106 protein-coding genes, 1 pseudogene and 2 riboswitches are annotated in these 111,417 nt (G+C 67.5%); of the genes and pseudogenes, 53 read left to right on the plus strand and 54 right to left on the minus strand.

Going from position 1 to position 111,417, the window contains the following annotated elements; all coding sequences use genetic code 11:
• Nucleotides 1-80 precede the first annotated feature (80 nt).
• From ATCM_RS06560 to ATCM_RS06570, 3 genes are all read right to left on the minus strand, one after another.
• Nucleotides 81-452, minus strand: coding sequence for a hypothetical protein (locus ATCM_RS06560; protein WP_207911782.1), 372 nt, complete (start codon nucleotides 450-452; stop codon nucleotides 81-83).
• Complete coding sequence (locus tag ATCM_RS06565) at nucleotides 452-922, minus strand: phage regulatory CII family protein (RefSeq protein ID WP_132863557.1); 471 nt, start codon at nucleotides 920-922, stop codon at nucleotides 452-454. Before ATCM_RS06565 ends, ATCM_RS06560 begins: the two co-directional genes overlap by 1 nt.
• A gap of 75 nt (nucleotides 923-997) precedes the next feature.
• Nucleotides 998-1,423: a hypothetical protein gene (locus tag ATCM_RS06570; protein WP_132863558.1), complete on the minus strand. Its 426-nt coding sequence runs from the start codon at nucleotides 1,421-1,423 to the stop codon at nucleotides 998-1,000.
• 71 nt (nucleotides 1,424-1,494) lie between these two features.
• Here ATCM_RS06570 and ATCM_RS06575 point away from each other — a divergent pair, with 71 nt between their 5' ends.
• From ATCM_RS06575 to ATCM_RS06660, 18 genes are all read left to right on the plus strand, one after another.
• Nucleotides 1,495-2,007 carry a helix-turn-helix transcriptional regulator gene (locus tag ATCM_RS06575; RefSeq protein ID WP_132863560.1) on the plus strand — a complete coding sequence of 171 codons (513 nt, stop codon included), beginning with the start codon at nucleotides 1,495-1,497 and terminating at the stop codon, nucleotides 2,005-2,007.
• 34 nt (nucleotides 2,008-2,041) lie between these two features.
• Nucleotides 2,042-2,278: a hypothetical protein gene (locus ATCM_RS06580; RefSeq protein ID WP_243693968.1), complete on the plus strand. Its 237-nt coding sequence runs from the start codon at nucleotides 2,042-2,044 to the stop codon at nucleotides 2,276-2,278.
• Between the two features lie 143 nt (nucleotides 2,279-2,421).
• On the plus strand, nucleotides 2,422-2,700 hold the full coding sequence (locus ATCM_RS06585) for a hypothetical protein (protein ID WP_132863562.1): 279 nt from the start codon (nucleotides 2,422-2,424) through the stop codon (nucleotides 2,698-2,700).
• Nucleotides 2,697-3,104 carry a hypothetical protein gene (locus ATCM_RS06590; RefSeq protein WP_132863564.1) on the plus strand — a complete coding sequence of 136 codons (408 nt, stop codon included), beginning with the start codon at nucleotides 2,697-2,699 and terminating at the stop codon, nucleotides 3,102-3,104. The genes ATCM_RS06585 and ATCM_RS06590 overlap by 4 nt, the downstream gene beginning before the upstream one ends.
• Nucleotides 3,101-3,424, plus strand: coding sequence for an Arc family DNA-binding protein (locus ATCM_RS06595; protein ID WP_207911783.1), 324 nt, complete (start codon nucleotides 3,101-3,103; stop codon nucleotides 3,422-3,424). Before ATCM_RS06590 ends, ATCM_RS06595 begins: the two co-directional genes overlap by 4 nt.
• Nucleotides 3,421-3,882 (plus strand): hypothetical protein, encoded by a 462-nt coding sequence (locus ATCM_RS06600; RefSeq protein ID WP_243693969.1) that lies wholly within the window; start codon nucleotides 3,421-3,423, stop codon nucleotides 3,880-3,882. The genes ATCM_RS06595 and ATCM_RS06600 overlap by 4 nt, the downstream gene beginning before the upstream one ends.
• A 28-nt stretch (nucleotides 3,883-3,910) precedes the next feature.
• The gene (locus ATCM_RS19230; RefSeq protein ID WP_207911784.1) at nucleotides 3,911-4,615 is read left to right on the plus strand and encodes a hypothetical protein; all 705 of its coding nucleotides are present in this window, start codon (nucleotides 3,911-3,913) and stop codon (nucleotides 4,613-4,615) included.
• Nucleotides 4,615-5,709 (plus strand): hypothetical protein, encoded by a 1,095-nt coding sequence (locus tag ATCM_RS06610; protein ID WP_132863571.1) that lies wholly within the window; start codon nucleotides 4,615-4,617, stop codon nucleotides 5,707-5,709. Before ATCM_RS19230 ends, ATCM_RS06610 begins: the two co-directional genes overlap by 1 nt.
• A gap of 7 nt (nucleotides 5,710-5,716) precedes the next feature.
• Nucleotides 5,717-6,010: a helix-turn-helix domain-containing protein gene (locus ATCM_RS06615; RefSeq protein WP_132863573.1), complete on the plus strand. Its 294-nt coding sequence runs from the start codon at nucleotides 5,717-5,719 to the stop codon at nucleotides 6,008-6,010.
• The gene (locus ATCM_RS06620; RefSeq protein ID WP_132863575.1) at nucleotides 6,007-7,239 is read left to right on the plus strand and encodes a hypothetical protein; all 1,233 of its coding nucleotides are present in this window, start codon (nucleotides 6,007-6,009) and stop codon (nucleotides 7,237-7,239) included. The genes ATCM_RS06615 and ATCM_RS06620 overlap by 4 nt, the downstream gene beginning before the upstream one ends.
• Before the next feature lie 243 nt (nucleotides 7,240-7,482).
• Nucleotides 7,483-7,671 (plus strand): hypothetical protein, encoded by a 189-nt coding sequence (locus ATCM_RS06625; protein WP_207911785.1) that lies wholly within the window; start codon nucleotides 7,483-7,485, stop codon nucleotides 7,669-7,671.
• Nucleotides 7,664-8,086, plus strand: coding sequence for a Lar family restriction alleviation protein (locus ATCM_RS06630; RefSeq protein WP_132863579.1), 423 nt, complete (start codon nucleotides 7,664-7,666; stop codon nucleotides 8,084-8,086). The genes ATCM_RS06625 and ATCM_RS06630 overlap by 8 nt, the downstream gene beginning before the upstream one ends.
• Entirely contained in the window at nucleotides 8,086-8,274 is a 189-nt protein-coding gene (locus ATCM_RS06635) for a hypothetical protein (RefSeq protein ID WP_132863580.1), read from the plus strand. The genes ATCM_RS06630 and ATCM_RS06635 overlap by 1 nt, the downstream gene beginning before the upstream one ends.
• Nucleotides 8,267-8,527, plus strand: coding sequence for a hypothetical protein (locus ATCM_RS06640; protein ID WP_132863582.1), 261 nt, complete (start codon nucleotides 8,267-8,269; stop codon nucleotides 8,525-8,527). The genes ATCM_RS06635 and ATCM_RS06640 overlap by 8 nt, the downstream gene beginning before the upstream one ends.
• Nucleotides 8,527-8,733, plus strand: coding sequence for a hypothetical protein (locus ATCM_RS06645; RefSeq protein WP_132863583.1), 207 nt, complete (start codon nucleotides 8,527-8,529; stop codon nucleotides 8,731-8,733). Before ATCM_RS06640 ends, ATCM_RS06645 begins: the two co-directional genes overlap by 1 nt.
• The gene (locus ATCM_RS06650; protein WP_132863584.1) at nucleotides 8,730-8,942 is read left to right on the plus strand and encodes a hypothetical protein; all 213 of its coding nucleotides are present in this window, start codon (nucleotides 8,730-8,732) and stop codon (nucleotides 8,940-8,942) included. Before ATCM_RS06645 ends, ATCM_RS06650 begins: the two co-directional genes overlap by 4 nt.
• Nucleotides 8,929-9,147 carry a hypothetical protein gene (locus tag ATCM_RS06655; protein WP_132863586.1) on the plus strand — a complete coding sequence of 73 codons (219 nt, stop codon included), beginning with the start codon at nucleotides 8,929-8,931 and terminating at the stop codon, nucleotides 9,145-9,147. The genes ATCM_RS06650 and ATCM_RS06655 overlap by 14 nt, the downstream gene beginning before the upstream one ends.
• A 419-nt stretch (nucleotides 9,148-9,566) precedes the next feature.
• Nucleotides 9,567-11,399 carry a cyclic nucleotide-binding and patatin-like phospholipase domain-containing protein gene (locus tag ATCM_RS06660; protein WP_165931135.1) on the plus strand — a complete coding sequence of 611 codons (1,833 nt, stop codon included), beginning with the start codon at nucleotides 9,567-9,569 and terminating at the stop codon, nucleotides 11,397-11,399.
• Between the two features lie 8 nt (nucleotides 11,400-11,407).
• Here the strand turns inward: ATCM_RS06660 and ATCM_RS06665 are convergent, their stop codons facing one another.
• From ATCM_RS06665 to ATCM_RS06680, 4 genes are all read right to left on the minus strand, one after another.
• Nucleotides 11,408-11,755, minus strand: a complete 348-nt coding sequence (locus ATCM_RS06665) for a DUF3307 domain-containing protein (protein ID WP_132863588.1) — start codon at nucleotides 11,753-11,755, stop codon at nucleotides 11,408-11,410.
• A 36-nt stretch (nucleotides 11,756-11,791) separates the two neighbouring features.
• Nucleotides 11,792-13,936: an adenylate/guanylate cyclase domain-containing protein gene (locus ATCM_RS06670; RefSeq protein ID WP_132863590.1), complete on the minus strand. Its 2,145-nt coding sequence runs from the start codon at nucleotides 13,934-13,936 to the stop codon at nucleotides 11,792-11,794.
• A 77-nt stretch (nucleotides 13,937-14,013) separates the two neighbouring features.
• Nucleotides 14,014-15,804, minus strand: a complete 1,791-nt coding sequence (locus tag ATCM_RS19235; RefSeq protein ID WP_132863591.1) for a FecR domain-containing protein — start codon at nucleotides 15,802-15,804, stop codon at nucleotides 14,014-14,016.
• Between the two features lie 10 nt (nucleotides 15,805-15,814).
• Nucleotides 15,815-17,197, minus strand: a complete 1,383-nt coding sequence (locus tag ATCM_RS06680) for a tetratricopeptide repeat protein (protein ID WP_132863593.1) — start codon at nucleotides 17,195-17,197, stop codon at nucleotides 15,815-15,817.
• A gap of 557 nt (nucleotides 17,198-17,754) precedes the next feature.
• On the opposite strand from ATCM_RS06680, the gene ATCM_RS19325 reads away from it, so the two are divergent.
• The 5 genes from ATCM_RS19325 (at nucleotide 17,755) to ATCM_RS06705 (ending at nucleotide 24,812) form a co-directional block, all read left to right on the plus strand.
• Entirely contained in the window at nucleotides 17,755-19,881 is a 2,127-nt protein-coding gene (locus ATCM_RS19325; RefSeq protein ID WP_132863594.1) for an ESPR-type extended signal peptide-containing protein, read from the plus strand.
• Nucleotides 19,775-20,581, plus strand: a complete 807-nt coding sequence (locus ATCM_RS06690) for a YadA-like family protein (protein WP_165931136.1) — start codon at nucleotides 19,775-19,777, stop codon at nucleotides 20,579-20,581. Before ATCM_RS19325 ends, ATCM_RS06690 begins: the two co-directional genes overlap by 107 nt.
• A gap of 206 nt (nucleotides 20,582-20,787) precedes the next feature.
• Nucleotides 20,788-21,120, plus strand: a complete 333-nt coding sequence (locus ATCM_RS06695) for an SMR family transporter (RefSeq protein WP_132863597.1) — start codon at nucleotides 20,788-20,790, stop codon at nucleotides 21,118-21,120.
• Nucleotides 21,121-21,240: 120 nt separating this feature from the next.
• Nucleotides 21,241-21,475, plus strand: a riboswitch (cobalamin riboswitch).
• Between the two features lie 205 nt (nucleotides 21,476-21,680).
• Complete coding sequence (gene metE / locus ATCM_RS06700; RefSeq protein WP_132863599.1) at nucleotides 21,681-23,966, plus strand: 5-methyltetrahydropteroyltriglutamate--homocysteine S-methyltransferase; 2,286 nt, start codon at nucleotides 21,681-21,683, stop codon at nucleotides 23,964-23,966.
• Nucleotides 23,967-24,188: 222 nt separating this feature from the next.
• Nucleotides 24,189-24,812, plus strand: coding sequence for a nicotinamidase (locus ATCM_RS06705; RefSeq protein WP_132863601.1), 624 nt, complete (start codon nucleotides 24,189-24,191; stop codon nucleotides 24,810-24,812).
• 158 nt (nucleotides 24,813-24,970) lie between these two features.
• Here ATCM_RS06705 and purU read toward each other — a convergent pair whose 3' ends face one another.
• Complete coding sequence (gene purU, locus ATCM_RS06710; RefSeq protein ID WP_132863602.1) at nucleotides 24,971-25,822, minus strand: formyltetrahydrofolate deformylase; 852 nt, start codon at nucleotides 25,820-25,822, stop codon at nucleotides 24,971-24,973.
• 216 nt (nucleotides 25,823-26,038) lie between these two features.
• Here purU and ATCM_RS06715 point away from each other — a divergent pair, with 216 nt between their 5' ends.
• Nucleotides 26,039-26,977 carry a LysR family transcriptional regulator gene (locus tag ATCM_RS06715; protein ID WP_132863604.1) on the plus strand — a complete coding sequence of 313 codons (939 nt, stop codon included), beginning with the start codon at nucleotides 26,039-26,041 and terminating at the stop codon, nucleotides 26,975-26,977.
• 23 nt (nucleotides 26,978-27,000) lie between these two features.
• Here ATCM_RS06715 and ATCM_RS06720 read toward each other — a convergent pair whose 3' ends face one another.
• The 5 genes from ATCM_RS06720 to ATCM_RS06740 all read right to left on the minus strand — a co-directional run bounded on the left by ATCM_RS06720 (nucleotide 27,001) and on the right by ATCM_RS06740 (nucleotide 33,297).
• Nucleotides 27,001-28,110, minus strand: coding sequence for an NADH:flavin oxidoreductase/NADH oxidase (locus ATCM_RS06720; protein ID WP_132863606.1), 1,110 nt, complete (start codon nucleotides 28,108-28,110; stop codon nucleotides 27,001-27,003).
• Between the two features lie 72 nt (nucleotides 28,111-28,182).
• On the minus strand, nucleotides 28,183-29,001 hold the full coding sequence (locus tag ATCM_RS06725; RefSeq protein ID WP_243694078.1) for an NAD-dependent protein deacetylase: 819 nt from the start codon (nucleotides 28,999-29,001) through the stop codon (nucleotides 28,183-28,185).
• Nucleotides 29,002-29,056: 55 nt separating this feature from the next.
• Nucleotides 29,057-29,458 carry an acyl-CoA thioesterase gene (locus tag ATCM_RS06730; RefSeq protein WP_132863610.1) on the minus strand — a complete coding sequence of 134 codons (402 nt, stop codon included), beginning with the start codon at nucleotides 29,456-29,458 and terminating at the stop codon, nucleotides 29,057-29,059.
• A 283-nt stretch (nucleotides 29,459-29,741) separates the two neighbouring features.
• Nucleotides 29,742-30,761, minus strand: coding sequence for a ribonucleotide-diphosphate reductase subunit beta (locus ATCM_RS06735; RefSeq protein ID WP_132863611.1), 1,020 nt, complete (start codon nucleotides 30,759-30,761; stop codon nucleotides 29,742-29,744).
• Between the two features lie 226 nt (nucleotides 30,762-30,987).
• Nucleotides 30,988-33,297 (minus strand): ribonucleoside-diphosphate reductase subunit alpha, encoded by a 2,310-nt coding sequence (locus ATCM_RS06740; RefSeq protein WP_243694079.1) that lies wholly within the window; start codon nucleotides 33,295-33,297, stop codon nucleotides 30,988-30,990.
• A 264-nt stretch (nucleotides 33,298-33,561) separates the two neighbouring features.
• Nucleotides 33,562-33,783: riboswitch (cobalamin riboswitch) on the minus strand.
• Nucleotides 33,784-34,048: 265 nt separating this feature from the next.
• Between ATCM_RS06740 and ATCM_RS06745 the strand changes: the two genes are divergently transcribed.
• Nucleotides 34,049-34,846, plus strand: a complete 798-nt coding sequence (locus ATCM_RS06745; protein WP_132863614.1) for a DUF2884 family protein — start codon at nucleotides 34,049-34,051, stop codon at nucleotides 34,844-34,846.
• 76 nt (nucleotides 34,847-34,922) lie between these two features.
• On the opposite strand, the gene ATCM_RS06750 is transcribed toward ATCM_RS06745, so the two are convergent.
• From ATCM_RS06750 to ATCM_RS06760, 3 genes are all read right to left on the minus strand, one after another.
• A complete protein-coding gene (locus ATCM_RS06750; protein WP_132863616.1) occupies nucleotides 34,923-36,419 on the minus strand; it encodes a VWA domain-containing protein in 1,497 nt (498 codons plus the stop codon).
• A 118-nt stretch (nucleotides 36,420-36,537) separates the two neighbouring features.
• Nucleotides 36,538-37,632 carry a cell division protein ZapE gene (gene zapE / locus ATCM_RS06755; protein ID WP_132863618.1) on the minus strand — a complete coding sequence of 365 codons (1,095 nt, stop codon included), beginning with the start codon at nucleotides 37,630-37,632 and terminating at the stop codon, nucleotides 36,538-36,540.
• Between the two features lie 4 nt (nucleotides 37,633-37,636).
• Nucleotides 37,637-38,308: an alpha/beta family hydrolase gene (locus ATCM_RS06760; protein WP_132863620.1), complete on the minus strand. Its 672-nt coding sequence runs from the start codon at nucleotides 38,306-38,308 to the stop codon at nucleotides 37,637-37,639.
• 63 nt (nucleotides 38,309-38,371) lie between these two features.
• Between ATCM_RS06760 and ATCM_RS06765 the strand changes: the two genes are divergently transcribed.
• Nucleotides 38,372-39,232, plus strand: a complete 861-nt coding sequence (locus ATCM_RS06765; RefSeq protein ID WP_132863621.1) for an EamA family transporter — start codon at nucleotides 38,372-38,374, stop codon at nucleotides 39,230-39,232.
• Nucleotides 39,233-39,415: 183 nt separating this feature from the next.
• On the opposite strand, the gene ATCM_RS06770 is transcribed toward ATCM_RS06765, so the two are convergent.
• The 3 genes from ATCM_RS06770 to ATCM_RS06780 form a co-directional block, all read right to left on the minus strand.
• On the minus strand, nucleotides 39,416-41,146 hold the full coding sequence (locus tag ATCM_RS06770) for an ExeM/NucH family extracellular endonuclease (RefSeq protein ID WP_132863623.1): 1,731 nt from the start codon (nucleotides 41,144-41,146) through the stop codon (nucleotides 39,416-39,418).
• A 109-nt stretch (nucleotides 41,147-41,255) separates the two neighbouring features.
• A complete protein-coding gene (locus tag ATCM_RS06775; protein ID WP_132863625.1) occupies nucleotides 41,256-41,774 on the minus strand; it encodes a c-type cytochrome in 519 nt (172 codons plus the stop codon).
• 124 nt (nucleotides 41,775-41,898) lie between these two features.
• A complete protein-coding gene (locus tag ATCM_RS06780; protein ID WP_132863627.1) occupies nucleotides 41,899-42,516 on the minus strand; it encodes a TetR/AcrR family transcriptional regulator in 618 nt (205 codons plus the stop codon).
• A gap of 145 nt (nucleotides 42,517-42,661) precedes the next feature.
• Between ATCM_RS06780 and ATCM_RS06785 the strand changes: the two genes are divergently transcribed.
• From ATCM_RS06785 to ATCM_RS06795, 3 genes are all read left to right on the plus strand, one after another.
• Nucleotides 42,662-43,825: an isovaleryl-CoA dehydrogenase gene (locus ATCM_RS06785; protein ID WP_132863628.1), complete on the plus strand. Its 1,164-nt coding sequence runs from the start codon at nucleotides 42,662-42,664 to the stop codon at nucleotides 43,823-43,825.
• Nucleotides 43,826-44,020: 195 nt separating this feature from the next.
• Nucleotides 44,021-45,631: a carboxyl transferase domain-containing protein gene (locus tag ATCM_RS06790; RefSeq protein ID WP_132863630.1), complete on the plus strand. Its 1,611-nt coding sequence runs from the start codon at nucleotides 44,021-44,023 to the stop codon at nucleotides 45,629-45,631.
• Nucleotides 45,632-45,650: 19 nt separating this feature from the next.
• Complete coding sequence (locus ATCM_RS06795) at nucleotides 45,651-47,630, plus strand: acetyl/propionyl/methylcrotonyl-CoA carboxylase subunit alpha (RefSeq protein ID WP_132863632.1); 1,980 nt, start codon at nucleotides 45,651-45,653, stop codon at nucleotides 47,628-47,630.
• 46 nt (nucleotides 47,631-47,676) lie between these two features.
• Here ATCM_RS06795 and ATCM_RS06800 read toward each other — a convergent pair whose 3' ends face one another.
• Entirely contained in the window at nucleotides 47,677-48,858 is a 1,182-nt protein-coding gene (locus tag ATCM_RS06800) for a putative peptide maturation dehydrogenase (RefSeq protein ID WP_132863633.1), read from the minus strand.
• A 122-nt stretch (nucleotides 48,859-48,980) separates the two neighbouring features.
• On the opposite strand from ATCM_RS06800, the gene ATCM_RS06805 reads away from it, so the two are divergent.
• On the plus strand, nucleotides 48,981-49,322 hold the full coding sequence (locus tag ATCM_RS06805; RefSeq protein WP_132863635.1) for an NHLP-related RiPP peptide: 342 nt from the start codon (nucleotides 48,981-48,983) through the stop codon (nucleotides 49,320-49,322).
• Here ATCM_RS06805 and ATCM_RS06810 read toward each other — a convergent pair.
• The 4 genes from ATCM_RS06810 to aceB all read right to left on the minus strand — a co-directional run bounded on the left by ATCM_RS06810 (nucleotide 49,277) and on the right by aceB (nucleotide 56,124).
• The gene (locus ATCM_RS06810; protein WP_132863636.1) at nucleotides 49,277-51,895 is read right to left on the minus strand and encodes a putative peptide modification system cyclase; all 2,619 of its coding nucleotides are present in this window, start codon (nucleotides 51,893-51,895) and stop codon (nucleotides 49,277-49,279) included. The two genes, ATCM_RS06805 and ATCM_RS06810, sit on opposite strands and share 46 nt — an antisense overlap.
• A 21-nt stretch (nucleotides 51,896-51,916) precedes the next feature.
• Entirely contained in the window at nucleotides 51,917-52,849 is a 933-nt protein-coding gene (locus tag ATCM_RS06815) for a GGDEF domain-containing protein (RefSeq protein ID WP_243693970.1), read from the minus strand.
• Nucleotides 52,850-53,111: 262 nt separating this feature from the next.
• The gene (aceA, locus tag ATCM_RS06820) at nucleotides 53,112-54,443 is read right to left on the minus strand and encodes an isocitrate lyase (RefSeq protein WP_132863639.1); all 1,332 of its coding nucleotides are present in this window, start codon (nucleotides 54,441-54,443) and stop codon (nucleotides 53,112-53,114) included.
• A gap of 40 nt (nucleotides 54,444-54,483) precedes the next feature.
• Nucleotides 54,484-56,124, minus strand: coding sequence for a malate synthase A (gene aceB / locus ATCM_RS06825; RefSeq protein ID WP_132863640.1), 1,641 nt, complete (start codon nucleotides 56,122-56,124; stop codon nucleotides 54,484-54,486).
• A 108-nt stretch (nucleotides 56,125-56,232) separates the two neighbouring features.
• On the opposite strand from aceB, the gene ATCM_RS06830 reads away from it, so the two are divergent.
• The gene (locus ATCM_RS06830) at nucleotides 56,233-57,201 is read left to right on the plus strand and encodes a LysR family transcriptional regulator (protein WP_132863642.1); all 969 of its coding nucleotides are present in this window, start codon (nucleotides 56,233-56,235) and stop codon (nucleotides 57,199-57,201) included.
• 86 nt (nucleotides 57,202-57,287) lie between these two features.
• Nucleotides 57,288-58,199 (plus strand): LysR substrate-binding domain-containing protein, encoded by a 912-nt coding sequence (locus tag ATCM_RS06835; protein WP_132863643.1) that lies wholly within the window; start codon nucleotides 57,288-57,290, stop codon nucleotides 58,197-58,199.
• Between the two features lie 157 nt (nucleotides 58,200-58,356).
• Here the strand turns inward: ATCM_RS06835 and ATCM_RS06840 are convergent, their stop codons facing one another.
• From ATCM_RS06840 to lepB, 6 genes are all read right to left on the minus strand, one after another.
• On the minus strand, nucleotides 58,357-59,667 hold the full coding sequence (locus ATCM_RS06840) for an MFS transporter (protein WP_243693971.1): 1,311 nt from the start codon (nucleotides 59,665-59,667) through the stop codon (nucleotides 58,357-58,359).
• Between the two features lie 322 nt (nucleotides 59,668-59,989).
• Complete coding sequence (gene dld, locus ATCM_RS06845) at nucleotides 59,990-61,687, minus strand: D-lactate dehydrogenase (protein WP_132863645.1); 1,698 nt, start codon at nucleotides 61,685-61,687, stop codon at nucleotides 59,990-59,992.
• Nucleotides 61,684-62,823, minus strand: a complete 1,140-nt coding sequence (gene lldD, locus ATCM_RS06850) for an FMN-dependent L-lactate dehydrogenase LldD (RefSeq protein WP_132863646.1) — start codon at nucleotides 62,821-62,823, stop codon at nucleotides 61,684-61,686. Before lldD ends, dld begins: the two co-directional genes overlap by 4 nt.
• A gap of 4 nt (nucleotides 62,824-62,827) precedes the next feature.
• Nucleotides 62,828-63,592, minus strand: coding sequence for a transcriptional regulator LldR (gene lldR / locus ATCM_RS06855; protein WP_132863647.1), 765 nt, complete (start codon nucleotides 63,590-63,592; stop codon nucleotides 62,828-62,830).
• A 53-nt stretch (nucleotides 63,593-63,645) separates the two neighbouring features.
• Nucleotides 63,646-65,304, minus strand: a complete 1,659-nt coding sequence (lldP, locus tag ATCM_RS06860; protein ID WP_132863648.1) for an L-lactate permease — start codon at nucleotides 65,302-65,304, stop codon at nucleotides 63,646-63,648.
• A gap of 256 nt (nucleotides 65,305-65,560) precedes the next feature.
• Nucleotides 65,561-66,181 carry a signal peptidase I gene (gene lepB / locus ATCM_RS06865; RefSeq protein WP_132863650.1) on the minus strand — a complete coding sequence of 207 codons (621 nt, stop codon included), beginning with the start codon at nucleotides 66,179-66,181 and terminating at the stop codon, nucleotides 65,561-65,563.
• Nucleotides 66,182-66,462: 281 nt separating this feature from the next.
• On the opposite strand from lepB, the gene ATCM_RS06870 reads away from it, so the two are divergent.
• From ATCM_RS06870 to ATCM_RS06880, 3 genes are all read left to right on the plus strand, one after another.
• Nucleotides 66,463-66,864, plus strand: coding sequence for a hypothetical protein (locus tag ATCM_RS06870; protein WP_132863651.1), 402 nt, complete (start codon nucleotides 66,463-66,465; stop codon nucleotides 66,862-66,864).
• 3 nt (nucleotides 66,865-66,867) lie between these two features.
• A complete protein-coding gene (locus tag ATCM_RS06875) occupies nucleotides 66,868-67,311 on the plus strand; it encodes a 3-dehydroquinate dehydratase (protein ID WP_132863653.1) in 444 nt (147 codons plus the stop codon).
• A gap of 141 nt (nucleotides 67,312-67,452) precedes the next feature.
• Nucleotides 67,453-67,677, plus strand: coding sequence for a hypothetical protein (locus ATCM_RS06880; protein WP_132863654.1), 225 nt, complete (start codon nucleotides 67,453-67,455; stop codon nucleotides 67,675-67,677).
• 86 nt (nucleotides 67,678-67,763) lie between these two features.
• Here the strand turns inward: ATCM_RS06880 and dcp are convergent, their stop codons facing one another.
• The 8 genes from dcp to ATCM_RS06920 all read right to left on the minus strand — a co-directional run bounded on the left by dcp (nucleotide 67,764) and on the right by ATCM_RS06920 (nucleotide 78,390).
• On the minus strand, nucleotides 67,764-69,923 hold the full coding sequence (gene dcp / locus ATCM_RS06885; RefSeq protein WP_132863655.1) for a peptidyl-dipeptidase Dcp: 2,160 nt from the start codon (nucleotides 69,921-69,923) through the stop codon (nucleotides 67,764-67,766).
• Nucleotides 69,924-70,038: 115 nt separating this feature from the next.
• A complete protein-coding gene (locus tag ATCM_RS06890; protein ID WP_132863657.1) occupies nucleotides 70,039-70,641 on the minus strand; it encodes a lysophospholipid acyltransferase family protein in 603 nt (200 codons plus the stop codon).
• 3 nt (nucleotides 70,642-70,644) lie between these two features.
• Nucleotides 70,645-71,076 (minus strand): alternative ribosome rescue aminoacyl-tRNA hydrolase ArfB, encoded by a 432-nt coding sequence (arfB, locus tag ATCM_RS06895; protein WP_132863658.1) that lies wholly within the window; start codon nucleotides 71,074-71,076, stop codon nucleotides 70,645-70,647.
• A gap of 122 nt (nucleotides 71,077-71,198) precedes the next feature.
• Nucleotides 71,199-72,149, minus strand: a complete 951-nt coding sequence (locus ATCM_RS06900) for a hypothetical protein (protein WP_132863660.1) — start codon at nucleotides 72,147-72,149, stop codon at nucleotides 71,199-71,201.
• A complete protein-coding gene (locus ATCM_RS06905) occupies nucleotides 72,146-74,518 on the minus strand; it encodes an LTA synthase family protein (protein WP_132863661.1) in 2,373 nt (790 codons plus the stop codon). Before ATCM_RS06905 ends, ATCM_RS06900 begins: the two co-directional genes overlap by 4 nt.
• A 19-nt stretch (nucleotides 74,519-74,537) precedes the next feature.
• Nucleotides 74,538-75,830, minus strand: coding sequence for a YaiO family outer membrane beta-barrel protein (locus ATCM_RS06910; RefSeq protein ID WP_132863662.1), 1,293 nt, complete (start codon nucleotides 75,828-75,830; stop codon nucleotides 74,538-74,540).
• Complete coding sequence (locus ATCM_RS06915; protein ID WP_132863664.1) at nucleotides 75,827-77,335, minus strand: glycosyltransferase; 1,509 nt, start codon at nucleotides 77,333-77,335, stop codon at nucleotides 75,827-75,829. The genes ATCM_RS06910 and ATCM_RS06915 overlap by 4 nt, the downstream gene beginning before the upstream one ends.
• Nucleotides 77,332-78,390: a HEAT repeat domain-containing protein gene (locus ATCM_RS06920; RefSeq protein ID WP_132863665.1), complete on the minus strand. Its 1,059-nt coding sequence runs from the start codon at nucleotides 78,388-78,390 to the stop codon at nucleotides 77,332-77,334. The genes ATCM_RS06915 and ATCM_RS06920 overlap by 4 nt, the downstream gene beginning before the upstream one ends.
• A gap of 297 nt (nucleotides 78,391-78,687) precedes the next feature.
• Between ATCM_RS06920 and ATCM_RS06925 the strand changes: the two genes are divergently transcribed.
• Nucleotides 78,688-79,224, plus strand: coding sequence for a DUF2059 domain-containing protein (locus ATCM_RS06925; protein ID WP_132863666.1), 537 nt, complete (start codon nucleotides 78,688-78,690; stop codon nucleotides 79,222-79,224).
• 159 nt (nucleotides 79,225-79,383) lie between these two features.
• On the opposite strand, the gene ATCM_RS06930 is transcribed toward ATCM_RS06925, so the two are convergent.
• The 3 genes from ATCM_RS06930 to ATCM_RS06940 are packed head-to-tail and all read right to left on the minus strand — an operon-like array spanning nucleotide 79,384 to nucleotide 82,450.
• On the minus strand, nucleotides 79,384-80,118 hold the full coding sequence (locus tag ATCM_RS06930; protein ID WP_132863667.1) for a pseudouridine synthase: 735 nt from the start codon (nucleotides 80,116-80,118) through the stop codon (nucleotides 79,384-79,386).
• Nucleotides 80,119-80,126: 8 nt separating this feature from the next.
• Complete coding sequence (ubiB, locus tag ATCM_RS06935) at nucleotides 80,127-81,794, minus strand: ubiquinone biosynthesis regulatory protein kinase UbiB (protein WP_132863668.1); 1,668 nt, start codon at nucleotides 81,792-81,794, stop codon at nucleotides 80,127-80,129.
• Complete coding sequence (locus ATCM_RS06940) at nucleotides 81,791-82,450, minus strand: SCP2 sterol-binding domain-containing protein (protein WP_132863669.1); 660 nt, start codon at nucleotides 82,448-82,450, stop codon at nucleotides 81,791-81,793. The genes ubiB and ATCM_RS06940 overlap by 4 nt, the downstream gene beginning before the upstream one ends.
• Nucleotides 82,451-82,728: 278 nt before the next feature.
• On the opposite strand from ATCM_RS06940, the gene ddlA reads away from it, so the two are divergent.
• Nucleotides 82,729-83,835 carry a D-alanine--D-alanine ligase gene (ddlA, locus tag ATCM_RS06945; protein ID WP_132863671.1) on the plus strand — a complete coding sequence of 369 codons (1,107 nt, stop codon included), beginning with the start codon at nucleotides 82,729-82,731 and terminating at the stop codon, nucleotides 83,833-83,835.
• Nucleotides 83,832-84,335 carry a GNAT family N-acetyltransferase gene (locus tag ATCM_RS06950; protein WP_132863672.1) on the plus strand — a complete coding sequence of 168 codons (504 nt, stop codon included), beginning with the start codon at nucleotides 83,832-83,834 and terminating at the stop codon, nucleotides 84,333-84,335. Before ddlA ends, ATCM_RS06950 begins: the two co-directional genes overlap by 4 nt.
• 69 nt (nucleotides 84,336-84,404) lie before the next feature.
• On the opposite strand, the gene ATCM_RS06955 is transcribed toward ATCM_RS06950, so the two are convergent.
• From ATCM_RS06955 to oleC, 3 genes are all read right to left on the minus strand, one after another.
• Complete coding sequence (locus tag ATCM_RS06955; protein WP_104940304.1) at nucleotides 84,405-84,560, minus strand: DUF1328 domain-containing protein; 156 nt, start codon at nucleotides 84,558-84,560, stop codon at nucleotides 84,405-84,407.
• A gap of 96 nt (nucleotides 84,561-84,656) precedes the next feature.
• Nucleotides 84,657-85,643: a 2-alkyl-3-oxoalkanoate reductase gene (oleD, locus tag ATCM_RS06960; protein ID WP_132863673.1), complete on the minus strand. Its 987-nt coding sequence runs from the start codon at nucleotides 85,641-85,643 to the stop codon at nucleotides 84,657-84,659.
• Nucleotides 85,644-85,893: 250 nt separating this feature from the next.
• A complete protein-coding gene (oleC, locus tag ATCM_RS06965; RefSeq protein ID WP_132863675.1) occupies nucleotides 85,894-87,540 on the minus strand; it encodes an olefin beta-lactone synthetase in 1,647 nt (548 codons plus the stop codon).
• A 104-nt stretch (nucleotides 87,541-87,644) separates the two neighbouring features.
• Here oleC and ATCM_RS06970 point away from each other — a divergent pair, with 104 nt between their 5' ends.
• Entirely contained in the window at nucleotides 87,645-88,076 is a 432-nt protein-coding gene (locus ATCM_RS06970; RefSeq protein WP_132863676.1) for a YkgJ family cysteine cluster protein, read from the plus strand.
• A gap of 57 nt (nucleotides 88,077-88,133) precedes the next feature.
• Here ATCM_RS06970 and ATCM_RS06975 read toward each other — a convergent pair whose 3' ends face one another.
• The 5 genes from ATCM_RS06975 to ATCM_RS06995 form a co-directional block, all read right to left on the minus strand.
• Nucleotides 88,134-88,823, minus strand: coding sequence for a phospholipase D-like domain-containing protein (locus ATCM_RS06975; RefSeq protein ID WP_132863678.1), 690 nt, complete (start codon nucleotides 88,821-88,823; stop codon nucleotides 88,134-88,136).
• Nucleotides 88,824-88,980: 157 nt separating this feature from the next.
• The gene (locus ATCM_RS06980) at nucleotides 88,981-89,874 is read right to left on the minus strand and encodes an alpha/beta fold hydrolase (protein WP_132863679.1); all 894 of its coding nucleotides are present in this window, start codon (nucleotides 89,872-89,874) and stop codon (nucleotides 88,981-88,983) included.
• An 82-nt stretch (nucleotides 89,875-89,956) separates the two neighbouring features.
• Nucleotides 89,957-90,973: a 3-oxoacyl-ACP synthase III gene (locus ATCM_RS06985; RefSeq protein WP_132863681.1), complete on the minus strand. Its 1,017-nt coding sequence runs from the start codon at nucleotides 90,971-90,973 to the stop codon at nucleotides 89,957-89,959.
• Nucleotides 90,974-91,092: 119 nt separating this feature from the next.
• Complete coding sequence (locus tag ATCM_RS06990; RefSeq protein ID WP_132863682.1) at nucleotides 91,093-91,410, minus strand: DUF4156 domain-containing protein; 318 nt, start codon at nucleotides 91,408-91,410, stop codon at nucleotides 91,093-91,095.
• 167 nt (nucleotides 91,411-91,577) lie between these two features.
• Nucleotides 91,578-94,439 (minus strand): pitrilysin family protein, encoded by a 2,862-nt coding sequence (locus ATCM_RS06995; protein ID WP_132863684.1) that lies wholly within the window; start codon nucleotides 94,437-94,439, stop codon nucleotides 91,578-91,580.
• A 352-nt stretch (nucleotides 94,440-94,791) separates the two neighbouring features.
• On the opposite strand from ATCM_RS06995, the gene ATCM_RS07000 reads away from it, so the two are divergent.
• Nucleotides 94,792-95,196 carry a hypothetical protein gene (locus tag ATCM_RS07000; protein ID WP_132863685.1) on the plus strand — a complete coding sequence of 135 codons (405 nt, stop codon included), beginning with the start codon at nucleotides 94,792-94,794 and terminating at the stop codon, nucleotides 95,194-95,196.
• 41 nt (nucleotides 95,197-95,237) lie between these two features.
• Complete coding sequence (locus tag ATCM_RS07005) at nucleotides 95,238-95,717, plus strand: tRNA (cytidine(34)-2'-O)-methyltransferase (RefSeq protein WP_132863687.1); 480 nt, start codon at nucleotides 95,238-95,240, stop codon at nucleotides 95,715-95,717.
• Between the two features lie 145 nt (nucleotides 95,718-95,862).
• Here ATCM_RS07005 and ATCM_RS07010 read toward each other — a convergent pair whose 3' ends face one another.
• Nucleotides 95,863-97,089 (minus strand): CaiB/BaiF CoA-transferase family protein, encoded by a 1,227-nt coding sequence (locus tag ATCM_RS07010; RefSeq protein WP_132863688.1) that lies wholly within the window; start codon nucleotides 97,087-97,089, stop codon nucleotides 95,863-95,865.
• A 657-nt stretch (nucleotides 97,090-97,746) separates the two neighbouring features.
• Between ATCM_RS07010 and ATCM_RS07015 the strand changes: the two genes are divergently transcribed.
• The 5 genes and pseudogenes from ATCM_RS07015 (at nucleotide 97,747) to ATCM_RS07035 (ending at nucleotide 100,336) form a co-directional block, all read left to right on the plus strand.
• Nucleotides 97,747-98,487, plus strand: a complete 741-nt coding sequence (locus ATCM_RS07015; protein ID WP_165931137.1) for a GntR family transcriptional regulator — start codon at nucleotides 97,747-97,749, stop codon at nucleotides 98,485-98,487.
• Nucleotides 98,488-98,683: 196 nt separating this feature from the next.
• On the plus strand, nucleotides 98,684-99,037 hold the full coding sequence (locus tag ATCM_RS07020; RefSeq protein WP_132863691.1) for a hypothetical protein: 354 nt from the start codon (nucleotides 98,684-98,686) through the stop codon (nucleotides 99,035-99,037).
• A 266-nt stretch (nucleotides 99,038-99,303) separates the two neighbouring features.
• Nucleotides 99,304-99,645: a lysozyme inhibitor LprI family protein gene (locus ATCM_RS07025; protein ID WP_132863692.1), complete on the plus strand. Its 342-nt coding sequence runs from the start codon at nucleotides 99,304-99,306 to the stop codon at nucleotides 99,643-99,645.
• 51 nt (nucleotides 99,646-99,696) lie between these two features.
• A pseudogene (locus tag ATCM_RS07030) lies at nucleotides 99,697-100,071 on the plus strand (VOC family protein); the annotation flags it as partial.
• A gap of 58 nt (nucleotides 100,072-100,129) precedes the next feature.
• On the plus strand, nucleotides 100,130-100,336 hold the full coding sequence (locus ATCM_RS07035) for a hypothetical protein (protein ID WP_132863695.1): 207 nt from the start codon (nucleotides 100,130-100,132) through the stop codon (nucleotides 100,334-100,336).
• Between the two features lie 26 nt (nucleotides 100,337-100,362).
• Here the strand turns inward: ATCM_RS07035 and ATCM_RS07040 are convergent, their stop codons facing one another.
• Nucleotides 100,363-101,025 (minus strand): DUF2306 domain-containing protein, encoded by a 663-nt coding sequence (locus ATCM_RS07040; RefSeq protein WP_165931138.1) that lies wholly within the window; start codon nucleotides 101,023-101,025, stop codon nucleotides 100,363-100,365.
• Between the two features lie 323 nt (nucleotides 101,026-101,348).
• On the opposite strand from ATCM_RS07040, the gene ATCM_RS07045 reads away from it, so the two are divergent.
• The 4 genes from ATCM_RS07045 to ATCM_RS07060 all read left to right on the plus strand — a co-directional run bounded on the left by ATCM_RS07045 (nucleotide 101,349) and on the right by ATCM_RS07060 (nucleotide 105,891).
• Nucleotides 101,349-103,478, plus strand: coding sequence for a TonB-dependent siderophore receptor (locus tag ATCM_RS07045; protein WP_243693972.1), 2,130 nt, complete (start codon nucleotides 101,349-101,351; stop codon nucleotides 103,476-103,478).
• 80 nt (nucleotides 103,479-103,558) lie between these two features.
• Complete coding sequence (locus ATCM_RS07050; RefSeq protein WP_132863698.1) at nucleotides 103,559-103,879, plus strand: iron uptake protein; 321 nt, start codon at nucleotides 103,559-103,561, stop codon at nucleotides 103,877-103,879.
• A gap of 13 nt (nucleotides 103,880-103,892) precedes the next feature.
• Nucleotides 103,893-105,560 carry a PepSY-associated TM helix domain-containing protein gene (locus ATCM_RS07055; protein WP_132863699.1) on the plus strand — a complete coding sequence of 556 codons (1,668 nt, stop codon included), beginning with the start codon at nucleotides 103,893-103,895 and terminating at the stop codon, nucleotides 105,558-105,560.
• The gene (locus ATCM_RS07060; RefSeq protein ID WP_132863701.1) at nucleotides 105,553-105,891 is read left to right on the plus strand and encodes a DUF3325 domain-containing protein; all 339 of its coding nucleotides are present in this window, start codon (nucleotides 105,553-105,555) and stop codon (nucleotides 105,889-105,891) included. Before ATCM_RS07055 ends, ATCM_RS07060 begins: the two co-directional genes overlap by 8 nt.
• 175 nt (nucleotides 105,892-106,066) lie before the next feature.
• On the opposite strand, the gene ATCM_RS07065 is transcribed toward ATCM_RS07060, so the two are convergent.
• On the minus strand, nucleotides 106,067-106,957 hold the full coding sequence (locus ATCM_RS07065) for a LysR substrate-binding domain-containing protein (protein WP_132863703.1): 891 nt from the start codon (nucleotides 106,955-106,957) through the stop codon (nucleotides 106,067-106,069).
• 99 nt (nucleotides 106,958-107,056) lie between these two features.
• Here ATCM_RS07065 and ATCM_RS07070 point away from each other — a divergent pair, with 99 nt between their 5' ends.
• The 3 genes from ATCM_RS07070 (at nucleotide 107,057) to ATCM_RS07075 (ending at nucleotide 109,072) form a co-directional block, all read left to right on the plus strand.
• Complete coding sequence (locus ATCM_RS07070) at nucleotides 107,057-107,254, plus strand: hypothetical protein (RefSeq protein WP_132863704.1); 198 nt, start codon at nucleotides 107,057-107,059, stop codon at nucleotides 107,252-107,254.
• Nucleotides 107,255-107,466: 212 nt separating this feature from the next.
• Nucleotides 107,467-107,883, plus strand: a complete 417-nt coding sequence (locus ATCM_RS19075; protein ID WP_165931139.1) for a hypothetical protein — start codon at nucleotides 107,467-107,469, stop codon at nucleotides 107,881-107,883.
• Between the two features lie 85 nt (nucleotides 107,884-107,968).
• Nucleotides 107,969-109,072 carry a DUF4241 domain-containing protein gene (locus ATCM_RS07075; RefSeq protein ID WP_165931140.1) on the plus strand — a complete coding sequence of 368 codons (1,104 nt, stop codon included), beginning with the start codon at nucleotides 107,969-107,971 and terminating at the stop codon, nucleotides 109,070-109,072.
• 116 nt (nucleotides 109,073-109,188) lie between these two features.
• On the opposite strand, the gene ATCM_RS07080 is transcribed toward ATCM_RS07075, so the two are convergent.
• Together ATCM_RS07080 and ATCM_RS07085 are read right to left on the minus strand one after the other, a co-directional pair.
• The gene (locus tag ATCM_RS07080) at nucleotides 109,189-110,052 is read right to left on the minus strand and encodes a PA4780 family RIO1-like protein kinase (RefSeq protein WP_132863708.1); all 864 of its coding nucleotides are present in this window, start codon (nucleotides 110,050-110,052) and stop codon (nucleotides 109,189-109,191) included.
• Nucleotides 110,053-110,222: 170 nt separating this feature from the next.
• Entirely contained in the window at nucleotides 110,223-111,395 is a 1,173-nt protein-coding gene (locus ATCM_RS07085; RefSeq protein WP_132863710.1) for an acyl-CoA dehydrogenase family protein, read from the minus strand.
• Nucleotides 111,396-111,417 lie beyond the last annotated feature (22 nt).

Raw genomic sequence — 111,417 nt, forward strand, 5'->3', positions numbered from 1 at the left:
CAAGACCCGCATCCCTCAACCGCGCAGGAGTTCGGCTGTCCCACCAGGAGCTACCCGGCGGTTAGAGGGGCGGGATTCGATCAGGGGCGCTCGCGCGCCTCCTCGGCTTTCTTCTCGTCGGCTTCGGCCAATGCGAGGAAGTTGCGGTTCTTGCGCAGCAGGTCACCCAACGACCGGATTCGGTGCCGCTTGATTACCAAGGCCGGACCGCCGAGCACGCGGTCACTGCGCACCGTGTCCAACGTCTCTTGCAGCTCCCTCACGCGCTCCCGCAGGAACTCCACGCGGGTCTGTGGCTTGCGCTCCGGCATCACGAACGGCGCGTGCGGCTGCGCCATGTACCGGCGCTTCAGCTCGCTTTGCAGGTCTTCGTCGCTGAAGCGCTTCAGTGCACCTTCCAGCCACTCGGCGGATCGGCCCTTCTTGGGCTTCCTGGCTGGCTTCTCGGCCATCACTGCGGACCCACTGATGCGTTCTCAGCGCGCGCCGCCAGTTCCGCCGCATGCGCCTGGATTGATGCACAGATGCGCGCAATCTCCTGCGATTCGTTGGGCGTGATCTGTCCGTCGTCCAGGGAGTCGGACACCGCCTGCGCCAACTCACCCTGCTTGGCGGCTACGGTGAGCAGCGCCGAAACCACGTTGCCGCCGGAAGCCGCGTCGGCGCGGCGCAGGACATAACCGTGCTCAGCCGCCAGGGCGTGCAAGATGCGATCGTCCCCGGTCAAGCCCATGATCTCGCTCGCCTCGGCCAAGGACAGGTGATGCGTCGAGTTGTTCGGGTTGACCTTGTTGCGAAGCACCGCGCCCGACATCGGCTTTTCCTCGCCCTTGTCGTTCAACGTCACCAGCCTTGTTGCCAGTGCCTCGGCGCCACCGGGATATTCCTTGACGGTCTTGTGGGCGGCATCGGCGATGTTCATTGGCGGGCTCCGTGAACGTGGTTTGCTGAAGGGGCGGCGCGCACGATGGGCGCCATGAACGGAATCGAACTCATCTCAGGCGCTCTCCACCGGAACGATGCGGCTTGCATCCGGGTCGTCGGAGCCCTGCTCAGCAGCCACCGGAGCCGGTTGGCTCAACAGCGCGCGCAGGTGCGGCGAATCTGGAAGCTGGTCCCCATCGCCCAGGGCTTCGACGTGTTCGCGCGGAAGCTGCAGCAGGACTGCCAGACTCGTGTCGTTGGTGAGGAAGAAGCGCCGCATCACCGCCCCCTTGGTCGTTCCGAGGTCATCAGCGGGGGCAGTGCTCGGCGTGAACAACTCAGGCCGACGGCGTGCAGCGCGCCAGCACCAGCCATCCGGCATCGGCTCGTCGTCGCTCCGGCCCGTGAAGGACTGCCGGGCAACACCCAGGAACCGCGCCAGCTGCGCGTTCCGGCTGAAGCCAAGGGCTTTCTTTGCATCGGCGATGGTCGGGTTCATGCCGCGAGTAAACCATTGGTTACCCGTGCTGGTCAACCCAAAGTTACTCCCAACCGTCAATCATTAGTTACATGAGCATCGGCGACCGACTGCGGCAGCTCCGAGAGGGCGCCGAACTTACCCAACCCGAGATGGCGGCCATCGTTGGCACGTCAAAGCAGTACGTCGGGCGGCTCGAGAAGGGCCACAACCAGACGCCGAGCGGCCTGTTCCTAGAGGGGTGGGCCCGACACTTTCGTGTGAACCTTCGCTGGCTGACGACTGGTGAGGGGCCTCGTGAGTTGGCCCCGCCGCTGGCGTCGCATGTTTCGAGACCTGACCCTCTCATCATCGTTGAGACGCTCGATTTTCTGGAACGAGCCTTCGGGGCGCTTGGCAAGCGGTTCTCCCTGAGGGATGACGCCGACCTGTTCGCTGATGCCTATGAATGGATCGCAGAGGACGACAGACCGGTGGATTCCAGGAATCTGGTGGACTTCTCCCAGTGGCGGGAGAAGCGCACTTCCAACAGAGGGGATGATGAGCAAAAAGGACGACCTGCTGGAAAAGCTGCTGCAGCGAATCGCCGCCGCGCAGCCGGCTGAGGGGGCTGCCGCAGAGTGTGGAGTCGTTGGCCGCATGGACGACATCGTGCGGCAGAGTCATATCAGGATGATCCGTAGCCTGACCAAGGCATACCGGCAGTTTGGTTTTCAGCTCTTGGTGGACCAGGCGACCATCGGGCATGGCGGCGTCGAGGATCTGGATGACGACGCGCTGATCGCATTGCACCGAGACCTGGAGCGCGCGCGTGACTGCATCACGGACGGCGTGACATTCGAAGAAGCGGGCCTGCTCCGCAATCGCTACAGCTAGGTGATTCCTGAACGGATTCTCATCCGTTCAGGCTTTTGCACGCCAAGAAAGTAACTTTTGATTGACCGTTACATGTAACCGATGGTTTACTCGGTCAACGCCCCGCGACACACCCATCCGGGAAGGGGCTGGAGATTCGGTCAATGGCTACCGCCCGCCAGTCCTGGCAAACCAGATACCGCGCCGCACGCTCGGCCTTCAAGATGTGGGGCGACTTCGAGCGCAACCACCCCAGCGGCGACACCCCGGCGTTCCTGCTCGAATCCATCGGGGCATGCCCCCTCTTTAAGCCAACCCGCCTCCACGGTGACGTGCTCGGCTGGTTCACCGCCAACGGTGCCCGGCCCCTCCACAGGTTCCGCATGGCCCACCTCGCCGGCCGCGTGCGCCTGCCCGGCGCTCGCATTGGAGGTGCTGCATGAGCCGCTCCGGGTACAGCGACGACTGCGAGAGCTGGAGCCTGATCTGCTGGCGCGGAGCCGTAAGCGCGGCACTGCGGGGTAAGCGGGGCCAGGAGTTCTTGATCGAGTTGCGTGACGCTCTCGACGCAATGCCGATCAAGAAACTGATCGCCGACGAGCTGCAAACGGTTGATGGATGCCATTGCACTCTCGGCGTTATTGGCGCCAAGCGCGGCATTGAGCTGGGCGCTCTTGACCCCACCGACCGCGATGCGGTCGCACAAGCCTTCGGGATTGCTCCAGCGATGGTTGCCGAAATCGTCTTCATGAACGACGAGGCCTCTTGGAACGCCGAGACGCCCGAGGCTCGCTGGGGACGCATGCGCGAATGGGTTGGCAACCAGATCCACGGCGGTGCCGCATGAGCGGCAAGGCAGAAAGTATGGGCGGTCGGAGCCGCGACGCCTTCATGGTTCGGCTGCCCGATGGCATGCGCGCGCATCTGAAGCAGCAAGCAGTGATGAACGGCCGCTCGATGAACTCCGAAATTGTCCACCGGCTAATCGAATCGATTGCAGGTCTTGAGCGGATGGACATCCCGAACCGAGACGAGCTCGTGCAGATCAAGCTCCGAGCGACGCGGGATCTCCACGATCAACTCACCTACCGTGCTGCAGAAGGACGGCGTTCGATGAACTCCTTGATCGTGCTTCTCCTGGAGAAATCACTGGAGAACGCGCAGTGATCCGCGCCCTCCTCGCCTCCCTGCTGCTCGCCCTGGGCGGCTGCGCCGCTCCCACAATTCCGGCACCGGCGCCCGAAACCCGGACCGCCGGCGACGTGACCGTCCCCGCTGACCTGGTGATCTCCAGCCCGCGCATCTGCGCCGCGCTCGCGGTCTACGAGCTGGCGGACCATGACGATTGGGGCCTGCGCGCCACTATCGCGGGAACCGCGCTCAACGGCTTCCGCGGCGCTGGCCGCGTGCCCGATTGCTCGGCGGGCGTCGCCGTAGCGCTGACCGATCGCTTCTCTGCGCGCAGGTGGCAAGAAGCGCTCGACGCCGTGGATGCAGTCACCAGCGGCTCCTACTCCGTTCCCCTCGCATGCGCCCGGGCTGATGCCGTGGTCCCCCTCTCCAAGGCGGACGCCCGGGCGCACTGCGTCATCTATGACCTCGCTTTCGTCAGCCGCGCGCCCTGACGCGCCCCGGCTATCCAAGGAGATCGACATGCAATGCATGATTTCGCACGAATCCCCTCTGCCGCGCTGCGCCCTGGGGCATCAGGCCAACCACATCCACGACAAGCGCCGCGCGATCTCGGGCGGCGGGCACAACATCGAATGCAAGTGCAGCCATACCGGTCGGCATGAGCAGTTCGAGGACGCGCTCAGCGAGTGGTGCCGCATGCAGGGCGTGGCCCTGCCGGCCGCTGAGACGGCCAGGGCTCCCGTCGTCCCGCTGCCGGAGGCTCGCCAGGCCCGGGAAGTCCCCGTAGACCGCGGGACCATTACCAGCCTCAACGCCATGCAGCGCGAAGCGATGCGCAGGGCGCTGGCTGGTGACTTCGAACTGGCTGATGCCATGGAGTTGCTGAGCAAGGGAAGGATGCGCGGCGGCGCCATGGTCAATGGCCGCTGGCATGAGTACGACCTGCAGTTCGGGATCTGGATCGGCGGCCGGCTCCAGGCCTTCGCTTACGGCAGCGAGTTTGATCAGGACGACGACGACTCGTACATCGATACCCGCCTCGTTCTGGACTTGAACGGAGACACCCTGTTTTCCGCCGCGCCGGACGACGACTACCCCGACGTGCCGAGCCAGTACTTGAACGGCCGAACCCCCGTATGGGCACAGACCGTCGTTGACTCCTACAACGAACGGCTGGCCGCGCCCCAACAGCAGACGTTCTTCAGCTCTGAGGAAGCCGCGTAATGCACGCAACCATTGATTCCACCGCTCTGGCCGCCGCGCTGAAGACCAGCGTAGCGCCCACCAACACCCCACACCCCACCCTCACGCACGCCCTCGTGCGCGCCGAGGGTGAATCGCTGATTCTGGAAACCACCGACTCGGCGACCTACATGCGGCACACGCTGCCCTGCAAGGTCCACACGCCCGGCGAGGCCCTGCTGCGCGTTGCCCTACTGCGCCCCATTGCCGCAGCTCCTGGCGATGTGGTGCTTCGCGACGACGGCCGCGTGTCGCGCGGGCGCAGCAACTTCAGGGTTCCCGCCTCCGACGTGAGCGCATGGCCTGCGGAGCGCGAGGAAGCATGGCAGCGCGTGGACATCGATCCGGTCATTCTCGCCGCCGCGATCAAGTCCGCCGGCTATGCCGCCGACGACGACACGATGTACACGAACGTCCGCGGCCTCCACATCCATGGTGGCCTCGTTTGGGGCAGCGACGGCATCTCCCTGTCCTACGCCGACATCGGCTACACCGGCCCGTCGATCACGATCCCGGACGGCCAGGTGCCGCGCGTCGTGCCCATGCTGCAGGAGGGCGCGGTGATCGAGATCGGTAACGTGAATCATGATGTTGCCGGGGTACTGCGGGTCACTGCGGGCGAACAGCAGCTCAGCGTCCGGCTTCTGGGAGCCAAGGCCACGGACATCCGAGCCATCGCCAAGGGAGCGTCCTATTGCGCCGTGCACAGCGCCATCAAGCGCGATGTGCTGCTGGCCGCGGTCAAACGCTTCCTGCCCTTCGCCTCGATCCTGGGCGAGTCCAAGGCTAAGGGCCTGCCCGTGATGATCCTGGCGATGGTCGGCGGAGAGCTGTACTTGGCCGACCGCGCCGAGGAGAACCGCGAGGTCATCAGCGAAGCAGTCCTCACCGCAGGCCCCGACTTCCGGGCAGCACTGGACCCCCGCCGGCTGATCTCGGCCCTGATGGCGGTGGACAGCAACGTGATCGCGCTGCATGCGCCCCAGAAGGGCAAGGGTATGGCGAGTTGGATGCTCTACGAAGACCAGGGCGACGCCGAGTCCACGGCGCACCTGATCGGCCAGATGAACATCTGAGGCGACCATGACCGACGCAGCCCAGAACGATGCGCTCCTGCAGGCGCTCTACCGGAAGCCGATGACCGCGATGGAGATCCAGTCCGAGCTTGGCATCGCCAGGGCCAGCGCTCGCGTGCATGACCTCCGCAGCGCCGGCCACGTCATCCACTCAACGGAGATCGTAGTGCGCAACCGGCAGGGGAAGCCCTGCCGCGTGGCCCGCTACAGCGCCCCGAGCGCCCAGAAGCTGCTCATCCCCCAGATGCCGGGCCGCGCCCGGTACAGCCACCGCCCAAGCCGCAAGGAGCCCAGCGCGTGAACGACAAGACCTCAGATGACCGCGCGCAGCGCGCGATCCCGGCGATGACCGGCGCCGTCAATCTGCTCGACAAGCTGCTGAGCAGCGACGACATCAAGACCAGCCACAAGGCGAGCCTGCGCACCGTCCTGGCGTACATCACGGACGTGCAGCAGCGCGCGATGCAGCCCGCCGCAGCGCAGGAGGCGGTCATCGAATATCAGGTGCACAACGTCAACGGCGGCTGGTGCAAGTGTGAAAAGCGCGACTACGAAAACGGTAAGGCATTTGAGGCCGTGCATGGGGTCAACGGGCGATCCCTCTACCGCACGCTGGTGGTGGGTGACGCCGCCCCCGTCGCCGCAGCGCCGGTTGATCTGCACAGCGCCGCACGCTTCGCAGCCGACGTGCTAGCCGAGTTGTATGCAAAGTACCAGCGCAATATCGGGCCGTTCGCATCGCAGGCCCAGCTTGCAAACGTGCAGCTCGGTGCCGCGCTCCGTGCGAGCACCCCCGCAGCGCCGGGGATCGACCCAGCCGACCCGTGGCGCGGCCTGTACGCCCCGGAGTTGATGCCCAAGCTGGATGGCGTGGACGCCTACCACGTCGCTCACCCTGACCTGCCGTCGTGGCCGAAGGGCGAAGATGAGGAGCGCGGCGTCTCGCCGCTGGTGAAGGCTCAGGGTTTCGAGCTGGAAGCCGTGTTCGGCGAGTACCCGGAAGATGACGACGAAGACCCGGACTACTGCGCCTGGCTGGCACAGTGGCAGCCCGCGCCGCCGGTTGGTGAGCACTGGCGGCTGGTCTGCATCCAAGACACCGAGGACGGCCCTGCCGCGTTCTACGTTCGCCCGTTCGCCCTGATCGACGCCAGCCCAAAGGGCGACGACGTGCAGGACGGCCGGTTCCCCGGCGGCCTGGCCGATGCCATCACCTACGCTGATGCGATGGAGGACGCAGCGGCCGACCTGTACCAGCACGTGCTCGGCTACGAGACGGACGGTAGCGAAACCGGCACCGACATGCTGCGCACTGTGCTGCGCGAGTTGCAGGCCAGCCCCAAGGGCGGCAGCGATGCGGACCTGCGTGAAGCGCTCAGCGACTATCTGGATGTGCAGGACGAGCTGGATAGCTGGGAGACGGCCGGGCCGAATCGTGACATCTACGAGTCCGTGATGGCACGCAGGAATTCAGCGCGACGCGATCTCGAAGCCGCAATGCAGGCCGCCAGCGCCGAGGTGGGGGCGTGAGCGGCTGGACGCACGCGGGCTTCCGCGACATTGCACGACGCGCTGACAGGTTGGCGTCCGATCTAGCGCGCCAAGGTGCAGACGTTACGACGATCCAGAAGGCGGAGGGCATTGTGGCAATTGCGATGGAACACGGATGGACTGATCCGCGTCCACATGCACAACGCAACAAACAGCCCACCAGCCACGGCGCGGGGGTGTCGGATGAGTAAGCCGACTATCCGCACGAGTACGACCGCCCTAGTGCAGGTCACCGTCGAAGTGCCCGCCGGGTCGTGGGGCACTGGCTGCGAGCTATCGCAGGTCTACAAGCAGGCGTCCGAGGAAGCCCTCGGGAAGCTGCGTCGAGTGTTCAAGGAGGAGCGCATCCGCATCGTAGGCGTCGCGTCGATCAAGGCCATCACCACTGACACGGAGGCTCGCAATGGATGACCAGCAGCGCGCCAGGGAGTTGCTGCCGTGCCCGTTCTGCGGCTACGCGATGGCCGAAGAAGATGGTGCCTACCAGAATGACGGGTTTGTCGCGCCGCAAACGCCAGTTTGGTTGGTGACGTGCCCCGATAGCGATTGCAATGCCAGTGTGTCCGGGACCAGCAAGGAATCGGCAATGGCCGCTTGGAACCGTCGCGCCGCCCTGCGCGCCGCGCCGGAGGCAAGGCCGCTGGACGAGTGTCACGAGGATCACGGCCCGGGCGTGTGGTGGGCGTGGGATTCCGAGCGGAGCGCATGGATGGGTGAGCCGGCATGGATCGGCGCCCCCGGCGATAGCGACTGGCCCGGCTATCACACGCACTGGACGCCGCATCCGGCGATGCCAGCCGCCGCCCGCCCGCAGGGGGTGAAGTGATGGCCGTCGTTGATATTGCCTTTGAGCAATGGAAGAAGGACTTCTGGGCAGTCAATCCAGACTTGGCTGCTCGCTTGCACCCAACCGTGAAGGACGCACTGATGCAGGCGTGCCGCTTCGCATATCAAGCCGGCAAGGAACACGAACGCAGGAAGGCGGACAGCGCGCAGGAGGCGAGCGATGCGTGACGAACCAGGCCGGACCGACAGGTGCTTGGCTGTCCTGCTCGACGGTCCGGCAACCACGTCGGAGGTGTGCGTTGCAACCGGCATTGGCTCCAAGAGCGCCGGCTCTCTCCTCGCCTCCGCCCACAAGCAGGGGCGCGTGCTGAAGCGATGGTTCAAGAAGTTCCACTGCGACGACGGAGACGATTACTCCGATGTGGTGCTTTGGGTGCTTCCCGAGCACGCCGCGGCATGGCCCGAGCAGGAGCGCGCGTGATGGACGAGTTCCGCATCAGTAAGGCCCTCGTGAGGGCTCTGCGCCAGTTGGCTCACGGACAGAAGGGGCTGGATGAAGAGGCCTACCGCGCGCACGTGCGAGCGGTTGGGTGCGAAAGCACGCTCGACCTCACCCGGTCTCAGCATCAAGCACTGCTGCAGCGCCTGTTCGCGCTTCCGGATAGACAGGCCAGCACGAGGCAATGAATGCCACGACCGACCAGGGGGACGCATTCGGGTTCAAAGCCCGCTGGATGGCAGAGAAAAACCGCGAGGCCGCCGATGCAGCGCGCGTCGCTTACAACTTCCCGCCCTCAGTACGAGAGGAACGGGTGAACTATTACCTGGCCGAGGCCGCCCGACTGGACGCCCTGGCAGATCAATGCGAGCAAGGAGACGCCCATGGGGGCCGCTGAACACTCAACCTTTTGGCTGCTCTACGGACAGTACGGAGCGACGATGACCGTGGAGAAATTCCGCGATGAGTTCCTGCCAAAGATCACCATGAAGACCTTGCACAACTGGATCGCGCGAGGCGATGCACCGCGCCCCCTAAACGGAATTCTGGACACGCGCGACGTGGCGGACTGGTGGGATACATTGCGGCGCTCGAACGCCTAGCCGTACCACCACTGCACCAGCACCACCCTATGTTATTGATTATTCGAAGAATCAATCCCATCCATCATCGGCGCGACGGACAGGCGCAGCGAGGCGACATAGCGCTGCGTGTCACGGACGGACGGCGCGGGGGACGGGTTTTCGGCTTGCTCGGTTACGGCCATCGGGGAATCACGTCGTGGTCTGGCGCGGCGGCGGTGCCGCCGGCGTGCGGGCTGGCCGGCTGGGAACGCGCACCGGCCGCCGTCGCAAAGAGGGGTGCATAGGTTACACGGCCCCCAGCCGGCGGCGGCGTGGGCACCGGCCGATCCGTTCAGGTGGCGGGACGGCCGGGGCCATCCGCTCTTACGTTGGCGGGGCACAGTGGCATGCGGACAACCTCCGCTGTCTGATCCCGCCCTTGTCGCATGAGCCCCGCCGTGTCCGCCGATGCTTCCCCTGTTCCCCGCTCCGAGCTGCTGGCTGGCCTGTCCGAGGCCCAGCGCGACAGCATCCTGGCGCAGATGCGTCGGCTGGCGCTGCGCAAGGGCGACCACCTGGTGCGGCAGGGCGATACGGCTGACCACGTGTACTACGTGGTGCGGGGCCGCTTCGAGGTGCTGCTGGACGGCCGCCACCTGGTGGCCGAGATCGGCGCGGGCGAACCGGTCGGCGAGATCGCCTTCTTCGGCGGGCTGACCCGCACCGCCGACGTGGTGGCCAGCCGCGACTCGGAGGTGCTGGAACTCAGCCGCGAGAGCTTCGACCGGCTGTCCGCGGCGCAGCCGGACTTCACCCAGTCCATCCTGCGCACGCTGGGACGGCGGCTGGCGGCGACCACCTCGGCCGCCGCAACCCTGGCCCCACGCACCGCCGATGCGATCGGCCTGTGCCCGGCCGGTGGCGCACCGGTACCCGAAGCCCTGGTCGCGCAGTTGCTGCAGGCGCTGCGCGACAACGTGCCACGGGTGACCGTGCTGCGCGCGCATGACGTGCCCGCCGGGCTGGAGACCGCCGACGAGCAGCAGCTGTCGCGCTGGCTGGGCCTGCAGGAGTCGGACGGCGGCAAGCTGCTGCTGGTCGCCGGTGACGGCCATGCCGGCTGGGACCGCGTGGCATTGCGCCACTGCGACCAGCTGCTGCTGTGCGGCCGGCTGGACGAGGCCCACCAGGGCATCGTGTCGTTGGGTACGCTGGAAGCCTATGCGTTGCCGCTATTCCGCCCGCGCCAGGTCGGCCTGCTGCTGTGGCGCGAACAGGCCAGCGAGCCCATCGCCGGCACCGCACATTGGCTGCAGCAGCGCCCGCTGCACCTGCACCACCATGTCGCCCTGGACAGCCCCGCGCACCTCGGCCGCGTCGCGCGCCTGCTCAGCGGCCATGCGCTGGGCGCGGTCCTTGGCGGTGGCGGCGCGCTGGGGGCCGGCCACATCGGTACGTTGCGGGCGCTGAGCGAAGCCGGCGTGGAACTGGACATCATCGGCGGCACTTCGATCGGCTCGGTGGTCGCGCGCGCCTATGCCGCCGGTGACGATGCCGCGCGGATGATGGCCGACTACGACCAGTTCTTCCTGCAGCGCAAGGCGCTGGGCCGCTTCACCCTGCCCTGGTACAGCCTGCTCGACCACCGTCACCTGGATGCCTGCATGCACGACCAGCTGGGCGACTCACGGCTGGAAGACCTGCCGATCAACTGCTTCGCGGTGGGTGCCAACCTGTCCACCAACGAGTTGGAGGTGGTGCGCCACGGCCTGACCCGCGATGCACTGCGCATCTCCACCGCCATCCCCGTCGCGCTGCCGCCGTGGATCAGCGCGCAGGGCCACGTCCTGGTCGACGGCGGGGTGATGAACAACGTGCCGGTGTCGGTGATGCGCGCGATCAAGAGCGGCCCCAACCTGATCTCGATGCTGTCCTCCGACGACGAGTGGCGCGTCAGCAGCGCCTACGCGCAGGTGCCCTCGCGGCTGTCGTTGGCCTGGCAGCTGCTGACCGGCCGACGCAAGGGCGATGACTTCCCGCGCATCGGCGTGGTGGCCGCGCGCTCGATGCAGATCACCTCCGGGCGCATGCTGCGCGGTGCCGGGCGTGGCAACGACCTGCTGCTCAAGCCGCCGACGGTGCCGGGCATGGGCCTGCTGAACTTCAAGCTGGGCCGTGCGCAGGAGCAGGCCGGCTACGAATACACGCGCCGATTGCTGGACCGCATCGATGGGCTGGCTGGCCTGCGCGCCTGGCAGCGCGGCGAAACGGTACCGGCGCTGGAGGAGTAAGGGCGCGCTCAGGGCAGCGCGGGCCCCCAGGCCAGCAGCCCCAACCAGGCGAACTTGCACACCACGTGCAGCAACTGGTCGACGTTGTAGCTGATGCGATGGCCGCATTTCAGGTCATCGATCAGCATGTGGCTCAGCGCTTCCAGCACGCCCAGCACGATGCTGCCGGTGATCACGCCGACCGCGCCGCCGTGGATCACCGCATGCGCACCCAGTGCCTGGTACCACGGCACACCGGGGACCGGCGCGAAACGGTTCTTGGCCTTGGCCAGGAACTCGCCTTGCAGCGGGTAGTCGGCCAATGCGTGGCCGACGATCAACAGGGTCAAGGTCTGCAGCAGTGCGTGGGAATCCATTGGCAACCTGCCTCGGGCTGAAGGTGGAGTCTGGCACTACTTGGAGGTGGCCGTGAAGATGCCATCCCACCCCTCGGGTGGTTGGTCCAGCAGGTGCTCGATGCGTTGCGCGTACAGCGCGTGCAGGGCCTGCAACGGCCGCGCCGCCGGCGTGTCGCCCAGGGCCTGCAGCAGCACCCGCGCCTGCTGGAAATCCCCCTGCCGGTAGCTGGCCAACATGGCCGCGTGGTGCCGGGCCAGCGCCAGGAAGGCAGCGTCGACCGCGTGGCGGGCATCGCCCAGCAGCGCATGCAGCACCACCGGCTCGCCGCGCCCCACCACGCGCACGCGGTCGACCTCGACGAAGGCCAGGTCCGCGGCCTGCGCGCGCACCGCCTCGGTCACCAGCACGGTGACGCCGTAGAACTTGGTCAGGCCTTCCACGCGCGAGGCCAGGTTGACCGTGTCGCCGATGGCCGAATACGAGAAGCGCTGCTGCGAGCCCAGGTTGCCGACGCAGGCATCGCCACAATGCAGGCCGACACCGATGCGGAGCGCGCTGGCGCGGGTCCGGTTGAGTGCGGCCACCGCATCGGCCATGCCCAGGGCGGCCAGACAGGCCTTGCGCGGATGGTCGGCGATATCCATCGGGGCGTTCCAGAACGCCATGATGGCGTCGCCGATGTACTTGTCGATGGTGGCCTCGTGCGCCAGCAGTACATCGGTCATCGGCGTGAGGTAGTGGTTGAGCAGCGCGGTGAGCGCGTCGGGGCTGAGCTGCTCCGACAACGTGGTGAAGCCGCGGATGTCGGAGAACAGCACCGTGATCTGCCGGGTCTGGCCGCCGAGCTGCAACGCCTGCGCATCCTGTGACAGGCGCTCGACCAGGGCCGGCGACAGGTAGCGTGCGAACGCGGTGCGCACGAAGCGTTTCTCGCGGTTACCCAGGAACAACAACGCCGGCATCATGGTCAGGAACACCACCAGCAGGCATAGCAGGCCAGGCAGCGGATCGAGCAGCATCGCGTGGCTGCGGTAGGCCCACCACGCGCAGCCGAACACGCCGCCCACCAGCACCAGCAGTGCCAGCGACGACAGCACCGGCCGTCCCAGGCGCAGCACCGCGAGCAACAGCAGCGTAGCGACCACCGCCGCCAGCACCTCGGCACCGCGTGCCCAGTCCGGGCGTTGCAGGAACTGCTGGTTCAACGCCTGGTCGATCAGCTCGGCATGCACGTTGACACCCGGTTCGGCCGCGACGCGCGGCGTGGCGACGATGTCGCGCAGGCCGATCGCCGAGGTGCCGATCAACACGATGCGGCCCTCGACCTTGTCGGCCAGTGCGGCGCCATCGTCCTGCAACAGCTGCCAGGCCGGGATCACGGTCATGTGCGGCATGCCGGAGAAATGCACGCGGAAGCGGCCATCGGCCATGACCGGAAGCTCCAGCACCCCGACCCGCACCGACGTCATCGCCACCGGGCCAGCCCCCACCTCCCCGCTCGCGTCGCTGGAGCGCAGCGTCAGCCCCGATGCGCCCTGGGCGACGCGCAGGGCCTCCACGCCGAGGCCCGGGTACACCTGGCCGGCCGCGACCGCGGCCAGCGGCAAGGTGCGGATGATGTTGTCGCGCGCCGGCGGGAACGAGAAGCTGCCGATACCGCTGGCCGCGTCGGTCAGCGCCGGCAGGTTCGACAAGCCACCGCGTGTGGCGTCCAGGTAATCACGCGGGTCACTGCCGGCAAACGACAGGCCTGCCACCGGCGGCAGCAGCGTGCGCCCGCCTTCGTCGGACAGCGCCACGCCCATCACCACCGGATTGCGTGCGATGGACGCGGCGAACAACGCGTCGTTGTCCAGTACCGCACCGACCGGAACCTGCACTTCGATGCCCTGCGCCCGCAGCCGTTGCAGCTGCGGGCCGAGCGAGGTGCGGTCCGGCTCGGTGAATACCATGTCGAAGGCGATGGCGGCCGCGCCCATGCCACCGAGCACATCCACCGCCTGGCCGATGCGGTCACGCGGCCATGGCCATTGGCCGATGCGTTGCAGCGAGGCTTCGTCGATGTCGACCACCACCACGCCCGGGTCGGCAGTGGCCGCCCGGGGAGCGGCGCGCTGGAACGCGTCGAAGACCAGGTCGGCCAGGCGCGAGAAGCCGTCGCGGAAGGTGATGTCCAGCGTCAACGCGAGCAGCAGCATGGCCACGCCGGCCAGCAGCAGCCGGAATCGGCGTGGGTGTTCACCAGAGTGCGGGCGCGTGGCCAGGACGGGCGACCTCAAAGGCCGTTGGGCGGCGCATCGCCGGTCTTGTCACCGGCGAAGACGCCGCTGGCCGACCAGCTGCCATCGCTGCCCCAGAACGTGCCCAGCATCGCCGCCGCCGGATCGGTGCCGTCACTGGCGAAACCGGCCGAATACTCGCCATAGAAGCCGCTGTTGGCATCCATGCCGAGCGAGCCGCTGAACGCCCCGTCCGGCATGCCGGACATGAGCTGGTCCAGGTTGAGTGCGTTGTCGCCGAAGCTGCGCCCATCGAAGTTGGCGATCTGCAGGCTGCCGGTGCCGCTGCCGAAATCCACCGTGGCGGTGAAGTCGCCTTTCACGCCGGTGGTGACGACGCCGTTGTCCGACACGCTGCCGATCGCGGTGCCCGCATAGCTGGCGATGACATCGGTCGGCAGTTCGGCCAGCGGCGTGAGCTGGCCGATGATCCAGTAGCCGTCCTGGGCCGAGTAGGTGGTGCCATTGGCCGCCACGTCCGCCGACCACTGCCCCCAGCTCAGGTAGTCGCAATCACACAGGGCGTTGCTGTCACCGACCACCTGCGCGTCACCCTCGCCGGTGGTCACCCCATAGCTCAGGTCGTGCAGGTAATCACCGCTGCCGGTGAACGCCGCCCCTTCCCAGGTCCGCGGGGCGATGCGCGCTGTCACCGTGCCGCCATCCGGGTCGAACTGGAATTCGGCGCTGCCCGGCTGCAACGGCGAGCCGCCACCGAGGCCGCCGGCAAAGCCCTGCAGGCTGCCGGAGAAGGTTCGGGTTGGGGCGGGATCTACCGGATCTACCGGATCCACGGGATCTACGGGATCCACGGGATCCACGGGATCTACGGGATCTACGGGATCTACGGGATCCACGGGATCTACCGGATCTACCGGATCTACTGGATCCACGGGATCCACAGGATCCACCGGATCTACAGGATCCACCGGATCTACGGGATCTACGGGATCCACCGGCGGCCGCTGTTCGATGCCTGTCTCGATCAGGGACTGGCCCACGCTGGTGGCCGGTGCAGCGGTGGGCAGTACAAGCAGTGCCAGCAGCGGATCGACCCCCGGCACACCCAGCTCCGGTGCCATCGGGCCGCCGCTGAAGCCGGCCATGTGATTGGGTTGTGCGTCCAGCCCGCCCGTGGGCTGGCTGCCCGCCGGTGCCGCCGGCAGCGCAGCCGCCGGGTCCACAGGCACGCCCATCACCGGAAGCAGCGTGGCGCCCATGCCGTTGGATGCGAACGAGGCCCCCGGCTGGTGCAACGCGACCGGCGTGCCCTGGTTGGGTGCGAACGTGGCACCGATACCGAACTCGAAATCGCCGCGGGCGCTGCCGGCACAGCCGGCCGGCGCGTCATCCACGCACAGCCCGAGGATGCCGCCACGGATGCCCGCCACGCCAACCGGCGTCTTCACCGTCACGCCATCGGCGCTCTTGGAAGCGGCACCGCCGATGAAGCGCATGAGCCCGCGCGACATGCTGCCGGCCAGGCGGGCCGTGCCCTTGTCGGGGTCGTACACGAAGTGGTCGATCACCAGCGACGAGCGCGGCCCGATGGTGAAGCTGGAACCGTCCACCAGCAGCACCTGCACCACGCCCTTCGCATCGGTCTGGAAACGCTGGTCGCGCACCACGTTGTCCCCCAGCCGCACCACCTGCAGCGGCGCGTTGCCGGAGCGGCTGCGCGCATCGGGCGCGACTGCCGCGGCCACGCCCACTTTCTCGGCCTGCGCCACCGCCGACGCACCAAGCGCCAGGCCAATCGCCACTACCAGGGGAAAGGAAGTACGCATGCCCATGTCCTCAGAACGCCTGAACCAGCGAAACGCCCGCGAAGCGATTGCGGTAATCGCGCAGGTCGTAGTTCGAGCTCACCCGGCGATAGCCGGCATACACCTGCAGGTCGGTGCCACGGCGCAGCGGGATCGTCTGCATGGCCTGCAGCACCAGGTCGTTGCCGCGCTGGCTGGCCTGCCGGTCAACCGCACGCAGTGGCGCATCGTTCCGGCGTCGCGCCAGCTGCGCGCTCACCGCCAACAACCATGGCTGGCTACGGCTGCCCAGCAGCGCCGGGAAGCGGTAGTTCACCGCGGTGTTGAAGCGCGGCTCCCAATGGCTGTTGGCGTCCACGGCCGCTTCGCGCCGCTCCACGCCGGGACTCAGCAGCAGTTGCCAGTCGTCATCCAGCTGCCGGCTGTAAGTGAAGCTGGCGCGGTAGCGATCGCCGGAGTAACCGCGCGCACTGGCCATCGCCGGGGCCGGGGTATAACGCTCGTCGCGCCAGTCCAGATTCGCGGCGATGGCAGCCTCACGCCCGACCGGCCTGCGGAACCCCAGCGCCAGGCCGGCGGCATGCATGTAGCGCGCATCATCCAGCCAGGTCTGGCCGAGCAATGCGGCAATGGCCACGCGGCCGTTGCGCATGCCCCAGCGGTTGAGCGAGATCTCCGGCCCGACCTGCAGCTCGGCCACGTCGCTGTCCAACCCATGCAGGTCGCGATAGCGGTTGGAGGCCGTGGCAAGGCGTGTGTCGAACACGTCGCCCTGCGCCGACAGTGGCAGCCGGTAGCGCAGTTGCAGGCCGAATTGGCCGCTGGCATCACCGGCCGCGCGCGAGTCCGGGCTGAGCTCGAAGTCCAGGCCGTTGAGGCTGATCGCATGCCGGTCCGGCGCACCGTTGGCATTGCTTTCCACCCGTGCGCCGAGGCTGACCCGACCGGAGAAGCCACCTTCGCGCTTCTGCTCGCCGTCGATCACCGCCATGTAGCCGCGGATCCGGCGCTGCACCGCATCCGGCGTTTCCGGCAACGCCTGCACCTTCTCGAACAGCTGGCGCGCGCGCGGATAGGCCCCCAGGCGGAAGTACAGCGCGGCCAGTTCCAGCTGCAGCCGCGGCGTACCCGGCCGCTCGATCAGCATGCGCTCATAGGTGGCGATGGCGGCTTCGTAGTCGCCCAGGCGCGTGGACAGCACCGCATAGGCAAACCCGGCCTCCAGGTCGGCCGGGTTGTCCAGCACCTGCTGGAACAGTTGCCGGCGTTCGGCTTCCCGCTGCGGCACCTCGGTCGCGGGCAGGCTGGCCGGCACGTTGTAAGCACGGTGCTGTGCCAGCACGTTCGTTGCCATCCACGGGCACAACAGGGCCACCAGCAGCATGAAGCGCGCGTCTCCCCGGCGCGGCTGCATCCCCCCCTTCGTCTGGCGACGCCACTTTCGCTTGCACGTTGCCCTGTCCACGTCGCTCTCCTGCCCCTGCGCAGACCGCCATGGCTGCAGCCGGCGGCCACTCTACGCAGCTACCGTAAGAACGCCGTCTTGCCTGGACGCGTTCGTTGCAATCAAACCAATGTGGTCATCGCGGCCGAAGCCTGACCCTGCGGACGAGCCTTCCCTGCACCAACATGCAACGGCGCGCAGGGCCGCCGCACCCGGCAGGCAACACACACCGCGGATATCCGTTGGGACGCAGTCTCTGCAACCGATGCCCTGTGCACGAAGCAATGAAGGCGGTTTAGTGCTGGGAAAAGCACATCTCTCCCGAGTCCGACGTCAGCGTGACCGCTTTAGGACTTGGCCTATTCAGGGCATCTGTTCTGCTCTCTATCTTGCGCATCAAGCCGCAAGACATCGGAAACATCCTGCGCGCGACACCTACGACCCGTACTGGCAAGTGCCGACGACGGCACTCATTCGCAGACGCAGGCAAGGGCACCCATCCTGCGGAAAATCAGGAATAAAACCTCATGAACCTCATCTACAAGCTTGTGTGGAACTCGACGCTTGGCGCTTTCATGGTAGCCAGTGAACTGGCCTCCGGAAAGGGAAAAATTGCTTCAAAACCAGGAAGAGCTCAGCGTTCCTCCCTCAATGCACTTACCGCTGTCCTCATATCACTGCTGGCGACATCTACGGCATATGCAGACGCCACCAAGCTTGGCACGGGATCCAGCGCAACCGCCGCCAGCGCCAGCAATACCGCCATCGGCTACTACGCGAAGGCTGAAGCCACTGCGTGGGTCATAGGCACATTCGGAAATCGCCGTGTGGATGGCTTGGGGCTTAACATCTCGAGCAGTTCACCGAATGCCAGCAGCGTCGCACTTGGTGATATGGCAGAAGCAAGAAACTTTGGCACTATGGCACTTGGCAGCCGCTCCGTCGCTTCCAGCGTTGGCGCTCTCGCCACGGGCACGTACGCCAATGCGCTGGGCCGCAACAGCATCGCGCACGGCACAGCGGCCTATGCAAGCGGAACCCAGGCGATCTCATTCGGAACATTCTCCGTGGCCAATGCTGCCCGCGCCGCCGCCTTCGGCACCAACGCCACCGCCACCGGCGCCGATGCCACGGCTATCGGCACGTCATCCACTGCCAGTGGTGCCCGCGCCATCGCGCTCGGCTCGGCGTTGACCGGGGGCGAGGACGCCACCGATACCAAACAGAACATCACCAATCAGACGCGTGCAACGGGCACCGATTCGATCGCCTTGGGCACGTCGGCCAACGCCACCGGCAACGACGCCATTGCCATGGGCCGCGCAGCCAGCGTGACCGTCAAGAACGCCATCGCCATCGGCGCCAACGCCAGTGCCACGCACGAGGGCAGCGTCGCGCTGGGAAGCGGCAGCACCACCACCGCCAATCTTGGCGCGACTGCGTATACGTCCCAGTCGGGCGCCAGCTTGGCTGGCGCGATTGCAGCGGGGGAAGTCTCGGTCGGCTCGGCTGCCCAGAAGCGCCGCCTCACCAATGTCGCCGCCGGTGCGGAAGGCAGTGATGCCGTCAACGTCAGCCAGCTGCAGGCAGAGGCCAACAAGTCCAACGCAACCGCTGCCGGCATTGCCACCGCAATCGGCGGCGGGGCGGCCTATAACGCCGATACCGGCACATTCAGTGCACCCAGCCTGACGGTGGGCGGCCAACCGGTGGGCAGCCTCAGCGACGCGATCACCCATATCGATGGCCGCACGGTATCCAACGCGACCGCCATCGATGCGCTCACCACCAATCTCAACAACGGTACCGTCGGCTTGGTCAAGCAGGATGCCGACTCGCTGGCCATCGGTGTGGCCATCGACAAGGCCGGCACGCTGGTGAACTTCGCCAGCACCGACGGCGCACGCACCCTCACCGGTATCAAGGCCGGCGGCCAGTCGCTGGATGCCGTCAACGTCGCCCAGCTGCAGGCCATCGCGGCCGGCTTGGGTGGCGGTGCCACGGTGAATGCCGATGGCTCCATCACCGGCCCCAGCTACAGCGTGACCAACGCCGACGGTACGACCCACACGGCCACCAACCTGGGCGAGGCGATTGCCCACATCGATGACCGTGTTGCCGACAGCAGCACGAAGATCAACGACCTCGACCAGCAGATCAAGGACGGCGCCGTTGGCCTGGTGAAGCAGGATGCCGCCACTGGTGACATCACCGTTGCGGCCGACAAGGGCGGCGCAACCGTCAACTTCGCCGGCACCCAGGGCGCGCGGACGCTGGACGGCATCGCCGCCGGCGCCGTCCACGCCACCAGCCGGCAGGCGGTCAACGGCGCGCAGCTGCATGCCACCATGCCAGTCCATGGCAGCCCACCTGGGCGGTGGTGCCACGGTGGGCGTCGATGGCAGCATCTCTGCACCGAGCTATACCGTCGGCGGCAGGACCGTCAACAACGTCGGCGATGCGTTGACCGATATCGACCAGCGCACCTCGCAGAACGCCAGCGACATCAGCGACCTGAAGAACGGCCTGGGCGATGTGAGCGGCAACATGGCCGGCATCAACGATCGCCTCGATGGCATCGGCAACACCGTCGACCAGCTGGAAGGGCGCTTCACTCAGCTGGAGTCCACCCTCTCCGACGCCAACTTCGGTGACAGCGGCCTGATCTCGAGCAACGTCGGCGAAGGCAACTCGCAGATTGCCCTGGCCTCGGGCGAAGGCGCGCTGGCCATCGGCGACGCTGCGGTCGCCTCCGGGACCAACAGCGTGGCGCTGGGCAATGGCTCGATCGCTGACCGCGACAATGCGGTCTCCGTCGGCGCTGCGGGTCAGGAACGCCAGGTGACCAACGTCGCTGCCGGTACCCAGGACACCGACGCGGTGAACGTCGCCCAGCTCAAGCAGACGGTGCGCTATGACCAGAACGCGGACGGCAGCACCGACTACTCGCGCGTCTCGCTCGGCCAGCAGGGCTCGCCGGTGACCATGTCCAATGTCGCCCGGGGCCGCGTCAGTGCCGACAGCACCGATGCCGTCAATGGTGCCCAGCTGTACGACTGGACGATGAACCGCAACAACCAGATCAGCAACGTCAGCCTGGCGTATCGCATCAATGACCTGGAACGCAGCATGCATGCGGGCATCGCCAGCGCCATGGCGGCACGTCAGGCCCCCTACGTGCCCGGCAAGATGACCTACGCGGTGGGTGCGGCGGGCTACAAGTCGCAGGGCGCGGTTGGCATCAGCAGCCGCTACACCGCTGACAGCGGCCGTTGGAGCCTGGAAGGCGGCTTCTCCAAGAACGGCCATGGGTCCGGCATGTACGTGGGTGTCAGCGGCGTCCTCGGCGACTGATATCCCGCACTTGCGCCAGCAGATGCCCAGGGCAATCCCCTGGGCATTCTGCTTTCTGCAGGTCCCGTTCACGCCACTGCGGTGGGCCTTTCCCGTGGACCTTTCCACGTTGTGCTCCAACGTGGGCATCACTCTGCGCCGCCGGCACGGAAGCGCGCTTTCCGCGACCGGATAGAATCCGCTTCCTCCCCCAGCCGGCCATCGCCATGAACGCCTATGCCCTGCTCGCCTGCGCCATCGCGCTGGAAGTGGCTGCCACCTCCCTGCTCAAGGCCTCCGATGGCATGACCCGGCTCTGGCCCACGCTGGGTGCACTGTTTGGCTATGGGGTGTGCTTCTGGTTGCTGTCGATGGTGATGAAGACCGTGCCCACCGGCATCGCCTATGCCATCTGGTCCGGGGTGGGGATCGTGCTGATCTCGCTGATTGGCCTGTTCGTGTTCAAGCAGAAACTGGACCTGCCGGCGCTGATCGGCATCGGGTTGATCTGCGCCGGCGTGGTGGTGATCAACGTGTTCTCGCACTCCACCGCACACTGAATGCTGCCCGGCACGGCAACGCTTGCGGCCGGGGGCGGGGCGGACACCCGTGCGTGGCGCGCTTCCGGCAGCCGCCGCCTTCCATGGAAGCCATCGCTTGACCGCGCGCGCGGTCCGGCCTATTTTGTGCGCGCCTCAGGTATTTATCCCTTTATCCGTATGAAGGGATGAATTTAAACGGGAATCCGGTGAAGCGGCTTCGTGCCGCCATTCCGGAGCTGCCCCGCAGCGGTGAATGGAAACAACCGCCGTCATCCAGCACTGGGTTCATCCCCGGGAAGCGACGGCCAGTAGGTGGGCACCCCGGTGCCCGTGTCCATCAGCCCGAATACCGGCCTTGGCCGGGGGACCTGCCGTCCCTCGATTCGACCTGGAGCCTCCGCGGGGAGGCGGCCGGTACCGATGCCCTGCCTCGCCGCGGGCCGGTCCGCCGTGTCCCCGCCATGAATCCGGTTCGCCCGCGGGGGCGAAGGTCGCTGGCGTGGCGGACGTGGCTGCAAGGCCGCGCACGATGCGCGGTTCCTTCGTTCCTCAATGCCCAATGCAATGAGGACACTGACATGACTATCGTTACCAACCTGGGGTTCCCCCGGATCGGCGCGCGCCGCGAACTCAAGCACGCGCTGGAAAGCTATTGGCGCGGCGAGACCGATGCCGCCCAACTGCAGGCGACCGCCGCCGAACTACGTACCCGCCACTGGCGGCTGCAACGCGATGCCGGCGTCGACGTACCGCCGAGCAACGACTTCAGCCTGTACGACCAGGTGCTCGACACCGCGGTGCTGTTCGATGCCATCCCGCAGCGTTACCGGGCACTGGCGCAGCGCGCGCCGCTGGACGGCTACTTCGCCATGGCACGCGGCCTGCAGCGCGACGGCGTGGACCTGCACGCGCTGGAGATGACCAAGTGGTTCGACACCAACTACCACTACCTGGTGCCCGAACTCACCCGGGACCAGGCCTTCACGCTGCATGCCGACAAGCCGTTGAGCGAGTACCGCGAAGCCCGGGCACTGGGCATCGAGACCCGCCCGGTGCTGCTGGGCCCGGTGAGCTTCCTGCGGCTGTCCAAGGCCACCGATGGCAGCGATACGCTGGCCCTGCTTGATCGCCTGCTGCCGGTGTACGCGCAACTGCTGGCCCAACTGAAGGACGCCGGTGCGGCATGGGTGCAGCTGGATGAACCGGTACTGGTGCAGGACCTGGACGACACTGCCCGCGCGGCCTTCGAGCGCGCCTACCGTTATCTGGCCGATGTGCCGCGCCCACAGCTGCTGCTGGCCACCTACTTCGGTGCGCTGGATGACAACCTCGCGCTGGCCACGTCGCTGCCCGTCGATGGCCTGCACGTGGACCTGGTGCGTGCGCCGGAGCAGCTCGACGCCGTGCTGCGTGCCCTGCCGGCCACGCGCATCCTGTCGCTAGGGCTGGTCAACGGCCGCAACATCTGGCGCGCCGCGCTGGACAATGCGCTGATCCTGGCGCGTTACGCCCTGGGCCATCGTGGACCGGACACGCTGTGGCTGGCACCCTCGTGCTCGCTGCTGCATTGCCCGGTGGACCTTGGCCAGGAGAAGAAGCTCGATGCCGAGCTGCGCAGTTGGCTGGCGTTCTCGCGGCAGAAGCTGCAGGAACTGCGCGTGCTGGCCGATGCCCTGGACGGCAAGGCCTCGGCGGAGGTGGCGCTGGACCAGGCACGTGCGGCCATCGAATCGCGCCGCCGCTCGCCACGTGTGCACAACGCGGCGGTGAAGGCACGCGTAGCCGCGCTGACCGCCACCGATGCCGCCCGCGCCACACCGCACGTACAGCGCCAGCTGCAGCAGGCACAGGCACTGCGCCTGCCCGCGTTCCCGACCACCACCATCGGCTCGTTCCCGCAGACCCAGGACGTGCGCCTGGCCCGCGCGCGGAACAAGTCCGGCAAGCTCTCCGATGCCGACTACGATGCCTTCCTGGCCGAGCAGACCGCGCATTGCGTGCGCGTGCAGGAACAGATCGGCCTGGACGTGCTGGTGCACGGCGAGTTCGAGCGCAACGACATGGTCGAGTACTTCGGCGAACAGCTCGATGGCTTCGCCTTCACCGGCAATGGCTGGGTGCAGAGCTACGGCTCGCGCTGCGTGAAACCGCCGGTGATCTTCGGCGACGTCAGCCGGCCGGCGCCGATGACGGTGCGCTGGTCGCGGTACGCGCAATCGCTCACCGACAAGCCGATGAAGGGCATGTTGACCGGGCCGGTGACGGTGCTGCAGTGGTCGTTCGTGCGTGATGACCAGTCGCGCGCCGATACCTGCACGCAGATCGCGCTGGCGCTGCGCGATGAGGTGAATGACCTGGAGGCGGCCGGCATCCGTGCCATCCAGATCGACGAGCCGGCCCTGCGCGAAGGCCTGCCGCTGCGGCGCGCGCAATGGCAGGACTACCTGGACTGGGCGGTGCGTGCCTTCCGCATCAGCGCCAGCGGCGTGGCCGATGCCACCCAGATCCACACCCACATGTGCTACGCGCAGTTCAACGACATCATCGAAGCGGTGGCCGCCCTGGACGCGGACGTGATCTCGATCGAGACCTCGCGCTCGCGCATGGAACTGCTGGATGCGTTCGCGCGTTTCGACTACCCCAACCAGATCGGCCCGGGCGTGTACGACATCCATTCCCCGCGCGTGCCCGATAGCGCCGAGATGGTGGAACTGCTGCGCAAGGCCAGCGACGTGCTGCCCCCGGGCAAGTTGTGGGTGAACCCGGACTGCGGCCTGAAGACCCGCGGCTGGCCGGAGACCCGGGCCGCGCTGGAAGCGATGGTGGGTGCCGCACGCACGCTGCGTGGGGAAGTGGCCGCGTAGGGCTGCAGTGCGCCGTGCTCCGGTAGATCACCGCAGTTGCTGCATCCTCCCCCTCCCTTCCGCGTAGCGAAGGGGAGGGTTGGGGAGGGGGGCTTTCGCCCCGGAAAGTCCACCTCGTTGCGCCACCGCATCCCACCACCGCGCCGGGCAGGAATTCCCCGGCCATGCCCTGCCATGCCCCACCGCTTAGACTGTCGCCACTCCCGCGTCAGGAAACAGTCGATGTACGCAGCCGATGTAGCGTTGCTGGTGGTGGACCTGCAGCCCGATTTCATGCCCGGCGGTGCCCTGCCCTGCCAGCAGGGCGATGCCATCGTTCCCGGGATCGCCGCGCTGCTGGCGTCGCGCCACTACCGCACGGTGGTCGCCACCCAGGACTGGCACCCGGCCGACCACGTTTCCTTCGCCAGCCAGCATGCCGGGCGTGCGCCGTTCGAGGTGATCGACCTGCATGGCCACGCGCAGACGCTGTGGCCGGACCATTGCGTGCAGGGCAGCCCAGGGGCGGCGCTGGACCCGCGCGTGGGCTGGGACGTGGCCGACCTGATCCTGCGCAAGGGCACCGACCAGCAGGTGGATTCGTACAGCGCCTTCCGCGAGAACCATGGCCCACGCGGCGGCCGCCCGGCGACCGGGCTGGCCGGCTGGCTGCACGAGCGCGGCATCACCGAGGTCCATGTCTGTGGCCTGGCGCGTGACTACTGCGTGCTGTGGAGCGCGCAGGACGCGGCGATCAGCGGCTTCCGCGTACGTTTCCTGTGGGAACTGACCCGGCCGGTGTCCTCGGCCAACGACGCGGCCACGCGGATCGCGTTGGTCGAAGGCGGGATTGAAGTAGTGGGATAAGCCTCTGCAGGAGCAGCCTTGGCCGCGAAGCCGGGCCGCCTTCCCGCCAACGTGCAACCCCCCTCCCCCAGCCCTCCCCTTCGCTGCGCGAAAGGGAGGGTGCACGACAAAGCTCCCTCTCCCCGTCATCCGCTTCGCTACGCGAAGGGGAGAGCAGATCAGCGGAACACCACCGTGCGGTGCCCGTTGAGCAGGATGCGGTGCTCCACGTGACGCCGCACCGCGCGCGCCAGTACCAGCGATTCGGTATCGCTGCCCAGCTGCACCAGGTCACGCGGCGTCATCGCATGGTCCACGCGCGCCACGTCCTGCTCGATGATCGGGCCTTCGTCCAGGTCGGAGGTCACGTAGTGCGCGGTGGCGCCGATGATCTTGACCCCGCGCGCATGCGCCTGGTGGTACGGCTGGGCGCCCTTGAAGCTGGGCAGGAAGCTGTGGTGGATGTTGATCGCCCGCCCGGCCAGCGCCTGGCACAGGCGCGGCGACAGGATCTGCATGTAGCGCGCCAGCACCACCAGATCGATGCGCTCGCGGTCGACCAGATCGATGATCTGCTGCTCCTGCTGCGCGCGGTTGTCCGCGCTGACCGGCAGATGATGGAACGGCACCCCGTAGGAACCGGCCAGGCCGGCGAAGTCGGCGTGGTTGGAAGCCACCGCGGCGATGTCCACCTTCAACTGGCGGCTGTGGGTGCGGAACAGCAGGTCGTTGAGGCAATGGCCCTGCTTGCTGACCAGCACCAGCAAGCGCGCACGACGACGGGCATCATGCAGTTCCCACTGCATCGCGAACGCCTCCCCCAGCGCCTGCAGGCGTACACGCACGGACGGCGCATCGCCGGCATTGCTCATGTCGAAGTGCACGCGCAGGAAGAACCGGCCACTTTCCTCGTCACCGAACTGCTGCGCATCCAGGATGTTGCAACCCGCCTCGAACAGCAGGCCGGACACGCGGTAGACGATGCCGGTGCGATCCGGGCAGGACAGGGTCAGGATGAAATCAGGGCGCATGGCCAGCAACACGGCGGGGGACCGCGCAAGGTAACCGCTCCGGCAGCAGCCCGGCAAAACCGGTTGCAGCTGACACGGTCGCCGCCACCGGCAGCGGAACCGTCGACGAACGCTAACCCGCCAGTCTGGCCGGCCCCGCCACGGCCAGCTAGATGGCTCGGGCTTGGCGCTTTATAAAGAAATACTTGGCAATCCCCCCGGAAAATGCGCGCCGGCATGAACATCCTCCAGTCCCTCCGCAGTTTCATCCGCACCGCCGATGCCGGCAGCCTGGCCGCCGCCGCACGCACCCTGGGCATCAGCCCGGCCGCGGTGGGCCAGAACATCGCCCGCCTGGAAGCCCACCTGGGCGTGCGCCTGCTCAACCGCACCACCCGCCAGCTGGCCCTCACCGAACGTGGCGCGCTGTACCTGGCGCAGGTGCGCCATATCGAGCGCGACCTGCAGCGTGCACAGGCAGCCGTCACCGACCCGGATGCCACGCCGGCCGGCCGGCTGCGCATCGCCAGCAGCGCCGCCTTCGGCCGGCATGTCCTCGCTCCCCTGTTGCCAGCGCTGCAGCAGCGCTATCCCCGCCTGGCGATCGAGCTGTTGCTGACCGACCGCAGCGTCGACCATGCACACGAGGACGTGGACGTGAGCTTCCGCATCGAAACCCAGTTGGAGGAAGGCCTGGTGGCGCGGCCCGTCGCGCAGGTGCCGTTCGTGTTCTGCGCGTCACCGGCCTATCTTGCCGATGCGGGAACACCGCGCTCGCCGGAAGACCTGCGCGAGCACCGTTGCCTGTTGTTCCGCCATCCGCTGGACGGGCGCTACCTGCGCTGGGGCTTCACCCGCGACGGCCTGCATTTCGACGCCGACGTGCAGCCGGCGCTGGTCAGCGACGACATCGACGCGCTCGCGGCGATGGCTGCCAACGGGGGCGGCATCACCCGTCTGGCCGCCTTCGTCGCCACGCCCTACCTGGCGCGCGGAGAGCTGCAGCCGCTGTTCACCGCCCCCGGCGGCGACGAGGCCCGTGCTGCTCCGGCACCGATGCGGTTGTTCCTGTGCGTCAGCGACCGGCGCGACCTCACGCCGAAGATCAGGGCGCTGCTGCAGTATGTGGTCGATGCCCTGCCCCCCGCGTGGCGGGTGGACATCGACCACCCGTAGTGCCGGGCCACGCCCGGCCGGGGTCAATCGCAGCGGCCGACGTCGAACAGGCCGCGGGCTTCATGCGGCTCGCAGCGCAGGTACTGCGGCGAGGCGCTGATATGCGTGCCCAGGGCGGCGGCGGCGTGCCACGGCCAGCGCGGGTCGTAGAGGATGCCGCGGGCGAGGCCGATGGCATCGGCACGCCCTTCGACCAGGATCGCCTCGGCCTGGGCCGGCTCGGTGATCAGGCCCACCGCGATCACCGGCGTGCCGATCTGCGCCTTGATCGCCTCGGCGGCCGGCACCTGGTAGCCCGGGCCCACCGGGATCTGCTGGCGCGGGTCCAGTCCGCCGCTGGAAACATGCAGGAAATGGTTGCCGCGTGCTTCCAGTGCCTTGGCCAGCGCGATGCTCTGCTCGACGTCCCAGCCGCCATCGACCCAGTCGGTCGCCGAGATGCGCACGCCCACGGCGACCGTGGCCGGCACCGCCGCACGCACTGCATCGAACACCCGCAGCAGCAGGCGCATGCGGTTCTCCAGCGAACCGCCGTATTCATCGGTGCGGTGGTTGCTCAACGGCGACAGGAACTGGTGCAGCAGGTAACCGTGCGCGGCATGCAGTTCGATCAGGTCCAGGCCCAGGCGCACCGAACGGCGGGCCGCCGCGGCGAACGCCTCGACCACGCCATCGATGCCGGCTGCATCCAGTGCCTGCGGGGTCGGCTCACCCTCCAGGAACGGCAACGCCGAGGGGGCCAGCACCTGCCAGCCATGTTCCTGGTCCGGTGCGATCGCCCGGCCCCCGTCCCACGGCCGGGCGGTGGACGCCTTGCGCCCGGCGTGGGCCAGCTGCACGCCGATCGGCATCTTCGACCAGCGCCGTACCGAGGCCAGCACCTTGCCCAGCGCGGCTTCGGTGGCCTCGTCCCACAGGCCCAGGTCGGCCCAGCTGATGCGCCCTTCCGGCAGCACGGCGGTGGCTTCGAGGATCAGCAGGCCGGCACCGGACTGTGCCAGCTGGCCCAGGTGGATGGTGTGCCAATCACTGGCCTGGCCATCCTCGGCCGAGTACTGGCACATCGGCGCGATGACGATGCGGTTGGAAAGCGACAGCGGGCCCAGCGACAGGGGCGAGAACAGGTGGCTCACGGGAAGATCCGCAAAAAGTGGGGAGCGCACATTGCACGCCCCCGCCGGACCCGATTCAACCGGCGTGGTGGATCACTGCGTCTTGGTCCCGTCGAGCAGGAACCCCAGCGCCTGCGCGCAGGGCATCTGAACCTTCAGCGACAGCAGGTGATCGGCGCGGGTGCGGCCCAGGTTCACCGCCGCGATCGGCAGGCCGGCCTTGGCGGCGGCATCGACGAAACGGAACCCGGAATAGACCATCAACGATGACCCCACCACCAGCACTGCATCGGACTGCTGCAGGTGCGCCTGCACCGCCGCCACGCGCTCGCGCGGCACGTTCTCGCCGAAGAACACCGCGTCCGGCTTGAGCAGGCCGCCGCAGTGCTCGCAGTCCGGCACCTGGAAGGCACTGAAGTCGGTTTCCAGGTCGGCATCGCCGTCCGGCGCCATGCCGGCGTCGAGCCGGTCCCAGCCGGGGTTGGCGGCGAGCAGGCGCACCTGCAGCCGTTCACGCGACGAACGCGCTTCGCAGGCCATGCAGCGCACCTGGTCCAGCCGCCCGTGCAGGTCGATCACGGTCTGGCTGCCGGCACGCTGGTGCAGGCAGTCCACGTTCTGGGTGAGCAGCAGTTCCACCCGGCCATCGGCTTCCAGTGCCGCCAGCGCGTGGTGGGTGGTGTTGGGCCGGGCCAGGCCGAAGCGTGGCCAGCCGAGCAGGCTGCGGGCCCAGTAACGCTGCCGCGTCGCCGCCTCGCCCATGAAGGCCTGGAACGTCACCGGCGGGGTGCGTTTCCACTGGCCGTCGGCATCGCGGTAATCGGGGATGCCCGAGTCGGTGCTGCAGCCGGCGCCGGTCACCACCAGCAGGCGCCGGTGCCGGGCGATGAACTCCGGCAGTTCGGCCACCAGTGCAGGGGACAGGCCACCCAGCGGCGGTGGGGACGAGGTGGTCATCGCAACCGGGTCACAGCGGCGGCAGGGACGGCACGCTGGTCGGATGACCCTCGGCGTCGAGCGCGATCATCACGAAGGTACCCTTGGTGCACAGCTCGCGGGCACCGGTGAGCAGGTCCTCGGTCACCAGCTCCACTTCCACGTGCATCGAGCTGCGGCCCACGCGCACCACGCGGCCGATCGTTTCCACCATCTGGCCGATGCGGATCGGCAGCTTGAAGTCGACCTGGTCCGAGCGCGCGGTGACCACGGTGCGGCGCGAATAGCGGGCGGCAGCGAGGAAGGCCGCCTTGTCCATCCATGCCAGCGCCTGGCCACCGAACAGCGTGCCCATGTGGTTGGTGTGGTTCGGGAAAACGATCTCGGCCATGCGTACTTCAACGGGCGGATCGGTCTGCGGGATCGGAGTCATGGGACGTCGGCAATGGGGGAATGCCGGGATGATACGCCGCACAGGCTGTGCGGCTGGTGTACGCCGATCACGCCGCGCAGGAGCCCCCTCGGGCACGAAGCGAGAAACGCCAACGACGCCCCATCATGCGTGGACAGGAGGCATGATGATGGCGAGCCACATCGGCTTCGCGGCCAAGGCCGCTCCTACGCGGCGATCCTGGCTTCGTCCCCGACTGCAATCCGAAAACAGGAACACCCCGGGCGTTCGCACCGGGGTGTCGGGTATAGCCGATGCGCGACGATCAGAACGCTTCGTCGAAGGACACCTCGCCCTGCACGCCGACCTGGTAGGCCGAGACGCGGCGCTCGAAGAAGTTGGTCAGCTCCTGCACGTCCTGCAGCTCCATGAACGGCAGCGGGTTGCGCACGTTGTACTTCTTGGCCATGCCCAGCTTGGCGAAGTGCTGGTCGGCGCAGTGCTGCAGGTACTGGCGCATGTCGCGGGTGGAGATGCCGGCCACGCCGCCGGACAGCACGTCCTCGGCGAACTGCACTTCGCACTCGATGGCTTCCTCCAGCATTTCGTAGACCTGCTGTTCCATCCTGGCGTCGAACAGGTCCGGCTCCTCGGCACGGATGGTGCGCACGCACTCGAAGGCGAACTCCATGTGGCAGCTCTCGTCGCGGAACACCCAGTTGGTGCCCGAGGCCAGGCCCGGCAGCAGGCCACGCGAACGGAAGTAGTACACGTAGGCGAACGCGGCGAAGAAGAACAGGCCCTCGATGCACGCGGCGAAGCAGATCTGGTTGAGCAGGAACTGGCGGCGCTCCTCGCGCGTCTCGATCCGCTTCAGGCCCTGGATGGAGTCGATCCACTTGAAGCAGAAGTCGGCCTTCTTCTTGATCGAATCGATGTTCTCCACCGCGGCGAACGCCTTGAACCTCTCTTCCGGGTCCGGCAGGTAGTTGTCCAGCAGGGTCAGGTAGAACTGCACGTGCAGCGCTTCCTCGTACAACTGGCGCGACAGGTACATGCGCGCTTCCGGCGCATTGAGGTGCTGGTACAGGTTCAGCACCAGGTTGTTGGAGACGATCGAGTCACCGGTGGCGAAAAACGCGACCAGGCGGTGGATCAGGTGGCGGTCGGCCGGCGTCATCTTGTGGTGCAGGTCGGTGATGTCGATCTGGAAATTGATCTCCTCCACCGTCCAGCTGTTCTTGATGGCGTTGCGGTACATCTCGTAGAAGTCCGGGTAACGCATCGGGCGCAGGGTCAGCTCGAAGCCGGGGTCGAGCAGCATCTGGTTGGGTTTCTTGGACATGGGGACTCTCGTTTGCGCTTCTCCGCAGGGAGAAGCTGGCGCATGGCGCCGGATAAGGGTTGGCTCTTCGAGGTTCAGGGCTGCTTGCTCAGCAGTGCCCTCACCCCAACCCCCGCTTCGCGCCCCGGCCCCTGCACGGGTGCAAGGGCGTTCGATGGGCCGCGAACCGGTGGTTCGCAAAATGGCCCCTCTCACCCCGCAAGCGGGAGAGGGGCTTGAGCGGTGCTTACTGGCAGGCTTCGCAGGCTTCCGGGTTTTCCAGCGAGCAGGCGACAGCTTCCACCGGCGTGTAGGCGCTGACCGTGGTCTTGGCGATCTTGGTCGCCGGGCGCGAACGCAGGTAGTAGGTGGTCTTGATGCCCTTCTTCCACGCGTACATGTACATGGACGACATCGCGCCGATGTTCGGGCTTTCCATGAACAGGTTGAGCGAGGCGGACTGGTCGATGAACGCGCCGCGGTCGGCGGCCATGTCGATCAGCGAGCGCATCGGCAGCTCCCACGCGGTGCGGTACACCTCGCGCAGCGTTTCCGGGATCTGCTGCAGGTTGCGGATCGAGCCATCGGCGAGCTTGATCGCATCGCGCATTTCGTCGGTCCACAGGCCCAGCTGCTTCAGCTCGCCGACCAGGTAGCGGTTGATCTGCAGGAAGTCGCCGGACAGCGTCTCGCGCTTGAACAGGTTGGACACCTGCGGCTCGACGCACTCGTAGCAACCGGCGATGGAAGCGATGGTGGCGGTCGGGGCGATGGCGATGATCAGCGAGTTGCGCAGGCCGTGCTGCTTGATGCGCGCGCGCAGGTCGTCCCAGCGCGCGGTGTCTTCCAGCACCACGTTCCAGGCGTCGAACTGCAGCTCGCCGTGGGCGGCGCGGGTGTCGTTGAACGAGGGGTGCCTGCCACGCTCGGTGGCCAGCTCGCACGAGGTTTCCAGCGCGTGGAAGTAGATGGTCTCGGCGATCTTCCTGGACAGCGCGCGGGCCGGCTCCGAATCAAAGGCCAGGCGCTTGCGGAAGAACACGTCCTGCAGGCCCATGCAGCCCAGGCCGACCGGGCGCCAGCGCAGGTTGCCGCGGCGGGCGGTCTCGATCGGGTAGAAGTTCAGGTCGATCACACGGTCGAGCTGGCGCACGGCCAGGCGCACGGTCTCGGCCAGCTTCTCGAAATCGAAGTCACCGTGCTCGTCGAAGTGGTTGCCCAGGTTGATCGAGCCCAGGTTGCACACCGCGGTCTCGTCGTTGGAGCAGACCTCCAGGATCTCGGTGCACAGGTTGGACAGGTGGATGACGTTGCCCGGGCGCAGGGTCTGGTTGCTGGCCAGGTTGCACTTGTCCTTGAAGGTCATCCAGCCGTTGCCGGTCTCGGCCAGGGTGCGCATCATCCGGCCATACAGCTTGCGGGCGTTGATGGTGCGCACGGCCTTGCCCTGCGCCTCGGCCTGCAGGTAGGCCTGCTCGAAGGCCGGGCCGTACAGGTCGGTGAATTCCGGCACCACGCGCGGGTCGAACAGCGACCATTCCTGGTCGGCCTCCACGCGCTGCATGAACAGGTCCGGCACCCAGTTGGCCAGGTTGAGGTTGTGGGTGCGGCGCGATTCGTCGCCGGCGTTGTCACGCAGCTCCAGGAAGTCCTCGATGTCGGCGTGCCAGGTTTCCAGGTACACGCAGGCCGCGCCCTTGCGCTTGCCCCCCTGGTTGACCGCCGCGACCGAGGAGTCCAGCGTCTTCAGCCACGGCACGATGCCGTTGGAGTGGCCGTTGGTGGACCGGATCAGCGAGCCGCGCGCACGCACGCGGGTGTAGCTCACGCCGATGCCGCCGCTGAACTTGGACAGCTGGGCGATGTCGCCGTACTTGGCGTAGATGGACTCGAGCGAATCCTGCGGCGAGTCCAGCAGGAAGCACGAGGACAGCTGCTCGTGGCTGGTGCCGGCGTTGAACAGGGTCGGGCTGGACGGCAGGTAGTCCAGGCTGCCCAGGCGCTGGTACAGCGCCAGTGCCTCGGGCACGTCCTCGCTCAGCGCGCTGGAGATGCGCAGGAAGAACTGCTGCGGGGTCTCGATGACCTTGCGCGAATGCGGGTGGCGCAGCAGGTAGCGGTCGTACAGCGTGCGCAGGCCGAAGTAATCGAAGTTCAGGTCGTACTCGGGGTTGATCGCATCGTTGAGCTTGCGCGCGTTGATCTGCACGAAGTTCAGCAGGCGGTCGTTGATCAGGCCCACTTCGTGGCCGCGCCCCACCGACTGCGAGAACGCGTGGATTTCCTGGCCGGACACTTCCTTGGCGATGAAGTTGGCCAGCAGGCGCGCGGCCAGGCGGCCGTACTCCGGCTCCTCGCCGATCAGCAGCGCGGCGGTGCGGATGGACAGCTCGTCCAGTTCCTGGGTGGTGGCGCCGTTGTACAGGCCGGAGATGGTGCGGGTGGCCACGCGCATCGGGTCGACCGAATGCAGCCCCTCGCAGCAGCGCTGGATCGCGCGGACGATCTTGTTCAGGTCCACCGGCTCGGTGTTGCCATTGCGCTTGGTCACGCTCATGGCGGTGGCGGTGGGCGGCGGGGTCAGTTCAAAGCCGGCCTCGGCCGGGGCGACTTCGGTAGCGGAAGTGGTCACGACGGTGTGTCCTTCATGGCGTGGTGCACGGGGTGCCTGCCCTCGCAGGAACCGGGGCCGGTGCGGGTCGTGAGCATGGAAGGGCGGCGTCGCAGCGGCCGCGACGGCATCGACCCGGAGGTCGGCGTCAGCAGCACCACGTCACCAGCCGTCTTCCCCTCGAAGACACCGCAGCCGGCACCGCGCGGTGTGCTTCGCGCGGCTGTCGGCAGGTCTTCGGACTCATGGGCATGAAGGCGGGGGCCTTCTCCTACTCCGCCGCTTCCCAAGGCCGCTGCCTCAGTGCTGTGTGGCGGGGTCGTTCCCAATTACCGCTGCGGGGCAGTGCCGGACTGGCCTGAAGGCGTCACCGGCTTCCCTTTGAATCCAGCGGGGAGCAAACCCGCCGGAACCGACGACCCACAAGATAGTGGGGGTGTATGACAGGGTCAACACGAAATGTTGTGAAATTTCGCCAAGCCTTGTGGCACAAGGGCTGCGCCGCAACTGTCCGGATAATCACGATCCGAACTGTCTGAATCGACTGCGCAGTCAAGGGGTTTGACGGATTTTTTTGTGCGGAAATCAGTTGTTCTGATGGCGTGAAAATCACGTCCCGCCGTCAGGCGTGACTTTCGACCGGGGCCAACCTGCCGCCAAGTCGCGAAGCTGGCGCCATCCCAAGGACGACATCGCCATGCGCACCGCTGCCCTCGCCACCCTGCTGCTCCTGCTCCCCGTCGCCGGCCACGCCGCCACGGTGAACGCCCCCTCTCTCTCGGCCGACCAATGTGGTGTGGAAACCGACTACGACGTGCTGGTCGATGGCGGCGGCATCTGGCTGCGACGCGACACGCAGGCGCTGCGCGAGATCGTCTTCCACGACGGCGAGCTGAGCATCGATGGCCGGATGCAGCCGGTCTCGGCGGCCGATGCCCAGCGCCTGCGGGCGCTGGAAAACGGCGTGCGCCAGTTGATGCCAGCGGTCACCGGGATCGCCACCGAGTCGGTGGGCATCACCTTCGATGCGCTGGACGCGGTGTACGAGACGCTGACCGGCGACGCCAACTCGCGCAAGGTACGCAAGCTGCGGCGCGAGGCCGAGGACTTCGTGGCCCATACCATCGGCCGCGGGCGCTGGGAACAGGACGCCTTCGACGAGGGCTTCGAGCAACGCGTGGAAGCCGCCGCCGAGTCGTTGGCCGGCTCGATGGCGCGCAGCGTGCTGTGGACGGTGTTCACCGGCGGCTCGGACCGTCTGGACAAGCGCGCCGACAAGCTCGATGCCGAAATGGAACAACGCCTGGAGGCGCGCACGCAGGTGCTGGAACGGCATGCGCAGTCGCTCTGCAACCAGGTACTGGCGCTGGACCGGCTGCAATCGGCGCTGGACTTTCGCTACAACGGCCAGCCGCTGCAGATGATGCGCGTCACCGGCGATGCCACCGCCGCCGTGCACGAGCGGGAAGCCGGCAACAGCATCCCGCTGCCGTAAGCGCGGCCGAGGTGCCTGCCATTGGCTTGGCAGCCGAAGCCGCGCCCATCGCAGCGCGGCGACGCCTCCCTCCGGATCAGCCCTTGGGCAACCGCGCCAGCTCCTCGCGGACCAGGCGCACCACCAGCTGGTCCAGCGTGTCGACCGAATAGTTGCTCACGTCGTGCGTGGTCTGGGTGCCGGCACCGCTGGCCGGGTCGGCGGCGTCCTTGTAGGTCAGGAAAATGAAACGCCCGCCGGTGTACTGCGCGATCTGGCGTTGCACGATCTCGCCGGTGGTGTCCTGGCCGGACGCGGCCACGCTGAACACCTTGATGCCCTTGCCCAGCGCCGCCAACGCGGTCTGGTCATAGCGCGGGGGCGCGTAGTCCATGTGCGGCGGCGCATCGGCCAAGGACACCAGCACGCGGGTGGTCGACGGGCCGCGCCAGCTCAACGACTGCACCGCATGGTTGAAGGCCTCGTTCATGGCCTCGGGATAGTCGCCGCCGCCATTGGCCTGCACGCCGTCGAGCACCTGCTGGAACGCGCCGACATTGCCGGTCAGGTCCCAGCCGCGCACGAAGTACTCATCACCGCGGTCGCGGTAGGTCACCAGCCCCAGGCAGATGTCCGGGTTGGACGGCAACCGGCTGATGTCGCGCACGATGCCCTGCAGCGAGCCGCGCAGCTTGTCGATCTCATCGCCCATCGAACCGGTGGCATCGACCATGAACACCAGGTCCAGCCGCGCACGGGCCGGCGGCGCGGCGTCGGGCATCACCACCTGCAGCGCGTTCTTCTGCCCACGCTGCAGGGTCGCCTCCACGCTCCGGCCGCCACGGCGCACCTGCACCTGGTAGCGCGGCGTATCGCGGTCATCGAAGGCATTGGGGTGCACCCACACCTGGCCACCGGCATCGGTACGCGCCCACATCCGCGCGCCATTGCCGGCAACGACCGACACCTCCGCATCCGGCACCGGGCGGCCCTGGGTATCCACCACCTGCAGGCGCTGGCGCACGCGGATGTCGCGGCCAAGTTGCGCGGACTCGCCATGACGCTGCAGGAACTGCTGGAACGCCCCGAAGTCGGCGTTGTCGTCGACCACGCCGGCCGTCACCGGCACCTGCGACTGCTGGCGCACCGCGACCTCACTGGCGCGACCGGCCGGCGCCATCGCCTTTGCCGAGGTCCGGTAAGCCGCATCGGCCGCCGGGGCCGAGCGCGGCACGGGTGCCGGCGGGGCCGGGGGCGACGGCGGCATGACCGCCTCGGACACCATCGCCGCTTCGCTCTCGGCGATGGCGTGGCGGCTGCGGCGGGCGTGCTGGACCTGGCCACGATCGGGGTCAGGCACTTCGCTCAGTACCGGGGTGTCGCTGCAGGTGCTGCCTGCCGGTGGCAGGAAGTTGGCGCGTGTTTCGCGCACGCGCTGCACGCCCGGTGCCTGCAGGTCGCCTTCCACCACGGACGACGGTGGCCCGGCGGTGCGCACGGTGGCCAGCACCGGCAAGCCGACCAGCAGGGTGACGGCCGCGGCCAAGGCTGCGGTACGGGCCGGGGACCGCTTCGATGCGAGGGTGTGCTTCATGGCGTTGGCTCCTGTGCCGGTGTGGCGTGCGGATACAGGAACGGCCGGGGATACGGAACGGGGTTAGGCGATGGTGCGCCGTAGCGCCGAGCGTGGCCCGGCACTCCCGGCGGTGCCCTCAATGACGGTGCGGGGTACCGAGGTACTCGGCGCTCTGCATCTCGATCAGGCGGCTGGCAGTGCGCTCGAAGGCGCCGGCCAGGCGGGTGCCCGAATACAACAGCGGCGGCGGATCCTGCGCGGTGCAGACCAGGTTGACCTGGCGGTCGTACAACTCGTCGATCAGGTTGACGAAACGGCGCGCCGCGTCTTCGTTCATCCGGTCGAAATGCGGGATGCCGCCGAGCAGCACGGTGTTGAACTCGCGCGCGATCTCGATGTAGTCCGACGGGCCACGCGGCCCCTCGCACAACGCCGGGAAGTCGAACCAGACGATGCTCTTGCCGCGCCCTCGCACCGGGATCTTGCGGCCTTCGATGGCGATGTTGCCGCTGCGCGGGTCGTCGCTGCCGCTCAGTTCCTTCCAGCGGCCCAGCAGCCATGCATCGCTGTCATCCTCCAGCGGCGCGCGGTACACCGGCGAGCGGGTCAGCGCACGCATGCGGTAGTCCTCGGTGCCTTCGGCGTACAGCTCCACGCAGTACTTCTGCAGCAGCGCGATCGCCGGCAGGAAGCCCTCGCGCTGCAGGCCGTTGAGGTACAGGTTCTCCACCGCGGTATTGGAGGTGGTCACCAGCGTCACGCCCTCGGCGAACAGGCGCTCCAGCAGGCGCGCCAGCAACATCGCATCGCCGATGTCGGTGACGAAGAACTCGTCCAGCACCAGCACGCGCAGGTTGTTGCGCCACTCCTGGGCGATCTTGGCCAGCGGGTCGCTCTGGCCCTGGTGCTCGCGCAGGCGCTCGTGGATGCCACGCATGAAGCGGTGGAAGTGGGTGCGGTACTTCTGCTCGATCGGCAGGCCGTCGTAGAACAGGTCGACCAGGAAGGTCTTGCCGCGGCCCACGCCACCCCAGAAATACAGGCCCTTGACCGGCTCGGGCTTCTTCCAGAAGGCGGACAGGCGGTCCAGCCAGCCGTCCTGCGCAGAATCCACCAGCGCCTCGTGGATGCGGTCCAGCTCGGCCAGCGCCGCATGCTGGGCCGGGTCATCGCGCCAGTCGCCACGGGCCACGCCGGCGGCGTAGCGTTGTGAGGGGGTCAGTGCGTCCATGCGGTCAGCTGCTGCTGTCGGGCAGCCAGCGCCGCACTTCATGCTGGATCGCGCCACGCAGGTCGATCAGCTTGCGATGGAAGAAATGCGAGGTGTCGGGCATGCGCACCAGCTGCGGCGGGTTGTCCAGCGACGCCAGCCACTGGTAGACCGCCTGCGCGTCGACCACTTCGTCGGCCTCGCCCTGCACCACCAGCCAGTTCGACGGCGGCTGCACCTGGCTGAAATCCCAGGTCCTGCGGCCCACCGGCGGGGCGATCGAGATCAGGGCCTGCGGCTGCAGCGCGCCGGCCGCACGCAACGACACGTAGGCGCCAAAACTGAAGCCGGCCAGCCACAGCGTGGCATCCGGCCGCTGGCTGCGCACCCAGTGCGCCACCGCGCGCAGGTCATCGCCTTCGCCTTCGCCATTGTCGTAGACGCCGGCCGATGCACCGACGCTGCGGAAGTTGAAACGCACGGTGGTGATGCCCAGGTCGCGCAGCGCGCGCGAGACCATGGTGACCACCTTGTTGTGCATGCTGCCGCCTTCGATCGAGAGCGGGTGGCAGATGACGGCGATGACCGGCCGCGGCGCGGCGTCGCCATCGGGCAGGTCGACGGCAACCTCCAGCGGCCCGGCCGGGCCTTCCAGGGTCAGCGTCGCCGATTCGTGGGGGAATGGGGGCGTTTGCATGCAGCCATAATACCGGCCCCGACCGGCGGCATCACCGCCGTGGTCTTCACGGTAGCCGAAACAATGCATTTCCTGTTCCTGAGCGTGGCCTGCAGCGTGCTGGTGTCGGTGTTGCTGAAACTGGCGCCACGCCGCGGCATCGACATCGCCCAGGCCGTGACCTGGAACTACCTGGCCGCCAGCGTGTTGTCGCTGCTGGTGCTCAAGCCTTCCCTGCAATCGCTGCAGGGCGGGCACACGCCATGGCTGGCCCTGCTGGGTCTGGCGGTGGCGCTGCCCGGCATTTTCCTGGTGCTGGCGCGGGCGGTGCGGCAGGCCGGCATCGTGCGCAGCGACGTGGCGCAGCGGCTGTCGCTGCTGCTGTCATTGACCGCGGCGTTCGTGTGGTTCGGCGAACAGGCCAACGGCTGGAAGCTGGCCGGGTTGGCGCTGGGGCTACTGGCCATCGTCGGGGTGAGCGCACGCAACGGCGATGCGACGACGCCGACCGGTTCGAGCTGGGGCTGGCTGCTGGGCGTGTGGGCCGGCTTCGCGCTGGTGGACATCCTGCTCAAGCAGGTCGCCGCCGCCGGCACCCCGTCGACCTCGGCGCTGCTGGTGAGCTTTGGCATCGCCTTCGTGCTGATGCTGCCCTGGCAGCTGCAACGCCACTTCACCGGCGCCTCGCGATTGGATGCCCGCAATCTGGCCTATGGCCTGCTGCTGGGTGCGATCAACTTCGGCAACATCCTGTTCTACGTGCGTGCGCACCAGGCATTGCCGCACAGCCCGGCGACGATCTTCGCCGGGATGAACATCGGCGTGGTGTGCCTGGGCGCACTGGTGGGCGTGTGGGTGTTCGGCGAGAAGACCAGCGTGCTCAACCGCGTGGGCCTGCTGCTGGCGGTGGCGGCGATTGGCTTGATCGCGCGCGGGACGCTGTAGTGCCTCTTTCCGCGGTGAGGCTTCAACCGCAATCGCAACGGCAACGGCAACCCTCCCCGGCCCTCCCCTGCGCCTTCGGCGCAAGGGAGGGGGCAAAGCCTTTTCCTCCCTTTGCCTCAAGGGAGGGGGCGAAGCCTTTCCCTGCCTTTGCCTCAAGGGAGGGCGGTCTTCGCGTACGGGAACTTACGGCTCGAAGCCCAGCAGCAGCGGATCATGGTCCGAACTGCGCCATGGGCCCGGGACGTTGCGGCCCTGGTAACCGGCCTCGTCGGCTTCATCGGCGTTGGTATGCCACTCCGCCGCCCCCTTCAGGCGCGCCGCCATGCCCGGGCTCAGCAGCGCGTGGTCCAGCCGACCGGTCAGGCCGTTGTAGACATAGCTGTAAGGCTGCTGCACGCCGGCCAGCTTGAAGGCGTCCTGCCAGCCGTCGGCGGCGAGCTGGCGGATCGGGTCTTCCATCGCATAGGCATTGAAGTCGCCCAGCAGCACGGCGTCCTTGCTGCCACTGCCGGTCGGGTCTTCCTGCAGCCAGGCATTGAGCAGGCGCGCCGATTCCACGCGGGTGGCGTTCCAGCAGCCCTGCCCATCATTGCGGTCGGCATCGGCGCCGCTGGCTTCCGAACAGCCCTTGGACTTGAAGTGGTTGGCCACCACCACGAACGGCGTGCCCTTGCGGCCCATGCGGAACGCCTGCGCCATCGGCACGCGGCTGCGCTCGCCGAACGGCTCGCGCTCCAGCACCGCCGGCCTGCCGACCGGGCTCACCTTCGAGCGACGGTAGATGATGCCAACGCGGATCGGGTTGTCGCCCGGCCCGTGGCCGGCATCGACGAACGCCCAGTCGCCGTCCCTGCCCTGCCCTTCGTTGATCGCACGCACCAGCTGGTCGATCGCCGAACCGGGGCCGTAGCCGTCGTTCTCCAGTTCCATCAGCGCCGCCACGTCGGCGTTGAGACTGCGAATGGTGGTCACCAGCTTGGCCTGCTGGGCCGCCTGCTGCTCGGCGGTCCTGGCGCCACGCAGGGTCGGATAGCCGCCGCCCTTGCCGTCACCGTTGAAGTAGTTCTCCAGGTTGAACGCCGCGATGCGCAGGCCGCCGGCCACCGTCGGCGGCTGCTGCGGACGCTGCGCCTCGGCGACGGTCAGCGGTGCGGTCAGCTGCAGGCGGATGTCACCATCAAAACGCTGGTCGACGATGCCCTGCACGTCGGTGAGCTGCGCGCCGGTGCGCAGCAGCGTGCCTTCGGCCAGGTACGGCACGCTGCGCGGATCACGCTGGCTGCTGCCATCGTCCAGGCGGATGCGACGGCGGGCGTTGTCGGCGATCACCGCCGCCTGCTCCGGGCTGCCGGCGGCGGCCACTTCGCTGGGCTGCCACAGGCGGCCACCGAAGGCCGCGGTCAGCTCACCGTAACGCGACAGGCCATCCTGGCCGGCCAGGGTCAGCGGCACGGCGATGCGGACCTGCATGCCTTCCAGGGCTTCCCAGTTGGCCGGCACGTCCTGCAGCACGGTCACCGCCGGGGCCGGACGGGCGGCGATGGCGGTGACCTTGTCGGCCTGCAGGGTGGTCAGGCGGTTGTCGCTCTTGCCGGCCGGCAGCTCCTGCACGGTACCGGTGATACGCAGCCACTGCCCGGGCTGCACCGCCTGGTCCTTGGGCAGCTGCACGAACAAACCGTCGGAAGTCCCCGCATCGCCATCGCCGGCGTCCTGCACATAGATGCCACCCAGGCCTTCGCGCAGGTCGGCGCTCACGGCGGCCTCGATGGTGACGATCTTGCCTTCATGGGCGCTGCGCGCGCCGTTGCCCTGGACCTTGCCGATCGGCAACACCGCCGGCGGGGCGGCCAGCGCGGGACCGGCGCAGGCCAAAGCCAGTGCCAGGGCAAGAAGGGTGGGGGTACGGCGCATGGGCAACTCCGGTTGGCGGCGGCGGGCAAACAAAAAGCGCCGCCCGTCGAGGGCGGCGCCGGATATTGTGCAGCAGCCGATGTGACCGCAAGCCACCGAATCTGGCGGCTTACTTCAGGTTGTCGAGCATCCAGTCCACGGCGGCGTGGATCTGCTCCTCGCTGAGCCCGGCATTGCCGCCCTTCGGCGGCATGATGCCGCCGTCCGGGCCGGTGTAGCCCTCGATGGCGTGCTTGTAGAGGGTGTCCTTGCCCTGCGCCAGGCGGCTGTCCCAGTGCGCGTGGTCCAGCGTCGGCGCCTTGCCCACGCCGGTGGTATGGCAGGCGGTGCACAGGTTGTCGAAGATCGTCTTGCCGTCGAGGGTGCCGCCATAGGCACCGCTGGCCGAAGCCGCCGCGGCGGCGGCCGCTGCAGCCGCGGCCTGGGCCGAGGCACCGGTCGCACCCGCATACACCGCACCGATCGGCGCGATGCGCTGTTCAACGCGCTTGGCCACGGTGGGCGAGACTTCGGCGGGGATGGAGTGCTGCAGGAAGTAAGCGAAGATGATCAGGCCAACCGTGATGACGGCCAGAATGACGATGACGATGGAAAAGCGCTTGAGAAACTCGAGGTCGTAATTCCGCACGTCTCAATACCCCAGGCGAGTAGTCGAAGGACTATGGCTGCCGGCGAGTATAGACCAGCGTTGGGCCGCGCCTGCAACGGGTTGGCGGCCTCAATGAATGCGGCAACGCACCATCCCACCGGCCTCAACGCGGCGCTGCGGCACCGGCTGCACGCAGGCACAGCGCACCGATCGCATCGACCAGATGTTCGCCATCGCGCAGGCCATCACGGCTGGGGGCGACGGGCCCGACCAGAGCCTCGGTGAAGGCACCGACGATGCAGGCCGCGCTCACGTCCAGGTCCTGCGGCGGCAACTCGCCGGCATGCACGCCGTCGGCAAGGATGCGCTTGAACACGTCACCGAACAGGCGCCGGCAACGGATGCGCTCGGCCTCCACTTCCGGATCCACCGGCTCGGCGATGAAGGCATAGGCCAGCCATGGCCCGGCCATCGCGCGCCGCACGAACGAAGCCACCGCCGCGTGCAGGCGTTGTGGCGCCGGGCGCGCTTGCCCGGCAATCGCCGACAGGATCTCCAGCTCATGTTCCACCGCCGCGGTCAGCACCTCGACGAACAGCTCCGCCTTGGACGGGAAGTGGCGGTAGATCAACCCGGTGGAGACCCCGGCCTCGGCCGCCACGGCAGTGACCGGTGCATTGCGGTAGCCGCCGGCCGCGACCAGTCGCCGGGCGGCCGCCAGGATCGCCTCGCGGTTGCCGGCGAGGCGCTTTTCCATCAGTTCCGAGCGTTTGTAGGCCATGGAGTGATTCTAAGTTCAATTTTTGAATTTGTATTCACTTTTTCACGAAGACCGGCTAGGCTGCGCGCAAACGCCCGTGCGGACGGCCGCAGCCGTCACCCCCACCCCGGAGCGCCCCCTCGCCTGGTTGTACTGGAGCCGCCCCATGCACGTCCCCACCCTGTCCTTCGATCTCGGCGAAGAGATCGACATGCTGCGCGAAAGCGTGGCCCAGTTCGCCGCCGCGCACATCGCCCCGTTGGCCGCGGAAGCCGACGCCACCAATCACTTCCCCAACCCGCTCTGGCGCCAGCTTGGCGAGCAGGGCCTGCTCGGCATGACCGTGGAAGAGGAGTACGGCGGCACCGGCATGGGCTACCTGGCGCATGTGGTGGCGATGGAGGAAATCTCGCGCGCCTCCGGCGGCATCGGCCTGTCCTACGGCGCGCATTCCAACCTGTGCCTCAACCAGCTGCGCAAGAATGCCAGCCAGGCACAGAAGCAGAAATACCTGCCCAGGCTGTGCAGCGGCGAACACGTCGGCGCACTGGCGATGAGCGAGCCGGGTGCCGGCTCGGACGTGGTGTCGATGAAGCTGCGCGCCGACAAGCGCGGCGACCACTACGTGCTCAACGGCAACAAGATGTGGATCACCAACGGCCCGGATGCGGACGTGCTGGTGGTCTATGCCAAGACCGACCCGGATGCTGGTTCGCGTGGCATCACCGCCTTCATCATCGAGAAGGGCATGAAGGGCTTCTCCACCGCGCAGAAGCTGGACAAGCTGGGCATGCGTTCGTCCAACACCTGCGAGCTGGTGTTCCAGGACTGCGAAGTGCCGGTGGAGAACGTGCTGGGTGAGGTGGGCGGCGGCGTGAAGGTGCTGATGTCCGGGCTGGACTACGAGCGCGTGGTGCTGTCCGGTGGCCCCCTGGGCCTGATGGCCGCGGCGCTGGACGTGGTGCTGCCGTACGTGCACGAGCGCAAGCAATTTGGTGAAGCCATCGGTACGTTCCAGCTGATCCAGGCCAAGCTGGCCGACATGTACGTCGGCTTCAATGCTTGCCGGGCATACGTCTATGCGGTGGCCAAGGCCTGCGACCAGGGCCGCACCACGCGCCAGGACGCGGCCGGCGCGATCCTGTACTCGGCCGAGAAGGCAACCTGGGCCGCTGGCGAGGCGATCCAGATCCTCGGCGGCAATGGCTACATCAACGAGTACCCGACCGGCCGTTTGTGGCGTGATGCCAAGTTGTACGAGATCGGCGCCGGCACGTCGGAGATCCGCCGCATGCTGATCGGGCGTGAGTTGTTCCAGAAGACCGCATGATGCCGCTTGAGCCCCTCTCACGTTCACGGGAGAGGGGTTGGGGTGAGGGGAAGCTACTGGCAAACGAAAGCCGAGAGCTCCCCTCATCCGCCCCTTCGGGGCACCTTCTCCCTTGAAAGGGAGAAGGGATGCAACAGCCCTGCTCCCGCCTTCGCGAGCACCGGCATGTTCCAGAACCTCCAGGATTCCGCCGCCATGACCATCCTCACCACTCAACTGCAACCCGGCAGCGACAGCTTCGAAGCCAACCGTGCTGCCATGCAGGTGCAGGTTGACGATCTGCGCGCGACGCTGGAAACCACCGCACGCGGTGGCAGCGACGCGGCGCGGGCCAAGCACACCGCGCGCGGCAAGCTGCTGGTGCGCGAGCGCATCGATGCGCTGCTCGACCCCGGCAGCCCGTTCCTGGAAGTCGCGCCGCTGGCCGCGCATGGCATGTACGACGACCCGGTGCCCGGTGCGGGCATGGTCGCCGGTATCGGCCGCGTGTCCGGCGTGGAGTGCCTGATCGTGGCCAACGATGCCACCGTCAAGGGCGGCACCTACTACCCAGTCACGGTGAAGAAGCACCTGCGCGCGCAGGAGATCGCGCAGCAGAACCGCCTGCCCTGCATCTACCTGGTCGATTCCGGCGGCGCGTTCCTGCCGCTGCAGGACGAGGTGTTCCCGGACCGCGACCATTTCGGCCGCATCTTCTACAACCAGGCCAACCTGTCGGCGCAGGGCATCCCGCAGATCGCCTGCGTGATGGGCAGCTGCACTGCCGGCGGCGCGTATGTGCCGGCGATGAGCGACGAGACGGTCATCGTCAAGGAACAGGGCACCATCTTCCTCGGTGGTCCGCCGCTGGTGAAGGCCGCCACCGGTGAAGTGGTCAGCGCCGAGGAACTGGGCGGTGCCGATGTGCACACACGCATTTCCGGCGTCGCCGACCACATGGCCGACAACGACCTGCAGGCGCTGGCGCGGGTGCGTGCCATCATCGCCAGCCTCAATTGGCGCAAGCCCACGCCAGGCGTTGCGCTGCAGGACGATGAAGCACCGCTGTTCGACGCGCATGAGCTGTACGGCGTGATCCCCAGCGATACGCGCAAGCCCTATGACGTGCGCGAAGTGATCATGCGCGTGGTCGATGGCTCGCGCTTCGACGAATTCAAGCCGCGCTACGGCAACACGCTGGTCACCGGGTTCGCGCACGTGCATGGCCATCCGGTCGGCATCATCGCCAACAACGGCATCCTGTTCTCGGAGTCGGCGCTGAAGGGCGCGCACTTCATCGAGCTGTGCTGCCAGCGCAACATCCCGCTGGTGTTCCTGCAGAACATCACCGGCTTCATGGTCGGCCGCAAGTACGAACACGGCGGCATCGCAAAAGACGGCGCCAAGCTGGTGATGGCCGTGGCCAACGCGCGCGTGCCCAAGTACACGGTGGTGATCGGTGGTTCGTTTGGCGCCGGCAATTACGGCATGTGCGGCCGGGCGTATTCGCCGCACTTCCTGTGGATGTGGCCGAACGCACGGATCGGGGTGATGGGCGGCGAACAGGCGGCCAGCGTGTTGGCGACGGTGAAGCGTGATGGCATCGAGGCCAAGGGCGGGCAGTGGTCGACGGACGAGGAGGATGCATTCAAGCAGCCGATCCGCGACCAGTTCGAGCAGCAGGGGCATCCCTACTACGCCAGTGCGCGGTTGTGGGATGACGGCGTGATCGACCCCGCCGACACGCGACGCATCCTCGGCCTGGCGCTTGCCGCCAGCCTCAACGCACCTACGCAGGACACGCGTTTTGGCGTGTTCCGCATGTAACGGCGACCGGAGACCTTCCATGTTCAACAAGATCCTGATCGCCAACCGCGGTGAAATCGCCTGCCGCGTCATCAGCACCTGCCGGCGCCTCGGCATCGCCACGGTGGCGGTGTACTCCGATGCAGACCGCAACGCGCGACATGTGCGGCTGGCCGACGAGGCGGTGCATATCGGCGCCGCGCCGGCGGCGGAAAGTTATCTGCGCGCCGATGCGATTCTCGAGGCGGCGCGCCGCACCGGCGCGCAGGCCATCCACCCGGGCTACGGCTTCCTGTCCGAGAACGCCGGCTTTGCGCGTGCTTGCGCGGACGCAGGCGTGGTGTTCATCGGCCCACCGGCCAGCGCCATCGACGCGATGGGCGACAAGAGCGCGGCCAAGGCGCTGATGCAGGCCGCGCAGGTGCCGTTGACGCCCGGGTACCACGGCGAGCGACAGGAACCGGACTTCCTGCGTGCGCAGGCCGACGCCATCGGCTATCCGGTGCTGATCAAGGCCAGTGCCGGTGGCGGTGGCAAGGGCATGCGCAAGGTCGAGGCCAGCGCGGATTTCGAGGCCGCCCTGGCCAGCTGCCAGCGTGAGGCGCAGGCGGCATTCGGCAATGCGCATGTATTGGTGGAGAAGTACGTCGAGCGCCCGCGCCACATTGAAATCCAGGTGTTCGGCGACAGCCAGGGCAACGTGGTGTATCTGTTCGAGCGCGACTGCTCGGTGCAGCGCCGCCACCAGAAGGTGCTGGAAGAAGCCCCCGCTCCCGGCATGACGCCCGAGCGCCGCGCCGCGATGGGCAAAGCCGCCACCGACGCCGCACGTGCGGTGGGTTACGTGGGCGCTGGCACGGTGGAGTTCATCGCCGGGCCGGATGGCGATTTCTATTTCATGGAAATGAACACCCGCCTGCAGGTCGAGCACCCGGTTACCGAGCTGATCACCGGCACCGACCTGGTCGAATGGCAGCTGCGCGTCGCCTTCGGCGAGCCGTTGCCCAGGGCGCAGGAGCAACTGCAGATTCACGGCCATGCGCTGGAAGCCCGGTTGTACGCCGAAGACGCCGACCGCGGTTTCCTGCCGTCCACCGGCACGTTGCGCCACCTGCGCCTGCCGCAGGCCACTGCCCACGTGCGCGTGGACGCCGGCGTCGAGCAAGGCGATGCGATCACCCCGTACTACGACCCGATGATCGCCAAGCTGATCGTCTGGGACATGGACCGCGACCGCGCCCTGCAGCGCATGCAACGTGCATTGCTGGACTGCCAGGTGGTCGGGGTGACCACCAACGCCGCGTTCCTGCGCCGGCTGGTGATGACCGATTCGTTCCGCCATGCCAACCTGGACACCGCGCTGATCGAGCGCGAGCGCGAGGCGCTGGACATCCAGCACAACGCCGCCACGCCGGCCGACTGGGCGGTGGCCGCGGTGCTGGTTGCCGGTGAACAAGGTCAGGCGCGTGCCGATGCGTCAGCATGGGATATCGCCGACGGCTGGCGCCTGACCGGCCCGGTCGCACGTGCGGTCACGCTGGAACACCTGCAACAGCAACGCACGCTGCGGGTGCGGCGCATGGCCGGCGGTTGGCAGGTACACGACGGCGACGTGCTGCTGCAGGTCCAGGGCCGCACCCACGATGCCGGCTATGCGCTGCAGATCGGCGACCGGCTGCACCGCGGCGACAGCGTGCGTGATGGCAACGCGCTGCACGTCTTCGGCGATGACCGCCAACTGCGCTTCACCGTGCACGACCCGGTCGCCGATGCCGCCGACACCTCCGACCATGGCGGCAGCCTGCTCGCACCGATGCCCGGCCGCGTGGTCACGCTGCTGGTCGCGCCCGGCAGCACCGTCACCCGCGGCACGCCGCTGCTGGTGATGGAGGCGATGAAGATGGAGCACACGCTGCAGGCGCCCGCCGATGGTCTCGTGCAGGGCTTCCGTGCCAAGGCCGGCGACCAGGTGGGCGACGGCGCGGTGCTGGTGGATTTCGAGGCGGGCACGGCTTCCTGATCTGTCATGGGAGCCATGCGGCAGGCCCCGGGGGGCCGGTGACAGCTCAGGCATCGACTCCCGGCGCCCGCCAGATCTGCTCCGTCGGATCAAGCTCCATCGTTACCATCTCGGTGCTTCGCCACCCAAAACCACAGACGGCCAGTACGCCCTCCTTCATCGGGTCCAGGCCGAAGGCCTGCTCCAGCAGGCCTTCATTGATCGCACAAGTGACGTAGGCGCCCAGACCGGCGTCGGTCGCCGATAGATACAGCGTCTGTGACAAATGTCCGGCCTCCAGCACCACGGCGCGATAGGCCTTGGCATGATGCCGATACTTCCAGAAGTTGCGGGCATAACGCGGAGCCAAGGCAACCAGCACCTGTGCATCGGCGAACCAATGCTGTTGCGCCAGCGCGTCCAACATCAGTGCCGCCACTGGCCTGGTCAGGCCAGGCAGCGGCTCCAGCGCATGCGCCATCGGCTGGTAGTGATAGGCACCGTCAGCCAGCCCCTGGACATTACGGATCAGCAGGTAAGCCTCGACCGGGTGCAATCCGCCTCCGGAAGGGCTGCTCTTCTTGAGGAACACGGTGTCATCAGTTACCCGTTCTGTCGCACGGACACCGAACACGCGACCAAGCAGCTGCGACAGCAAGGCCAGCGGAAGTGGCCGTGCAGTGTCGAAGTTGCGGCACGTCACGCGCCGCGCCAGCAGCCGGTCGAGCGCGTTGTCCGCTTCCGTCGGCAGCATGACCTGCTCGCTCTCCTCCACGCGGCTGATTGCTTCAGAGGGTGGCGGACCGAGCTGCTGCCTCAGTTCAGCGGCAGTGGTCGTACCGGTCTCCTGCATGGCTTGCACCGCATCAGCATCGTCCCACCGCGTGAACGCATGGAACGTGGCTGCCAGCGGATGCCAATACCCCGCCCGCAACGCCTCATCCTGCTGACGGAACGCCGCATGGCGACGGTGTCGCGCGATCACCAGTCCCTTGAGCAGCAAGGAATGCAGCAGTGGCCTCATGTCCCCGGCGAACGCGGCTGCCTCGGTCCATGCCTCCGGACTGATCCTGCCGAGCAGCATGCACTCTGCCTCATCAATGTCCACCTCATGGCCGAGATGCGGCGCCAATGCCACCCAATGTTGCCGCCGGACCAGTCCATCGCTCCCAGCCAACAATCCAGCCAGGTTGAACTCAACCCTTTCCCGGGGCTCCAGATGCAGGATCGAACAACGCCTTACCTTCACACTTTCCCCTCATCGAACGTATAGTTGTGCGATCACTGAATGGGGAGTTGCAGCCTGCACTGCACCGCGCAGCGCACCGCTCCCTGCCTGGAAATCGAGCAGAAACCCGCAAAGGACACAACATGGCGACGAAGAATCCCAGTACTCCGGTCGCACCCGTCGCACTTGAACCTGCCATTGCCGATCGCCTGCTTGACCTGCTGAGTACGGACAATGCGTTCCGCCGTGCGTTCCGGAAGGACCCGGCAGCGGCCCTGGTACAGATCGGCCACGCGCCGACGCAGGGGAATGTCGACGCCGAGCTGGCTTTCCTCCGCGCGAGCCTGACCGTGCAGCATCTGGCAACCAAGGAGCGCATCGCCAAGGCACGCGCCGAAATACGCCGCATGCTCACCCAAGGCCTGGCGATGATCCCCATTCAATTGAATGTGGAAAGCAAGGCCTCGCGACGGGTCCGCAAGTAGTCGGGCAGCGCCCGGGTCTTCCAGTCGCCATCAAAGCGCTCAAGCTCGCTGCGCGCATCCACGCGGCGCCCAAGTTGGTCCAGCAGTTCGATCCTGCGGAGCCGGGCCAGATTTGCGTCGGCGACGTTCAGGCTTTGACCACACCAGCCACAGCCGCCGAACTCAGCGTATGCCCAGCCTCGGTTTGAAGTCAGCCACTGGGCCTGGCGCAGGGCCGCATCGGCGTTACCCTGGGTCGCATAGGCCTCCATCAGGGCAACCCGCAACTGGAAGGATTCATGCTGCCCATGCATGGACAATAGCCCTTCCAACGCCTGCGCGTTCTTCCCGGCAGCCATTGCCTCGCGCGCCCGGAGCACCTGCAGGAACCCGCTCACCGGCTGCATCGCGGCGAGCTGTGGCGCCGTTTCGAGCCGGGCGATCAACTGCCTTGCCGGCGCATGGTCGCCCAATCGCTGAGCCAGTACCGCCGCATGGGCAGCGGTCGCTGCCTCGGTACGCGCCGAAAGCCCCGCTGCACCATCAAGCGCGGCGATGGCATCGTGCACGACATTTCGGCTCGTAGCCAAGGCGGCATGACGATCACCGGACAGCCAATGCAACACCGCAATCTGCACCTGCCCCTGTCGATGCCGGCTGCCATCAGCAGGCAAGGCCTGCAGTAAACGTACCGCCTCCGATGACGCTGCCTGCAACGCGCCTTGGTCCAGGTAGTGTGAGACGTGATCGAAATGCGGGGCAGCCAGTTTGGCATCGCGCGGCCACAGCCGCTCGGCTTCCTGGAAGTCGCCCTGCGCGGCGCGCAGGTTAGCCTGCCATACCGATGCCGTCACCAGGCCGCTCTCGCTGGCGCGCGCGAATGCGGCATTGGCGTCCTCATAGTGTCCCAATGCCAAGGACATGCGTCCGAACGCTTCCTGGGACAGTGGCGCGAATTCGTAAAGCGACTCGGCTGCACGACGGATATACGGCAACCCTTCTTCGAAGCGGTTCTCCATTTCCATCGCATAGCCGGCATTGGCGGCGGCAGCATGAAAATCCGGATACAGATCCGACATCTGCCGCCACTTCTCGTATGCATCACCCGGGCTGTTGATCTGCACTTCCCACGCCTGCAGATACATCACCTCGCGTGGCGACAGGCGAGCAGCCATCTGCTGGACTTTCTGCAGGCTCAACAAGCCCTGGGGCAGCTGCTCGGTTGCATTGAGCGAACGCAGCATGCCCAGGTGGGCCAGCGCGAACTCCTTGTCCCGCGATACTGCATGCTCGTACAACCCCAGTGCCTGCTTGAAGCGGCCATTGCCGTACGCGCGCTGGGCCATGGCGTAGGCGCGCAGCGCATCCAGGTCGTGGGTACTGACCTCCGGCAGCGGCCGCGAATTACGCTTGATCGAAGCCAAGGCTTCGCCGAGGCGGCTACGCAGGCGTGTGGTCACGACATCCACCGAGTCCAGCGCCGAGTCGATTCCGCGGCCGTCAGCGAATTCGGTGTAAACCGTGCTCTGCGTCATGGGATCGATGACCTCGGCGGTGACACGCAAACGCCCCCCCACTTCAGTGACCACCGGCAGAATCACCGCGCGCGCACCATCGCGCAACGCGACTTCCGAGGCCACCACGCGATCCAACACGACCTTGTCCGGGTCCCTGCGCATCCGCGCCAGAGTGTCACGCAGCTTCAGGTCACTGACCACGTTGACGTATCTGGACTGTTCCAGGCTGATGCGGAATGCCTGCTGCAATGAATCGTCCAATACCGTCTGCCCGGTCAGGTTGCGCAGGTCGCCAACCACCACCCAATCGCGTTCGGCGAACGCCAATGCCGGCTCGGGTCTGATGATGGACCAGCCCACGCCACACAGTACCGCCAGCAGTGCCACCTCGGCCATCAACGCAACGGGACGGCGCCATAGCGGCAGCTCGCGCCGGGCCTTGGCCGATCCCACAGGCATGCGCATCAGCACTTTCCCGGCCTCCCCCACTTCGAACACTTCCTGGACCGTCGGCACGCCTTTGAAACGCCAACGCCCGTGTGATTTCCAGTGCAGCCGTGCCGCGTGTTCGCCAAGCACCTGCAAGTTTCCCCGCAGCAACGATTCGGCAACCGAGGAGAGCAGGATCTGGCCCGGCCGCGCGAGGTTCATCAACCTCGCCGCCATCGACTTGGCAAGGCCTTCCACTTCCAGCGGCTTGGCGCCCACGGCAACGGCTTCGTCGCTGTTCTGCCACGACAGCACATAGCCCACGTGCAAGCCCACCCGCGCCTGCAGCGACAGGCTCCGCTCCGCCCCCAGCGCCTGCAGCGCCTGCTGGTAGTCCAAGGCGAAGCCCAGGCCACTTGCCGGAGCGTCGAAGAGCAGGAACATGCCGTCGGAGCGGTCGATCAGGCGGCCGTTCCAGACCTGAAGCAGCTGCAGCACGCGGCTGTCCAGGTCACGGAACAACTCCGCCGCGGCGTTGTCGCCGATCCGTTCGATCAGCGCCACCGAGTCGCACAGGTCGGTCAGTACCAGCGTCCTGAGCTGGCGATGAGCCAGCACGGATTCGTTGTCGTCAATCTCATCTGCCATGTCGTTGCTCTCTGCGGTCCATCAGCCCGCGAACCACTGGGCGCGGTTGCCGCCCAGGCGCTTGGCTTCGTACAACGCCTGGTCCGCGCGCGCGTAGGCCTCGTTCCAGTGGTAGGTCGCGTTGACCAGCGACACGCCGATGCTGACCGAACGCGCGCCGGGCTCCGCCCCCGGGAACGCGGCCAGGCTGCGCATCGCATCAAGGATGAACTCGGCGGTGCGCATCAGGTGCAGCGCATCGGTGCGGCACAAAAGCACGCAGAACTCATCGCCGCCGAGGCGACAGGCCAGGTCGTCCTGGCCGACCACCGAGTCGAGGATGCGGGCCAGGCGCTGCAGCGCCTGGTCGCCGGCAAGGTGGCCATGGCGGTCGTTGAGCCCCTTGAAGTCATCGCAGTCGATCAGCAGCAGGCCCTGCGGACGCTGCCCGGAACGGTGCGAGCGCTGCAGGTAGGCGGTCAGCGAGCGACGGTTGTGCAGCCCGGTGAGGTCGTCGTTGTAGACCATCTCGCGGGTGTGGTTGAGCTCGTGAGTGGCGCTGTAGAGATTACCCAGCGCCGCTTCCAGTTCCTGGTTGCGGCGGCTGAGCTGGCCGATCAGGCGCTGCTCGCTGCCGACCACGCGCGAGACCGTGCGGCGCAGGAAGAACACCACCATCGCCGGGTCCTGCTCGATCAGCTGCTCGAACCCTTCCTGGGTCAACTCGATCAACTGGGTCTCGCAGCTGGCGCGGGCATCGGAGCTGCGCGGGTGGCGCTCCATCAGCATGGCCAGCTCGCCGAAGAAGTCATTGGCCGCCAGCTGCTTGGCCGGCAGGCCGGGACCGAAGTCCAGGCAGATGGCACCGCTGACGATAATGTACATCGAGGTGCACAGGTCGCCACGCCGGAACAGCACCTGGTCCGCGGCCAACCGGCGGCGGACGCCGAACGAAGCGAACAGGGCGAACTCCATGGGCGAAAGCTGGGCACGCAGCGTCGATCCCCCTGCGGCCGACAGACCTGCGGGGGGATCCGCCTGCCTGGCCAGACCCCCGGACACCATGCCGCTCATTCCCTGCCTCATGGACCCCCGCCATGCACGGCGGGTTGGTTCACGAGGTTATCACTAAAATAAACACCCATCCACGCTGTTTCAGCATGAAAGTGCAAGGACGCAAATCACAAAAAGGAAGGGGCTCGTAAGAGCCCCTCCAAAACAACCGGACAAATCTGACTCAGGCAGCCACTTCCGCCTGGAACTGCTCCTCCTCGGTGGAGCCGGTCAGCGCGGTGACGCTGGAGGCGCCGCCCTGGATCACCGTGGTCACGTCGTCGAAGTAGCCGGCCCCCACTTCCTGCTGGTGCGAGACGAAGGTATAGCCCTTCTCGCGCGCGGCGAACTCCGGCTCCTGCACCTGTTCCACGTAGTGGCGCATGCCCTCGCCGCGGGCGTAGTCATGGGCGAACTTGAAGGTGTTGAACCAGTTGATATGGATGCCGGCCAGGGTGATGAACTGGTACTTGTAGCCCAGCGCCGCCAGTTCGTCCTGGAACCGGGCGATGGTCTTGTCGTCCAGGTTCTTCTTCCAGTTGAACGAGGGCGAGCAGTTGTAGGACAGCAGCTTGCCGGGGCTGGCGGCGTGCACGGCCTGGGCGAACTCGCGGGCGAAGCCCAGGTCCGGAGTGCCGGTCTCGCACCACACCAGGTCGGCATGCGGGGCATAGGCCACGCCACGGCTGATCGCCTGTTCCAGGCCGTTCTTCACGCGGTAGAAGCCTTCGGCGGTGCGCTGGCCGGTGACGAACGGCGCGTCGTTCGGGTCAAAGTCGCTGGTCAGCAGGTTGGCAGCCTCGGCATCGGTGCGGGCCAGCACGATGGTCGGCACACCCAGCACATCGGCGGCCAGGCGTGCGGCCGACAGCTTCTGGATCGCTTCCTGGGTCGGCACCAGCACCTTGCCGCCCATGTGGCCGCACTTCTTCACCGCGGCCAGCTGGTCCTCGAAATGCACCGCGGCGGCGCCGGCGGTGATCATGTTCTTCATCAGCTCGTAGGCGTTGAGCACGCCGCCGAAGCCGGCCTCACCGTCGGCCACGATCGGCAGGAAGAAGTCGATGGCGTCCTCGGCCTTGACCTTGCCGTCGATGATGTTCTTCCACTGGATCTCATCGGCACGCTGGAAGGTGTTGTTGATGCGGCGGACCATTGTCGGAACCGAATCGTAAGCGTACAGCGACTGGTCCGGGTACATCGTCTCGGAGGTGTTGCCGTCGGCGGCCACCTGCCAGCCGGACAGGTACACCGCTTCCAGGCCGGCCTTGGCCTGCTGCATCGCCTGGCCGGCACTGATCGCGCCGAACGCGTTGACGTAGCCCTTCTTCGCACCGCCGTTGACCAGGTCCCACAGCCGCTGCGCACCGCGCTTGGCCAGGGTGTACTCCGGTTGCACGCTGCCGCGCAGGCGCACCACGTCGGCGGCGCTGTAGGTGCGGGTGATGTGCTTCCAACGCGGGTTGTTGTCCCAATCCTGCTGCAGGGCGTCGATCTGTTGCTGGTAGGTGCTCATCGTTGCGTCCTCGAATGATCGTGATGCGTAAGGGGGAAGGTCAGTCGATCTGCCGGTAGGCCGGCAAGGTCAGGAACTCGGCCAGTTCATCGGCGCGGCTGAGTTGGTCGAGCAGGCCGATGGCCTGGGGGATGCGGCTGCCGCCGGGCAGCGCGGCGGTGTCGCCCAGCCGTGCCGGCAGCGCGCGCAGGGTACTGTCCAGCAAGGCCAGGTCGATGGCGGTGCCGTCGTCCAGGTGCTGGTTGCCGGCGTGCAACCATTGCCAGATCTGGCTGCGGCTGATCTCGGCGGTGGCCGCGTCCTCCATCAGGTTGTGGATGGGCACGCAGCCATTGCCGTCCAGCCAAGCGGCCATGTAGCGCACGCACACCTCGACGTTGTTCTCGAAGCCGGCGCGGCTGATGCTGCCGCTGCACGGTGCGACCAGGTCCTCGCGACCGACCTGCACGTCACGGCGCAGCACGCTGTGCTGGTTGGGCGTGGGCATGTGCTCGTCGAAGATCGCCCTGGCCACCGGGATCAACGCCGGGTGCGCGACCCAGGTGCCGTCGTGGCCGGCGGTCACTTCACGCAGCTTGTCGGCACGCACGCGCGCCATCGCCTGCTCGTTGGCGGCGGCATCGTGGTTGATCGGGATCTGCGCGGCCATGCCACCCATCGCATGCGCGCCACGGCGGTGGCAGGTCTTGATCAGCAGTTCCGAGTAGGCCTTCAGGAACGGCTGGGTCATGGTCACCTGGCCGCGCTCGGGCAGCACCTTGTCGGCGTGGCGACGGAAGGTCTTCAGGTACGAAAAGATGTAGTCCCAGCGGCCGCAGTTCAGGCCGACGATGCGGTCGCGCAACGCGTGCAGGATCTCGTCCATCTCGAACACCGCCGGCAGCGTCTCGATCAGCACCGTGACCTTGATCTGCCCCTGCGGCAGGCCCAGCATGCCCTCGATGTGCGACAGCGCGCATTCCCACAGCGCGGCCTCCTCCATCGACTGCAGCTTGGGCAGGTAGAAGTACGGGCCGCGGTCGATCTCCATCAGCGCATGCGCGTTGTGGAAGGCGAACACCGCCGCGTCGAACAGGCCACCGGCAATCGGCTGGCCGTCGATCAGCACGTGCTTCTCGTCCAGGTGCCAGCCGCGCGGGCGCACGATCAGCACCGCCTGCTCGTCATGCGGACGCAGCGTGTAGTGCTTGCCCGGCTTGTCGTTGGCCGCCGGCGCGGTGAACGCCAGGTCACCGCGCACCGCGCCGATCATGGTGCGCTGGCCGGCCAGCACGTTGCGCCAGGTCGGCGAGGTGGAGTCCTCGAAGTCGGCCATGAACACCTTGGCGCCGGAGTTCAGCGCGTTGATGACCATCTTCGGGTCGGTCGGGCCGGTGATCTCGACGCGGCGGTCCTGCAGCGCCGCCGGGATCGGGGCCACCGTCCAGTCGCCCTCGCGGATGGCGCGGGTGTCGTCGCGGAAGTCCGGGCTGCCGCCCTGGTCGAAGAAGGCCTGGCGCTGGCCGCGCGCGGCCAGGCGCGCCTGCCGCTCCGGCTCCACCGCGCGGTGCAGCGATACGAGCAGCCCCAGCGCACCGGCCGGCAACAGCTCGGACTGGCCGGCCAATTGGGTGGTCACGGTGATGCCCGGGGTCGGGCGGGGGGGGATCGTGGCGGCGACAGCGTGGGCGACGGCGGACATCGGAGGTTCCTGCGGGTGTCGGGGACTCCAACCTGCCGCCGCAACGAGGTATTTAACAAAACAGTTTTTGCAATCTTTTTTATAAGTTGTGCTAATACTTGATCTGCCATGCCCAAGAAGACACCCGTAAACCCGCGTTTTTCCTACAAGTCGGACCGGCTCAAGCCGCTGCGTGCATTCCTGCAGACAGTTCGACTCGGGTCAGTTTCGCGGGCATCGGAGGCCCTGTTCGTCAGCCAGCCGGCAGTGAGCCTGCAGTTGCAGGCGCTGGAACGGGAGCTGGGGATGGTGCTGTTCGAGCGCAGCGGGCGACGCCTGGTACCCAGCCGCGAGGGTCAGCTGCTGTACGACATGGCCCAGCCGCTGGTGGAGAGCCTGGACGGGCTGCTGCCGCGCTTCCGCGAGAAGGTCGGGGGGCTGGATGCGGGCGAACTCAACATCGCCGCAAATTCGTCGACCATCCTGTATCTCCTGCCCAAGATCGTCGAAAACTTCCGCCGCCAGTACCCCGATGTGCGCCTGACCCTGCACAACGCCATCAGTGCGGACGGCACCGACCTGCTGCGCAGCGATGCCGCCGACCTGGCCATCGGTTCGATGATGGATGTCCCGGCCGACCTCAGCTACGCGCCGGTGTACCGCTTCGACCAGGTGCTGATCACCCCGCCCGACCACCCGCTGGCGCACAAGAAGCAGCTGAGCCTGGAAGACCTGTCGCCGTGGCCACTGATCCTGCCGCCACGCCGGCAGATCACTTGGCGGCTGGTGGATCTGGTGTTCCAGCAACACCGCGTGCCCTACACGGTGGCGCTGGAGGTCGGCGGCTGGGAGGTGATCAAGCAGTACGTGGCGATGGGCATGGGCATCTCCATCGTCACCGCGCTGTGCCTGAACGATGCTGATCGCGGCAAGCTGGTCACCCGTGCGATGGGCGACTACTTCCCTTCGCGCAGCTATGGCGTGGTGGTGCGGCGGGGCAAGGTGCTGTCGCCGCAGGCGCGCGCGTTCGTGGAACTGATCCAGCCGGACCTGTTCGCGCCACGGCAATACGACGACACCGGGCCTTCGGAACGCTGAGCCCGCGCACGACGGCGCGCATCGCCATCGCCCCCATTCGCGGTGGAGTCCGGCGACAATCACCGCACCTTCCCCGGAACCGGCGCATGTCACTGGAACTTCGCCACCTGCGCTACTTCCTCGCCGTGGCCGACACGCTGCACTTCGGCCGCGCCGCCGAACGCCTGGGCATGTCGCAGCCGCCGCTCAGCCAGCAGATCCGCCAGCTGGAAACCCTGGTCGGCGCGCATCTGTTCGTGCGCAGCCATCGCCGCGTGCAGCTCACGCCGGCCGGTGAAGTGCTGCTGGAGCAGGCGCGCGAGATCCTCCAGCGCGTCGATACCGCGGTGGACAGGGTGCAGCGTGCGCAGCGCGGCGAAAGCGGCGAACTGCGCGTCGGCCTGACCCGCGCCACCCCGCTGCTGCCGCAGATCCCGCGCGCGTTCTTCGCTTATCGCCAGCAGCGCCCGCAGGTGCAACTGCAACTGCGCGAGATGAACAGCCTGCGCCAGATCGATGCGTTGCTGGCCAACGAGCTGGACGTGGGCATCATCCGCAAGCGGGTGCTGCCGTCGGAGCTGGTCGCCAAGCGCCTGCTCGACGATCCGCTGGCGCTGGTGGTGCATGCCACCCATCCCGCGCTGGCCGGCAAGGATCCGGACACGGCTACGTTGTCCCTGCGCCAGTTCGCGCTGGACCCGTTCGTCGGCTTCTCGCGCGATGCCGGTGCCGGCATCCACGACCATGTGATCACGCTGTGCCGCAACGCCGGCTTCAGCCCGCGCATCGTGCAGGAGGCGGGGGAATCATCAACCCTGATCAGCCTGGTCGCGGCGGGACTGGGGGTGTGCGTGCTGCCGTCCTCGTGCAGCCATATCCAGGTCGACGGCGCCTGCTTCGTCGCGCTGAGTGATCGCGGCGCGACATCGGAAATCCAGCTGGCGTGGCGACGCGAAGCGGTGACGCCGCTGATGCGACAGTTCATCGGCTTGATGCGGCAGGAAGTGGTGCGGGGCTGAAGGCGTTTACCTCTACCCCTCCCCAACCCTCCCCTTGGCTGCGCCAAAGGGAGGGGGCAGAAGCGCCGCTTCGCAGTGATCTGATCGACCCGCATGACCCCCCCCTCCCTTTGGCGCAGCCAAGGGGAGCGCTGGGGAGGGGTAACGCTTTTGGCTCTCAACGCCCGACCGCCGCTTGCACATCGCTCGTCGCCTGCAGGTGACGCCATACCTGCCAGGCCGCCCCCACGCCCGCCAGCGTCAGTACCAGCACATAGCCACACACGCCGATCCAGCCCCAGCGCGTATAGAACACGCCACCCAGCGCACCCAGCAGGCTGGAGCCCAGGTAGTAGGACAGCAGGTACAGCGCCGAGGCTTCGGCACGCAGGGCGCCGGCGCGCACCCCCACCCAGCTGCTGGCCACCGAATGCCCGCCGAAGAAGCCGAACGTGACCACGGCGATACCCAACGCCATCGTCCACAACCACGGCAGCATCAGCAGCAATACGCCGCCCACCATCAACGTGAACGACAACGTCAGCACCGGACCGCGGCCCAGGCGATTGGCCAGCTGGCCCATCCACGCCGAGCTGAAGCTGCCAACCAGATAGACGATGAAGATCAGGCCCACCACGGTCTGGCTCAGGCCGTACGGCGGCGCCATCAGGTGATAGCCCAGGTAGTTGTAGACGGTGACGAACACCCCCAGCAGCAGGAAGCCGCAGGCAAACAGCCACGGCAACGCCACATCGCCGAACACGCCGCCGAAACGTGCGGGCAGCCGCGCCGGTTCGGCATGACGGGCACGGAAATGGCGCGAAGCCGGCAGTTGCGTCCACAGCGCGAACGTGGCCAGCAGCGCGATCACCCCCACCACGCCGATGCCGGCGCGCCAGCCCCCGTGGTCGGCCACCACGCCGGCGATCAGGCGCCCGCTCATGCCGCCCACCGCATTGCCGCCGATGTACAGGCCCATGGCCAGGCCCAAGGCGCGACTGTCCATCTCCTCGACCAGCCAGGTCATCGCCACCGCCGGCACACCGCTCAGGCTGACGCCCAGCAGTGCGCGCAGCACCAGCAGGGTGTTCCAGTCATCGACCATCGCCGTGGCCAGGATCAACAGTGACGAAACCAGCAATGAGGCCACCATCACCGGGCGCCGGCCCACGCGGTCAGAGAGGATGCCGGCCCCCAGCATCGCCACCGCCAGCACGCCAGTGCTGACCGACAACGCCAACGCGCTGTTGGCCGCACTCACGCCAAAGTGGTGGCTGAAGCCGGGCAACAGCGCCTGCACGCAGTACAGCACGCCGAAGGTGGCGAAGCCGGCCATGAACAGCGCCACCACCGCACGCCGGAACGCCGGCGTGCCTTGGCGGATGTGGGGTTGTTCGACGGTGGCGGTCAGCGCAGTCGCAGGCGCCAGGGAATCACGGCAGGTTGGCGTGCCGTTGTGTTCGAGTTCCATCGCATCGAGGCACATCACCGGGCCGCTTCATTGGAGATGCGGGAAGCTTGGACCTGTTGAGCAGGTCGATCCATAACCTGTTGTGTACGGATTGATATGCAGGGAGTATCGATTCAGGAGTCAATGCCGATGCCGATGCCGCGCCCGCGCCCGCGCCGAACTGTATGACGGCGGATGCCGTCCCTTCTCCCGTGTACGGGAGAAGGTGCCCCGAAAGGGGCGGATGAGGGCAGCTTTGGCTCTTGGCTTTGGCCTTTGCCTTTCCAGCTAGAAGCTTCCCCTCACCCCACCCCCTCTCCCGCTCGCGGGAGAGGGGCTTAAGCAAAGGCATGAGCAAGATTCAGCAATCACAGCCCTTCCAACCGGGCTGCTTGCTGGTCTGGCCGATGCCGGGATTGAAGGTATTGCTCGGATCAAGCTGCTTGTAGAACTGCGCCAGCGCCGGTTTGGCCGGATAGAGATGGCCGACGTTGTGCTCGGCCGGGTATTCCGCGCCACGCGCGTCCAGCAACTTCCACATTGCATGCTCGATCGCCATCGGGTCCTCGCCCTTGCGCGCGATGTAGTCCTGATGGAACACGTGACACAGGAAGTGGCCGTAGTACAGCTTGTGCAGAAGACGTGCATCCAGCTCGGCCGGCAACTGCTCGAACCACTCACGGTCATCACGGCGCAGCGCGATGTCCAGCGCAACGATGTCCTGCACCTGCGTGCGATGCACTTCGCGATAGCGCACGGCTGCACCAGCAACGGCGAAGCGGTGCAAGAACGCCTTGCGCCCTTCTTCCGGCGTGCAATGGAAGTAGTCGCCTTCATGCCTGGCGAAGAACTCCCGCAGCCAGGCCTCGGTCACCGCCGCATCCTGTGCCGACACCTTCAACAGCAGATGATGCTCGTAACGCTGGCGAAACCCGCCCATGCGCGCCGGCAGATGCGAAGGCAGCAGGCTCGTCAGCAGCTGCATCATCCGGTCCGTGACACCGCGCAGGCCAATGCGCTCGAACCAGCCATCGACACGGCTCTTCAACGCGAACGCCGCCGGCACCCGGGCAGTACCCAGCTTGTCGATCAGCAGGAAGGTGTCCTTGCCGTAACGCTCGCCGATGTCATAGGCGACGCGATGGATGTACTCGCCGCTGATCGGCAACCGCTCGAAGCCGGTCAGCAGATGCCGGCGAATGGCGGTCAGACTCTGCGTCTGGTTGCTGCCGATGTAGAACACTTCGGCCGCTTCCCTGGCAAACGTATCCAACCGCACCGCGAACACCGCGAGCTTTCCCGCCGAACCCGCCGCCTCGTAATGGCGGCTCGCATCGGCATTGAAACGTGCCGGCGTGTCCGCATCCACCCGCCGCACCTGTTCGGCGTAATGCGGATCGGACGCGGCCCGGCCGGACTCCAACTGCACGTCCGCGGCGCTGTAGTCGCCCGCCTGCACGCGCTGCAGGATCTCCTCCGGGGTGTCGCCCAAGGCAATGCCCAGGTGATTGACCAGCTGCAGTTCGCCGGCAGCATTCACCTGTGCGAACAACGCCATCTCGGTGTAGGCCGGCCCTCGCCGCACCAGCGCCCCCCCGGAGTTGTTGCAGACACCGCCCAACACTGAGGCACCGATGCATGACGAGCCGATCACCGAATGCGGCTCACGCCCCAGCGGTGCCAAGGCCTGCTCCAGCCGGTCCAGCGTCGCACCGGGCAGGCACAGCACCTGGCGACCACCGTCGAGCAGTTGCACGCCGGTCAGCCGCAGCGTGCTGATCAATACGACCGGCCGGCCGTAGTCGTCGCCATCCGGCGTGGAGCCACCAGTCAGGCCGGTGTTGGCCGCCTGCAGGATGACCGCCGCACCGCCCTGCACCGCAGCCTGCAGGGCGCGCCACATTTCCAGCAACGTCCCCGGCCGCACCACCGCCAGCACCGGGCCATCGCCGAAGCGGTAGCCCTTGCGGAAGCGACGCGTGGCCTTGTCGCCGGTCAGCACGTGGCCATTGCCCACGGCCGCACGCAGCTGCGCCAGCAAGGTGTCGTGCATGCTCATGCCAGGTTGACCAGCGAATCGCGGCTGATGTCGGCGATGCGGCGCGCGCCGGTCAGCGTCATCGCCACGCGCATCTCCTTGGCGATCAGGTCCAGCAGGTTGGCCACGCCGGCCTCGCCCTGCGCGGCCAATGCATACACGAAGGCGCGGCCCAGCAGCACGCTGTCGGCACCGAGGGCGAGCATGCGCACCACGTCCAGGCCGTTGCGGATGCCCGAGTCCGCGAGGATCTTCAGGTCACCCTGCACCGCATCGGCGATGGCCGGCAAGGCACGCGCGGTGGACAGCACGCCATCAAGCTGGCGACCACCGTGGTTGGACACCACGATGCCATCTGCGCCGAAGCGCACCGCGTCGCGTGCGTCGTCCGGATCGAGGATGCCCTTGATCACCATCGGCCCCTTCCAGAACTCGCGGATCCATTCCAGGTCCTTCCACGAGATGGAGGGGTCGAAATTGTTGCCCAGCCAACCGATGTAGTCGGCCAGCCCGGTCGGGTGGCCACGATAGGCGGAGATGTTGCCCAGGTCGTGCGGACGACCGAACAAGCCCACGTCCCACGCCCAGCGGGGATGGGTCATGGCCTGGCCGATGCGGCGGACGCCGGCATTCGGCCCGCTCATGCCCGAATGCGCATCGCGGTAGCGCGCGCCGGGCACCGGCATGTCGACGGTGAACACCAGCGTGGTGACCCCGGCCGCCTGCGCGCGCTCCAGCGCGTTGCGCATGAAGCCACGGTCGCGCAGCACGTACAGCTGGAACCACATCGGCCGCTTGATCGCCGGCGCCACTTCCTCGATCGGGCACACCGACACCGTGGACAGGGTGAACGGGATACCCCGGCTGTCGGCCGCGCGCGCGGCCTGCACTTCGCCGCGACGGGCATACATGCCGGTCAGCCCGACCGGCGCCAGGGCCACCGGCATGGCCAGTTTCTCGCCGAACAGCTCGGTTTCCAGGCTCAGGTCGGACATGTCGCGCAGCACGCGCTGGCGCAGCGCGATGTCGGACAGATCGGAAACGTTGCGTTTGAGCGTGTGTTCGGCATACGCGCCGCCATCGATGTAGTGGAACAGGAACGGCGGCAGGCGACGCTGCGCGGCCGCACGGTAATCGGTGGAGGCGGAGATGATCATGGGGTCAACCGTGGGGGGAAGGCAGGCGCGAGGCGCGTGCACGCCGCGCCTCGTTCTCATCGAGCGTGCGCAGCGTGGTGTGCACGAAGGCGAGGTGGGCATGCGCGGCGGCGCGCGCGCGTTCGGGATCGCCGGCCAGCACCGCGTCCATCATCTCGCGGTGCTGGTCGGACAGTGGCGAAAACGTGGTCGCCGAGGTGTAGAGCTTCTCGCGGCTCTGCGAGATGTTGGTCTGCAGCAGATCGAACAGGCCGCGCATCACCTGCAGCAGCACCAGGTTGTGCGAGGCCTCGGCGATGGACAGGTGGAAGGCTGCATCGGCCTGCGCCTCCCCGGCCGGGTCGTCCTTGCCGTGCGCGTCCATCATCGTCTGGAATGCCTGGGTGATGCGTACGCGGTCATCGTCGGTCGCACGCAATGCGGCATGCCAGGCGGTGGCGCCTTCCAGTGCATGGCGGATCTCCAGCACGTCGAAGCGGTACTCCGGGTCACCCTGGAACAGCGGCAGGTAAGGGGCCAGTGGCTCATCCAGTGCCTGCCGCGCACGCGCGGCCGGCTCGGCGACGAAGGTGCCGCCGCCCACCCGCGCCACCAGCAGGCCCTGGCTGCCCAGCTGGGCGATGGCCTCGCGCAGGGCCGTGCGCGACACTCCCAGCTGCACCGCCAGGGTGCGCTCGGCGGGCAGCCGGTCGCCCGGCTGCAGCTGTTGTTCGTCCACCAGCGCGCGCAGCTGCGCGGCCACCTTGTCGGAGATGCGTTGAGTGCTCATGCCGACATTGTGGCCCGAAGCCCATGGGCGGTGGCTGGCAGGCTGTCCATGGCTCAGGGAATCATCCAGGTCAGCCAGTACGCCTGCGCGGTGGTGATCAGGCCGACCATCACGGTGAAGATCAGGCTGTGCTTGACGGTGAAACGGAACAGGTCCGATTCCTTCCCGGCCAGGCCCACCGCCGCACAGGCAATGGCGATGGACTGCGGCGAGATCATCTTGCCGGTGACGCCACCGGTGGTATTGGCCGCCACCAGCAGCACTTCGGACACGCCGATCTGCTGCGCGGTGGTGGCCTGCAGTGCCGAGAACAGAGCGTTGGACGAGGTATCCGAGCCGGTCAGGAACACGCCCAGCCAACCGAGGAACGGCGAGAAGAAGGTGAACGCATCGCCGGTATGGGCCAGAGCCAGTGCCAGCGTTGCCGACAGTCCCGAATAGTTGGCGATGAAGGCGAACGCCAGCACCATGCCGATCGAATAGATCGGCGTCTTCAGTTCGTTGACGGTTTCGCCGAAGGTACGCACCGCCGCGCGCAGCGGCATGCGCAGGTAGACGATGGCGATCACCGCGGCCAGCATGATCGCGGTGCCGGTGGCCGAGAGCACGTCGAACTTGTAGACGGCCTCGTACGCCGTGGGCGCGGGAACAATCGGCGGCATCTTCTGCACCAGCTGGTCCAGGCCTGGCACCGGCAGTTTCAGCACCCAGCCCTGCAGCGGGCCGCCGGCGGCAAACAGCGCCTTGAATGGCTTGATGCTCCACAGCGTGACCATCGCGGTCAGGATCAGGAATGGCGACCACGCCTTGGCGATCTGCCGGGCGCTGTAGGCCGGTGCGTCCAGCGCCTGTGCGGCGGCAGCGGCGCTGGCTTCGGTCTCGAAGCGGAAGATGCGCTTGGGCTGCCAACGGCGCAGGAACAGCGTCAGGCACACCAGCGATGCGAGCGAGGCGGTGATGTCCGGCAGTTCCGGGCCGATGAAATTGGAGGTCAGGTACTGCGCGATGGCGAACGAGCCACCGGCCACCAGCACTGCCGGCCAGGTTTCCTTGACGCCGCGCCAGCCATCCATGATGGCCATGATCCAGAACAGCACGATGATGGTCAGGAACGGCAACTGCCGGCCGGCCATCTGCCCGATCTCGAAGGCGTCCAGCCCGGTGACCTGGCCGGCGACGATGATCGGGATGCCCATCGCACCGAACGCCACCGGCGCGGTGTTGACGATCAGGCACAGGCCCGCGGCATACAGTGGCTTGAAACCCAGCCCGACCAGCAATGCGGCGGTGATCGCCACCGGTGCACCAAAGCCGGCCGCGCCTTCCAGGAACGCGCCGAAGGCAAAGCCCACCATCAGCATCTGCAGGCGCTGGTCCTCGGTCACCGACAGGATCGAGGCTCGGATGATGTCGAACTGGCCGGTCTTGACCGACACCTTGTACAGGAACACCGCGCCGATGATGATCCACGCGATCGGCCACAGGCCGTAGATGAAGCCATAGCCGGCCGCGCCCAGTGCCTGCGCCACCGGCATCCGGTAGAACAGCAGCGCCACCGCCAGCGCGATGGCCACGGTGATCGTGCCGGCCAACCAGCCCTTCATCCGCAGCACGGCCAGGGCCAGGAAGAAGAAGGCGATCGGCAACAGCGCGATCAGGCTGGACAGCCACAGGTTGCCAGCGGGGTCGTAGAGTTGTTCCCAGGGCTGCATGCAGGTTCTCGACAGAGGCGGAAGCGGCCACCCGCAGGTGGAGTGCCGTGGCCGCATTATTGGTAATACCAATAATGAAATGATCCGACCAACGAAGCGCGATTGAAGCGCTGTTTCCGCAAAGATCCTATTAGACCATAGGGTTACTAGGATTTATTGGTAATACCAATAGTCACCGCGGCCGGAACGTCATCCACGAAAAAGCCGGCGACGTTTCCGTGCCGGCTTCGTGCCTCCCAGGTGTTAACCGCCCGCGTTAAAGCCGCAGCCACTCCAGGCCTTCGCCCCGCCGCCAATACACCGCCACCGCCTTGCCGTAGACCTTGCCGGCGTCCATCAGGCCGAAGAAGCGCCCATCGAAGCTGTTGCCGCGATGGTCGCCCAGCACCAGCAACTTGCCCTGCGGGATGGTGATGCCGGTGATGTCCGGGCCACCGCCGTCGGCCAGGTCCAGCCGTACCGCCTTGTCGCCGAACAGTTCCTGGGCGACCTGCCGCTGCAACGGCTGCCCATTGATGTGCAGGTAGCCTCCGTGCAGTTCCACCCGGTCGCCGGCCACGGCCACCACTCGCTTGACCAGGCGCGTGCCGTCGGCCGGCGAGTCGAACACCGCCACGTCGCCACGCCGGGGCTGCCCGGTCGCCAGCACCTGCAGCTCGGTGAAGGGCAGGCGCAACCCGTAGGCGCGCATGTCCACCGCGACCCGGTCACCGGGCTGCAGGGTCGGCTGCATCGATCCACTGGGCACCTGGTAGTGGTTGGCCAGGCTGTCGCGGGCGGCGCCCATCAGCACCAGCATCACCGCCAACGGCAATGCCTCGCGACGCAGCCAGGCCAAGGCGGGATGGGGTTTGCGCGCGACGGTCGTCTCGTTCATGGCACGTTCCTGAGGGAAGACAAGGCAGTGGACTGGCAGGAAGGAGCGAAGTTCTCCGGCAGGAGTGGCCCTGGCCGGCAGACCGATGGCTGCTGGCGCCCCGCGATGTCCGGGCATTTCGACGCAGCATTGTCAGCGGCTTCGCGGCCGAGGCCGCTCCTGCGGCGATGGCAGCGCTACGCAATCTTTACGCGTACACCCCTGCTCCGACGTAGCGGTGTTACCTGCCCGGCGCGCATCGTGTCACCACCGCGCCAGACGGCGCTCCGCAAAGGTGTCACATGAGCATCCTGTTGATCCGGCAAGCACCGCAGGACGTGCCGCCGGCACCGCTCCCGGCCCGCATCGGTGGCCACGCACTGCACTGCCACGAAGGCGATTCACTGCCGGCCCTGCTCGATGGCCTGCACCAGGCGCGGGACACACGGCCTGCGTGGGTGCTGATCGAAACGGCCGTGGCAGGCGCGCCGCAATGGGACCAGCACGGCCAAGCCCTGCTGGCGGCACTGGAGGCACTGCCCGTGCCCTACATCGAAATGGTGCGCAACGATGCCGATGCGCTCGACACCCACCTGCACCCGCAGCACGCACCGGCAGTGGTGGTCTGCACCGCGCAACGCGACCAGGCCTGCCAACTGTCGCTGGCCATCGCCGCGCGTCGCCTGCAGGCAATGGAGGCCTGAGCCATGTCGATCAACATCGTGCGCGGCCCCCAGGGCAGCGGGGCGCTGCAACGCGCCGCCGCGCCGCTGCCGGAGGCGGTGATGCACTCGCTGGTGCAGCGCGCCCTGGACAGCGGCACCAGCATCGCCGTGCGTGACTGCCACTGCGAACAGGAACTGCTGGAAGCGTTGTGCGTGGCCGACCACAGCCCCGGCGAGGTCACCCTGCTCGCGCCCGGTGCCTGTGTGGGCAGCACACGCCTGCAGCGGCTGCTGCCGCGCCTGCACACCACCTACATCGAAGTGCATGACGACGACGGCCAGGAACCGCGCCTGCCTGCCGCGGACGGCCACCGTCTCGGCGTGGCACAGGGCTTCCGCGCACAGAGCTACGTGCTGGCGCTGGAGATGGCACTGGAACACCTGGGCTGCAACGAGGCCGGCAACCGCGTGCATGTGGGCACCTGAAACCCGCAGGAGTGACCTCCGCCGCGAAGCCATTGATACATGACGTCGTTCTTCAACATGCAGTTGCACACGTCCTGTACGCATCACCAGTGCCTGCTTCGCGGCCAAGGCCGCTCCTGCCTGGCTGGACGGATATCGCCGATGGACACCATGGACCTGAACCACGGGCACCACTACCTGGCCGGCTACGAAATCTACGTGGACGGCCACCCCTTCTGGTGGGGGCACCTTGCACTGCGCATCGACATCGCAGACCCGCTGCTGCACGACCCGCAGGGGGTGCTGGATCGGCTGTGTGCGATGGCCGCGCAACGCCATGACGTGGCCGCCTCGCAGGTGCGGCTGAAGATGATCAGCCGGTTGTAGGCCGCTCCCGTGACGGCGCCGCATGCACGAACGGCAGGGTTTCCCCTGCCGTTCGTCGTTTCAATCAAACCACTGTGATGCCGCGATCACTTCAGGCCGCGGTTGTGCAGCAGCGGCTCCACGCTCGGGTCCTTGCCGCGGAAGTCGCGGTAGGCCGTGGCCAGGTCGCGGGTGTTGCCGATGGACAGGATCTTGTCGCGGAACACCTGGCCGTTCTCACGGGTCAGGCCACCGTTTTCCTTGAACCACTCGAAGGCGTCATGGTCGATCATCTCCGCCCAGAAGTAGGCGTAGTAACCGGCCGAGTAACCGCCACCCCAGATGTGGTCGAAGTAGCTGCTGCGGTAACGCGGCGGCACCTGCGCCAGGTCCACCTTGTAACGCTTGAGCGCATCGGCCTCGAACGTGTCCACGTCCTGCTGCGGAGCATCGGCCGCCTGCGTGTGCCAGGCCAGGTCCAGCAGCGCCGCCGACAGGTATTCGGTGGTCATGTAGCCCTGGTTGAAGGTCTTGGCCTTGGCGATCTTGTCCACCAGCGCCTGCGGCATCGCTTCCTTGCTCTGGTAGTGCTTGGCGTAGTTGGCGAACACCTTCGGGTCCGACGCCCAGTGCTCGTTGAACTGCGAGGGGAACTCGACGAAGTCGCGCGGCACCGCGGTGCCGGCCACGCTCGGGTACCTGGTGTTGGAGAACATGCCATGCAGGGCGTGGCCGAACTCGTGGAACATCGTGGTCACGTCGTCCCAGCTCAGCAGCGCCGGCTGGCCGGCGGCGGGCTTGGTGAAGTTGCACACGTTGTAGACCACCGGCTTGGTGCCGGTCAGGCCGTTCTGCTCGACGAACACGTCCATCCACGCACCGCCGGACTTGCTGTCACGCTTGAAGTAATCGGCGTAGAACAGCGCCAGCGGCTTGCCGTCGGCGTCGCTGACCTCGAACACGCGCACGTCCGGGTTGTACACCGGCAGGTCCTTGCGCTCCTTGAAGGTCAGGCCGTACAGCTGGTTGGCGGCGTAGAAGACGCCGTTCTGCAGCACGTTGTCCAGCTCGAAGTACGGCTTGATCTGCGACTCGTCCAGGTCGTACTTGGCCTTGCGCACCTGCTCGGCGTAGAAGTCCCAGTCCGAGGCCGCGGCCTTGAAGCCACCCTTCTGCGCGTCGATCACCTGCTGGATCTCGGCCAGTTCCCCCCGCGCCTTGGCGGTGGCCGCCGGCACGGTGTCGGTCAACAGCTTCAGCGCGTTGGCCGGGTTCTGCGCCATCTGGTCGGTCAGGTTGTAGGCGGCGTAGTTCGGGAAGCCAAGCAGCTTGGCCTTGGCCGCGCGCAGCTGGGCCAGGCGCTGGATGATGCGGCGGGTGTCGTTGGCGTCACCGTGCTCGGTGCGGGTCTCGGAGGCTTCCAGCACCTTGGCGCGCACGTCGCGGTCCTGCAGCGACATCAACGCCGGCTGCTGGGTGGTGTTCTGCAGGCTCAGCACCCACTTGCCGTCGAGCTTGCGCTCCTTGGCGGTACCTTCGGCGGCGGCGATGTCGGCCTCGGACAGGCCGGCCAGCTGCGCCTTGTCATCCAGGGTCACCGCGCCGGCGGCGGTGGCCGCCACCAGCTTGTTGTGGAAGTCGTTGGAGAGCGTGGCTTCCTCGGCGTTGTACTGCTTCAGGGTTTCCTTGTCGGCGTCGTTGAGCTCGGCGCCGGCCTTGACGAAGCCCTTGTAGGTCTCCTCGACCACGCGCAGCTGCTCGGCGTCGAGCCCGGCGCTGGCGCGTGCGTCGTATACCGCCTTCACGCGCGCGAAGAGCTTGGCATCGAGATAGATGGCATCGCTGTGCGCGGCCAGCTTCGGCACCACGTCTTCCTGGATCTTCTGGCGCTCGGGGTTGGTATCAGCCTGCACCACGCTGAAGAACACGCGGCTGACGCGGTCCAGGATTTCACCGGACTGCTCCATCGGCAGCAGCGTGTTGTCGAAGGTGGCCGGCTGGGTGTTGTCGGTGATCTGCTTGATCTGCGCCAGGTGCTGGCGCATGCCTTCCTCGAAGGCCGGCAGGTAGTCACTGTCCTTGATCTTGTCGAACGCCGGGGCCTGGAACGGCAGGCTGCTGGCGGTCATGAACGGGTTGGTCGAGGCGTCGGCCGGCTGGCCGGCCTGGGCGGGGGCGTTGGCGCTCACGGGGGTGGTGGACTCCTTGCCGGAACAGGCCGCCAGCGCAAGGCTGATGGCAGCGGCCAGAACTACGGTACGCGACATGAAACGGCTCCTTGGGAACGGGCTTCGAACAGCCCATCACCCTACTCCGATCACCGGTTTCCAGCATGTGCCGATGGTGGCGCCTTGGGCCTGGCCGGCCCCGTCGCACGGCCGCTCAGGTAGTGCCGCGGTTGCGGCCCTGCCACGGCCGGTACCAGGCGCGGATGGCCGCCATGTCGGCCACGTCGTCACCGCTGGTGTGGAACGGCGGGCCGAAGCCGATCACCCGTTCGGTGTAGTGGAAATAGGCCGGGATCACCGGCACCTGGGCGGTGCGCGCGATGCGCAGGAATCCGGTCTTCCACTCCTTGACCGGCTTGCGCGTGCCTTCCGGGGCCAGCGCGAACCAGATCCGGTCGCTGCCCTGGATCATCGCCACCGCCTGCCCGACCGTGCCCTGCGGCGAGCTGCGGTCCAGCGGCACCACGCCCAGCCCGCGCAGCACGCTGCCCAGCGGCCACCAGAACAGCTTGTCCTTGCCCAGGATGCGCGCTTCCACGCCCAGCGCCATCTTGGCCGCCAGCCCCCACAGCCCGTCCCAGTTGGAGGTATGCGGCGCGGCGATCACCACCGCCTTGGACAGGTCCGGGATCGGGCCGCGGATGCGCCAGCCGCCCAGGCGCAGCACGGTGCGCCCCAGCCAACGGACGAACGCATTGGGTTTGACCCTGGGCACATTGGACGGAATGACGGGCACCACGGGCTCGGAATGGCTCAAGTACTACTCCCAATTGCGGGTTGAACGGCCGCGCTTGACCTGGGCGCGTTCCTTTTTCTGGTCCAGCCGGCGCAGCTTGGAACCGTAGGTGGGCTTGGTCGCCACCCGCGCCTTGCGCACCGACAGGCTGGTCTGGATGAAGGCCACCAGCCGCTCGCGGGCATCCTGACGGTTGCGGTCCTGGGTGCGGAAGCGCTGGGCGTCGATCACCAGCACGCCCTCGCCGGTCATGCGGCGGTCGCGGCGTGCCAGCAGGCGCTGCCGCAACGGCTCGGGCAGCGAGGGCGAGCCGGCCACGTCGAAGCGCAGTTCCACCGCGGTGGATACCTTGTTCACGTTCTGCCCGCCGGCCCCGCTGGCGCGCACGAAGCGTTCGACGATCTCCGTTTCCGGTATCGCCAGCTGCGCCGAGATTTCGATCAGGCCTGTCCCCATCGGCGCATTGTAAGCAGCCGACCCATGCCGGGCCATGCTCGGCGGGCGTGCTCGGCGGAAGTCCCTATCGAACCCTCTCCCTGTACGGCCGGGGAAGGCGGCACAGGCGGCCCGGAGAGAACTCAGCGCGCCGGCGCCGGATCCCACTCCCGCGCTTCCCAACGCCGCCAGGCGCGGTAATGGTGGATGGCGAAGCCGGCGAACGACGGCTCCTTGCGCAAGGCACGCTCCACCTTGGCCACTTCCTGCTCGAACACCTTCGGCCCTTCCTCGTCGAAGGTGACCTTGTCGATCTCGTTCGGCGACACCTCCAGCCCGATCACCACCTTCCTGCCCACCTGGTTGGCATAGGCGATCTCGCTGGCCGCATGCGAAAGAATGCTGTCGCTGCCTTCGGCCTTGTCGCGGTAGTCCATCAGCGCGACGTAGTCATACAGGTCGATGGTGTGTTCGCTGACCGGGCGGCGCCTGCCCTTCCACTCCAGCTCGATGCCATCGAGCCAGAACGGTATCGCCGGCCCCACGCTCAAGGTCGCGCCATGCGCATGCTTGATCTGCATCAACGCATCGCTCATGTCCAGGAAGCCGGCGAGCAGGCCCTCGCGGGTGTCCTCGTCCCATGCATCCAGGATGTGCGGCTCGATGTCCAGGTTGGCGCCGTCGAAGCGCGCCGTCTCCGGCACGCTGGCGTTGTACTCGACCACCCGCCGGAACATCGCCTCGGCCTGCGCGCGATGCGAAGGCAGCACGTAGTTCTCGGTGTTCAGGTAGGCCGAACCGAGCAGCGCGTAGACCTTCATGCCCTGCGCATGCATGCGCTCGATGAAGGCACGGTACAGCTGCGGCTGCTCCACGATCAGGTTGCGGCCCTGGTAGGCATCGGCATACAGGTACAGCGTGTCGACATGCCGGGGCTTGAGGTAAGCGATGGCCTCCTCGGCCACGGCCGGATCCTCGACCAGCGCATACGACTCCGCTTCCCAGGTCCAGAACGCGCGGCTGGCGGGGCTGGCCGCCGTGGCCGGCAGCGCGCACATCAACCAGACCAGGCCACCGGCCCACAGCGACCTCATGGCGCGCTCCCGCCGGCGGTGGCGGCACCGGCCTCCACCGGCAGGTGGTAGCGGCCGATGCCGACCGGCTTGCCGTTGTCCGGGTCGGACGGGAACACCGACACGAAGCAGCGGCCGGCGCATGCCTGCGGATAGGGCAGCAGCAGCTGCACCTGCTGTTTGCCGCCGACCGGCAGCTGCACGGCGCTGCCGTACACCTCCTTCAACTCGCGGCCATCGTCGGTCGCCAGCACGGCCAGCGGCACGAACGGCTTGCTCGGGACCGCGTCGCCATTGCTGAACACCGCCGTCAGCTGCACGCCCTCGCCGATGCGCGCCACCTGCGCGGACTCCATGCCCACGCCGTGCGCGGTCGGTGCGACCACCGCCAGGGCATCCGGCCGTGCCGGTGCCTGGTACGCCACCAGCGGCGCATTGGCACCGTCCGGGGTCAATGCCCGCCGCTGCATGAAGATCGCATTGGCCTGCACGTAATGCGCCCGTCGCGCGGCTACCCAGTCACGCACCGCGGGATCGTCGGCTTCGGCCAGGTGCATGCCGTCCTGCAGCTCGTACAGCTTGCCCTCGCGCAGCCACCAGCGTTCGGCCAGGTACTCCGGCGCGCTGGTCTTGGTCTGCTGCAGCGGCAGCGCATGGATGTTGCGGAAGCTCTCGGCCATGTCCAGGCCGGTGCCCAGCCACGGCGTCCGCGCCGGGCGTTGCAGGCCGTAGGTATTGGACAGCAGCGCCACCAGCGACGGCGTCACGTCCAGCTGCGAGGACACCGCACGCACGCGCCGCGGCTGCTTGAGCAGGGGCGAGAAGATGATCAGCGGCACGTGGTAGCGGTCCACGTGCTCGCCCATCGGGATCTCCGGCAGGCGATGGTCGCCGGTCACCACGAAGATGGTGTTGGCGTACCACGGTGCACTGGCCACGCTGTCGAAGTAACGGCGCAGCTGGTCATCGGTGTACAGGATGGTGCTGTACTCCGCGGCGTTGGCGCGGTACGCCGGCAGTTGCGCGGCGGGCACCTGCAACGCCTGCAGGCGCTGTTCCAGCCGCACACGGTAGGCCTCCTGGCCGGGGAACGCGTAGCTGGTGTGCATCGAGATGGTCTGGATCGCCACCAGGAACGGGGTCTGCAGGCGGTTGCTGTCGGCCAGCACGCGCGAGACCAGCTCCTTGTCCGGATAGCCCCAGGCACTGAAGGGGTTGCGCTGATAGCCGTCGCCGAAGGAGTTCATGTCCACCAGCTGCTGGACCTGCTGCAGCTGCATGTACCCCTTCTCGTCGTCGAAGGCGGTGTCGGTGCCGTTGTAGAAGGCGGTGTGGTAACCCTGCTGGCCGAGCACGCTGAACAACCCCGGATGCGCCGGCATGCCGGCCCCCAGCGCGGTGAAGCCCTGCTCGGCGAACGGGGCCGAGCCGAACAACGTCGGCAGGACGCCGAAGGTCCGGCCCTGGTTGGCCAGGAAGTTGTCGAAGTACAGGCTGCGCGTGGCCAGTTCGTCGAGGAACGGCGTGAAGCTGCCCAACGATGCCTGCGGCCCGGAGAACGAACGCCCCAGGCCCTCGACCACGATCACCACCACGTTCGGCCGGCTGCCGTCGCGGGTCGGCGAGAAGTAGTCACCCAGCGTGTCGGGGGTCGACTCCTGGCGCAGGAACGGGTACTGCGGATCCAGCGCCGGCAACTGCGTGGCTGCGGCCACCTGCGGCGGCGAAACGATGCCTGCGCCGTCCCGGCGCCAGCGCCATACATCGCCACTGAACCAGGCCAGCTTGTTGCAGGCCAGGCCGCGTGCGGCATCATCGCTCAACACCTTGGCCCCGGCCGGCAGCGGCAGCAGCCATGCGGCAATGCCGGCGACCAGCAGTACCGTCGTGGCCAGCGTCGAGCCCCGCCCGTCGCGGCGATGCCAGAGCAGCAGGCCCAGCCATAGCACCACCAGCGGCAGCACCAGGGCGAGCACGCCGCGCGGGTTGAGCGCTGCACCATCGGCCAGCGTGGTGCGGATTTCCGCCGTGCTGTAACCGAACAGGTCCGCGCCCAGGGGCACCTGCGCCACCTGGTAGTACTGGTCGAGCATGGCCTGCACCACCAGCAGCAATGACCACACCACCGCCAGCAGCAGCACGCGCGGCACGCGCCGGCGGATCGCCAGCACCGGCAGGCTCACCAGCAGCAGCAACGGCACCAGCCGCAGCAGCACCAGGCCGGCCTGCGCCAGCGCGATGCCCGCGATGGCCCACCGCTGGTTGCCGTCCCAGCTCGCGCCCTGGAGGCCATTGAGCACCGCGCCGGCCACCAGCACCGCCTGCGCCAGCAACAGTGCCGGGAAGGCGGAGGAGAAACGCGACCACGCATTGCCGTTGTGTTCGGTCATCGTCATCACCGCGGCCCGGCTACCAGCGCGTGTACAGCGACGCGGAGACACGCTGCTCGTCGTAGCCGCCGTCGTCATCGGCATAGCCGAGCCCGATCTTGAAGCCCCAGTTCGGCGCGAAGTAGTGCTTCCATGCCACCCCGACCGCGGCGTTGCTGTCGCGCACCACGGTGCCGAAGCGGTCCATGTCGGTGCTGCGGCCGCTGCTGGCGCTGACCTCCAGGTAGTCGTCGGCATCGCCCTTGTAGTAGTTGCGCAGCAGCACGCGGTGGCTCCAGCTGCCATTGCCGACGCCGGGCACGTGCTGCAGCTTGTAGCGGCCGTACCAGTTGCCGACGTAGCGCCCCACGCCGATCCCGTAGAACTCGGTATCGCCGGAGAAGCGCAGGTGGTCGACGCTGGCCGACAGCTCCCAGCCACTGCCCACGCCCTGGAACACTTCCGCGCGCCAGGCCTGGCGCGGCAGCACCCCGCCGAAAGGTCCGTGCTGGTAACGCAGGTTGGCATAGGCGCGCGGCCACAACGGGACGTAGCCATCCAGTGCCCAGGCCGTATCGCGGGTGCCGAAATGATCGGCGCGCAACAGCTCCAGGCCCAGCGAGCCGCGGCTGAACTGGCGGCGCACGGTCAGGTCGGCGTCGTTCCAGCTTTCCCGGTCACCGCTGAAGCCGGTGTGGTCCCAACCCGCGCTGGCGCTCCAGCGGTAGCCGGCGACGATCACGTCCGGGTTGGACAGGCGCGGCAACAGGCTCTGCTGCAGGCCGGCGATCTCGCCGGGATCGGCGCCCAGGCCGGCGGCGGCATCGAAGTCGGCGCGCGCCGCTTCGCGCTGCCCGGCATCGCGCAGGGCGCGCCCGCGGGCGATGCGCGCGGCCGGGTCCTGCGGTGCCAGTTCCACCCAATGGGAATAGGCGCCGGCGGCCTGTTGCGGACGGTCGCTCCAGCGGTACACGTCACCCAGCGCCGACCACGCGTCGGCATAGGTCGGGCTCTTTTCCACCACCGCGCGCAGGTCGTTCTCCGCCGCCGCATACTGGCCGTCCCACGCGTAGGTGCGCCCACGTGCCAGCAACAGGTCGCCATTGCCGGGATGCTCGACCAGCAGGGCCGTGTAGCGTGCCAGGGCCTCGGCACGCTGCCCGCCGGTGGCCAGTGCCTGCACCTGGCGCATCTGCACGGTGAGCGCGTCCGGCTCGGCATCCTGCGCCATCGCGGTGGCACTGCAGCTGGCCAGCACCAGCAGCAGCGCCACGTGCAGCGTGCGGGGAGTGGAAGGCGGTTGCATGGCCAATGAATCGCTCCTGGTCTTCATGGTAGGTGGCTCCCTTCCGGCGCATGCGGTTGGCTCGCCGGCTCCGCACCGGCCGCGTTCTGCTGCCAGGAACCATCGCGGCTGACATGTCCCCAGCTATGGCGCCGACGCCGGCTGAACAACCAGCGCATGGTGCCGACGAAGCGCCAGCAGGAATTGATCTGACGGTAGCCGAAGTTCTCCAGCACCGCGACGACGAACATCCGCAGCTGCTGCAATGGCCGCTTGTACAGGCCGAAGGACAGCTCCTCCAGCAGCATCGCGTTGACCGAGAGCAGGATGCCCATGCCCACCGCGGCGGCCAGGAACACCAGGAACACATCCAGCGGCACCAGCCCCACCAGTGCCAGCACGATCATCGAGACATAGCCGATCACCTCGATCACCGGGCCCAGGAACTCGAACACCAGCATGAACGGAAACGCCACCCATCCAGCCGCGCCACCGTGGCGGCTGAACATCAGCCGGATGTTCGACCACAGGCTCTCGGCCAGGCCGCGTTGCCAGCGCACGCGCTGGTTGCGCAGCGAGGCCAGGTCGGTCGGTGCCTCGGTCCAGCACACCGGGTCGGGCACGAACACGATGCGGTAGTCGCGCTGTTCCTCGCGCAAGTTGCGATGCAGGCGGATCACCAGATCCATGTCCTCGCCCACGGTATCGGTGCGATAGCCACCGATGGCGATCACCCGTTCCTTGTAGAACACCCCGAACGCGCCGGAGATGATCAGCAGGGCATTCATCGGCGACCAGCCCATGCGCCCGAACAGGAACGCGCGCAGGTACTCCACCAGCTGGAAGCTGGGCAGCAGGCGGCGGGGCAGGCCGACTTCGGACAACATGCCGTCCTTGACCGTGCAGCCGTTGAGCACGCGCACCACGCCACCGCTGGCCATCACCCGGCGGTCCTCCAGGAACGGGCGCACCACCCGCGAGAGGCTTTCCGGCTGCAGGATGCTGTCGGCGTCGATCACGCAGAACAGCGGGTAGCGCACGCAGTTGATCCCGGCATTGATCGCATCGGCCTTGCCGCCGTTGGCCTTGTCGACCATGCGCACGCGCGGGTAGCGGGCCGAGGCATAGACGCCCTTGACCAGCTCGGTGTGCAGGCGCGCGCGATAGGCCTCCGGTACCAGCACCAGGCCGAAGGCCTCGATCAATGCCTCGCGGGTGCGGTCGCTGGAACCGTCGTTGACCACCACGATCTCGAAGTCGGGGTAGCTGGTCTTGAGCAGCGAACGCACCGAGGACACCACCGAGGTTTCCTCGTTGTAGGCCGGCAGCACGATGCTGACCGGCGGCTGGTACTCGCGCAGCGCCGCCGGCAGGTAGTTGGCCCGGTATTCGCGCATGTAGCGCACGATCTGGTAGGCGGAGATGTAGTTGAGCACCAGGTAGGCCAGGTTGATCGCCACGAAGTAGGCGACGAACAGCCACTGCAGCGCGGCCAGCTGCTGCAGCCATGGCAACTGCTGCAGATACTCCACGAAGGATTGCCAGTAGTTCATGTCGCCCCCCTGAGCCCGTGCTCGGACAACACCTGGTCGATGATGTCGCGGCCGAAGGCATCCCCCTGCCGCTGCTGCACCTTGCGCATGGCCTCCACGCCGTTGCCGCTCAGCGCCATCAGCGCCTGCGCCGCGCGGTAGCGCACCCACCACACGCTGTCGGCCAGCAACGGCTCCAGCCGCGCGGCGTCGGCGGCCTCACCGATGCGGCCCAGCGCGACCGCCGCATGCATGCGGACATGCCAGCGCGAGGCCGCAAGGAACCCGATCACCCGCTCACGCTCGTGGCGGTCGTTCACCAGCTGCAGGCAGACCGAGATGATGTGGTCGTCGACGTGCCCGTCCAGCAGCTGCCGGAGCACGCCGCTGGCGCGTTGCGGATCGATGTCGGCCAGGAAGCGCACCAGCTTCACCGTGGTATCGGCGTTGGCACGCAGCAATGCATTGCCGAGCTCGCGGGCGGCGCTGCCGTCCTTGTTCTCGGCCAGGATGCGCGCGACGTTGCCCGGCACCCAGTCCTCGCGCTCGGACACCAGTGGCACGAACATCGCCATCGCGCGGGGCGGGTCCACCTGGGCCAGCGCACGCGCCGCGCACAGCGACACGATCGGGCTGCGGTCGGTCAGGAACGGCGACAGCCGGTCGAACAGGCGACGGTCGCGCAGGTGGCCCAGGGCGATGATGGTCATCGCGCGGTCGTGGTAGCTGCCGCGCAGCAGCCGTGGCGAGACCTCCTCCAGCCCGACCCGCTGCCCGACCGGGACCAGGCGCCGTGCGGCCTCCTCCGGCAGTGATTCGTGCAGGGCGTTCCAGGCGTCGACGAAGCCCTGCACTTCACCCGGCTGCAGCCGCTGCACCTCCACCGGCCCCAGCAGGGCCTGCTGCAGCACCCGCGTCCAGTGTTCGCGTGCCTGCAGGTCGCGTTGCTCGCGGCGCTGCGCGCGCATTCTCAGGATCACGATGAGGGTCAACAGCACGCACGCGAGCAGCAGGGTCAGCACCGCGACCCAGCCCGCGATCATCACGACAGTCGACCCCTTGGCCAGCTCTTCCATCGCCCTTCCCCCCATTGATGCAGGAGCCTGGCTACCGTGCCTGCCCCTCCCCTGTGTCGCACCTTCAGGCAGAGCCTACGCCGAAAAATGTGATTTACATCTCATTTTCCGTAAAATTTTCATCCAGGTGACATCTTGATCTGCTAGGCCCTTCACGCAGATTTATGTTTTTACATTGAAAACAACAACTTGCCGAAAACATCCGGTCACACGTCCGGTCGGCCGGGCCAGGCGAGCGGCACGCCGATGCTGCACCGCAGGTATGCTCCGGGCATGCCCCGGACTCCAGGAAGGCCCATGTCTGCACATCGCACCGTCCGTTCCCGCCTCACGCCCCTGCTGCTGGCCGGCAGCCTGCTGCTGGCCGGCATCGCGCCCGCCCTGGCCACGCCACCGTCGGACAGCGACATCAACCGCCTGCTCGCCGCCTCGCGTGCGCAGAACATGCTCGACGCGATGCTGCCGCAGATGGAAGCCATGCAGCAGCAGCAGTTCGCCCAGCTCAGCGGCAACCAGCAGCTGAGCCCGGAGCAGAAGCAACGCATCCAGCGCATCCAGCAGCGCACCTCGCAGACCATGCGCGAAGCGCTGTCTTGGTCGCAGATGCGGCCGATGTACGTGGACCTGTACAAGCGTTCGTTCTCGAAGGAGGACGTGCTGGCGATGGCCGAGTTCTACGAGAGCCCGGCCGGCCAGAGCCTGCTCGACAAGACCCCGACGCTGATGCAGAACCTGATGGTCGCCATCCAGCAGAAGATGACGCCGCTGCTGGCGGACCTGGAGAAGGACCTGCAGCAGATCGTCAATGAACCCGAGGCCAAGGGCGGGAAGTAAGCGAAAGAAGAAGCAACGACACCCCGCCTGGTCCTGCCCTTGGCGATGCCAAGGGAGGAGGCGGGAACGTGGCGATCACTGTGATCGGACCGACCTGCAGGAACCGTCCCTTCCTGCGCAGCAGGGCGGGGTGTAGTCGGGGGCAACGGCCCCCTCACCTCATGGCTGCAGCGACCAACCGAACAGCTCCATCGCCTTGCCGAACTCGCGATCCAGCGGCGCGCTCACGTCCACCCGGCCGCCCTGCGGATGCGGGAACGCCAGGCGCTCGGCGTGCAGCAGCATGCGGTGCACGCCCTGCATGCGGAACGTGCGGTTATGCCGCCCGTCACCATGGCTGGTATCGCCGATCAGGTGATGGAACAGGTGCTTGAGGTGCCGGCGGATCTGGCGGAAACGCCCGGTCTGCGGCTGGCAGCGCAGCAACGCATAGCGCGAGGTCGGGAAGCCGTTCGAGGGAATCGGCAGCTCGCCGGTCAACAGCTTCTGGAAATGGGTGATGGCCGGCTTCTTGACCGGCTTGCCCGGGCCGCCGTCCAGGTCGTGGTCGACGGTGAACGCATCTTCGGCCGGCCAGCCCCGGCACACGGCCAGGTAGTCCTTGCTGACTTCGCCGCCCATCAATGCCTTGCCCAGCGCACTGGCGGTCTCGCGGTCGAAGGCCAGCAGCAGGCAGCCGCTGGTGGCACGGTCCAGCCGGTGCACCAGGAAGATCGGCTTGCCCAGCTGCGCGCGCAGGCGGTCGGCGAGGAAGTCATCCTCGCCGCGGGCCAGCTTGCTGTCGTGGACCATCAGCCCGGCCGGCTTGTTCACCACCGCCAGCCATTGATCCTCGTACAACAACGGCAACGGCTCGAACACGACCTCCGCATCGGTGGCTTCGGTGGCTTCCATCGCCGCGCTCATCGCCGCAACCAGGCCGACGCCAGCGCCAGCACGCCCACGCCGCCGGTGATCCACGACCACAGCGGCACCGAGGCCAGCAGCGGGCCACCGGTCTGCAGCCCGTACAGCAGCGCCGACACCACCACCAGGCCGACGCCGGTCACCGCGGTGACCACGCGCCGCTGCATGCGGCGCAGGGTCTCGTTGAGGCTGACGATGTCCTGCGAGCGCATCGCCAGCTCGTGCTTGCCCTCGACCTGCTGGCGCAGCCAACTGTGCAGCAGCGCCGGCATGTCCGGGGCCTGGGTCATGATTTCCGGCAGGCGCTTGGCCAGTTCCTTCAGCGCGCGGCGCGGGCTGTAGCGCTCACGCAGGATGCGTTCGAGCACCGGCTTGGCGACCGCCCAGATATCCAGCTGCGGATCGAGCTGGCGGCCCACGCCCTCGATGTTGAGCAGGGTCTTCTGCAGCAGGATCAACTGCGGCTGCAGGGTCAGCTGGTAGCGCTGCGCGGTGCGGAACAGCTTGACCAGCACCTCGGCCAGCGAGATCTGCGACAGCGGGCGGGTGAAGTACGGCTCGCACACCGCGCGCACGGCCGCTTCCAGCTCGTCGATGCGCACCGTGGCCGGCATCCATTGCGCCTGCAGGTGCAGCTCGGCGATGCGCCGGTAGTCGCGGTTGAAGATCGCCATGAAGTTCTCGGCGAGGTAGTACTGATCCTCCTCCGAAAGCTGGCCCATGATGCCGAAATCCAGCGCGATGAAACGCGGGTTGTCGCGGCGCGCCGGGTCGATGTCGACCCAGATGTTGCCGGCGTGCGCATCGGCGTGGAAGAAGTTGTCGCGGAACACCTGCGTGTAGAACACGCGCACGCCCTTGGCCGCCAGCGCCTGGCGGTTGATGCCGGCGGTGTCCAGCGCGGCGATGTCGTCCGAGGGGATGCCCCATACCCGCTCCAGCGTGAGCGCGCGTTCGGCGGTGTGGCTCCAGATCACCTCCGGCACGTACAGGTCATCGGAGTTCTCCCAGAACCGGCGCAGCACGCTGGCATTGGCGCCTTCGCGCTGCAGGTCCAGCTCGGCGGCCAGGGTGGTCTCGATCTCGGCCACCACTTCGCGCGGGCGGATCTTGTCCGCACGCGGATGGGTGCGCTCGACCAGCGCGGCCAGCGACTTGAGCAGGGCGATGTCACCGGCGATCTGCTGCTCGATGTCCGGGCGCAACACCTTGACCACCACCTGGCGGCCACCGTCCAGCGTCGCGGCATGCACCTGCGCGATCGAGGCCGAGGCCAGCGGCGTGGTGTCGAAGCTGGCGAACGCCTCGGTGATCGGCAGGCCCAGTGCCTGTTCGACGATCTGCAGCGCGCGCTCCCCGTCGAACGGCTTGACCCGGTCCTGCAACAGGGTCAGTTCGGCGGCCACGTCCGGCGGCACCAGGTCGCGGCGGGTGGACAGGATCTGCCCGAACTTGACGAAGATCGGCCCCAGCTCCTGCAGCGCCAGACGCAGCCGTGCGCCACGCGAGAGCGAGGCGATGTCGGCACTGGCGCGCGGCACGAACGGCTTGGCCAGGCGCAGCCAGCGCTCCATCGGAGTGCCATCGAGCAGCGCGTCCAGGCGGTAGCGCAGGATCACCCGGCCGATGCGGCTGGCGCGGAACATCGCGCGGGTCGCCTTCATGCGGCACCTCCCAGGCGCTGGCGCAGCCGCGCCACGCGCACGCCCAGGCGCTCGACGTCGTCGCGGATCACGTCCACGTCGTCGTGGAAGGCCTCCAGCTCGGCACGTGGCACCACGTCGCGTGACTCCTCGGTAACGTATTCGGCCGCGCTCTCCGCCAGGTCCCTTGCACTGCGCCGCGCCTGCACCAGCGCCGCGCGCAGGGTCTGCGCGATCTGCACGCCCAGCACCTCGCCGAAGGCCTTGACGAAGGGCTGCTGCCAATCCGGATCGAAGCGGCTGGCCAGCTGCTGCAGCCGGCGCGCCAATTCAGCGTCACCGGACACCTTCACCCGCCCGGCCGGCGCGCTGTTGCCGCGCCGTGCGTTGGCCAGGAACGGCAATTGCGCCAGCACACCACCGAGCGTGCTGCGCACGGCCAGGTCGGCCTCCTGCGCGGGATCGACCGGGCCCACGGTCAGGCGCTGCCCGCTGACGCCGATCTGCATCGCCAGTGCCGGCGATTCCAGGGTCAGGGCGATGCGTTGCCCGTCCAGCGTGGCCAGCGCACTGCGGGTATCCGGGTCCAGGGCCAGCGCACGGTTGAGCGCCACTTCCAGCGCTCGCCCGGCCAGCGGCTTGATGACATTGAAGGGGGATGGAGACATGCCGGGCATTCTACCGAAGCAGGCAACCGGGAATGGCCGTGGTCGGTGACCGGGAACGCGGGGGGCGCATGCGGCCTGCGGCGCGAGGGGCGTTTGGCTGAATGTCACCTTTCCAGACACGCCGGTGCTTTTCGCCGTGGAACGGCAACGGGCACGGGAGCGCGCGAAACCGCCTTGCCCGTTCCTGCTCGCCCGCTCCCCGCAAGAACATTTCCTGTTCCCCCTGCCCCATTCCCTGCTTCATGCTATGCATACCCCTCACAGGCATTCGGCAGGAGCAACAGGCAATGGGCAAGACCCGGGTAGGCATCATCTTCGGCGGTCGTTCGGCCGAACACGAGGTCTCGCTGCAGTCGGCGAAGAACATCCTCGACGCGCTGGACAAGGAGCGGTTCGATGTCAGCCTGATCGGCATCGACAAGCAGGGCCATTGGCACGTCAGCGACCCGCAGCAGTTCCTGCTCAACGCCAACGACCCGGCGCGGATCGCGCTGAACCGTTCCGGCAATGCCGTGGCGGTGCTTCCCGGCCGCGAGCAGGCGCAGCTGGTGCCCAGCGACCCGGCCTCGGCGCTGCAGCAGATCGACGTGGTGTTCCCGATCGTGCACGGCACCCTGGGCGAGGATGGCTCGCTGCAGGGCCTGCTGCGCATGGCCAACCTGCCGTTCGTCGGCTCCGGCGTGCTGGGCTCTGCCGCGGCGATGGACAAGGACGTGACCAAGCGCCTGCTGCGCGACGCCGGCCTGGCCGTCGCCCCGTTTGCCTGCTTCAACCGCAGCACCGCCGCCGGCGCCGACTACGCCACGCTGGTCGCGCAGCTGGGCACGCCGCTGTTCGTCAAGCCCGCCAACCAGGGCTCGTCGGTCGGCGTGAGCAAGGTGCGCAATGCCGGGGAGTTCGCCACCGCCATGGCGCTGGCGCTGTCCTTCGACCACAAGGTGCTGGTGGAATCGGCCATCGTCGGCCGCGAGATCGAATGCGCGGTGCTCGGCAACGACCACCCCGAGGCCAGTGTCTGCGGCGAAGTGGTGGTGCACGACGACTTCTACGCCTATGACACCAAGTACATCAGCGCCAACGGCGCCGAAACGGTGATCCCGGCCGACATCAGCGACGACGCCCAGCAGCGTATCCGCCAGATCGCCATCCGCGCCTACCAGGCGCTGGAGTGCGCCGGCATGGCGCGCGTGGACGTGTTCCTCACCGAGGCCGGCGAGGTGGTCATCAACGAGATCAACACCCTGCCCGGCTTCACCCGGATCAGCATGTATCCCAAGCTGTGGGGCGCCTCCGGCCTGGATTACACCGCGCTGATCACCCGCCTGGTCGAGCTGGCGCTGGAGCGCCATGCCGCCGACAAGGCGCTGTCCAGCTCGATCACCTCCACGCCATGAACCCAGCGCCTGCCGCCGGTGACGCGCCCCGCGCGATCACCGGCGACGACCTGCCGGCACTGCTGGCGTTGAACAACGCCCACGCGCAGGAGCTGTCCTGGCAGGAGCCGGCGGCCTTCGCACGGCTGCTGCGGCAGGCATTCTTCGCCCGCACCTGCGCCGATGCGCAGGCGCTGCTGATCGCGCTGGACCAGGACGCCGACTACGACAACCCCAACTTCGCCTGGCTGTCGGCGCGCTACCGGCGCTTCGTCTACATCGACCGCGTGGTGGTCGACGCGCGGGCGCGCGGCAAGGGGCTGGCACGGCAGCTGTACGCTGCGTTGGCCGCGCACGCACGCCTGCATGGCCATGATTGCCTGGTCTGCGAGATCAACGCCGATCCGCCCAATCCCGCTTCCGTGGCCTTCCACCAGCAGCTCGGCTTCAGGCCGGTGGGTGAAGCCCGCCTGGACAATGGCAAGACGGTGACCTACTTCGCGTGCCTGCTCGCGCCTTGACCGGCGCCCGGCGGCAAACGCAACGGCCCGCCCGGGGACACCCGGGCGGGCCGTTGTGGTTCAAGCGGTTCAGCCCTTCTTGCGGAACAGCGAGATCACCGCAAGGATCAGGAACACCACGAACAGGATCCAGGCGATGTTGCTCGCCGCACCGGCGATGCCACTGAAGCCCAGCAACGCGGCGATGATGGCGATCACGAAGAAGACGACGGCGTAATGAAGCATGGCGACCTCCTGTATATGAAAACAGGGTCCATGCTGGACAAGAGGCGGTGGTCAGACGGTGATGGAGGCGTGAGCGCCGGATGACGACCCTGCGCTTCAGCGACCGGCCGCCAGGCAGCGCAGGCCTTCGGCGATGCTCACCTGCGGGACATAGCCGAAATCGCGGCGCGCCGGTTCCATCGAATACCAATGCGGCGTGCACAGCTGTTCGGCCAGGAAGCGCGTCATCGGCGGCTCGCCGCGCAGCCGCAGCAGCGGCCACAGCCGCTCGCACACCGCGCCGATGCGGTAGGCGGTCTTGAACGAAATGGTCTTGGTCACCGGCGGTGCATCGACCGCGGCCAGCAGCTTGTTGAGCAGCACGCGCATCTCCAGCGGCTCACCGTTGGAGATGAAGTAGGCCTTGCCGGCGCAGGCCGCGCCGACCACCAGGTGATCGAAGGCATCGAAGTGCGCCTGCGCGGCGTTGTCGATGAACGTGGTATCGACCTTGTTGCTGCCATCGCCGACGAAGCGTAACCGGCCGGCGCGGGCACGCTCGGCCAGGCGCGGCACCAACTGGTTGTCGCCCGGGCCCCAGATCAGGCGCGGACGCAATGCTACGGTGGCCAGCTCGGCACCGTTGGCGGCCAGCACTTCCTGCTCGGCGAGGGTCTTGGTGGCCGCATAGGGTGCCTGGAAGTCCTCGCCGTAAGGCACTTCATCCGCACCGAGGCCTTCCACCGGATGGGTCGCGCGATGGGTCACGCTGGGCGTGGAGGTGTAGACCAGCCGGCCGATGCCATGCGCGCGGCACGCGGCCAGCACGTTGCGGGTACCGACCACGTTGGCCTGGAAATAGCTGTCATAACTGCCCCAGGCACCGGCCTTGGCGGCGTTGTGGAAGATCGCGCCAACGCCGGCGGCGGCGTGATGCACCGCATTGGCATCGGCCAGGTCACCCCGGATCTGGCCCACGCCGAGCGCCTGCAGCGCCGGGTAATGGCCGCGATTGAAGCTGAGCACCTCATGCCCGCGCTCGACCAGCCCGCGGCACAAGGCCTGGCCCAGGAACCCACCGCCACCGGTGACAAGAATCTTCATCTGTTCGATCGCCTCTGCTGCCGGCCCCTGTGCCGGCTGTTCGGGTTGCAAGTATCGCAGCAGCGGAGGGCCTGGGGTTTTGGGGATCTGGCCGGAACCGCGTTCTTCCCCTCACCAGTCCTCCCCTTGGCTGTGCCAAAGGGAGGGGGTGGTTCATGCAGGTCGGTCAGGTCATCGCGAAAGCCACGCTTCTGCTCCCTCCCTTTGGCGCAGCCAAGGGGAGGGCCGGGGAGGGGTCGTGCTTTGGGCCCTAAACCCCCAGCTTCTCCGTCGCCCACACCGCCAGCTTCTCGCGCCCGATCTTGGCGTTATGACGGATATCCACCGGAAAACCCGGATGGCGCAGGAACGTGGCAATCCCGGCCAGCGTCGGCTGCGCCGCGGCCAGCGCACGCAACTGCGCTTCCACCTGCACCGCATCGGCGCCCGGCAGCAGCTCGTAGCACAGCACCGGCACCTGGCGGCCCGGCGCGCCCACGCCGACCAGCGCGGTGCGGCGCACGCCGGCGACGGTGTTGAACACCGGCTCGACCTGCTCGGTGTACAGCGGGCCCTGCGCGGTTTCCACGCGCTGGGTCTTGCGCCCGCAGAACCACAGGCGGCCCTGCGCGTCGAACCACCCCACGTCGCCCATGCGGTGCACGATGCGCTCACCGCCATCGCCGAGTACCTCGCGGATCTTCGCCGCGGCCGTGGCCTGCGGACGATTGAAGTAACTGTCGGTGGTGGTCGGGCCAACCACGGTGATCTCGCCTACTTCGCCAACCGGCAACTCGCGCACCCCACTCCACTCCGCGATCGGCGCGTCGGTGATGGCGATGATGCGCACCTGGTTGGGCGGCACCACGCGGCCCACGCAGGTACCGGCACCGGCCTCGGTGGCGCTGCGGGTGTCCTGCAGCTCGCGGCCCTCGATCACCGCCACCGGCAGGCATTCGGTGGCCCCGTACGGCGTCCAGAACTGCGCATGCTCGGGCAGCAGCGCGCGGATCCTGGCTACCGTCTCCGGTGGCACCGGCGCGCCGGCCGAGGTGGCGCGGGTGATCGTCGGCAGCGGCTGGCCGTGTTCGGCCAGCACCCGCATCAACGCCGGCGAGCCGAACAGCTGGGTCACGCCGAAGCGATTGATCGCGTCATGCAGCTTGCGCGGGTCGGCGCTGCCCGGCCGGGTCGGATCCATGTCCGGGATCACCGAGGTCAGGCCCAGCGCCGGGTCGAACAAGGCGAACGGCGGGAAGGTCGGCAGGTCCACGCCACCGGGTTGCATGCCGAAGGCATTGCCCAGCAGCTCCACCTGGCCGACGAAATGGCGGTGGCGGTACACCACGCCCTTGGGCACGCCGGTCGAGCCACTGGTGAACAGGATCGCGGCCACGTCATCGGGCGCGGTATCAACCAGCTGGCTGCCCTTGCCACTGCCGGCCGCCTCCAGCACGGCCAGCGTGGTGCCCCCCCAGCCCCAGCGCCGGCCCACCGTGACCAGGCGGGTGGCGGACTTCGACCAGCCCAGCAGCAGGCGCGCCAGGTGCGCCAGCGGGATACCGATGAAGGCCTGCGCCTGGGCTTCGTCCAGGCATTGGCGCAACGCACGCCTGTCGATGCCCGGGTCGACCAGCACCGGCACCGCGCCGATCTTGAACAGGGCGAACATCAGCAGGAAGAACGCCGGCCCCGGGCGCACCATCACCACCGTGCGCACGCCGCGACCGATGCCATACGCGGCCAACCCGGCACCGATCGCATCGCTGCGCGCATCCAGACTGCGGTAATCCAGGGTCACGTCGTAGGCAGCCATGCCCCCGGGACCGGGTCGGCCCGGACAACGGATGGCGATCTGGTCGGGGCGTTCACGCGCCAGTTCAGGCAGGCGCGCGGCGATATTGCAGTGTTTGTTCATCTTCCTATTGTCGCCGCTGAAGAAAATTCTTGCGCGCGGCCCGGCAGCGTGGAAAATTCCGTGCCTTCCCCATCGCCCCGCTGCCGCCCGAAGGCCGGCTTCCCATGCCCCATCCCTGCCTGACGTGTGGTGCCTGCTGCACCCAGTACCGTGTCGCCTTCCATTGGATGGAATCGGATGAAGTCACCGAAGGCGGCGTGCCGCACCAGCTGACCCAGCGCCTGGACCCGCATCGCCTGTGCATGCAGGGCACGTACTCGGACCCGATCCGCTGCGTGGCGCTGGATTCGGAAATCGGCGTGTACTCGCGCTGCACCATCCATCCCAACCGGCCCAGCGTGTGCCGCGAGGTGGACGCCTCGTGGGAGTACGGCAAGGCCAGCTCGCAGTGCGACCGCGCGCGCATCGCGCATGGCATGGCGCCGCTGACCCTGGCGGACTGGCGCTGGCGCGATGACGCCGACAATGACGACGACCATCCCGACGACAACGGCAACAGCCCCTCCTCGCCACCGAACACGCCGGTCGCCGCCTGAGCTCCCGCCGCCGCGCTTACCCGGGGCTGCCGAGCCGGCAGCCCGCTGCAGGGCGCTTCACAGCGCGGTGTAACGCCCCCACAGGTCCTCGAACTCCTGCGCGAAGCTGCGCACCAGGTTGCGGTCGTTGGTGACCACCAGGTTCTCGTCGTTGTACGAGGTGGCGGTGCGCGTCCAGTTGAAGCTGCCGTTGGCCAGCAGCTTGCCGTCGAACAGCGCGAACTTGTGGTGCATGTGGTATTGGGTGTGGTCCACGTGCACCGCGATGCCGGCCTCGTGCAGGCGACGGATGTCGCTGCCATCGTCGTAGAGCTTGTCGTTGTCGCTGACGATGCGCACCTGCACGCCGCGCTTGTGCGCATCGAGGATGACGCTGGTCAGGCGGTCGTCGGAAATGGTGAATACGCAGATGTCCAGACTCTTCTTTGCACTGGTGCACAGCCCGCGCAGGCGCTGCATGCAGGCATCCCCCGGCGAGAAGTAGACGCTGCTCAGGGTCTCCGGGACATCGGCGGTGGCATCCAGGGTGCGCACGATCTGCTCGACCCATTTGAGCAGCGGCAGCGCGTCGGCCGGATTGGCGGCGATCTGTTCGCGGGCGATGTCGAAGGCCCGGTTGCGCAGGAAACGCACGCGGTCCGGTGGCAGCTCTTCGCCGAGCTCGCGCAGCTCGACCTTTTCCTGCGGGCTGAGCACCCGGTCCTGCACGCTGTCGCGCAGCTCACGGTCCAGACTGTCGAAATCCATCCATCGCTCCATGTACGGGTAGGCGGACAGCTTGGCACAGACACGGCCGGCAGGAGCGGCCCCGGCGGCGAAGCCACCGATCGTTCAGCGCCCTGCAGCAACGCGGCGTGGAGACGCGTGCACCCACCCGGGCGGCCACGCCGCCACGCCAGGCGCATCAGGCGATCGGGTTGCGCTCCAGGAACGCACGCACGGCCGGCACGATCACCTCGTGCTTGTCTTCCAGCACGTAGTGGTTGGCATCCTCGAACGCGGTCACCTCGGCCTGCGGCAATGCCGCGCGGAAGCCGGCCAGGAAGTGATGGTCGAAGCAGATGTCACGCAGGCCCCAGGCGATGTACACGGGGCGATCGGCGAAGGACGGCAGCGCCGCGGCGGCACGCTCCAGCAGCGACCAGGCCTTGTCGGCCGGCGACAGCGGGATGTCCTGCATGAAGCGGATGGTGGAGATGCGGTTGTCCCAACTGTCGTACGGGGCCACGTAGGCACGCCGCACGTCGGCCGGCATGCGCCGGCTCACGCCCAGCCAGGACGCACCGGAGGAGAACGCATTGAAGGTGCGGATGAACCACTCGCCCGGCTTCCAGTGCCGGCCCATGGCGATCTGCCACGGCATCGGCTTGGCCGCCGGCAGCGGGAACGACGCGGTATTGGTGATCACCAGGCGCTTGACCTGGGCATGGTGCGACAGCGCCCAGCCGAAGCCGATCATGCCGCCCCAGTCGTGCACGGCCAGGGTCACCGGGCCGGTGATGCCCAGGTGGCGCAGCAGCGCGTCCAGGTCATCCACGCGCGACTGCAGGGTGTAGTCATAGCGGCTGTCGTCCGGCTTGTCGGACAGGCCCATGCCGATGTGGTCCGGCACGATGCAGCGGTATTTGTCGCTCAGGCCGTTGACCAGATGCCGCCACAGGTAGCTCCACGACGGGTTGCCGTGCAGCATCACCACCACCTCGCCATCGCGCGGGCCCTCGTCGATGTAGTTCATCGACAAGCCGGGGCGTACTTCGAAACGGTGGGTGTTGCTGGGGTAGCCGGGGAACGTGCTCATCGGGTCACACCTGCGAAAAAGGCCGGCAGAACCGGCCCCGTGATCAAAGCCCTCCTCCGCTTGGGGAGAAGGGAAAAGCGCGTTACCAGACCACCTCGGCCATCGTGCAGTTCAGGCCCGAGCCAATGCCCATCAGCGCGACGCGGTCGCCCTTCTTGAGCTTGCCGAGCTGGCGCAGCTTGCTCAGCACGATCGGCACCGAGGCCGGGCCGATGTTGCCGTGCTCGCCGAAGATGGTCATCACCTTCTTCGGGTCGATGCCGAAGGCCTTGATGAAGGCGTTGGTGTGCGGCTGGCTGACCTGGTGGATGACGAACTGGTCGATCTCCTCCACGGCCCAGCCCAGCGCGATGCGGGTGGCCTCGAAGGTCTTGGTGGCCAGCTTGATGCCTTCGATCAGCAGCAGGCGGGTATCGGTGACCATGCGGTCCAGGTTGCCCACGCACAGCTTGTTCCACTGGTTGGCCGCGCGGGTCACCCCACCCTTGTAGCGCGGTGCGTCCGGCACCAGCTCCGAGCGTGCCAGCACCATGGCGGCGGCACCGGAACCGGTGGTCAGCGCGGCCACTTCGTCGCGCAGCTGCTGGGCGGTGATGTCCGGGGACATCATGCGCTCGAGCGTCTTCTCGTAGACCAGGTTGGAGGTCTCGCCGTCGACGATCAACGCGTAGTCGATGTCGCCGCGCTCAAGCATGCGCGCGGCCACGTCCATGCCGTTGATGAAGGCCAGGCAGGCGTTGGCGATGTCGAAGGTGACGCAGTCCTCGCCGATGCCCAGGTTGCCGGACACGATCGAGGCGGTGGACGGCTCCAGGTAGTCACGGCTGACCGAGGTATTGACCAGCAGGCCCACCTTGTCGGCGGTGATGCCGGCGTCTTCCAGTGCCTTCTGGCCGGCCATGGTGGCCGCGTCCGAAGCCTGCGTACCCTGGTCCCACAGGCGCCGTGCGTGGATGCCCGCGATGTCGCCAAGCACGTCGGCACGAATCCCCAGGCGCTCCAGCGTGGGCTGGAGACGCTCGTTGATTTCCTTGGAGGTCAGCGTATGCGGCGCATCAATATGCGCCAGTCCCGCGATCGAGACATTCTGGAAAGGCATCGGAAAGCGCCAAGACTCAGGCGAAGGGGGCGCTATTCTAGCGTCTGCGCCTTTTTACCGCATCTTTACAAATTCCGGCCCCGGCGTATGGAGTCGCCAGGGCCGCAGCTACCCCCTGCTCAGCGCGGCGGGCACTGGTAGGCGGCGAAGCGCTGGCTGCCATCGGCCGGCTGGCTGGTGGCCTGCACCGCGTTGGCGCCGGCGCTGGGGGCCTCGTTGCGGGCCAGGGTTTCCAGCTCTTCCTGCACGCGCAGCGGGTTGCGGTTGTAGAAGCCCACCTTGTTCTTGACCGAGACCACGATCTCGCCCTTGTTGATGCAGCCCGGCGCCACCGGGCCGGCCGGCAGCACGCGCGTGGCCTTGCCGCTGGACTCGATCGGCACCCAGGTGCAGGCGGCGGTGCTGGCGATGAGGACGGACAGAAGCAGGACGCGCATGGACTATTCCTTGTGAAGTGCAGAACGGATTGTGCCGTCAATGGATGAACACGTCATGATCCCGGACGCGGGGGGCGGCCCTCACCCCACCCCCTCCCCCGCGGGCGGGAGAGGGGCCTGTTCCTCCTTGCCTGCCCGCTCCCGCGCACGGGAGCGGGCGCTACGGCTTACTTGGCCTTGGCCACCGGCTTGCCGTCGGCATCGATCACGGTCACTTCGCCCAGCTTGAGCGCGCGGACCGGGGCCTCGATCTTGGACAGGTCGCCGACGATCACCCAGGTCAGGGCGTTCGGGTCGATTGCCTTGGCCGCGTCCCTGGCCTGCGCCGGGGTGAAGTTGGCCACCTGCTCGTTGCGCACCTGCACCCAGTTGTCCGGGCGCCCGTAGCGGACGATGCCACCAATGGTGCCCATCACCGCCTGCGCGGTTTCATAGGCGCCGGGCTGGCTGCGCAGGTCGTTGTCGACCACCTTGGTCACTTCGGCCTGGGTGGCCGGCACCTTGCCGGTGCCGTACTCGGCGATCTCACGCAGCATCTCGGCGGCCGATTCGGCGGTCTTGTCGATCTGCACCGGGGCAATGCCCAGGAACGGGCGCTGGCCCTGCGCCGAAGTGATCACGGTGCGGGCCCCGTAGGACCAGTGCTTGTCTTCGCGCAGGTTCATGTTCAGGCGCGAGGTGAACGAGCCGCCCAGCACTTCGTTGGACATCTCCAGCTGCACCGCACCCGGGTCACGAGTGGAGGGCATCAGCTCGCCGGCATAGATGTTGGCCTGCACCGCGCCGGGCTGGTCGATCAGGAACACGCGCGGCGCGGTCGGGCGTGCCACCTGGGCCACGTCCACCTTCGCCGGTGCGGCACCCTCGCCCTTCCAGTCGCCGAAGTGCTTGTCCAGCACCGGCACGATCTCCGCCAGCGTGGTGTCGCCGACCACGATCACCGTGGCCTGCTCCGGGCGCAGCCACTGCTTCTGGTAGTTGAGCAGGTCCTGGCGGCTGATCGCCGCGACCGAGGCTTCGGTGCCGCTGCCGGTGAACGGCATGCCGTACGGGTGGTCGGCGCCGTACAGCAGCGGCGGCAGCACGCGTAGCGCGGCGGTCTGCGGACGCGCCTTCTCCTGGGCGATCCCGGACAGCCACTGGCCCTTGACGCGGTCGATTTCGGCCTGGTCGAAGCGCGGTGCACGCAGCATGTTGGCGAACAGCTGCACCGACGCGTCCAGGTTCTCGGTCAGCGCCGACAGGTAGGCGTTGGAACCATCCAGCGCGGCACCGGCACTGAGCTGCGCGCCCAGGTCCTCGGCACGGGCCTTGAACGCCAGCGAGTTCAGTTCACCCGAGCCCTCGTCGAGCATCTGGCTGGCGAAGTTGGCCGTGCCCAGCTTGCCGCCGTGGTCACTGGAGTAGCCACCGGCGAACTCGTAGCTGATGTTCACCACCGGGGTGTCATGGCGCTCGGCCAGGATCACCTTGCTGCCGTTCTTCAGGGTGGCGTGCTGCAGCGCCGGGAAGACCAGCTGCGGGAAGCTGTCCACGCCCGGCACGCCGGCCTTGCGGTCGACGTTGCTGGCGGTGGTGGTGTACTTGGCATCCACCGCCGGCAACTGGAACGGCGCCGGCTTGGCCGAGGCCTCCTCGACCAGCGGCTTGCGCTCGCCCGGCTTGACCACGAAGGTGTGGCTCGGGTTGCCCAGCCACTTGGCGGTGGCCGCACGCACCGTCGCCGGTGTGGCGCTGGCCACGGTGGCCAGCGACTCACGGAAGCAGGCCGGGTTGCCGGTGAAGGTGGCGCAGGAAGCCAGCGCGTCGGCCTTGCCGCCGAAGCCACCGATGCGCTCGATGCCGCGGATGAAGCCTGCACGGTAATCGGTCTGGGCGCGGGCCAGTTCCTCGGCGGTCGGGCCGTCCTTGATCAGGCGCTGCAGCTCCTCGTCGATCACCGCTTCGACCCTGGCCGGGTCCACGCCCTGCTTGACCAGCGCGCGGATCGAGAAGTTGCCGGCCAGCTGCGAGCCGTAGTTGCTGGTGCTGACGCTGTCCACCAGCTTGTCGCGGTGGACCAGGCGCTCGTCCAGGCGCGAGCTGGCGCTGCCGCCAAGCACCTGCGAGGTCAGGTCGAGCAGGTCGGCGTCCTTGTCGCCGACCTGCGGCACGTTCCACATGCGCTGCACCAGCACCTGCGGGACCTTGTCCTCCAGCTCGGTGCGGCCGTTCTGCGCGAGCACCGCCACGTCCACCTTGGGCTGGGACATGGTCGGGGTGGCCGGGATGTCGCCGAAGTAGCGGGCGACCTTTTCCCGGGCGGTGGCCACGTCGATGTCGCCGGCCAGCACCAGCACCGTGTTGTTCGGGCCGTACCAGGTGCGGAACCAGGTCTTCACGTCTTCCAGTGAAGCCGCGTTGAGGTCGTTCATCGAACCAATGGTGGTGTGGTGGTACGGGTGGCCCACCGGGAACATCGTGCGCGAGACGACTTCGCGCAGCTGGCCATAGGGCTGGTTCTCGCCCTGGCGCTTTTCGTTCTGGACCACGCCGCGCTGTTCGTCCAGGGTCTTCTGGTCGATGGCGCCGAGCAGGTGGCCCATGCGGTCGGACTCCATCCACAACGCCATGTCCAGCGCGGTGGTCGGGATGTTCTCGAAGTAGTTGGTACGGTCGGTGTTGGTGGTGCCGTTCATGTCGGTGGCACCGGCCGCCTCGAACGGCGTGAAGTATTCGCCCGGCGCGTTTTCGCTGCCGTTGAACATCAGGTGCTCGAACAAGTGGGCGAAGCCGCTGCGGCCAGCCGGCTCGTCCTTGCTGCCCACGTGGTACCAGAGGTTGACCGCCACGATCGGCGCCTTGCGATCGGTGTGCACCAGCACGCGCAGCCCGTTGGGCAGGGTGAACTCGTCGTAGGGAATGTCGACGGTGGCTGCGGCGGTCACCGATTTGGTCTTGGCTTGCGCCGGCAGCGGCGTGCCGACGAATCCTCCGAGGGCAGCACTCAGCGCGAGGGTCAACAGGGCGGTACGGGGTGCAGCGTTCATTCCACTTTCCTTGGGCATGAAGTGAGCGCCGATCCTAACCGTCCTGCGCCTTCCACCGCATACGCCAAGCGTCATGGCCGCCCGTCAACGGCGGCCGGTGTCCGCGGACAACCCCTGCGCACACCCAGTGTCCGGACAGCGGACACTTTCAGAATCAAAAACATCCTTTAAATTCAACAAGATGCAGTTGGCACGCGTCCTGCGTACTCCTGAGTGCGTCCAGATCAACCCTAAAGCAACATGACTGGATGCTGAATAAACCTCGGGAAGTTGAAAAAGTTCTTGCATCCCGATATTTGGTGTACTACTTTACTACCACACCGCTGTTCACACACACCACACAGGTATCGCCATGAACGCCAAGTCCTTCGCCTTCGCCATCGCCCTCGTTGCCGGCACCGGGTTTGCCTCCGCGGTGCACGCTTCGGACATCACCACCCTGGAGACCGTGCAGGTCCGCCCGTCGGCCGACCAGATCGCCCAGGCCACCCATGAAGCCAACAGCAGCATCCCGACCCTGGCCGCCGTGCAGGTGCGCCCGACCGTCGGCCAGATCGTCGAGCTGATGGCAGAACAGGCCGCCTCGCGCCTGGCCGCCAACACCCCGGTGGCCATCGGTGCCAACGTTGGCCAGTGGATCGTCTCGCTGCCGGCCGTCAACGTCCGCCCGGACCTGGAGCAGGTGCAGGCCAAGGCCGTGGAAATGGCTGCCGGCGCGGTCGAAGGCGTGGTCGTGCAGAGCGTGATCGCCAAGTAAGCCCACGCCCTGCGGGAGGCACCGCGGCGTAAACTTCGCCGATGACTTCCGCACCCGTTTTCGATGTCCTGCTGTACCAGCCCGAGATCCCGCCCAACACGGGCAACGTGATCCGGCTATGCGCCAATACCGGCGCGCGGCTGCACCTGATCGAGCCGTTGGGCTTCGACCTCAATGACAAGCAGCTCAAGCGCGCCGGCCTGGATTACCACGAGTACGCGCAGATGCAGGTCCACCCGGACCTGGACACCGCGTTGGCGCGCATTGTGCCCAAACGCCTGTTCGCCATGAGCACCCGCGCCAGCGTGCGCTACGACAGCGTGTCCTTCGCCGACGGTGATGCCTTCCTGTTCGGTCCGGAAACCCGTGGCCTGCCGCAGGAAGTACTCGATGCCCTGCCCGACGGCCGCCGCCTGCGCCTGCCGATGCAACCGAACAACCGCAGCCTGAACCTGTCCAACTCGGTCGCCGTGGTGGTGTTCGAAGCGTGGCGCCAGCACGGGTTCCCGGGCGGCGCGTAAACGCGCCCAATCCCTGCCCTGTGCCTGCGGCGCAAGGGAGGGGGTCTTCTGCGCGAGCGGATCGTTCGCAGCAAAACCCGTTTCCGCTCCCTCCCTTTGGCGTAGCCAAGGGGAGGGTTGGGGAGGGGGCGCTTCAACTCACACACTACCCGCCGATCACGCCCTGCCCGCGCAGCCGCTGCAGTTGCGCTTCACCCATGGCCAGCACCTCTCCCAGCACCTGCGTGGTGTGCTGCCCCAGCAATGGCGCGGCCTGCGTGTACTGCAACGGTGTGGCCGAGAACTTCAGCGGGTTGCGCACCATCGCCACCGTGCCGCCCGCGGCATGCGGCACATCGATGCGCAGGCCGCGGGCCTGTACCTGCGGGTCGTCGAACACCTGGTCGATGCGGTTGACCGGATTGGCCGGCACCACGGCGGCCTCCAGCGCGGCCAGCCATTCGGCGGCCGGCCGCGTCCGCAGCCGCTGCTGCAGGTGGGGCACCAGCTCGGCACGGTGGGCGACACGGGCACGGTTGGTGGCATAGCGCGGATCAACGGCCAGTTGCGCCTCGCCGATCACCTCGCAGAGCCGCGCGAACTGCGCGTCGTTGCCCACGGCGAGCATGAAGTAGCCGTCCGCGGCCGGCATTACCTGGTACGGCACGATGTTGGGATGCGCGGTGCCCTGGCGGTCCGGCACCAGGCCACCCACCAGATAGTTCGAAGCCTGGTTGGCCAGCCAGGCCACCTGTGTATCCAGCAATGCCAGGTCGATCTGCTGGCCCCGGCCGGTGCGCTCGGCATGGCGCAACGCGGCCAGGATGGCGGTGGCCGCATACATGCCGGTCATCAGGTCGGTGGCGGCGACGCCCACCTTCTGCGGGCCGGCGCCGGGCGCGCCATCCGGCTCGCCGGTGACGCTCATCAACCCGCCGATGGCCTGGATGGCGGCGTCATAGCCGGCGCGCTGCGCGTACGGACCGTCCTGGCCATAGCCGGTGATCGAGCAGTACACCAGCTTCGGGTTGATCGCCAGCAGGCTGGCAGCGTCCAGCCCGTACTTCGCCAGGCCACCGACCTTGTAGTTTTCCACCAGCACGTCGCAGCGCCCGACCAGTGCATGGACCAGCGCCTGCCCTTCGGGGGTGGTGAAGTCGATGGCCAGCGAGCGCTTGCCGCGGTTGGCGCACAGGTAATACGCCGACTCGGCGGTGTCGTTGCCGTCACCATCCTTCAGGTAGGGCGGTCCCCAACCGCGGGTGTCATCGCCCACGCCGGGGCGTTCGACCTTGATCACGTCGGCGCCGAAATCGGCAAGCACCTGCGTGCACCACGGCCCGGCCAGGATGCGCGACAGGTCAAGGACACGGACACCTTCAAGCAACGTCATTTCAGCCACCCTGCAGCACGGACCCGGGGAAGGCGCCACCACTGCGGCGCATCACCCATGGTAGCGGGCTGCCGGGCTGCTTCCGGCCAGCCCAGGGCAAGCGCACCGCGCCGGGCTTCGGGTATCCTGCGCGGCCCACGCATGCCCGCCAGCGCCTGAAGGCCGCCCGCCAGCCATTGCGTGTGTCCCGCCACCGCACGCCGGCACCGTCGCCACAGGTGTCACCTCGCGTGCAGAGGTACGGCAGGTGCCGGCCGCGCGCAACATTCCGTTTCGTGCCGCACGCGCTGCCGGTGATCATTCCACCGGTGGTTCAATCCACTGCCTGACAGCGGTGGACGTCGCACAAGCGTCACGTCATTGGGACAAGCGGGCAGCGCAAGCGCAGGCACGGGCCTGCAGGCAGGCGACGTGCGGTCATGCCGGTGCTCGCCAACCCACGCCCGGCCACGGCATCATTGCCGTCCCCACCCAACGCGATGCGGCTTCCGGCAACGGCGATCACGGCGTGGTTGGATGCGGACAGCAGCGCCGGCCAACCCCGGCCATCCCACGCCCGCCGCTGCCCTGGCCTTCCGGGCCGTCATGGGACATCGCAGGGGCCTGGACGTTGCGGGCAGGAGCCTTCGCAATGACGTTGAACAAGGATCCGTACAGATGACTGGTACCAGACGCAGCAAGCCCCGCTACGCCGAACTCGGCGACCTGCTGCAGGCGGCGATCGAGAAAGGTGACCACCCGGTGGGCACCCTGCTGCCGACCGAACTGGAGCTGTGCGAGCGTTTCAACGTCAGCCGCCATACCGCACGCGCGGCGTTGGCCCAGCTGATCAGCGCCGGGCTGGTGCAGCGCCGTCCGGGCGCGGGCACCCGCGTGATCGCGCAGAACGCAGCCATGCGCTATGAGCAGCAGATCGACACCGTCGACCTGCTGATGCAGTACGGCAACACCGCCCGCCTGAAGGTGCTCGAAGCCGAACGCCTGATCGCCGACCTGGCCATGGCGCAGTACCTGGACATCGCCGAAGGCAAGGACTACCTGCGCCTGCACTGCCTGCGTCTGGAAGAACACACCCACGCGCCCGGCGCGGTCATCGAGGTGCTGATCCCGATCCGCACCGGCGTGCCCACCGAGCGCTTCCTGGACATCGCCAGCACCGCGCGCACGCTGGCCCGGTTCCTGGAGCCGGGGCGGCTGTCGCGGGTGGAACAGGTGTTCGACGCCACCTCCTTCGACGCCGGTGACGCCAAGCTGCTGGATATCAGGAAGCACGAACCGGCGCTGCGCGTGCAACGCCGTTACCGCGACACCCAGGGCCGCCTGCTGCTGATCACCATCAGCCTGCACCCACCGGGACGCTTCGCCTATTCGATGGTGCTCTCACGCAGCCATCGTTGAACGGCCCTGCGTCGAGCGGATCGTACCTGGACGCGCCGGCCGCATCGATCCGGCAAGGCACACGGCGGTTTCGACACGCCCCGGGGCGCCGGCGATTGACTGAAGGAACGCGCCGCGCGGCCGATATGCAGGCATTGCCCGCTCGCCCGGAAACCGCGCCCGCTGGCGTAATACCCACAACCGCACAGGACACCCCATGAAAGGATTCACCACCGCCATGCTTGTCGCCGCCGCCCTGCTGTCGACCCCCTGCCTGGCCGCGCGCAGCACGCTGATCGACCGCACCTGGGCCCCCGTCAGCGAGAACCACGCCGAGCTGGAGCACGACGGCCGCCACTACGTGCTTGATACCTACATCGTGATGTTCCAGCAGCCGTACTACATCCATGTCCGCGCCAAGGACGGGAAGCCGCTGGACGCGGCGGCGCTGGTGGACATGGCCTCGGACTACATCACGCCGCGCGGCTGCACCGAACCGCTGCAACGCCGCAGTGACCTGGACCGCTCCAGCGGCGACGGGACGGATGTCGTGCTCGGCTTCCAGTGCTGAGCCCGCGCGGCATCGCCACCGATCTCATCCTCCACGCCGGGACCACCACGGCCGTCGAGGCCGATGACGGCAGCCTGCCTTGGGACGCGCTCGCCGCGCTGCGGCGGCGCAAAAGCCGATAAGCTTCGGCGCAATGCCCGTGCGCGGGCGCGGTGGCTGCGCCACCGACCCGCCCGCGATTGCATGGCCGCTTCTCCCCGACATCCGGACGTCCAATGCGCCTGCCCTGCCGACTCCTGCCTCTGCTGCTTCCCTGTGCCACGGCCATGGCCGCGCCGGAGCATGCCGATTACGAGCGCATGTACTCCGACTGCGTGGACCGGGCCGGCACCCTCAACAACGGCGTGGTGGATGCCTGTTCGTCGACCACCTCCGAGCACGTGAAGGCGGAGATGAATGCCCTGTACAAGCGCATCCACGACCGTCTTTCGACGCAGTCGCCCCAGGACGCGGACCGGCTGGAGCAGGCGCAGAAGTCCTGGCTGGTCTACCGCAACACGCATTGCGACCTCGCCGGTGCCTACGTGGGCTCGCCGATGTACGCGTTCTGCCCGATGCAGCTCAACATCGCGCGCGTGACCGAGCTGCGCGAGCTGGCCGGCGACTGAGCGCATGGCGTTGACGCGGCGCAGGCCCACCCGCCCACGAAAAGGACCGCCCACATGATGTTCGAATCCGTTTCGCCGATCCTCTCCGTGCATGACCTCGCGCGGTCGCTGGACTTCTACCGGACCACGCTGGGTTTCGATCTTGCCTGGTCCTGGGGCGAGCCCGCCGAGATCGCCGCCGTGTGCCGGGATGCGGTCGAGATCACGCTCACGCAGCGCGCGGAGGCAAAGCCGGCAGGCGCGGCGCACGTCTATCTGGCCGTGACCGACATCGACGCGTACCACGCCACGCTGCAGGCAGCCGGCGTGACGATGGTCGTGCCGATCGGCGACCGCCCCTATGGCATGCGCGATTTCCGCATCGCCGACCCCAGTGGCAATGAACTAAGCTTCGGCCAGGCCATCGCCGGCCTTGGGAACCACTAGCGCGCGTGTCCTGCGGTGATGCCGCCTCCCTCCACGTTGGACCCCTTCAGGAGCTCACATGTCGCTTTCCGATCTGCTCGACGTGCTGGACATCGCCGAGTTCCTGACGGCATGGCGGTTCTGGCTGCCCACCTTCGGCGGTGCCGCGCTGGGGCTGCTGATTTACTTCGGCGGCGCGGGAGGCGTGCTCCCGGCCGTGCTTGGGACAGGCATCGGCCTGGCCGGCGTGGTTACCGGCCTGGTGTGGCAACACCGCCACGGCTGAAGCGCGCCACCGACCGGCCGTCGACCTCAACCGGCCGCCATGACCGGCGAGCGCCTGGGCCAGTTCACCCAGACCACGTGCAGTGACACCGGCAACGCCCAGCTCACCCACAGCAGGACCGCGATCACGTCCGGGGACGGCGCGTTGCCCAGCGCGATCCATGCCGGCAACAACAGGCGGAAGCTCACCGGTGCCAGCGTCACCAGGTAGGCGCGCGTCATCCAGCGACGATGACGGGCAACGTCGCCGCGGCGGACGCCCAGCATTGCCACCAGCGCGGTCACCAGCCACGCCAGCGCGGTGGCCGCGAAGGCCAGGGTGATCGCCAGCGGCGCCGGTGAGGTGGCGATCAGGCCCACCGCCGCCGCGCAGGCCAGCAGCATCCCCCCGAAGTAGAAGCGGCCGGACCAGCGGTGCAGGCGTGGCCGGGCACGCGGCCAACGGCTCAGGAACTGCACCGGCCCCAGCACGATGCCAAGCACGCCGCCGCCGATGTGCAGCCACAGCCAGCCGCGGCGTGACCAGTACATCGTGTAGTGCTCCGGATCCAACTGTCCGTACTGGCCGAGCACCTTGAACAGGAAATGCAGGCTGATCGCGGCCAGCAGCAGCCAGAGCACCCACCCTCCCAGGCGCCGGGCGCCGGAAGCCCCCCCGGCGGGAACCGCAGACTCGAACACGTCGGACATGGCGCCTCCAGGCAATGGGCCAGCGCGAGCATACAAGGCGGCCGGGGAGCCGCGCGTCCATACGGCAATGGCGCACACCGTGCGTTTGTACGGCAAAGCGCGACCGACCACCTCACCGGCAGAACCTGACTGGGCCGGATATTGCAAAATGCAAATCATTCGCATTTAATTTCTCAATCGTTATTACCTGCCTGTCCATCGGCAGATGCCCACAACGGATGTGGCATGCGCCCGTCTCCGTCACGCGATTTCCCGCCTTCCAACCCCCCAGGCCTTCCATGTCCCCCAGTCGCTCCCCCCGCCGTCCGGCCCCTGGCGCCGGCTTGCCTCCCCGTTGCCGCCGTTCCATTTCCGGCCACCTGCCGTGGGCGATCAGCCTGGCCCTGGCGGCCAGCCCGGGGATGGCAGTGGCCGCCGAAAGCACCGCCGCCGATGCCAGCGCCACCACCCTGGACGCGGTGCGGGTGGTCTCCCAGCGCGCCAACCGGGTCAGCAACGGGGCGACCAACCTGGACCTGGACATCAAGGACACCCCGCAGTCGATCAGCACGGTGGACCGCACGCAGATGGCCCAGTTCGGCGCCAACAGCATCAACGACGCGCTGCGCCTGGCCACCGGCATCCAGGTGGAGGAATGGGAAACCAACCGCACCAACTACCTGGCCCGCGGTTTCGAGATCAAGAACACCCAGATCGACGGCGTCGGCCTGCCCAATGACTGGGGCATCGTCACCGGCGCGATGGATGCCTTCGGCTACGAGAAGCTGGAGGTCATCCGCGGTGCCAATGGCCTGTTGACCGGCGTGGGCAACGCCTCGGGCACGATCAACTACGTGCGCAAGCGCCCCACCAACGAAGCCAGGGGCGAAGTGGGCGTGAGCGTGGGCTCGTGGGGCAAGCGCCGCGTGGAGGTGGACTACTCCACCCCGATCACCGCCGACGGCCGTTGGGCCGCGCGCGTGGTGGCCGCGCACGAGGACGGCGACTCGCACCTGCGCGGCTTCACCAACGACCGCAACTTCCTGTACGGCGTGGTCGATGGCCAGATCGGCGAGAACGGCACGCTGACGCTGGGCTATTCGTGGCAGAAGGCCAACAGCGACCAGAACATGTGGGGCGCGTTGAGCTTCGCCAACACCGATGGCAGCCAGCTGAGCTGGGGACGCAGCGCGTCCACCACCCAGGACTGGACCTACTGGAACACCCGGACCCGGACCGCCTTCGCCGAGTACACCCACCACCTGGGCGAGAACTGGGAGGTGAAGGCGTCCTACAACTATCGCCAGATCGGCAACGATGACCAGTTGTTCTTCGCCTTCAGCACCACCGGCCTGGACCCGCAGACCCACACCGGTCTGGTCGGCTGGGCCTACAAGGGCATCGACGACATGGACTCGCACCTGGGCGATGTCACCCTCAACGGTCGCTTCCAACTGTTCGGCCGTGAGCAGGAGGCCATGCTCGGCGTCAGCGTGGCCAAGAGCAGCGCCACCACCTGGGAACACCCGGTCGATCCCAACGACCCGGCGTTCGGCGCGCTACCGGCGTTCCCGTATGCCGGCAACACCATCGCCGAGCCGGAATGGGGCCCGCGCACCCGCTCCAACTGGACCAACCAGCGTCTGAAGCGTGGTTATGGCGCCACCCGCCTGGCCCTGACCGACCGCCTCAAGGCCGTGGTCGGCTTCAACTGGGCGCAGTACCACCGCGATGGCAACAACGGCAACAACTTCGACCAGACCGAAAGCAACATCAGCCCCTACGCCGGCTTCACCTGGGACTTCAACGACCGCGTGCTGGGCTACGTGAGCTACTCGGACATCTACCAGCCGCAGGACCAGTACGACCGCAACCGCGTCTACCTGGACCCGACCAAGGGCGTGAACTACGAGGTTGGCGTCAAGGCCGAGTGGCTGGACCGCCGCCTGCTGACCACGTTGGCGCTGTTCAAGGCCAAGCAGCAGGGCCTGGCGACTTCCGGCGGCTATGACCTGGATACCGCGATGTACTGGTACTACGGCGTGGACGTGGAATCCAAGGGCGTCGAATTCGAGGCCACCGGCAAGCTTGGCGAGCACGCCAGCCTGGTGTTCGGCTTCACCCACCTGTCGATGAACAACCAGGACGGCGGTGATACCTACACCTGGGTGCCGCGCCGCACCGCCAACCTGGTGTTCAGTTCGCGCCTTCCCGGCTACGAGGCGTTGTCCTATGGCATCGGCGGGCGCTGGCAGAGCGCGATCTCCACCCGGGACACCTACACCGGCACCACCATCGCCCAGGGCAGCTATGCCCTGCTCAACGCCTTCATCGGCTGGGACGTGCTGCCCAACGCCACCGTCCGCGCCAACGTCAACAACCTCACCGACCGCAAGTACATCAACAGCCTGTACCAGGTGGGCTACTACGGCGCACCAAGCAACTACACGTTGAGCTTCAACTACCGGTTCTGACCCCAGCCCCTCCCACGCGCGGGAGAGGGGCGATTCGCGGCACCACGCCACTCCCCGTCCACCTGAGACCAGCCATCGCCATGCCACAGGTATCCACCGCTTCCGCACCGCCTCCCGCGTCCCGGCGCCTGCAGGTCCTCCCGCGCATCCTTGCCGCCATCCTCGGCGGCTACGTGTTCGCCTGGGGCACGGTGGCATTGACCACCAGCGCGCTGTTCGCGCTGAAGCTGGCGTTCCATGACGCCGAGTTCCTCGGCGCGTTGGTCGGCCTGCTGGCCTACCTGGGCGTATTCCTGTGGGCCATCGCCACCCACCACGTGGCGCGGCTGTGGATGGCGCTGGTCGGCGGCGGTGCGCTGATGGCCGCGGCCGCATCACTCCTGCAATCCCGACTGGTCTGAGCCGGAGGCATCCATGTTCAACAGCTTCCGTCAGGCCATGGCATGGCTGCACACCTGGTTCGGGCTGGTGCTCGGCTTCGTGCTGATGGCCGCCTTCTTCTTCGGCGCGCTGTCGGTGTTCGACCGCGAGATCGACCGCTGGTCGATCCCGGCCACGCGCATCGAGCCGCAGCCGATGCCGTCGTTCGACGCTGTGCTGCGGCCGGCCTTCGAGCGCATGCAACCCACCGCCGAAGCCATCGCCGCGATGCGGCCGATGGTCAACGGCGACATGCCGCAACGCTTCGACCAGGTCGGCAGCTGGAGTGCCTACACCACCCATCGCGACCCGGTGCTTGCACTGTACGCCGGCTACGACGTGCCCAACGCGAAGAACCCGGACGAGCAGATCTGGGCATACGCCACCATCGATCCGCGCAATGGCAGGGCCTTGCCGGACGACCAGCTCAAGATCGGCAGTGGCTTCTTCTTCCCGCTGCATTACGGCCTGACCCTGGACTGGAAGAACCTGGGCGTGTGGATCGTCGGCTTCTCGGCGCTGGTGATGCTGGCCGCGCTGGTCAGCGGCGTGGTCATGCACCGCAAGCTCTTCCGCGAGTTCTTCACCTTTCGTCCGGACAAGGCGCGCCTGCGCAGCGTGCTGGACCTGCACAACCTCACCGGCGTGGTGGCGTTGCCGTTCCATTTCTTCTTCGCGCTGACCGGCCTGCTGATCTTCGCCGGCACCTATTACTTCCCGGTCGGCCACACCCAGCTGCATGGCCTGCATGACCTGCACGAGCAGGTGGAGGCGCGGGAGACCGGCCTGCCGCACACGCGTGCCGGCGTCGCCGCCGGGCTGGCCTCGGTGGACGCGATGGTGGCCCAGGCGCAGCGGCGCTGGCAGGCCCATGACAAGGCCGGCGACGTCGGCTTCCTGGTGCTGCAGCACGTGGGCGATGCCAACGGCTACGTCAGCGTGTACCGCGCCGGTACCGACCGCATCGCCCTGGTCGGCGACGGCATCCACTTCAAGGCCGCCACCGGCGAGCTGATCCGCGAAGACCCGCCGGCCACCCCGGTGGCACGCATGAACGAATTCCTCACCGGCCTGCACCTGCAGCACTTCCGCCATTGGCTGCTGCGCTGGTTGTACATGCTGGGCGGCCTGGCCGGTGCCACCTGCATCGCCACCGGCTTCATCTTCTTCGTCGAGAAGCGCAAACGACAACACGCGCAGCAGGGCCGCCACGGCGCGCGCATCGTCGATGCGCTGGCGGTCACCACGGTGACCGGCATGGTCCTGGCGACACTCGGCATCCTGATCGCCAACCGGCTGTTGCCGGAGGCGCTGCCGGCGCGCGGTGACTGGGAGCGCTACGCGTTCTGGGGCACCTGGGCACTGGCGCTGGTGCATGCCGGTTGGCGCAGTGCGCCGGTGGCACGCGGCCTGGTCAATCCGGCGTGGCGCGAACAGTGCTGGGCGATCGCCCTGTTCGCGCTTGCCGCGGTGCTGTTGAACGGGATGACCACAGGGGATCACCTGCTGCGTACCCTGGCCCAAGGGTACTGGCCGGTGGCCGGCGTGGACCTGTCATTGCTGGCCACCGCCGTGATCGCGGTGATGGCGGCCCGCAAGGTGGGCCAGCGGATGCGCGCGACGGCGGCGCACGCGCCGCGTGAGGAGGCCGTGCATGCCTGAGTCGTTGCTCGACAACCTGCTGCTTGCCACGGCACTGCTGAGTGCGCTGGCCGGCATGGGATGGCTGGCCCTGTCGATGGACGTCCACGCCCGGCAGGTGTGGGCGCGCGCCCCGTCGAGAGGCGGCCTGCGCGTGCTGCGGGGGCTGGGTACGCTGGGCATCGTCATGGCGTTGCTGCTGTGCCTGGCCGTGGACCACGCCTCGATGGCGGTGCTGGTATGGGTGATGGCGTTGGCCGGGGCGGCGCTGGTGACCGCGTTCACCCTGTCCTGGCAGCCCACCCGGCTGCGGTTGCTGGCCCCCTGGATCAGGGACCACCGGCTGCGCTAGGCGCGGCCTTCAGCGCGAAGCACGCATACGGCCGGCCTGCCGAGGGCCCCCTCCCCCTTGCCGCGCAACAGGGAGGGCTGATCCGTGCACGCTGCGAACCTGGCGGGAACGACCACGGCCGCCAGGCACGCGTACCGCCAACCGGCCCGATGGCAGCCGTCCCGCGTTCCCCGTGCTAGCCGCCCACGTGTGCACGATGCTCCGCGGCCTCGTCGTGCAGCCATTGGCGGAAGGCAAGAAAGCCGCGGTGCGTGGCCGAGCGCTCCGGGTAGACGAGCCAGTGTGACCAGGGCGTCTTCAGACGCTCCGGCGACAGCAGCACCAGCTGCCCGGACTCGAGCAGCAGCCGCGCGCGCGTGACGCGCCCCAGCGCGACGCCGACGCCATCCAGCGCGGCGCGGTGGTGGGATTCGGAGTCATCGAGGATGGCGATGTAACGCTTCGGCGGTGCCTCACCGACCAGCGCAAACCAGCGGTCCCATTCGCCATCCGGGTCGCCCAGCAATGGCCATTGCGACAAGGGCAACGCGTCGATGCCACCCATGCGTGCCACCAGTGCCGGACTGGCCATGGGCACCAGCCATTCGTCGATCAACGGCTCGGCGGTCAGGCCCGGCCAGTGGCCGTTGCCCACGCGCATCGCGGCATCGAACTGCAACTGCTTTTCGAAATCGACCAGGTGCTGGCTGGACTGCAGGTTGATCTCGATCTGCGGATGCAATGCCACGAACCGCCCCAGGCGCGGCACCAGCCAGGCCGATGCCATGCTCGGCACCGCACTCACCGTCAGCACGCAGTCGTGGCGTGCGGGGAAGGGGCGGAACGCTTCGTTGATCGCATCCAGATGCGGGGCAACCTGGTCGAACAGGCGCCTTCCCTCCGGGGTCAATGCCACGCCACGCGCCTGCCGCAGCAGCAGCGGATAGCCCAGGCGCTCCTCCAGCTGGCGCATCTGGTGGCTGAGTGCACTGACGGTGACATGCATCGTTTCCGCCGCCCGCGAAAGGTTGCCCAGACGGGCGGTGGCGATGAAGCCCTGCAGGAGCTGGAGGGGTGGCTTTGACATTGAGCCTTCAATTTCCCTCAAGCCTTGCTTGAGGAATGATCGCTATTCCAGCCAACAGCTTGGACGCAACATGAGCCCTACTCAAGTAGGAGCATGGAAATGCGCATCTTCAGCGACCTGTTGTTTCTGCACGGACACCTCACCAATGCCGATCTGGCACGGCAGCTGGCCGGTGAAGCAGCGGCATCGGCCGCGAAAGACGTGCACGACCGGCCCGCCAAAGGCACCCCTCCCCAACCCTCCCCTTTGCTACGCAAAAGGGAGGGGGTCGATCCGTGCACCCTGCGTCCCTCGTAGGCGCGGTCTCGCGCAGGGGCGGCCTCCGCCGCGACGCCGGCCTACGACCGGCCTGCCCAACGCATCCGGCCTCAACCCGTTCCTTTGCGGCGCAAAGGAACGGACAGGTCAGCACGGCACGTCCGCATTGACGCGCCAACGGTCCCACTTCGGGTAAAACTCTCCCCGGCGCTGCAAGGCTGCACGCCGTCATCGCACAGGGAGAGAGAACCATGTCCACCCCCCATCCGCCCGCGTCCAGCCGCCGACTGCACTGGATGCTCGCCGGCCTGCTGCTGCCGTTTACCGTGGGCGCGGCACCCCCTGGCCCACTCGGGACCATCAGCGATGTCCGGATCACCGGCCAGGGCGTGGAAACGCCCAGCGATGCGCCGCTATGCGAATCGTTCAAGCCCACCCCGCGCGAGGTCGTGGCGTTCTTCCGGCATGCGGTGGTGATCACGCCACGCCAGGAGCACGACTATTTCCTGCATGGGCCCTGCTATGTCGAGGGCACGCTGCGCACGCGCTACGGGCAGTGGCGATGGCGCCTGCGCAACTTCGGCACGGCCTCTGTCAGCGTGGACGGCGGCGAAGATGCCTTCCTGTTCGCCGACCCGCGCCAGGAATCCTCGCTGGGCGACGACTGATGGCCCTGCCTGGCCTCGCCCGCATGGGCATCCATGGGTCGCCGGCGCGCTACGACACGCTACTGATTTCCGCGAGCATCACATGATGAAGAAATTGTTCGACCTGTTGACCGGCAAGCCGTCCTCACCCGCACCGGCGTCTGCCACCATCGCCCCGACGCCGGAAGCTCGGGTACGGGCCTTCATCCAGCACTGGCACCGGCAATGGACACATGCCCGTGAAACGATGGGCGACGACGTGGATTTCGGCCGCTGGCACAGCCTCGTTTCCGAAGCCGACCAGGCCCACTTCGACAGGGATTGCGGTTCCGGCACGAGCGATGCGTACGGCTCGGACCCGGACTTCGACCCGGCCACCACCGAGGTCATCGGGCAACGGATCGATGGTACGCAGGCGCAGGTGCATACGCGCCGCAACGGCGCTGCCAGCACCCGCTATCACGTGTACGACCTGCGGCACGACGCCAATGGCGATTGGCGGATCAGCCAGGTGTTCACGCTCTTCGATCCACCCACCGCCCCGGTGATCAACGCCGCGCGGTATGCCGAACTGGGCACGCTCAGCACGGCGGATGCGCCGTTGACCGCACCCAACGATGACCTCGCGCTCGACGAGAACCTGCTGTTCCGGGGCGATCGCCGCATCGAGCAGGACGACCTCCGTGGCCAGATCACCCAGCAGGTGATCGGTGAGATCGACATCCGCTCCGGCGTGTTGGCCATCAGCGATTTCGGCTATGGCTTCGATGACCTGCAGCCACTGGCGCGGCGGGCACCGCTGGGCCGCCATCCGGTGGAAACGGTGATGGTCGACCGCCGCGTGGCCGGCATCCGCATCCGCTTCGACCCGCACCGTCGCGCGGTTACCTGGAAGGCCGCGCGCACCCAGCACGGCACCGGCATCTATGGGGTGGACGCCGGCAACCTGGCGATCTTCGATGTCAGTGGGCTGCAGACGCTGAGCCACATCGCGCAGGAGCGCTGCTTCCGCCAGTGGTCAGGCGCAGGCAACGCGCGGACGTTGGCACTGGCCCACCCGGACGACTGCGTCATCACGCCCAGCGGCTACGGCGATGGCGCCTATCCGGCGTTCTGGGGCCTGGATGACAGCGGCACGCTGGTATCGCTGTACGTCGATTTCATGATCCTGATCGAGGAGCGCGACGCGGGCCGCTACGTCTCGCTCTGACCTGCCTTGCAGTTCCACTGCCCCTTCCCCTTGCTGGCGCAACGGGAGGGGCAGTTCGCCATGCACTGGCAACCCCCTCGCAGGAGAAGCCGGCGCATGCGAACGCAACCCGCGCCTCAGTACCCGTCTTCCTCGGCCGCGGCCTCGCGGCCCTGTTGCCGGATCAGGGCTTCCTCGCGTGCATCGTTGATCGCGTGGCGGACACTGTCCAGGTCCACCGCGCGCTCGTCGGGCGTGTACTGGCCACGCAACTCGGTCTCCGGCAGCAGGTCGCCGGCCTGGAACAACTCCCACATCTCCTCGCCGTACCAGGTATCGAGCAATTCGGGCGCCGAGCGCCCCAGGTAGGCGGTGAGGTTGTTGACGTCGCGCAGCAACATGGTGCGCGCGGCGTTGTTGCCGCCGGCGCTGACCACCTGCGGGAAGTCGATCACCACCGGGCCATCCGGGCCGACCAGCACGTTGTAGGGCGACAGGTCGCCGTGGATCAGGCCGCAGCACAGCATCAGCTTGACCTGCTGCACCAGCACCGCGTGGAACTGGCGGGCCTGTTCGGCGGCCAGTTCCACCTCGCCCAGGCGCGCGGCGCTGAAGCCCTCGGCGTCGGTGACCAGTTCCATCACCAGCACGCCGTGGAAATAGCCGTACGGCTCGGGCACCCGCAGGCCGGCCTCGCGCAGCTGGTACAGCGCGTCGACCTCGGTGTTCTTCCACGCCACTTCCTGCTGCTTGCGGCCGTACTTGCTGGCCTTGCCGATCGCGCGCGCCTCGCGGCTGCCGCGCACCTTGCGTCCTTCCTGGTACTGCACGCGCTGCTGGAAGCTGCGCTGGGCCATGTCCTTGTAGACCTTGGCGCAGCGCACGTCATCGCCGCTGCGCACGACGTAGACCGCCGCCTCCTTGCCGCTCTTCAGTGGGCGCAACACTTCGTCGATGACGCCATCGTCGATCAGGACCTGGAGTTGGGGGGGTGTCTTCACGGGTTCTCGGTGCTGCCAACAGGAGTGAAATACGCCTGGCCACGTGTGCCAGGCGCGCCCATTGTCACCGATGGTAGGCGAGCGGGGCCGAGGTGGGTGTGACCGCCGTTGTCAGCCAGACATGGAAACGGCCGGCAGGGCCGGCCGTCCGTGTCACGCAGCGCGCGCGTTCAGAACGCGTTGATGCCGGTCAACTCGCGGCCGATCACCAGCTGGTGCACGGTCTCGGTGCCTTCGTACGTGATCACCGATTCCAGGTTCAGGGCATGCCGGATCGCACCGTGCTCGGTGGTGATGCCGGCACCGCCGAGCAGGTCACGACACTCGCGGGCGATGTCGATGGCCAGGCGGCAATTGTTCCACTTGGCCAGCGACACCTGCTGCGGCTGCATCTGCCCGGCGTCCTTCAGGCGGCCAAGCTGCAGCACCAGCAACTGCCCGGCGGTGATGCGACGGGCCATGTCGGCCATCTTGATCTGCGCGCTCTGGGTGGCCGCGACCGGGCGGCCGAACAGGATCCGCTCCTTGGTGTAGGCCAGCACTTCGTCCAGGCAGGCGATGGCCGCGCCCAGCGGGCCCCAGGTGATGCCGTAGCGGGCCTGGGTCAGGCAGCCCAGCGGCCCCTTCAGGCCCTTCACGTTGGGCAGGCGGTTGGCATCGGGCACGCGCACGTTGTCGAAGAACAGGGCGCCGGTCACCGAGGCACGCAGGCTCATCTTGTGCTTGATCTCCTGGGCGGTGAAGCCCGGGGTGCCCTTCTCGATCACGAAGCCCTGCACGCCCTCCTCGGTGTTGGCCCAGACGATGGCGATGTCGGCCACCGAGCCGTTGGTGATCCACATCTTCGAACCGTTGATGACCCAGTCCCCGCCACCCTTCACCGCGCGGGTCTTCATGCTGGCCGGGTCCGAGCCACCGTGCGCCTCGGTCAGGCCGAAGCAGCCGATCACCTTGCCGCGCGCCATGTCCGGCAGCCAACGCAGGCGCTGCTCCTCCGAGCCGTAGGCGTAGATGGGGTACATGCACAGCGAGCTCTGCACCGACACGAAGCTGCGCAGGCCCGAATCACCGCGCTCCAGCTCCTGGCAGATCAGGCCGTAGCTGACACCGTTCAGCCCGGCGCCGCCGTACTGCTCCGGCAGCGTGCTGCCCAGCAGGCCCATCTCGGCGATCTCGGGGATCAGTTCGTTCGGGAAACGCCCCTGGTCGAAGCAGTCGCCGATGATCGGCAACACGCGCTCGTCGGTGAAGCGGGCGACCGAATCCTGCACGGCGCGCTCTTCCTCGCTCAGCAACGAACGCACATCGAACAAATCGTAGGGGTTCAGGGTCTTCAGGCTCATTACGGTCTCTGGAAGGCGCATC

Origin of the sequence: Stenotrophomonas sp. ATCM1_4 (assembly GCF_004348115.1) — a bacterium.
GTDB lineage: Bacteria > Pseudomonadota > Gammaproteobacteria > Xanthomonadales > Xanthomonadaceae > Stenotrophomonas > Stenotrophomonas capsici.

Coding starts and splice junctions, on each gene's coding strand:
- ATCM_RS06560 (WP_207911782.1), bottom strand. CDS start 452: ATGGCCGAGAAGCCAGCCAGGAAGCCCAAGAAGGGCCGATCCGCCGAG.
- ATCM_RS06565 (WP_132863557.1), bottom strand. CDS start 922: ATGAACATCGCCGATGCCGCCCACAAGACCGTCAAGGAATATCCCGGT.
- ATCM_RS06570 (WP_132863558.1), bottom strand. CDS start 1,423: ATGAACCCGACCATCGCCGATGCAAAGAAAGCCCTTGGCTTCAGCCGG.
- ATCM_RS06575 (WP_132863560.1), top strand. CDS start 1,495: ATGAGCATCGGCGACCGACTGCGGCAGCTCCGAGAGGGCGCCGAACTT.
- ATCM_RS06580 (WP_243693968.1), top strand. CDS start 2,042: ATGGACGACATCGTGCGGCAGAGTCATATCAGGATGATCCGTAGCCTG.
- ATCM_RS06585 (WP_132863562.1), top strand. CDS start 2,422: ATGGCTACCGCCCGCCAGTCCTGGCAAACCAGATACCGCGCCGCACGC.
- ATCM_RS06590 (WP_132863564.1), top strand. CDS start 2,697: ATGAGCCGCTCCGGGTACAGCGACGACTGCGAGAGCTGGAGCCTGATC.
- ATCM_RS06595 (WP_207911783.1), top strand. CDS start 3,101: ATGAGCGGCAAGGCAGAAAGTATGGGCGGTCGGAGCCGCGACGCCTTC.
- ATCM_RS19230 (WP_207911784.1), top strand. CDS start 3,911: ATGCAATGCATGATTTCGCACGAATCCCCTCTGCCGCGCTGCGCCCTG.
- ATCM_RS06610 (WP_132863571.1), top strand. CDS start 4,615: ATGCACGCAACCATTGATTCCACCGCTCTGGCCGCCGCGCTGAAGACC.
- ATCM_RS06615 (WP_132863573.1), top strand. CDS start 5,717: ATGACCGACGCAGCCCAGAACGATGCGCTCCTGCAGGCGCTCTACCGG.
- ATCM_RS06630 (WP_132863579.1), top strand. CDS start 7,664: ATGGATGACCAGCAGCGCGCCAGGGAGTTGCTGCCGTGCCCGTTCTGC.
- ATCM_RS06635 (WP_132863580.1), top strand. CDS start 8,086: ATGGCCGTCGTTGATATTGCCTTTGAGCAATGGAAGAAGGACTTCTGG.
- ATCM_RS06640 (WP_132863582.1), top strand. CDS start 8,267: ATGCGTGACGAACCAGGCCGGACCGACAGGTGCTTGGCTGTCCTGCTC.
- ATCM_RS06645 (WP_132863583.1), top strand. CDS start 8,527: ATGGACGAGTTCCGCATCAGTAAGGCCCTCGTGAGGGCTCTGCGCCAG.
- ATCM_RS06650 (WP_132863584.1), top strand. CDS start 8,730: ATGAATGCCACGACCGACCAGGGGGACGCATTCGGGTTCAAAGCCCGC.
- ATCM_RS06655 (WP_132863586.1), top strand. CDS start 8,929: ATGGGGGCCGCTGAACACTCAACCTTTTGGCTGCTCTACGGACAGTAC.
- ATCM_RS06665 (WP_132863588.1), bottom strand. CDS start 11,755: ATGGATTCCCACGCACTGCTGCAGACCTTGACCCTGTTGATCGTCGGC.
- ATCM_RS06670 (WP_132863590.1), bottom strand. CDS start 13,936: ATGCTGCTGCTCGCGTTGACGCTGGACATCACCTTCCGCGACGGCTTC.
- ATCM_RS19235 (WP_132863591.1), bottom strand. CDS start 15,804: ATGCGTACTTCCTTTCCCCTGGTAGTGGCGATTGGCCTGGCGCTTGGT.
- ATCM_RS06680 (WP_132863593.1), bottom strand. CDS start 17,197: ATGCAGCCGCGCCGGGGAGACGCGCGCTTCATGCTGCTGGTGGCCCTG.
- ATCM_RS19325 (WP_132863594.1), top strand. CDS start 17,755: ATGAACCTCATCTACAAGCTTGTGTGGAACTCGACGCTTGGCGCTTTC.
- ATCM_RS06690 (WP_165931136.1), top strand. CDS start 19,775: ATGGCCGGCATCAACGATCGCCTCGATGGCATCGGCAACACCGTCGAC.
- ATCM_RS06695 (WP_132863597.1), top strand. CDS start 20,788: ATGAACGCCTATGCCCTGCTCGCCTGCGCCATCGCGCTGGAAGTGGCT.
- metE (WP_132863599.1), top strand. CDS start 21,681: ATGACTATCGTTACCAACCTGGGGTTCCCCCGGATCGGCGCGCGCCGC.
- ATCM_RS06705 (WP_132863601.1), top strand. CDS start 24,189: ATGTACGCAGCCGATGTAGCGTTGCTGGTGGTGGACCTGCAGCCCGAT.
- purU (WP_132863602.1), bottom strand. CDS start 25,822: ATGCGCCCTGATTTCATCCTGACCCTGTCCTGCCCGGATCGCACCGGC.
- ATCM_RS06715 (WP_132863604.1), top strand. CDS start 26,039: ATGAACATCCTCCAGTCCCTCCGCAGTTTCATCCGCACCGCCGATGCC.
- ATCM_RS06730 (WP_132863610.1), bottom strand. CDS start 29,458: ATGACTCCGATCCCGCAGACCGATCCGCCCGTTGAAGTACGCATGGCC.
- ATCM_RS06735 (WP_132863611.1), bottom strand. CDS start 30,761: ATGTCCAAGAAACCCAACCAGATGCTGCTCGACCCCGGCTTCGAGCTG.
- ATCM_RS06740 (WP_243694079.1), bottom strand. CDS start 33,297: ATGAGCGTGACCAAGCGCAATGGCAACACCGAGCCGGTGGACCTGAAC.
- ATCM_RS06745 (WP_132863614.1), top strand. CDS start 34,049: ATGCGCACCGCTGCCCTCGCCACCCTGCTGCTCCTGCTCCCCGTCGCC.
- ATCM_RS06750 (WP_132863616.1), bottom strand. CDS start 36,419: ATGAAGCACACCCTCGCATCGAAGCGGTCCCCGGCCCGTACCGCAGCC.
- zapE (WP_132863618.1), bottom strand. CDS start 37,632: ATGGACGCACTGACCCCCTCACAACGCTACGCCGCCGGCGTGGCCCGT.
- ATCM_RS06760 (WP_132863620.1), bottom strand. CDS start 38,308: ATGCAAACGCCCCCATTCCCCCACGAATCGGCGACGCTGACCCTGGAA.
- ATCM_RS06765 (WP_132863621.1), top strand. CDS start 38,372: ATGCATTTCCTGTTCCTGAGCGTGGCCTGCAGCGTGCTGGTGTCGGTG.
- ATCM_RS06770 (WP_132863623.1), bottom strand. CDS start 41,146: ATGCGCCGTACCCCCACCCTTCTTGCCCTGGCACTGGCTTTGGCCTGC.
- ATCM_RS06780 (WP_132863627.1), bottom strand. CDS start 42,516: ATGGCCTACAAACGCTCGGAACTGATGGAAAAGCGCCTCGCCGGCAAC.
- ATCM_RS06785 (WP_132863628.1), top strand. CDS start 42,662: ATGCACGTCCCCACCCTGTCCTTCGATCTCGGCGAAGAGATCGACATG.
- ATCM_RS06790 (WP_132863630.1), top strand. CDS start 44,021: ATGACCATCCTCACCACTCAACTGCAACCCGGCAGCGACAGCTTCGAA.
- ATCM_RS06795 (WP_132863632.1), top strand. CDS start 45,651: ATGTTCAACAAGATCCTGATCGCCAACCGCGGTGAAATCGCCTGCCGC.
- ATCM_RS06805 (WP_132863635.1), top strand. CDS start 48,981: ATGGCGACGAAGAATCCCAGTACTCCGGTCGCACCCGTCGCACTTGAA.
- ATCM_RS06810 (WP_132863636.1), bottom strand. CDS start 51,895: ATGGCAGATGAGATTGACGACAACGAATCCGTGCTGGCTCATCGCCAG.
- ATCM_RS06815 (WP_243693970.1), bottom strand. CDS start 52,849: ATGGAGTTCGCCCTGTTCGCTTCGTTCGGCGTCCGCCGCCGGTTGGCC.
- aceA (WP_132863639.1), bottom strand. CDS start 54,443: ATGAGCACCTACCAGCAACAGATCGACGCCCTGCAGCAGGATTGGGAC.
- aceB (WP_132863640.1), bottom strand. CDS start 56,124: ATGTCCGCCGTCGCCCACGCTGTCGCCGCCACGATCCCCCCCCGCCCG.
- ATCM_RS06830 (WP_132863642.1), top strand. CDS start 56,233: ATGCCCAAGAAGACACCCGTAAACCCGCGTTTTTCCTACAAGTCGGAC.
- ATCM_RS06835 (WP_132863643.1), top strand. CDS start 57,288: ATGTCACTGGAACTTCGCCACCTGCGCTACTTCCTCGCCGTGGCCGAC.
- dld (WP_132863645.1), bottom strand. CDS start 61,687: ATGAGCATGCACGACACCTTGCTGGCGCAGCTGCGTGCGGCCGTGGGC.
- lldD (WP_132863646.1), bottom strand. CDS start 62,823: ATGATCATCTCCGCCTCCACCGATTACCGTGCGGCCGCGCAGCGTCGC.
- lldR (WP_132863647.1), bottom strand. CDS start 63,592: ATGAGCACTCAACGCATCTCCGACAAGGTGGCCGCGCAGCTGCGCGCG.
- lldP (WP_132863648.1), bottom strand. CDS start 65,304: ATGCAGCCCTGGGAACAACTCTACGACCCCGCTGGCAACCTGTGGCTG.
- lepB (WP_132863650.1), bottom strand. CDS start 66,181: ATGAACGAGACGACCGTCGCGCGCAAACCCCATCCCGCCTTGGCCTGG.
- ATCM_RS06870 (WP_132863651.1), top strand. CDS start 66,463: ATGAGCATCCTGTTGATCCGGCAAGCACCGCAGGACGTGCCGCCGGCA.
- ATCM_RS06875 (WP_132863653.1), top strand. CDS start 66,868: ATGTCGATCAACATCGTGCGCGGCCCCCAGGGCAGCGGGGCGCTGCAA.
- ATCM_RS06880 (WP_132863654.1), top strand. CDS start 67,453: ATGGACACCATGGACCTGAACCACGGGCACCACTACCTGGCCGGCTAC.
- dcp (WP_132863655.1), bottom strand. CDS start 69,923: ATGTCGCGTACCGTAGTTCTGGCCGCTGCCATCAGCCTTGCGCTGGCG.
- arfB (WP_132863658.1), bottom strand. CDS start 71,076: ATGGGGACAGGCCTGATCGAAATCTCGGCGCAGCTGGCGATACCGGAA.
- ATCM_RS06900 (WP_132863660.1), bottom strand. CDS start 72,149: ATGAGGTCGCTGTGGGCCGGTGGCCTGGTCTGGTTGATGTGCGCGCTG.
- ATCM_RS06905 (WP_132863661.1), bottom strand. CDS start 74,518: ATGACCGAACACAACGGCAATGCGTGGTCGCGTTTCTCCTCCGCCTTC.
- ATCM_RS06910 (WP_132863662.1), bottom strand. CDS start 75,830: ATGAAGACCAGGAGCGATTCATTGGCCATGCAACCGCCTTCCACTCCC.
- ATCM_RS06915 (WP_132863664.1), bottom strand. CDS start 77,335: ATGAACTACTGGCAATCCTTCGTGGAGTATCTGCAGCAGTTGCCATGG.
- ATCM_RS06920 (WP_132863665.1), bottom strand. CDS start 78,390: ATGGAAGAGCTGGCCAAGGGGTCGACTGTCGTGATGATCGCGGGCTGG.
- ATCM_RS06925 (WP_132863666.1), top strand. CDS start 78,688: ATGTCTGCACATCGCACCGTCCGTTCCCGCCTCACGCCCCTGCTGCTG.
- ATCM_RS06930 (WP_132863667.1), bottom strand. CDS start 80,118: ATGGAAGCCACCGAAGCCACCGATGCGGAGGTCGTGTTCGAGCCGTTG.
- ubiB (WP_132863668.1), bottom strand. CDS start 81,794: ATGAAGGCGACCCGCGCGATGTTCCGCGCCAGCCGCATCGGCCGGGTG.
- ATCM_RS06940 (WP_132863669.1), bottom strand. CDS start 82,450: ATGCCCGGCATGTCTCCATCCCCCTTCAATGTCATCAAGCCGCTGGCC.
- ddlA (WP_132863671.1), top strand. CDS start 82,729: ATGGGCAAGACCCGGGTAGGCATCATCTTCGGCGGTCGTTCGGCCGAA.
- ATCM_RS06950 (WP_132863672.1), top strand. CDS start 83,832: ATGAACCCAGCGCCTGCCGCCGGTGACGCGCCCCGCGCGATCACCGGC.
- ATCM_RS06955 (WP_104940304.1), bottom strand. CDS start 84,560: ATGCTTCATTACGCCGTCGTCTTCTTCGTGATCGCCATCATCGCCGCG.
- oleD (WP_132863673.1), bottom strand. CDS start 85,643: ATGAAGATTCTTGTCACCGGTGGCGGTGGGTTCCTGGGCCAGGCCTTG.
- oleC (WP_132863675.1), bottom strand. CDS start 87,540: ATGAACAAACACTGCAATATCGCCGCGCGCCTGCCTGAACTGGCGCGT.
- ATCM_RS06970 (WP_132863676.1), top strand. CDS start 87,645: ATGCCCCATCCCTGCCTGACGTGTGGTGCCTGCTGCACCCAGTACCGT.
- ATCM_RS06975 (WP_132863678.1), bottom strand. CDS start 88,823: ATGGATTTCGACAGTCTGGACCGTGAGCTGCGCGACAGCGTGCAGGAC.
- ATCM_RS06980 (WP_132863679.1), bottom strand. CDS start 89,874: ATGAGCACGTTCCCCGGCTACCCCAGCAACACCCACCGTTTCGAAGTA.
- ATCM_RS06985 (WP_132863681.1), bottom strand. CDS start 90,973: ATGCCTTTCCAGAATGTCTCGATCGCGGGACTGGCGCATATTGATGCG.
- ATCM_RS06990 (WP_132863682.1), bottom strand. CDS start 91,410: ATGCGCGTCCTGCTTCTGTCCGTCCTCATCGCCAGCACCGCCGCCTGC.
- ATCM_RS06995 (WP_132863684.1), bottom strand. CDS start 94,439: ATGAACGCTGCACCCCGTACCGCCCTGTTGACCCTCGCGCTGAGTGCT.
- ATCM_RS07000 (WP_132863685.1), top strand. CDS start 94,792: ATGAACGCCAAGTCCTTCGCCTTCGCCATCGCCCTCGTTGCCGGCACC.
- ATCM_RS07005 (WP_132863687.1), top strand. CDS start 95,238: ATGACTTCCGCACCCGTTTTCGATGTCCTGCTGTACCAGCCCGAGATC.
- ATCM_RS07010 (WP_132863688.1), bottom strand. CDS start 97,089: ATGACGTTGCTTGAAGGTGTCCGTGTCCTTGACCTGTCGCGCATCCTG.
- ATCM_RS07015 (WP_165931137.1), top strand. CDS start 97,747: ATGACTGGTACCAGACGCAGCAAGCCCCGCTACGCCGAACTCGGCGAC.
- ATCM_RS07020 (WP_132863691.1), top strand. CDS start 98,684: ATGAAAGGATTCACCACCGCCATGCTTGTCGCCGCCGCCCTGCTGTCG.
- ATCM_RS07025 (WP_132863692.1), top strand. CDS start 99,304: ATGGCCGCGCCGGAGCATGCCGATTACGAGCGCATGTACTCCGACTGC.
- ATCM_RS07035 (WP_132863695.1), top strand. CDS start 100,130: ATGTCGCTTTCCGATCTGCTCGACGTGCTGGACATCGCCGAGTTCCTG.
- ATCM_RS07040 (WP_165931138.1), bottom strand. CDS start 101,025: ATGTCCGACGTGTTCGAGTCTGCGGTTCCCGCCGGGGGGGCTTCCGGC.
- ATCM_RS07050 (WP_132863698.1), top strand. CDS start 103,559: ATGCCACAGGTATCCACCGCTTCCGCACCGCCTCCCGCGTCCCGGCGC.
- ATCM_RS07055 (WP_132863699.1), top strand. CDS start 103,893: ATGTTCAACAGCTTCCGTCAGGCCATGGCATGGCTGCACACCTGGTTC.
- ATCM_RS07060 (WP_132863701.1), top strand. CDS start 105,553: ATGCCTGAGTCGTTGCTCGACAACCTGCTGCTTGCCACGGCACTGCTG.
- ATCM_RS07065 (WP_132863703.1), bottom strand. CDS start 106,957: ATGTCAAAGCCACCCCTCCAGCTCCTGCAGGGCTTCATCGCCACCGCC.
- ATCM_RS07070 (WP_132863704.1), top strand. CDS start 107,057: ATGCGCATCTTCAGCGACCTGTTGTTTCTGCACGGACACCTCACCAAT.
- ATCM_RS19075 (WP_165931139.1), top strand. CDS start 107,467: ATGTCCACCCCCCATCCGCCCGCGTCCAGCCGCCGACTGCACTGGATG.
- ATCM_RS07075 (WP_165931140.1), top strand. CDS start 107,969: ATGAAGAAATTGTTCGACCTGTTGACCGGCAAGCCGTCCTCACCCGCA.
- ATCM_RS07085 (WP_132863710.1), bottom strand. CDS start 111,395: ATGAGCCTGAAGACCCTGAACCCCTACGATTTGTTCGATGTGCGTTCG.